At 61.8% G+C, this 109,475-nt stretch carries 131 protein-coding genes, 1 tRNA gene and 1 riboswitch (1 of these 133 running past the window's edge); of the genes, 63 read left to right on the plus strand and 69 right to left on the minus strand.

The features are described from left to right. The first annotated feature begins 312 nt into the window (after positions 1–312). The 17 genes from AMK05_RS17900 (at position 313) to AMK05_RS17980 (ending at position 19,993) form a co-directional block, all read left to right on the plus strand. Positions 313–651, plus strand: a complete 339-nt coding sequence (locus tag AMK05_RS17900; protein ID WP_064840480.1) for a hypothetical protein — start codon at positions 313–315, stop codon at positions 649–651. 141 nt (positions 652–792) lie between these two features. After that, positions 793–999 carry a hypothetical protein gene (locus AMK05_RS17905; RefSeq protein ID WP_003590425.1) on the plus strand — a complete coding sequence of 69 codons (207 nt, stop codon included), beginning with the start codon at positions 793–795 and terminating at the stop codon, positions 997–999. 154 nt (positions 1,000–1,153) lie between these two features. Continuing rightward, positions 1,154–1,960: a pseudouridine synthase gene (locus AMK05_RS17910; RefSeq protein ID WP_064840481.1), complete on the plus strand. Its 807-nt coding sequence runs from the start codon at positions 1,154–1,156 to the stop codon at positions 1,958–1,960. A 14-nt stretch (positions 1,961–1,974) separates the two neighbouring features. Then, positions 1,975–2,658, plus strand: a complete 684-nt coding sequence (locus AMK05_RS17915) for a phosphoribosyltransferase (protein ID WP_064841431.1) — start codon at positions 1,975–1,977, stop codon at positions 2,656–2,658. Positions 2,659–2,760: 102 nt separating this feature from the next. Next, complete coding sequence (locus AMK05_RS17920) at positions 2,761–4,503, plus strand: SLC13 family permease (protein WP_064840482.1); 1,743 nt, start codon at positions 2,761–2,763, stop codon at positions 4,501–4,503. Between the two features lie 81 nt (positions 4,504–4,584). Continuing rightward, positions 4,585–5,529 (plus strand): phosphoribosylaminoimidazolesuccinocarboxamide synthase, encoded by a 945-nt coding sequence (locus tag AMK05_RS17925; protein ID WP_064840483.1) that lies wholly within the window; start codon positions 4,585–4,587, stop codon positions 5,527–5,529. 104 nt (positions 5,530–5,633) lie between these two features. Continuing rightward, positions 5,634–6,236: a TetR family transcriptional regulator gene (locus AMK05_RS17930; protein ID WP_064840484.1), complete on the plus strand. Its 603-nt coding sequence runs from the start codon at positions 5,634–5,636 to the stop codon at positions 6,234–6,236. Positions 6,237–6,392: 156 nt separating this feature from the next. Beyond that, positions 6,393–7,604, plus strand: a complete 1,212-nt coding sequence (locus AMK05_RS17935) for an efflux RND transporter periplasmic adaptor subunit (RefSeq protein WP_064840485.1) — start codon at positions 6,393–6,395, stop codon at positions 7,602–7,604. A gap of 48 nt (positions 7,605–7,652) precedes the next feature. Then, positions 7,653–10,763, plus strand: coding sequence for an efflux RND transporter permease subunit (locus tag AMK05_RS17940; RefSeq protein WP_064840486.1), 3,111 nt, complete (start codon positions 7,653–7,655; stop codon positions 10,761–10,763). Between the two features lie 149 nt (positions 10,764–10,912). Beyond that, positions 10,913–12,355 carry an efflux transporter outer membrane subunit gene (locus AMK05_RS17945; protein WP_064840487.1) on the plus strand — a complete coding sequence of 481 codons (1,443 nt, stop codon included), beginning with the start codon at positions 10,913–10,915 and terminating at the stop codon, positions 12,353–12,355. Between the two features lie 172 nt (positions 12,356–12,527). Next, positions 12,528–13,571: a LacI family DNA-binding transcriptional regulator gene (locus AMK05_RS17950; RefSeq protein WP_064840488.1), complete on the plus strand. Its 1,044-nt coding sequence runs from the start codon at positions 12,528–12,530 to the stop codon at positions 13,569–13,571. A 1-nt stretch (position 13,572) separates the two neighbouring features. After that, entirely contained in the window at positions 13,573–14,595 is a 1,023-nt protein-coding gene (locus AMK05_RS17955; RefSeq protein WP_064840489.1) for an ABC transporter substrate-binding protein, read from the plus strand. A 67-nt stretch (positions 14,596–14,662) separates the two neighbouring features. Further along, a complete protein-coding gene (locus AMK05_RS17960) occupies positions 14,663–15,490 on the plus strand; it encodes an ABC transporter permease (RefSeq protein WP_064841432.1) in 828 nt (275 codons plus the stop codon). After that, positions 15,487–16,266 (plus strand): ABC transporter permease, encoded by a 780-nt coding sequence (locus AMK05_RS17965; protein WP_064840490.1) that lies wholly within the window; start codon positions 15,487–15,489, stop codon positions 16,264–16,266. Before AMK05_RS17960 ends, AMK05_RS17965 begins: the two co-directional genes overlap by 4 nt. Beyond that, positions 16,259–17,284 (plus strand): ABC transporter ATP-binding protein, encoded by a 1,026-nt coding sequence (locus AMK05_RS17970; protein ID WP_064840491.1) that lies wholly within the window; start codon positions 16,259–16,261, stop codon positions 17,282–17,284. Before AMK05_RS17965 ends, AMK05_RS17970 begins: the two co-directional genes overlap by 8 nt. Positions 17,285–17,288: 4 nt before the next feature. Then, a complete protein-coding gene (locus AMK05_RS17975) occupies positions 17,289–18,209 on the plus strand; it encodes a nucleoside hydrolase (protein WP_064840492.1) in 921 nt (306 codons plus the stop codon). After that, complete coding sequence (locus tag AMK05_RS17980; protein ID WP_064840493.1) at positions 18,206–19,993, plus strand: adenine deaminase; 1,788 nt, start codon at positions 18,206–18,208, stop codon at positions 19,991–19,993. The genes AMK05_RS17975 and AMK05_RS17980 overlap by 4 nt, the downstream gene beginning before the upstream one ends. A 176-nt stretch (positions 19,994–20,169) precedes the next feature. Here AMK05_RS17980 and AMK05_RS17985 read toward each other — a convergent pair whose 3' ends face one another. The 6 genes from AMK05_RS17985 to AMK05_RS18010 all read right to left on the minus strand — a co-directional run bounded on the left by AMK05_RS17985 (position 20,170) and on the right by AMK05_RS18010 (position 27,945). Beyond that, the gene (locus AMK05_RS17985) at positions 20,170–21,339 is read right to left on the minus strand and encodes a M20 aminoacylase family protein (protein ID WP_064840494.1); all 1,170 of its coding nucleotides are present in this window, start codon (positions 21,337–21,339) and stop codon (positions 20,170–20,172) included. A gap of 106 nt (positions 21,340–21,445) precedes the next feature. Further along, a complete protein-coding gene (locus AMK05_RS17990; RefSeq protein WP_064840495.1) occupies positions 21,446–22,951 on the minus strand; it encodes a tripartite tricarboxylate transporter permease in 1,506 nt (501 codons plus the stop codon). A gap of 9 nt (positions 22,952–22,960) precedes the next feature. Continuing rightward, positions 22,961–23,422 carry a tripartite tricarboxylate transporter TctB family protein gene (locus AMK05_RS17995; protein ID WP_064840496.1) on the minus strand — a complete coding sequence of 154 codons (462 nt, stop codon included), beginning with the start codon at positions 23,420–23,422 and terminating at the stop codon, positions 22,961–22,963. A gap of 196 nt (positions 23,423–23,618) precedes the next feature. After that, positions 23,619–24,602: a tripartite tricarboxylate transporter substrate-binding protein gene (locus tag AMK05_RS18000; RefSeq protein WP_064840497.1), complete on the minus strand. Its 984-nt coding sequence runs from the start codon at positions 24,600–24,602 to the stop codon at positions 23,619–23,621. 215 nt (positions 24,603–24,817) lie between these two features. After that, the gene (locus tag AMK05_RS18005; RefSeq protein ID WP_064840498.1) at positions 24,818–26,152 is read right to left on the minus strand and encodes a sigma-54-dependent transcriptional regulator; all 1,335 of its coding nucleotides are present in this window, start codon (positions 26,150–26,152) and stop codon (positions 24,818–24,820) included. Further along, on the minus strand, positions 26,149–27,945 hold the full coding sequence (locus AMK05_RS18010) for a sensor histidine kinase (protein ID WP_335723437.1): 1,797 nt from the start codon (positions 27,943–27,945) through the stop codon (positions 26,149–26,151). Before AMK05_RS18010 ends, AMK05_RS18005 begins: the two co-directional genes overlap by 4 nt. A 290-nt stretch (positions 27,946–28,235) precedes the next feature. Here AMK05_RS18010 and AMK05_RS18015 point away from each other — a divergent pair, with 290 nt between their 5' ends. Continuing rightward, positions 28,236–28,898, plus strand: a complete 663-nt coding sequence (locus AMK05_RS18015) for a sulfite oxidase-like oxidoreductase (RefSeq protein ID WP_064840500.1) — start codon at positions 28,236–28,238, stop codon at positions 28,896–28,898. Here the strand turns inward: AMK05_RS18015 and AMK05_RS18020 are convergent. The 3 genes from AMK05_RS18020 to AMK05_RS18030 all read right to left on the minus strand — a co-directional run bounded on the left by AMK05_RS18020 (position 28,883) and on the right by AMK05_RS18030 (position 30,618). Further along, a complete protein-coding gene (locus AMK05_RS18020) occupies positions 28,883–29,512 on the minus strand; it encodes a hypothetical protein (protein ID WP_064840501.1) in 630 nt (209 codons plus the stop codon). The two genes, AMK05_RS18015 and AMK05_RS18020, sit on opposite strands and share 16 nt — an antisense overlap. 50 nt (positions 29,513–29,562) lie before the next feature. Beyond that, positions 29,563–30,309, minus strand: a complete 747-nt coding sequence (locus tag AMK05_RS18025; RefSeq protein WP_064840502.1) for a CbtA family protein — start codon at positions 30,307–30,309, stop codon at positions 29,563–29,565. 99 nt (positions 30,310–30,408) lie between these two features. Next, on the minus strand, positions 30,409–30,618 hold the full coding sequence (locus tag AMK05_RS18030; RefSeq protein ID WP_064840503.1) for a CbtB domain-containing protein: 210 nt from the start codon (positions 30,616–30,618) through the stop codon (positions 30,409–30,411). Between the two features lie 13 nt (positions 30,619–30,631). After that, positions 30,632–30,774, minus strand: a riboswitch (adenosylcobalamin (AdoCbl) riboswitch). A 77-nt stretch (positions 30,775–30,851) separates the two neighbouring features. Here AMK05_RS18030 and AMK05_RS18035 point away from each other — a divergent pair. From AMK05_RS18035 to AMK05_RS18050, 4 genes are all read left to right on the plus strand, one after another. Beyond that, positions 30,852–31,406 carry a histidine phosphatase family protein gene (locus tag AMK05_RS18035; protein ID WP_064840504.1) on the plus strand — a complete coding sequence of 185 codons (555 nt, stop codon included), beginning with the start codon at positions 30,852–30,854 and terminating at the stop codon, positions 31,404–31,406. Positions 31,407–31,814: 408 nt separating this feature from the next. Continuing rightward, entirely contained in the window at positions 31,815–33,386 is a 1,572-nt protein-coding gene (locus tag AMK05_RS18040; protein ID WP_064840505.1) for a putative bifunctional diguanylate cyclase/phosphodiesterase, read from the plus strand. Positions 33,387–33,588: 202 nt separating this feature from the next. Then, a complete protein-coding gene (locus AMK05_RS18045) occupies positions 33,589–34,767 on the plus strand; it encodes an acetate/propionate family kinase (RefSeq protein ID WP_064840506.1) in 1,179 nt (392 codons plus the stop codon). Between the two features lie 72 nt (positions 34,768–34,839). Further along, positions 34,840–37,224: a phosphoketolase family protein gene (locus tag AMK05_RS18050; protein WP_064840507.1), complete on the plus strand. Its 2,385-nt coding sequence runs from the start codon at positions 34,840–34,842 to the stop codon at positions 37,222–37,224. Between the two features lie 50 nt (positions 37,225–37,274). Here the strand turns inward: AMK05_RS18050 and AMK05_RS18055 are convergent, their stop codons facing one another. Then, on the minus strand, positions 37,275–38,165 hold the full coding sequence (locus AMK05_RS18055; protein ID WP_064840508.1) for a helix-turn-helix domain-containing protein: 891 nt from the start codon (positions 38,163–38,165) through the stop codon (positions 37,275–37,277). A 119-nt stretch (positions 38,166–38,284) separates the two neighbouring features. Here AMK05_RS18055 and pobA point away from each other — a divergent pair, with 119 nt between their 5' ends. From pobA to AMK05_RS18105, 9 genes are all read left to right on the plus strand, one after another. Then, positions 38,285–39,457, plus strand: coding sequence for a 4-hydroxybenzoate 3-monooxygenase (gene pobA, locus AMK05_RS18060; protein WP_064840509.1), 1,173 nt, complete (start codon positions 38,285–38,287; stop codon positions 39,455–39,457). 177 nt (positions 39,458–39,634) lie between these two features. Continuing rightward, the gene (locus tag AMK05_RS18065; RefSeq protein WP_064840510.1) at positions 39,635–40,807 is read left to right on the plus strand and encodes an ABC transporter substrate-binding protein; all 1,173 of its coding nucleotides are present in this window, start codon (positions 39,635–39,637) and stop codon (positions 40,805–40,807) included. A gap of 72 nt (positions 40,808–40,879) precedes the next feature. After that, a complete protein-coding gene (locus AMK05_RS18070; protein WP_064840511.1) occupies positions 40,880–41,743 on the plus strand; it encodes a branched-chain amino acid ABC transporter permease in 864 nt (287 codons plus the stop codon). 1 nt (position 41,744) lies between these two features. Next, on the plus strand, positions 41,745–42,749 hold the full coding sequence (locus tag AMK05_RS18075) for a branched-chain amino acid ABC transporter permease (RefSeq protein ID WP_064840512.1): 1,005 nt from the start codon (positions 41,745–41,747) through the stop codon (positions 42,747–42,749). Next, positions 42,746–43,510, plus strand: coding sequence for an ABC transporter ATP-binding protein (locus tag AMK05_RS18080; RefSeq protein WP_064840513.1), 765 nt, complete (start codon positions 42,746–42,748; stop codon positions 43,508–43,510). Before AMK05_RS18075 ends, AMK05_RS18080 begins: the two co-directional genes overlap by 4 nt. Continuing rightward, positions 43,491–44,207 carry an ABC transporter ATP-binding protein gene (locus AMK05_RS18085; protein ID WP_064840514.1) on the plus strand — a complete coding sequence of 239 codons (717 nt, stop codon included), beginning with the start codon at positions 43,491–43,493 and terminating at the stop codon, positions 44,205–44,207. The genes AMK05_RS18080 and AMK05_RS18085 overlap by 20 nt, the downstream gene beginning before the upstream one ends. A 381-nt stretch (positions 44,208–44,588) precedes the next feature. Continuing rightward, a complete protein-coding gene (locus AMK05_RS18090) occupies positions 44,589–45,422 on the plus strand; it encodes a VCBS domain-containing protein (RefSeq protein ID WP_064840515.1) in 834 nt (277 codons plus the stop codon). An 801-nt stretch (positions 45,423–46,223) separates the two neighbouring features. Continuing rightward, positions 46,224–47,267, plus strand: a complete 1,044-nt coding sequence (locus AMK05_RS18100) for an LPO_1073/Vpar_1526 family protein (protein ID WP_064840517.1) — start codon at positions 46,224–46,226, stop codon at positions 47,265–47,267. A 426-nt stretch (positions 47,268–47,693) separates the two neighbouring features. Next, positions 47,694–48,401 carry a trypsin-like peptidase domain-containing protein gene (locus AMK05_RS18105; RefSeq protein ID WP_237352221.1) on the plus strand — a complete coding sequence of 236 codons (708 nt, stop codon included), beginning with the start codon at positions 47,694–47,696 and terminating at the stop codon, positions 48,399–48,401. 207 nt (positions 48,402–48,608) lie between these two features. On the opposite strand, the gene AMK05_RS18110 is transcribed toward AMK05_RS18105, so the two are convergent. Continuing rightward, positions 48,609–49,694 (minus strand): glycosyltransferase family protein, encoded by a 1,086-nt coding sequence (locus tag AMK05_RS18110; RefSeq protein ID WP_064840519.1) that lies wholly within the window; start codon positions 49,692–49,694, stop codon positions 48,609–48,611. 96 nt (positions 49,695–49,790) lie between these two features. On the opposite strand from AMK05_RS18110, the gene AMK05_RS36045 reads away from it, so the two are divergent. After that, a complete protein-coding gene (locus tag AMK05_RS36045; protein WP_064840520.1) occupies positions 49,791–50,372 on the plus strand; it encodes an acyltransferase in 582 nt (193 codons plus the stop codon). Further along, complete coding sequence (locus AMK05_RS18120) at positions 50,369–51,268, plus strand: hypothetical protein (RefSeq protein WP_064840521.1); 900 nt, start codon at positions 50,369–50,371, stop codon at positions 51,266–51,268. Before AMK05_RS36045 ends, AMK05_RS18120 begins: the two co-directional genes overlap by 4 nt. On the opposite strand, the gene AMK05_RS18125 is transcribed toward AMK05_RS18120, so the two are convergent. Further along, positions 51,258–51,437 (minus strand): hypothetical protein, encoded by a 180-nt coding sequence (locus tag AMK05_RS18125; RefSeq protein WP_064840522.1) that lies wholly within the window; start codon positions 51,435–51,437, stop codon positions 51,258–51,260. The two genes, AMK05_RS18120 and AMK05_RS18125, sit on opposite strands and share 11 nt — an antisense overlap. Positions 51,438–51,690: 253 nt before the next feature. Then, the gene (ligD, locus tag AMK05_RS18130; RefSeq protein ID WP_064840523.1) at positions 51,691–52,758 is read right to left on the minus strand and encodes a non-homologous end-joining DNA ligase; all 1,068 of its coding nucleotides are present in this window, start codon (positions 52,756–52,758) and stop codon (positions 51,691–51,693) included. A gap of 68 nt (positions 52,759–52,826) precedes the next feature. Between ligD and AMK05_RS18135 the strand changes: the two genes are divergently transcribed. Beyond that, complete coding sequence (locus tag AMK05_RS18135) at positions 52,827–53,144, plus strand: hypothetical protein (protein WP_237352135.1); 318 nt, start codon at positions 52,827–52,829, stop codon at positions 53,142–53,144. A gap of 1 nt (position 53,145) precedes the next feature. Continuing rightward, positions 53,146–53,373 (plus strand): hypothetical protein, encoded by a 228-nt coding sequence (locus tag AMK05_RS18140; protein ID WP_190237328.1) that lies wholly within the window; start codon positions 53,146–53,148, stop codon positions 53,371–53,373. Here the strand turns inward: AMK05_RS18140 and AMK05_RS18145 are convergent. From AMK05_RS18145 to AMK05_RS18295, 31 genes are all read right to left on the minus strand, one after another. Continuing rightward, entirely contained in the window at positions 53,370–53,798 is a 429-nt protein-coding gene (locus AMK05_RS18145) for a hypothetical protein (protein ID WP_064840526.1), read from the minus strand. The two genes, AMK05_RS18140 and AMK05_RS18145, sit on opposite strands and share 4 nt — an antisense overlap. A gap of 164 nt (positions 53,799–53,962) precedes the next feature. Next, a complete protein-coding gene (locus AMK05_RS18150) occupies positions 53,963–55,204 on the minus strand; it encodes an SGNH/GDSL hydrolase family protein (protein ID WP_064840527.1) in 1,242 nt (413 codons plus the stop codon). Positions 55,205–55,207: 3 nt separating this feature from the next. Continuing rightward, on the minus strand, positions 55,208–55,426 hold the full coding sequence (locus AMK05_RS18155; RefSeq protein WP_064840528.1) for a phage upper tail fiber protein: 219 nt from the start codon (positions 55,424–55,426) through the stop codon (positions 55,208–55,210). A gap of 75 nt (positions 55,427–55,501) precedes the next feature. Beyond that, positions 55,502–55,732: a hypothetical protein gene (locus AMK05_RS18160; RefSeq protein ID WP_190237329.1), complete on the minus strand. Its 231-nt coding sequence runs from the start codon at positions 55,730–55,732 to the stop codon at positions 55,502–55,504. Next, complete coding sequence (locus AMK05_RS18165) at positions 55,710–56,069, minus strand: hypothetical protein (RefSeq protein ID WP_082935687.1); 360 nt, start codon at positions 56,067–56,069, stop codon at positions 55,710–55,712. Before AMK05_RS18165 ends, AMK05_RS18160 begins: the two co-directional genes overlap by 23 nt. Beyond that, positions 56,069–56,665, minus strand: coding sequence for a lysozyme (locus AMK05_RS18170; RefSeq protein WP_064840530.1), 597 nt, complete (start codon positions 56,663–56,665; stop codon positions 56,069–56,071). Before AMK05_RS18170 ends, AMK05_RS18165 begins: the two co-directional genes overlap by 1 nt. After that, complete coding sequence (locus AMK05_RS18175) at positions 56,652–56,867, minus strand: hypothetical protein (RefSeq protein ID WP_064840531.1); 216 nt, start codon at positions 56,865–56,867, stop codon at positions 56,652–56,654. Before AMK05_RS18175 ends, AMK05_RS18170 begins: the two co-directional genes overlap by 14 nt. Positions 56,868–56,933: 66 nt before the next feature. After that, entirely contained in the window at positions 56,934–57,518 is a 585-nt protein-coding gene (locus AMK05_RS18180; protein ID WP_064840532.1) for an SGNH/GDSL hydrolase family protein, read from the minus strand. Next, the gene (locus AMK05_RS18185; RefSeq protein WP_064840533.1) at positions 57,515–58,279 is read right to left on the minus strand and encodes a hypothetical protein; all 765 of its coding nucleotides are present in this window, start codon (positions 58,277–58,279) and stop codon (positions 57,515–57,517) included. Before AMK05_RS18185 ends, AMK05_RS18180 begins: the two co-directional genes overlap by 4 nt. 3 nt (positions 58,280–58,282) lie before the next feature. Continuing rightward, positions 58,283–59,791, minus strand: a complete 1,509-nt coding sequence (locus tag AMK05_RS18190; protein WP_064840534.1) for a hypothetical protein — start codon at positions 59,789–59,791, stop codon at positions 58,283–58,285. 15 nt (positions 59,792–59,806) lie between these two features. Further along, complete coding sequence (locus tag AMK05_RS18195) at positions 59,807–61,990, minus strand: hypothetical protein (protein ID WP_237352137.1); 2,184 nt, start codon at positions 61,988–61,990, stop codon at positions 59,807–59,809. A 30-nt stretch (positions 61,991–62,020) separates the two neighbouring features. Continuing rightward, positions 62,021–62,446, minus strand: coding sequence for a DUF6950 family protein (locus AMK05_RS18200; RefSeq protein ID WP_064840535.1), 426 nt, complete (start codon positions 62,444–62,446; stop codon positions 62,021–62,023). A 6-nt stretch (positions 62,447–62,452) separates the two neighbouring features. Further along, the gene (locus AMK05_RS18205; RefSeq protein WP_064840536.1) at positions 62,453–63,064 is read right to left on the minus strand and encodes a hypothetical protein; all 612 of its coding nucleotides are present in this window, start codon (positions 63,062–63,064) and stop codon (positions 62,453–62,455) included. 1 nt (position 63,065) lies between these two features. Beyond that, a complete protein-coding gene (locus AMK05_RS18210; protein ID WP_064841434.1) occupies positions 63,066–63,770 on the minus strand; it encodes a hypothetical protein in 705 nt (234 codons plus the stop codon). 56 nt (positions 63,771–63,826) lie between these two features. Continuing rightward, positions 63,827–67,030 (minus strand): phage tail length tape measure family protein, encoded by a 3,204-nt coding sequence (locus AMK05_RS18215; RefSeq protein WP_145924770.1) that lies wholly within the window; start codon positions 67,028–67,030, stop codon positions 63,827–63,829. Between the two features lie 32 nt (positions 67,031–67,062). Further along, on the minus strand, positions 67,063–67,410 hold the full coding sequence (locus AMK05_RS18220; RefSeq protein WP_064840538.1) for a phage tail assembly chaperone: 348 nt from the start codon (positions 67,408–67,410) through the stop codon (positions 67,063–67,065). A gap of 23 nt (positions 67,411–67,433) precedes the next feature. Beyond that, positions 67,434–67,877: a hypothetical protein gene (locus AMK05_RS18225; RefSeq protein WP_064840539.1), complete on the minus strand. Its 444-nt coding sequence runs from the start codon at positions 67,875–67,877 to the stop codon at positions 67,434–67,436. A 104-nt stretch (positions 67,878–67,981) separates the two neighbouring features. Then, positions 67,982–68,914, minus strand: a complete 933-nt coding sequence (locus AMK05_RS18230) for a phage tail tube protein (protein ID WP_064841435.1) — start codon at positions 68,912–68,914, stop codon at positions 67,982–67,984. Between the two features lie 90 nt (positions 68,915–69,004). Beyond that, positions 69,005–69,451, minus strand: coding sequence for a hypothetical protein (locus AMK05_RS18235; protein WP_064840540.1), 447 nt, complete (start codon positions 69,449–69,451; stop codon positions 69,005–69,007). Next, positions 69,451–70,107 (minus strand): hypothetical protein, encoded by a 657-nt coding sequence (locus AMK05_RS18240; RefSeq protein ID WP_064840541.1) that lies wholly within the window; start codon positions 70,105–70,107, stop codon positions 69,451–69,453. Before AMK05_RS18240 ends, AMK05_RS18235 begins: the two co-directional genes overlap by 1 nt. Next, the gene (locus AMK05_RS18245) at positions 70,107–70,469 is read right to left on the minus strand and encodes a hypothetical protein (protein ID WP_064840542.1); all 363 of its coding nucleotides are present in this window, start codon (positions 70,467–70,469) and stop codon (positions 70,107–70,109) included. The genes AMK05_RS18240 and AMK05_RS18245 overlap by 1 nt, the downstream gene beginning before the upstream one ends. A 17-nt stretch (positions 70,470–70,486) precedes the next feature. Then, entirely contained in the window at positions 70,487–70,891 is a 405-nt protein-coding gene (locus tag AMK05_RS18250) for a hypothetical protein (protein WP_064840543.1), read from the minus strand. Next, a complete protein-coding gene (locus tag AMK05_RS18255) occupies positions 70,891–71,535 on the minus strand; it encodes a phage head-tail connector protein (protein WP_064840544.1) in 645 nt (214 codons plus the stop codon). The genes AMK05_RS18250 and AMK05_RS18255 overlap by 1 nt, the downstream gene beginning before the upstream one ends. 3 nt (positions 71,536–71,538) lie before the next feature. After that, positions 71,539–71,940, minus strand: a complete 402-nt coding sequence (locus tag AMK05_RS18260) for a hypothetical protein (protein ID WP_064840545.1) — start codon at positions 71,938–71,940, stop codon at positions 71,539–71,541. Then, positions 71,937–72,146, minus strand: a complete 210-nt coding sequence (locus tag AMK05_RS18265) for a hypothetical protein (protein ID WP_064840546.1) — start codon at positions 72,144–72,146, stop codon at positions 71,937–71,939. Before AMK05_RS18265 ends, AMK05_RS18260 begins: the two co-directional genes overlap by 4 nt. After that, complete coding sequence (locus tag AMK05_RS18270; protein ID WP_064840547.1) at positions 72,143–72,850, minus strand: hypothetical protein; 708 nt, start codon at positions 72,848–72,850, stop codon at positions 72,143–72,145. The genes AMK05_RS18265 and AMK05_RS18270 overlap by 4 nt, the downstream gene beginning before the upstream one ends. 51 nt (positions 72,851–72,901) lie before the next feature. Beyond that, the gene (locus AMK05_RS18275) at positions 72,902–73,375 is read right to left on the minus strand and encodes a hypothetical protein (protein WP_082935688.1); all 474 of its coding nucleotides are present in this window, start codon (positions 73,373–73,375) and stop codon (positions 72,902–72,904) included. Between the two features lie 79 nt (positions 73,376–73,454). After that, on the minus strand, positions 73,455–74,813 hold the full coding sequence (locus AMK05_RS18280; RefSeq protein ID WP_064840548.1) for a phage major capsid protein: 1,359 nt from the start codon (positions 74,811–74,813) through the stop codon (positions 73,455–73,457). A 69-nt stretch (positions 74,814–74,882) separates the two neighbouring features. Further along, a complete protein-coding gene (locus AMK05_RS18285; RefSeq protein WP_190237330.1) occupies positions 74,883–76,262 on the minus strand; it encodes an HK97 family phage prohead protease in 1,380 nt (459 codons plus the stop codon). Positions 76,263–76,290: 28 nt separating this feature from the next. Next, positions 76,291–77,598: a phage portal protein gene (locus tag AMK05_RS18290; RefSeq protein ID WP_064840550.1), complete on the minus strand. Its 1,308-nt coding sequence runs from the start codon at positions 77,596–77,598 to the stop codon at positions 76,291–76,293. Then, positions 77,598–79,394 carry a terminase large subunit gene (locus AMK05_RS18295; RefSeq protein ID WP_064840551.1) on the minus strand — a complete coding sequence of 599 codons (1,797 nt, stop codon included), beginning with the start codon at positions 79,392–79,394 and terminating at the stop codon, positions 77,598–77,600. Before AMK05_RS18295 ends, AMK05_RS18290 begins: the two co-directional genes overlap by 1 nt. On the opposite strand from AMK05_RS18295, the gene AMK05_RS34660 reads away from it, so the two are divergent. Then, positions 79,393–79,671: a hypothetical protein gene (locus tag AMK05_RS34660; RefSeq protein WP_145924771.1), complete on the plus strand. Its 279-nt coding sequence runs from the start codon at positions 79,393–79,395 to the stop codon at positions 79,669–79,671. The two genes, AMK05_RS18295 and AMK05_RS34660, sit on opposite strands and share 2 nt — an antisense overlap. Here AMK05_RS34660 and AMK05_RS18305 read toward each other — a convergent pair. The 22 genes from AMK05_RS18305 to AMK05_RS18405 form a co-directional block, all read right to left on the minus strand. Beyond that, the gene (locus tag AMK05_RS18305; protein WP_210186603.1) at positions 79,655–79,918 is read right to left on the minus strand and encodes a hypothetical protein; all 264 of its coding nucleotides are present in this window, start codon (positions 79,916–79,918) and stop codon (positions 79,655–79,657) included. The two genes, AMK05_RS34660 and AMK05_RS18305, sit on opposite strands and share 17 nt — an antisense overlap. A gap of 9 nt (positions 79,919–79,927) precedes the next feature. Next, positions 79,928–80,113 carry a hypothetical protein gene (locus tag AMK05_RS18310; RefSeq protein ID WP_064840553.1) on the minus strand — a complete coding sequence of 62 codons (186 nt, stop codon included), beginning with the start codon at positions 80,111–80,113 and terminating at the stop codon, positions 79,928–79,930. Between the two features lie 109 nt (positions 80,114–80,222). After that, complete coding sequence (locus AMK05_RS18315) at positions 80,223–80,534, minus strand: hypothetical protein (protein WP_064840554.1); 312 nt, start codon at positions 80,532–80,534, stop codon at positions 80,223–80,225. A 298-nt stretch (positions 80,535–80,832) separates the two neighbouring features. Then, positions 80,833–81,345, minus strand: a complete 513-nt coding sequence (locus AMK05_RS18320) for a hypothetical protein (RefSeq protein ID WP_064840555.1) — start codon at positions 81,343–81,345, stop codon at positions 80,833–80,835. A 103-nt stretch (positions 81,346–81,448) separates the two neighbouring features. Then, the gene (locus tag AMK05_RS18325) at positions 81,449–81,781 is read right to left on the minus strand and encodes a hypothetical protein (RefSeq protein ID WP_064840556.1); all 333 of its coding nucleotides are present in this window, start codon (positions 81,779–81,781) and stop codon (positions 81,449–81,451) included. 208 nt (positions 81,782–81,989) lie between these two features. After that, complete coding sequence (gene nusG / locus AMK05_RS18330) at positions 81,990–82,670, minus strand: transcription termination/antitermination protein NusG (protein ID WP_064840557.1); 681 nt, start codon at positions 82,668–82,670, stop codon at positions 81,990–81,992. Further along, a complete protein-coding gene (locus AMK05_RS35605; RefSeq protein WP_064840558.1) occupies positions 82,654–84,009 on the minus strand; it encodes a helix-turn-helix domain-containing protein in 1,356 nt (451 codons plus the stop codon). Before AMK05_RS35605 ends, nusG begins: the two co-directional genes overlap by 17 nt. A gap of 66 nt (positions 84,010–84,075) precedes the next feature. Continuing rightward, positions 84,076–84,342 (minus strand): hypothetical protein, encoded by a 267-nt coding sequence (locus tag AMK05_RS18340; RefSeq protein WP_064840559.1) that lies wholly within the window; start codon positions 84,340–84,342, stop codon positions 84,076–84,078. A gap of 94 nt (positions 84,343–84,436) precedes the next feature. Continuing rightward, a complete protein-coding gene (locus AMK05_RS36230) occupies positions 84,437–84,655 on the minus strand; it encodes a DNA methyltransferase (protein WP_082935689.1) in 219 nt (72 codons plus the stop codon). 528 nt (positions 84,656–85,183) lie between these two features. Next, positions 85,184–85,513, minus strand: coding sequence for a DUF7768 domain-containing protein (locus AMK05_RS18345; protein ID WP_064840560.1), 330 nt, complete (start codon positions 85,511–85,513; stop codon positions 85,184–85,186). Between the two features lies 1 nt (position 85,514). Next, positions 85,515–85,808, minus strand: coding sequence for a hypothetical protein (locus AMK05_RS18350; RefSeq protein ID WP_064840561.1), 294 nt, complete (start codon positions 85,806–85,808; stop codon positions 85,515–85,517). Continuing rightward, a complete protein-coding gene (locus tag AMK05_RS18355; RefSeq protein WP_064840562.1) occupies positions 85,805–86,005 on the minus strand; it encodes a hypothetical protein in 201 nt (66 codons plus the stop codon). The genes AMK05_RS18350 and AMK05_RS18355 overlap by 4 nt, the downstream gene beginning before the upstream one ends. Continuing rightward, complete coding sequence (locus AMK05_RS18360; RefSeq protein ID WP_064840563.1) at positions 86,002–86,277, minus strand: hypothetical protein; 276 nt, start codon at positions 86,275–86,277, stop codon at positions 86,002–86,004. Before AMK05_RS18360 ends, AMK05_RS18355 begins: the two co-directional genes overlap by 4 nt. After that, on the minus strand, positions 86,267–86,557 hold the full coding sequence (locus tag AMK05_RS18365) for a hypothetical protein (RefSeq protein WP_064840564.1): 291 nt from the start codon (positions 86,555–86,557) through the stop codon (positions 86,267–86,269). Before AMK05_RS18365 ends, AMK05_RS18360 begins: the two co-directional genes overlap by 11 nt. After that, on the minus strand, positions 86,547–87,638 hold the full coding sequence (locus tag AMK05_RS18370; protein WP_064840565.1) for a phosphoadenosine phosphosulfate reductase domain-containing protein: 1,092 nt from the start codon (positions 87,636–87,638) through the stop codon (positions 86,547–86,549). The genes AMK05_RS18365 and AMK05_RS18370 overlap by 11 nt, the downstream gene beginning before the upstream one ends. Next, positions 87,635–89,185: a hypothetical protein gene (locus AMK05_RS18375; protein ID WP_190237331.1), complete on the minus strand. Its 1,551-nt coding sequence runs from the start codon at positions 89,183–89,185 to the stop codon at positions 87,635–87,637. The genes AMK05_RS18370 and AMK05_RS18375 overlap by 4 nt, the downstream gene beginning before the upstream one ends. Further along, positions 89,182–89,532 carry a winged helix-turn-helix domain-containing protein gene (locus AMK05_RS18380; protein ID WP_064840566.1) on the minus strand — a complete coding sequence of 117 codons (351 nt, stop codon included), beginning with the start codon at positions 89,530–89,532 and terminating at the stop codon, positions 89,182–89,184. The genes AMK05_RS18375 and AMK05_RS18380 overlap by 4 nt, the downstream gene beginning before the upstream one ends. After that, positions 89,525–89,920, minus strand: a complete 396-nt coding sequence (locus tag AMK05_RS18385; protein ID WP_064840567.1) for a helix-turn-helix domain-containing protein — start codon at positions 89,918–89,920, stop codon at positions 89,525–89,527. The genes AMK05_RS18380 and AMK05_RS18385 overlap by 8 nt, the downstream gene beginning before the upstream one ends. Continuing rightward, a complete protein-coding gene (locus AMK05_RS18390) occupies positions 89,913–90,764 on the minus strand; it encodes a DUF6551 family protein (protein ID WP_237352139.1) in 852 nt (283 codons plus the stop codon). The genes AMK05_RS18385 and AMK05_RS18390 overlap by 8 nt, the downstream gene beginning before the upstream one ends. Continuing rightward, positions 90,761–90,997: a hypothetical protein gene (locus AMK05_RS18395; protein WP_237352141.1), complete on the minus strand. Its 237-nt coding sequence runs from the start codon at positions 90,995–90,997 to the stop codon at positions 90,761–90,763. Before AMK05_RS18395 ends, AMK05_RS18390 begins: the two co-directional genes overlap by 4 nt. Further along, on the minus strand, positions 90,994–91,482 hold the full coding sequence (locus AMK05_RS18400) for a hypothetical protein (RefSeq protein WP_064840568.1): 489 nt from the start codon (positions 91,480–91,482) through the stop codon (positions 90,994–90,996). The genes AMK05_RS18395 and AMK05_RS18400 overlap by 4 nt, the downstream gene beginning before the upstream one ends. A gap of 262 nt (positions 91,483–91,744) precedes the next feature. Beyond that, positions 91,745–91,996, minus strand: a complete 252-nt coding sequence (locus tag AMK05_RS18405; protein ID WP_064840569.1) for a hypothetical protein — start codon at positions 91,994–91,996, stop codon at positions 91,745–91,747. A 77-nt stretch (positions 91,997–92,073) separates the two neighbouring features. Between AMK05_RS18405 and AMK05_RS18410 the strand changes: the two genes are divergently transcribed. The 26 genes from AMK05_RS18410 to AMK05_RS33470 all read left to right on the plus strand — a co-directional run bounded on the left by AMK05_RS18410 (position 92,074) and on the right by AMK05_RS33470 (position 105,829). Continuing rightward, entirely contained in the window at positions 92,074–92,787 is a 714-nt protein-coding gene (locus AMK05_RS18410) for a LexA family protein (RefSeq protein WP_237352142.1), read from the plus strand. A gap of 479 nt (positions 92,788–93,266) precedes the next feature. Then, positions 93,267–93,467: a hypothetical protein gene (locus AMK05_RS18420; RefSeq protein WP_064840571.1), complete on the plus strand. Its 201-nt coding sequence runs from the start codon at positions 93,267–93,269 to the stop codon at positions 93,465–93,467. A 108-nt stretch (positions 93,468–93,575) separates the two neighbouring features. Continuing rightward, a complete protein-coding gene (locus AMK05_RS18425; RefSeq protein WP_064840572.1) occupies positions 93,576–93,773 on the plus strand; it encodes a hypothetical protein in 198 nt (65 codons plus the stop codon). 2 nt (positions 93,774–93,775) lie between these two features. Beyond that, complete coding sequence (locus AMK05_RS18430) at positions 93,776–94,036, plus strand: hypothetical protein (protein WP_064840573.1); 261 nt, start codon at positions 93,776–93,778, stop codon at positions 94,034–94,036. Between the two features lies 1 nt (position 94,037). After that, complete coding sequence (locus tag AMK05_RS18435; RefSeq protein WP_064840574.1) at positions 94,038–94,385, plus strand: hypothetical protein; 348 nt, start codon at positions 94,038–94,040, stop codon at positions 94,383–94,385. After that, positions 94,375–94,644, plus strand: coding sequence for a hypothetical protein (locus AMK05_RS18440; protein WP_064840575.1), 270 nt, complete (start codon positions 94,375–94,377; stop codon positions 94,642–94,644). The genes AMK05_RS18435 and AMK05_RS18440 overlap by 11 nt, the downstream gene beginning before the upstream one ends. Continuing rightward, positions 94,637–94,783, plus strand: a complete 147-nt coding sequence (locus AMK05_RS35285) for a hypothetical protein (RefSeq protein ID WP_190237332.1) — start codon at positions 94,637–94,639, stop codon at positions 94,781–94,783. The genes AMK05_RS18440 and AMK05_RS35285 overlap by 8 nt, the downstream gene beginning before the upstream one ends. Continuing rightward, positions 94,783–95,799, plus strand: a complete 1,017-nt coding sequence (locus tag AMK05_RS18445; protein WP_064840576.1) for a hypothetical protein — start codon at positions 94,783–94,785, stop codon at positions 95,797–95,799. The genes AMK05_RS35285 and AMK05_RS18445 overlap by 1 nt, the downstream gene beginning before the upstream one ends. Then, positions 95,796–96,422, plus strand: a complete 627-nt coding sequence (locus AMK05_RS18450; RefSeq protein ID WP_064840577.1) for a hypothetical protein — start codon at positions 95,796–95,798, stop codon at positions 96,420–96,422. Before AMK05_RS18445 ends, AMK05_RS18450 begins: the two co-directional genes overlap by 4 nt. Then, positions 96,415–97,029, plus strand: a complete 615-nt coding sequence (locus tag AMK05_RS18455; protein ID WP_064840578.1) for a hypothetical protein — start codon at positions 96,415–96,417, stop codon at positions 97,027–97,029. The genes AMK05_RS18450 and AMK05_RS18455 overlap by 8 nt, the downstream gene beginning before the upstream one ends. Then, positions 97,022–98,197: a phage Gp37/Gp68 family protein gene (locus tag AMK05_RS18460; RefSeq protein WP_064840579.1), complete on the plus strand. Its 1,176-nt coding sequence runs from the start codon at positions 97,022–97,024 to the stop codon at positions 98,195–98,197. Before AMK05_RS18455 ends, AMK05_RS18460 begins: the two co-directional genes overlap by 8 nt. Then, positions 98,194–98,664 carry a hypothetical protein gene (locus tag AMK05_RS18465; protein WP_064840580.1) on the plus strand — a complete coding sequence of 157 codons (471 nt, stop codon included), beginning with the start codon at positions 98,194–98,196 and terminating at the stop codon, positions 98,662–98,664. Before AMK05_RS18460 ends, AMK05_RS18465 begins: the two co-directional genes overlap by 4 nt. Continuing rightward, on the plus strand, positions 98,661–99,137 hold the full coding sequence (locus AMK05_RS18470) for a hypothetical protein (RefSeq protein WP_064840581.1): 477 nt from the start codon (positions 98,661–98,663) through the stop codon (positions 99,135–99,137). The genes AMK05_RS18465 and AMK05_RS18470 overlap by 4 nt, the downstream gene beginning before the upstream one ends. Continuing rightward, positions 99,134–99,568 (plus strand): DUF4326 domain-containing protein, encoded by a 435-nt coding sequence (locus tag AMK05_RS18475; protein WP_064840582.1) that lies wholly within the window; start codon positions 99,134–99,136, stop codon positions 99,566–99,568. The genes AMK05_RS18470 and AMK05_RS18475 overlap by 4 nt, the downstream gene beginning before the upstream one ends. Further along, the gene (locus AMK05_RS18480) at positions 99,565–100,056 is read left to right on the plus strand and encodes a hypothetical protein (RefSeq protein ID WP_064840583.1); all 492 of its coding nucleotides are present in this window, start codon (positions 99,565–99,567) and stop codon (positions 100,054–100,056) included. The genes AMK05_RS18475 and AMK05_RS18480 overlap by 4 nt, the downstream gene beginning before the upstream one ends. Beyond that, on the plus strand, positions 100,053–100,250 hold the full coding sequence (locus AMK05_RS18485; protein WP_064840584.1) for a hypothetical protein: 198 nt from the start codon (positions 100,053–100,055) through the stop codon (positions 100,248–100,250). Before AMK05_RS18480 ends, AMK05_RS18485 begins: the two co-directional genes overlap by 4 nt. Further along, positions 100,244–100,462: a hypothetical protein gene (locus tag AMK05_RS18490; RefSeq protein ID WP_064840585.1), complete on the plus strand. Its 219-nt coding sequence runs from the start codon at positions 100,244–100,246 to the stop codon at positions 100,460–100,462. Before AMK05_RS18485 ends, AMK05_RS18490 begins: the two co-directional genes overlap by 7 nt. Then, positions 100,459–100,710 (plus strand): hypothetical protein, encoded by a 252-nt coding sequence (locus tag AMK05_RS18495; RefSeq protein ID WP_064840586.1) that lies wholly within the window; start codon positions 100,459–100,461, stop codon positions 100,708–100,710. Before AMK05_RS18490 ends, AMK05_RS18495 begins: the two co-directional genes overlap by 4 nt. Further along, positions 100,710–101,243 carry a hypothetical protein gene (locus AMK05_RS18500; protein WP_064840587.1) on the plus strand — a complete coding sequence of 178 codons (534 nt, stop codon included), beginning with the start codon at positions 100,710–100,712 and terminating at the stop codon, positions 101,241–101,243. Before AMK05_RS18495 ends, AMK05_RS18500 begins: the two co-directional genes overlap by 1 nt. Further along, entirely contained in the window at positions 101,240–101,482 is a 243-nt protein-coding gene (locus AMK05_RS18505; RefSeq protein ID WP_064840588.1) for a hypothetical protein, read from the plus strand. The genes AMK05_RS18500 and AMK05_RS18505 overlap by 4 nt, the downstream gene beginning before the upstream one ends. Beyond that, on the plus strand, positions 101,475–101,702 hold the full coding sequence (locus AMK05_RS18510) for a hypothetical protein (protein ID WP_064840589.1): 228 nt from the start codon (positions 101,475–101,477) through the stop codon (positions 101,700–101,702). Before AMK05_RS18505 ends, AMK05_RS18510 begins: the two co-directional genes overlap by 8 nt. Continuing rightward, a complete protein-coding gene (locus AMK05_RS18515) occupies positions 101,699–102,244 on the plus strand; it encodes a DUF1643 domain-containing protein (RefSeq protein WP_064840590.1) in 546 nt (181 codons plus the stop codon). The genes AMK05_RS18510 and AMK05_RS18515 overlap by 4 nt, the downstream gene beginning before the upstream one ends. Next, on the plus strand, positions 102,241–103,323 hold the full coding sequence (locus AMK05_RS33465) for a hypothetical protein (protein ID WP_082935690.1): 1,083 nt from the start codon (positions 102,241–102,243) through the stop codon (positions 103,321–103,323). Before AMK05_RS18515 ends, AMK05_RS33465 begins: the two co-directional genes overlap by 4 nt. Next, positions 103,313–103,597 (plus strand): hypothetical protein, encoded by a 285-nt coding sequence (locus AMK05_RS18525; RefSeq protein ID WP_064840591.1) that lies wholly within the window; start codon positions 103,313–103,315, stop codon positions 103,595–103,597. The genes AMK05_RS33465 and AMK05_RS18525 overlap by 11 nt, the downstream gene beginning before the upstream one ends. Next, entirely contained in the window at positions 103,597–104,109 is a 513-nt protein-coding gene (locus AMK05_RS18530) for a hypothetical protein (protein WP_064840592.1), read from the plus strand. Before AMK05_RS18525 ends, AMK05_RS18530 begins: the two co-directional genes overlap by 1 nt. A gap of 100 nt (positions 104,110–104,209) precedes the next feature. After that, positions 104,210–105,829: a recombinase family protein gene (locus AMK05_RS33470; RefSeq protein ID WP_082935722.1), complete on the plus strand. Its 1,620-nt coding sequence runs from the start codon at positions 104,210–104,212 to the stop codon at positions 105,827–105,829. On the opposite strand, the gene AMK05_RS18545 is transcribed toward AMK05_RS33470, so the two are convergent. Then, positions 105,786–105,862: transfer RNA gene (locus AMK05_RS18545), tRNA-Met, on the minus strand. The genes AMK05_RS33470 and AMK05_RS18545 overlap by 44 nt on opposite strands. A gap of 136 nt (positions 105,863–105,998) precedes the next feature. Beyond that, entirely contained in the window at positions 105,999–107,198 is a 1,200-nt protein-coding gene (gene mnmA / locus AMK05_RS18550) for a tRNA 2-thiouridine(34) synthase MnmA (RefSeq protein ID WP_064840595.1), read from the minus strand. A 505-nt stretch (positions 107,199–107,703) separates the two neighbouring features. Between mnmA and AMK05_RS18555 the strand changes: the two genes are divergently transcribed. Next, the gene (locus tag AMK05_RS18555; protein ID WP_049735710.1) at positions 107,704–107,967 is read left to right on the plus strand and encodes a hypothetical protein; all 264 of its coding nucleotides are present in this window, start codon (positions 107,704–107,706) and stop codon (positions 107,965–107,967) included. 181 nt (positions 107,968–108,148) lie between these two features. Here AMK05_RS18555 and serA read toward each other — a convergent pair whose 3' ends face one another. Next, positions 108,149–109,475: the 3' portion of a phosphoglycerate dehydrogenase gene (gene serA, locus AMK05_RS18560; protein WP_064840596.1), read on the minus strand. 269 nt of this gene lie beyond the right edge of the window; only the last 1,327 of its 1,596 coding nucleotides appear in the window; its start codon lies off the right edge, out of view; its stop codon occupies positions 108,149–108,151.

Below are 109,475 nucleotides of genomic sequence, written 5' to 3' on the forward strand. Positions count from 1 at the left end.
AACCAAAGTTTTTTGACATTTTTGTAACAGGTTGATTCGGAATGCATTTTCCCGTCAATCTTTATCCACAGCCGGCGTTTTCGGGGCAAATTTCCAAAAATTCTTTTACCGCCCGGTCAAAAATTCATCGGAAACCCGCTCTCAACCGGCGAAAAATCACAAAAAACAGCCGCTTGAGGGAATTTATGGTAAACCGGGGATTAACGTGCGCCCGGCCCAAGACTTTAAATTTCCGTCACAAATCAGCGGCGGACATTTCGGAACCTATCGCCGTCTGGAGTGTTGTCTTTCCCATTAAGGAAGGAGACCGATATGGCTGCCAACACCGATGATATCAGAGCATCTGTCAGCAAGGACATCGCCGCACTCCAGCAGGAGGTTTCGCGCCTGCAGAAGATGATTTCCGCTCAGGGCGCCGAAGCCTATTACGAAGTGCGCGGCCGCGCCGGCAAGGCTTATGATGAAGCCCTGCCCCGCGCCAAGAATGCCGTCGCCCAGATCAGGGCCGAAGGTGCCGCTGCCGCAGGCGCTGCCCGCGAGCATCCAACCGCAGCGACAACTGCGCTGATGCTCGCAGGCGCGATTGGGTTCCTTGCCGGCTATCTGCTTTCCGGCAGCTCCCAGCCGCAGCCTCGCCATTGGTGGCGCTAGAGCCCGGCCGTATCCGCTGAAAAATCATATTTTTACGCACCCGCCGATCCGGTTTTCGGCAGGGTGCGTAAATGCTTATGTCTCAGAAAAACCAATTTTTAATGTAAGCAAGGGACCATAAAAAACGAAAGGGAGGACAACATGGAAAACAAGAGGGCCAATTGCATCATTGAAGTCAGCGTCGATGGCGTCAACGGCCGTTACGCGGTCGGCATCATGAATATGCGTCAGGCACTCGACCTGCCCGAAATGCCAAGTCTGTCGTATACGCATCCGGACCCGGTCAAGGCCGCCGCCGGAATCGTTGTCAGCCGCAAGGAACTTGCCGGCTTCATGGCCTGCCGCTGAACCAGCGCGAACTCATCATGCCGGAACGGCGCTTTGCTCCAAAGCGCTGACGTTCTTTTACGGCGTCTCTTCTCCCCCGGTTTTTCTCTGCCTTGCTGGCATCCTTGCGTCGTTCATGCCAAGAGAAGGCATCAAGACAGCATAGGGACCGCAGATGAGGGAACGGCGTGCATCATATAAGCCGCACGAGCGGACAAAGCCCGCCGCCGACGCCGCGGCCAAGCGGGTCACCCTCCCCCGTGCTCTTTCCAAGCTTGGTTATTGCTCCCGAACGCAGGCCGAGCGGCTGATCGCCGAAAGTCGCGTTGCCGTCGACGGTCGGACCATCAGCGATACCTCCGCCTGGGTCGACCTTGCTACGGCCAAGATCAGTGTCGACGGTCTCGTCATCGCCGCCGAAGCGAAAATCTATCTGATGCTCAACAAGCCGCGCGGGCTGGTCACCACCCGCGACGATCCCGAAGGCAGACCGACGGTCTATGATTGTCTCAGGGATTTCGACATCCCGTACCTCTCCCCGGTCGGCCGGCTCGACAAGGCGAGCGAAGGCCTGCTGCTTTTCACCAACGACACCGAATTCGCACAGATCCTGCTCGATCCGATCACGCATGTGACGAAGACCTACCATGTCCAGATCGACGGCATCATGGACGACGAGGGCATCGCCGCCATGACATCGGGCATCCGTCACGATGGCGAATTGCTGACGGCGACCGCCGCGCGGCGCTTGCGCCAGGGCGACCGGAACTCATGGATCGAGGTCGAGCTCGACGAGGGCCGCAACCGCCAGATCCGCCGCATGCTGGAGGCGCTCGGAACCGAATGCCTGCGCCTGGTGCGCGTCGCAATCGGCGGGCTTGAACTCGGCGAATTGCCGAAAGGCGCCGTGCGTGCGCTGACCGAGGCGGAGTTACAGACGCTGCGCCGGAAAACCGGCGTCGAAAGGACAAGACGCAGTTGATCGATGGGGTCGGCATGGAGCCGCATGATTTCTGGCAGGAGTTTCATCCGCCCGGCACCTTCGCCGCCGCCGGCGAGTTCACTTCCTTCTATGTTGCCGCGCTGGAGGACGGCCGCCAGCTTCGCCTGCCGATCCGCGTGCTGGCGGATGGCGAACATGCGCTCGCCTCGCTGATCGTCAACCAGGCGAGCTTCGCCGTGCTCGATGCGCTCGCCGAAAGCCTCGCCGAAAAGATCAGGCCGATGTCGATCGATGTCGTCGCCGGCCTGCCGACCCTCGGCCTGACGCTTGCCGCCGCCGTGGCCCAGAAGCTCGGTCATAACAGGTACGTTCCGCTCGGCACCTCGCGCAAATTCTGGTACCGCGACGAGCTCTCCGTCGCCCTGTCCTCAATCACCACGCCGACACAGCAGAAGCGCCTCTATATCGATCCGCGCATGCTCCCGCTGCTGACCGGACGGCGCGTCGCTCTGATCGACGACGTCATATCCAGCGGCGCCTCGATTACAGCCGGCCTTCAACTGCTGATGGGCTGCGACATCGAACCCGCGGCCATCGGTGCGGCGATGCTGCAATCGGAGCGCTGGCGCGAAAGCCTGGCAGCCGCGGGACCACAATGGGTCGCGCGCACCATCGGCGTTTTCGCCACCCCCGTTCTGGAGCGGAACGAAGCCGGCCGGTGGGTACTATCGGCTTGACGCGAGATTTGAGAATTGTTCAATCTTTGCCTGAAGGAACCTCTGTACAGCGCTTGAGGAACGATTACAGTCCGCCTCGTCGATAAAACACCGGACCCACGCATGACGTTCGAGCAAGCATCCCTGCTGATCCTTCTGCTGGCGATGCTCGTTCTCTTCTCACTCGATCGCATCCGCATCGAGGTAATTTCGATCGCCGGCCTGCTCGCCGGCTATGCGCTCGGGCTATATCCCGCCGACCAGATCTTCACGGGCTTTGCCAGTCCCGTCGTCGTCACCGTCGTCGAGATCCTGCTGATCGTCCAGGTGCTGGCGCGCGCCAGGCTCTTCGACAATCTCGCCGCCCGTTTCGCGGCCGCAGGACCCTCGCGCTTCCAGGTCATAGCAGGCACCTCTTCGCTGGCCGGCTTCATCTCCATCTTCATGAACAATATCGGTGCCTTTGCGATCACCCTTCCGGTGGCGCTGCGGCTCGGCACAGCGCTGACGATCCCCCGCCGCCAGCTCGTCCTACCGGTCTCGTTTGCAGCCCTGCTCGGCGGCCTCGTCTCGCTGATCGGCACGCCGGCCAACCTGCTCGTCAGCGATGCGCTCGCCAAGGCGACCGGATCAGGCTTTCGCTTCTTCGATTTCGCCTATGTCGGCCTGCCCGTCGCCGTCGCCGGCATTCTGCTCATCGCCTTTCAGGTGCAGCGGCTGTTTCCGGAGCCAGACGAAACGCCGACGACAATCTCACCGGCCACGCGCCGCATCGTCGTCGAGCGTCGCATCCCTGACGGGTCGCCGCTGATCGGCGTGCAGCTTTCCGATTGTCCCACGCATTTCGGCGTCAAGCCGCATGCGCTGATCCGCGGCGAAAATTTCGTCTTCGGTCCGCTCGACCAGTTGGTGATCGAAGCCGGCGACGTGCTGCTTGCCGAAGGCGGCGATACCGTCTTTGCCGGCCTTGCCGCCGCGCAGGCGCTGATCGCCGATAGCCATCCGCATGGCCTTCAGCCGGATTTTACCCGTGTCGAAGCCGTCGTCATGCCAGAAAGCACGCTGGTGGGCTCGCGCATCCGCTCGCTCGAAATCTTTCACAGCCGCGGCGTCGCGGTCACCGCCCTTTCCATGCGGGCGCCGCGCATCGAGGGCCGTTTCCTCGACCTGCAGCTGTCGATCGGCGATATATTGACGCTCGAAGGGCCGCGCATGGCAATCGCCGAAGGGCTTGAAGAAAGCGAGTGTCTGCCACTCGCTTCGGCTGTTTCGAGCGAGCCGGCCTCGCTCTCCTGGCGGCCTTTCGCGCTGTTTGCCTGCGGCATCGCCGCATCTGCCGCCGGCCTGCGTCCCGACGTCGCCTTTGCCGGCATCGTGCTCGTGCTCGCTTTGCTCAACCATCTGAACATCCGCCAGGCGATGGCCGATCTCAACTGGCCAATCATTATCATGCTGGCGGCGATGATCCCCATCGGTCAGGCAGTGGCAAGCACCGGTGCGGCCGAAACCATCGCCGGCTGGCTGAGCCTCGTCGTGCCGATCACCCATCCGCTCTTCGGCATCGCTCTCATCCTCTTCCTCGCCATGGCGCTGACCCCTTTCGTCAACAATGCGACGGTCGCAATCGTTCTGGCCCCGATCGCATTGGAATTCGCGAAAGCCGGCAGTCACGTCCCGGACGCCTACCTGATCGCCGTCGCCGCCGGCGCCTCGCTGGATTTCCTGACGCCCTTCGGCCATCACAACAACACGCTGGCGATGGGCATTGGCGGCTACCGCTTCCGCGACTTCCTGCGCGCCGGCTGGCCGCTTGCCGTCACAAGCTACGGCCTCGCTTTGTTTTTTCTGGCTCTGTTCTGGCTGTGATGCGATAGTTGGGGCCACCTTGACTTCCCGGCGATGAAACGACAGGAAGCCTTCACCCAATCACAAGGACAGTCGAGCGCCGTGCGAATCCTCTCCGAAGCCCATTTCCCGGAACTGCCGAACTATTATCGCGGCAAGGTGCGCGAGAATTACGATCTTCCGGACGGACGCCGCATCATCATCAGCACCGACCGGCTGAGCGCTTTCGACCGCATCCTCACCTGCATTCCTTATAAGGGCCAGGTGCTGACACAGACGGCGCGCTACTGGTTCGAGGCGACGAAGGATATCTGCCCGAACCACGTCATCGATTATCCCGATGCCAATGTCGTCATCGGCAAACGGCTCGACATTCTGCCGGTCGAAATCGTTGTGCGCGGTTATCTCGCCGGCACCACCGGCACGTCGATCCTGACGCTCTATAAGAAGGGTGAGCGCGAGATGTACGGCATGCGCCTGCCTGACGGCATGCGCGACAACCAGGTCCTGCCCGAACCCGTCATCACCCCGACCAGCAAGGAATTCGACGGTGGCCATGACGAGCCGCTGACGCCTGCCGAAATCGTCACGCGCGGCCTGCTGACCAGCCAGCAGTGGGAGACCCTTTCGCGATACGCGCTCGCGCTCTTCGCCCGCGGCCAGGAGATGGCGGCCGAACGCGGCCTGATTCTCGTCGACACGAAATATGAATTCGGCACCGACAGCGACGGCAACATCATCCTCGCCGATGAGATCCACACGCCCGACAGCAGCCGCTACTGGCTTGCCGAAAGCTATCCGGCAAGTTTTGCCGCCGGACAACGCCCGGAAAGTTTCGACAAGGATTTCGTCCGCGCCTGGGTGGCGGAGCGTTGCGACCCGTATAAGGATGAGATCCCCGAGATTCCCACCGAACTAATCGAACAAACCTCGGCCGTCTATATCAGGGCCTATGAGGCGATCACCGGCGAGCGCTTTGTTCCCGACGATAGCGGCGAGACGCCGCTTGCCCGCATCCGGCATAACCTCGCCCCGCACTTCCCCTGAGATGGCGGCACGCGAAAGCCGCCGGCCACTCATCGGCTTGCGGCATTTCGTGCAATCGCGCTAACATCGGCCAAAAGGATCGGGCTCGGCCCGACGGGGGACGGATGGCAAGAAGGCCGAGACGCAAGGCCGAGGAAACGCGGGAGGATATCCTCTCCATGGCGGAGATGCTGTTTCGCGAGCGCGGCTATGTCGCGGTGTCGATCGCCGACATCGCCGGCGCGCTCGACATGTCGCCGGCCAATGTCTTCAAGCATTTCCGCTCCAAGGTGGCGCTGGTCGATGCGATCGCCGGGCGCCATCTCGACAATGCCACCGAGCGTTTCGCGGCCTTCGACGAGGACCTGCCGCCAAAAGAGCAATTGCTCCGCTTCGTCCTGCGCCTGCTGGAAGGCCATCTGCAGGACATCCAAAAAAACCCCTACATCTTCGAAATGGTGCTTTCGACGGTCGAAGCCAAACTCGAGGCCGGCAACCGCTATCGCGCCCGCATCGAAGAGAAGCTCAGTGGGATCATCCGCGAGGGCATGGCGGAGAACCGCTACCATTGCCGCGATCCGAAAAGCGCGGCACGCACCGTCGCAGATGTGTTGGCCTGCGTGCTGCACCCCATCCTTATCGTCCGCGACGATAAGGAAACACTGGTGCACCGCGCCGAGGACATCGTGGATTTTGTTGATGCCGCACTGCAAAATAATGCTTGCTAAGTGACGATTGCTGACTTACGTCACTTCGTAAAGCTTTTCTTAAATTCGGATGATGGCATTTGCAGCCGAAGCAATCCTGACGCTTACATAAGCCTGCGCTCGGCTGAGCCGAGCCCGTGGATCGGACGGCCACTGCCACCGTACAGGGAATTCAGAATGATACGGCGTGCCCTCCTCATCTCCTCGGCGCTGGCGTTCGGCGCCCTGCTCGCAGCCTGCAGCGACAATACCGGCAAGCCCGCCGGCAATGCCGGCGCTGGCGCGGCCCAGCCGGCATCGCCCGTCGGCGTGATTACGCTGAAAAAGGGCAGTTTCCCGATCACCACGATCCTTCCCGGACGCGCAGAGACCTTCCAGACAGCCGATATCCGGCCGCAGGTGAGCGGCCTCATCCGCGAGATCGCTTTTAAGGAAGGCGGCGAGATCAAGAAGGGCGACCTTCTCTACCAGATCGAGGATGCGCCCTATATCGCCGCCGTCGAGCAGGCCAAGGCGGCAATCTCCAAAGCCGAGGCGAGTGTGCCGAGCGCGGAAAGCAATCTCGACCGCTACCAGCGCCTCGTCGGCAGCGGCGCCACCCAGATCGAATTCGAAACGGCCAAGACGACGTTGCTGCAGGCCAAGGCCGAAGTCGAGTCGGCGAAGGCCGCACTATCGGCCGCGCAGATCGACCTCGACCACACCAGGATCATCGCGCCTTTCGACGGCATTATCGACCAGACGGCCTATAATGTCGGCAACGTCGTCTCGGCCAACCAGACGACGGCGCTGACGACGATCCGCCAGCTCGATCCGATCTATATCTCACTGACCGAATCGAGCACCAACCTCTTGAAGCTACGCGATGCGATGGCGGCCGGCGATATCAAGGGTGCAGTCAATGTCGTCTTCCACCTGATCCTCGAAGACGGCAAGGAATACAATCAGCAGGGCAAGCTCGACATGTCGAAGCAGGTGGTCAGTGAGACCACGGGCACCTTCATCATCCGCGTGCTTTTTCCCAATCCCGACCGTATCGTGCTGCCCGGCATGTATGTCCGGGCAACCGTCGAGCTCGGCGCCGAGGACGGTTATGCGCTGCCGCAGCTGGCGACGAGTCGTGACGCCAACGGCCGGCTGACGGCGCAATTCGTTTCCGCTGACGGCAAGGTCGAAACCCGCGCTTTCGAAAACAGCTCGCCCTCCAATAATTCCTGGCTGGTGACCGAAGGCATCAAGGACGGCGACCAGCTGATCGTCAGCGGCCTGCAATCGATCACGTCAGGCATGCCGGTGAAGCCGGTTCCGATGAAGATCACCGACAACGGCGTGGTCGTGGCTGCCGAGCAGCCTGCGGCCGGTGACGCTGGAAAGCCCGCAGCGAAATAGTCGCTTCGAGCTCGCATCGTCACCGTCTCAGCCGCACAGGAACAACCGATGGCCAAGTTTTTCATCCGACGTCCGATTTTCGCCTGGGTCATTGCGATCACCATCATGCTCGCCGGCCTGCTGGCGATCTTCACCCTGTCGATCTCGCAATATCCCGACATCGCCCCGACAACGGTCCGCATCAACGCCACCTATCGGGGCGCCAGTGCCGAGACCGTCGAGAAATCGGTGACGACGATCATCGAGGACGGCATGACCGGCCTCGACGATCTGACCTACATGACCTCGACCTCGTCGACGGGGTCGGCGAGCATCCAGCTGACCTTCGGGACGAGCGCCGACCCCGATATCGCTCAGGTGCAGGTGCAGAACAAACTGCAGCTGGTTCAGTCGCAGCTCCCGGGCGACGTCATCGATGCCGGTATCAGCGTCACCCGCTCGACTTCGAGCATCCTTCTCGTCGGCTCCCTTGTCTCGACCGACGGCAAGCGCAACTCGGTCGACCTCGGCAACATCCTGTCGACCTCGATCGAAGATCAGATCCAGCGTCTCGAAGGCGTCGGCAGCATCAACGTCTTCGGTTCGGGATATGCCATGCGCGTCTGGCTCGATCCCTTCAAGCTGCTGAAATATCAGTTGACGCCGAGCGACGTCACCGCGGCCATCCAGGCGCAGAACACCCAGGTCTCAGTCGGTTCGCTGGGCGCCCAGCCGGCGGTCCCCGGCCAGCAGATCAACGTCACCATCACAGCGCAAAGCCAGCTGACCACCGTCGCCGATTTCGAGCACATCATCCTGAAGGTCGAAAAGGATGGCGCGACCGTTCGTTTGAGCGACGTCTCGCGCATCGAGATCGGCCAGGAAAGCTATGGCGGCAATTCGCGTTACAACGGCCAGCCCTCGACCGGTTTTGCCGTCAACCTGGCGATCGGCGCCAACGCCATCGACACCGCCGCCCGCGTGCGCTCGGCGCTCGATGTCATCGGCCGCGGCCTCCCCGCAGGTGTGGAAATCACCTATCCCTACGACACGACACCCTTCGTCGAGCTGTCGATCGAGAAGGTCGTGCACACGCTGATCGAGGCGATCGTGCTCGTTTTCGTCGTCCTCCTCATCTTCCTGCAGAACCTGCGGGCGACGCTGATCCCGACGATTGCCGTTCCCGTGGTGCTGCTTGGCACCTTCGGCGTGCTGGCGGTCACCGGCTACTCGATCAATACCTTGACGATGTTCGCCATGGTGCTGGCGATCGGCCTTCTCGTCGACGACGCCATCGTCGTCGTCGAAAACGTCGAACGCATCATGTCCGAAGAGAAGCTTTCGCCGCTCGAGGCGACGGAAAAATCGATGGGCGAGATCACCGGCGCCATTGTCGGCATCGCGCTCGTGCTGACCGCCGTCTTTATTCCGATGGCGTTCTTCGGCGGCTCCACAGGCATCATCTATCGCCAGTTTTCGATCACCATCGTTTCGGCCATGCTGCTGTCGGCGCTCGTCGCCCTCGTGCTGACGCCGGCCCTTTGCGCCACGATGCTGAAGCCGGTCGGCGAACACAGGAAGCACCGCGTCGGCGACTGGTTCAACCGCAACTTCACCCGCTCGACCAACGGCTATGTCAGAACCATCGGCTATCTGCTGAAGAGGCCGATCCGGGTCATGCTGGTCTTCCTGCTCGTCGGCGCCGGCTGCGCCTATCTCTTCACCCGCCTGCCGAGTTCATTCCTGCCGCAGGAAGACCAGGGTGTACTGCTGACCATCGTCACCACACCGCCGGGCTCGACCACCCAGCAGACCCAGGCGGTCGTCGAGAAGGTCGAGAAATATTATCGCGAAAATGAGAAGAATGCGGTCGAATCCGTCTTCGGCGCCCTCGGCTTCGGCTTCAACGGTTCCGGCCAGAACAGCGCCATCGTCTTCACCAAGCTCAAGGATTTCGCGAAACGCACCGATCCCAAGCTGAGCGCCCAGTCAGTCGTCAACCGTGCGCTCGGCAATTTCTTTGCGATCCGCGAGGCGCAAGTCTTTGCGCTCCTGCCGCCGGCGATCCAGGGTCTTGGTGTGTCGAGCGGCTTCTCCATGTATCTCGTCGATACCGGCGGCCACGGCAATGACGCCCTGACGGCCGCCTCCAAGCGGCTGATCCAGATGGGCAACACCTCGGGCAAGATCGTGGCGCTGCGCAGCAGCAACAAGGAGGTCGAGCCGCAGATGCGCATCGTGCTCGATCAGGAGAAGATCGGCGCCATGGGCGTCGACATCGCCTCGGTCAATTCGATGCTGTCGATCATCTTCACCGGCCGCGACGTCAACGACTTCACTCTGAACGGCGAGATCAAACCGGTCTACGTCGAGGGCGACGCCCCCTTCCGCATGCAGCCCGATGATCTCAACCATTGGTACGCCCGCAACAATGACGGCGAAATGGTGCCCTTCTCCGCCTTTACCAAAACGGAATGGGTCAAGGGAGCGCCCTCGCTTGCTCGCTTCAACGCCGTCAGCGCCATTCCGCTCGACGGGGCTTCCGCGCCCGGGGTTTCCTCCGGCGATGCGATGAACGAGATGGAAGCGCTGACCGAACAGCTCGGCGGCGGCTATACGGTCGCCTGGCAGGGCATCTCCTACCAGGAGCGGCTTTCCGGTTCTCAGGCGCCGATGCTCTACGCGATCTCGGTTCTCGTCGTCTTCCTCTGCCTGGCAGCGCTTTACGAAAGCTGGTCGATCCCCTTCTCGGTGATCATGGCGGTACCCGTCGGCATTCTCGGAGCGCTGACGGCGGCAACGCTCTTCGGTCAGGCGAACGACGTCTATTTCAAGGTCGGCCTGCTGACGACCATCGGGCTGGCAGCGAAGAACGCGATCCTGATCGTCGAATTCGCCAAGGACCGCATGGAAAGCGGCATGGGGCTCTACGAGGCGACATTGGAAGCGGCGAGATTGCGCCTGCGGCCGATCATCATGACCTCGCTTGCCTTCATTCTCGGCGTCGTGCCGCTGGCGATCGCGACAGGCGCGGGTTCGGCGGCACAGAACGCCATCGGTATCGGCGTTCTCGGCGGCATGCTGGCGGCGACGATGCTCGGAATTTTCTTCGTGCCGTCGTTTTTCGTCGTCATCCGACGCATCTTTGCCACAGGCGGCAAAAATGCGGCAGGACTGTGATATAAATGCACTGTGATAATGCTGTTGGCGTTGCTACATTGCGCCCGACTGCTTCGGAATGGTGTTTTTGGTAAACGAGGCGCGGCGGCCGATAGTGAAGCATGAAGCTTCGGACAAGAATTGACTTGCTCGAGTACAGGATGAAATGAATGGTATCTCTTCGTTTTGCCGCCACACCGGCATTATTGTTATTGTTGTCGGGCTGCGTTGTTGGTCCGGATCATGTTCCTCCTGAGATGCCGCTGCCCGCCAAATTCGGAGAGGGTGGCACAAAAAGTGTAGGCGATGTTGCTACCGCAGCCTGGTGGACCGCCTTCAACGACCCCAAACTGAATGGTTATGTCCAGGCCGGCCTCGATCAGAACCTGACTGTCCAGCAGGCGATCGAACGCATCAATGCCGCCTCCGCCAACGTCACCACCGCCGGTGCCGGCGGCCTGCCGAACCTGACGGTCGGCGGCTCGCACACGGTCAGCGGCCAGAGGGGCGAGCTGCGCACGCAGTTCGACACGCGTAATACCAGTGCCGGCGACGTCCAACTGAGCTGGCTGCTCGATCTCTTCGGCCTCTACAAGCGCAGCACCGAGAGCGCCCTTGCTTCGCTCGATTCCGCCTACGCATCGGCTGATGTCGCCAAGCTGACCCTGGTGCAGGATCTCGTCTCGAGCTATATCGACGTTCGCTACTATCAGCAGCGCCTGGCGCTTTCGAGGGCCAACCTGAAGTCGCGTCAGGAAACCTACGAGCTCACCAAATTCCAGCTTGAAGCCGGCGCCGCCTCGCGCCTTGACGTCGTCCAGGCCGAAGGCTTGGTACAATCGACGCTCGCCGAAATTCCCGGCCTCGAAACCAACATCCGCATATCAGCCCATCACATTGCCACGTTGCTCGGCCTGCCGGCCTCGGCACTCGTCGACGAATTACTGAAGGGCCGCGGACAGCCGGTGTTCCGGGGCGGCATCAACTCCGGCATTCCGGCCGACCTGATCCGCAACCGTCCCGACGTTCGCGTCGCGGAGCGCGATCTCGCCGCGGCAACGGCCAATATCGGTGTTGCCCAGGCGCAGCTTTATCCGAGCATCTCGCTCAGCGGTTCGATCTCGCCGTCCTACATCAACCAGCGTGGTATCCATGGCGGCCTGACGCCTTGGTCCTTCGGTCCGACCCTCAACCTGCCGATCTTCGATGGCGGCCGCCTGCGCGCCAACGTCAAGTCTGCGCAGTCCGACGCCGCGACCGCCTACCTCAACTGGAAATCGACGGTGCTGACCTCCGTCGAACAGGTTGAGAACGCGCTCGCCGCGGTCCGGCGTGACGCCCGCACGGTCTCGGCGCTCCAGGCCCAGGTGAAGACCACGCAGGAAACCCTCGAACTGTCGACGGCATCTTACAAGGACGGCGCCTCTTCGCTGCTCGACGTTCTCGACGCGCAGCGCCAGGTTTCGCTCGCCCAGGCAAGCCTTGCCCAGGCAGTTCAGCAGATGGCCAAGGACTATGTCTCCCTCAACATCGCGGTCGGCGGCGGCTATGCCCCCGGCGGCAAAGCCACCGTGGCCAACACTAGTGTCGTGGTGAAGCCGGCCAAGACCTGATCGGCCGTCTTGCGCCGTCTGGACATACACAGCCCCGCGATCGTCTCGCGGGGCTTTTTCATGTCGACCGAATTTGTATCGCGGAGAATACGCGATAAGATGAATCGGGAATCGACAAGCGAAAAGAGCTGATGTAAGGCTGGTTAAACGATTAATCAGAGCGCCGTCGATCATGGCTTCATCGCGTTCGGGACCGAACCTCAGCAGGATAGCGACGTCGCTCGGCGTCTCGGTCGCCACGGTCTCCAATGCATTATCAGGCAAGGGCCGCGTCTCCGGCCAGATGGTCGAAAGAATCCGCGAGCATGCAGCCGAACTCGGCTACGTCCCGAGCCAAGCCGGACGGGCGCTCAGGACCGGCCGCAGCGGCGTTCTCGGACTGGTGCTGCCCGATATCGCCAATCCGCTCTTTCCCAAGATCGCCCAGGCGATCGAATTCGCTGCCTCCGCCGCCGGTTACGGCGTGCTGATCGCCGATTCCCGCGGCGATGTCGCCGCCCAGACCGAGGCGATCAATCGGCTGGTCGAACGCGGTGTCGATGGCATGGTCATCATTCCTCGCCGCGCCACGCGCATTTCGTCCGCCGCCTGTCCGATCGCCGTCATCGACACCCCTTCGACGCCGGGCAACACCGTTTCCGCCGACCATTGGCAGGGCGGCGGTGAAATCGCCGGCCATCTTGCCGGCCTCGGCCATCGCCGCATCCTCATCATCGGCAACAATCAGGAGTCCAGCGTCCAGAACGACCGCGCCGATGGCATCCGCGCCGGTCTGCACCCCGGCATGCATGCTGAAACCCTGTGGATCGACAGGCTGGAGCGGGATGGGGGCAGCGGCTGCCCGCTCGGGCTCGCCGAAAGAGTGAAACAGGGATTCACCGCTTTCGCGGCACTCTCCGATCTGCAGGCCCTGCGCGCGCTGACGGAGCTACAGCAGGCCGGCGTCAACATTCCAGCCGATGTCAGCGTCACCGGCTTCGACGATCTGATCTGGTCGCCCGTCGTCACGCCGTCGCTGACGACGGTTCGCATGGACATGGACGCGATTGCCGGGATTGCCGTGTCGGCGCTCGCGGATGCCATAAGCGCAAACAGCATCCGGCAGGGCGTGCTCGTTACCGCTGAGATCGAGCGCGTCGCCATGCAGTTGATCGTCCGCCAGTCATCCGGGCCCGTGAACCCGGCACCAAGAACCTCAGAGATGGAGAACATGTAAGATGAAAAAAGCTCTCATTGCCTCGGCGGCACTCGCCGCGCTGTCTCCGCTCGGAGCAGACGCAGCGGACCGCACGCTGACCATTTCCGTCTATGCCTTTGCGCAGGATGATTTCAAGACGCTGGTCTACGATCCCTTCGAAGCCAAATGCGGCTGCAAGCTGGTGGTCGAGACCGGCAACAGCGTCGAACGATTGGCCAAGATGGAGGCCAATAAGGCCAATCCCGTCGTCGATCTCGCCGCAGTTTCCATGGCCGATGCGCTGGCAGCCTCCCGTGCCGGCCTGATCGACAAGGTCGATACCGCGAAACTTTCCAATTTCGCCAAGCTCTACGACGTCGCCAAGGATCCGAACGGCGACGGCATGAGCGTCGGTTATACCTTCTACGCCACCTCGATCGCTTATCGTTCCGACAAGATGAAGATCGACTCCTGGGCCGATCTCCTGAAGCCGGAATATGTCGGCCACGTCGCCTTTCCGAACGTGACCACCAATCAGGGGCCGCCGGCCCTCTATATGCTCGGCCTGGCGCTCGGCAAGGATACGCCGGATCTGAAGGCGCCGATCGAGGCGCTGGGCGGGAAGAAGGACGACATCGTCACCTTCTACGAGAAATCCTCGCAGCTCGTGCAGCTGATGCAGCAGGAGGAGATCTGGGCAGCGCCGATCGGCCGCTTCTCCTGGGCAGGCTTCACCAAGCTCGATGTCCCGGTCGCCTGGGCGACGCCGAAAGAGGGACAGACCGGCGGCATGAACGTCATGGTGCTGACCAAGGGTTCGAAAAACCAGGATCTCGCCTTGCAGTTCATGGACTTCTGGCTTTCGACCGACATCCAGACAAAACTCGCCGAAAAGCTGGTCGACAGTCCCGCAAACAGCGAGGTCAAGCTGTCCGAAGCCGCTGCCAACAATCTTACCTATGGCGATAAAACCGCTGGGAGCCTCAAGCTGATCCCTTCGGCCGTCGCCCTCGACAACCGCGCCGGCTGGCTGAAGACCTGGAACGAAAAGGTCGGCCAGTAAGGCCTGCATGAGAACCGGTCCCGGCACCTCTGCCGGGATCATCCTCTGTCCGCTCGAAAGGCCCCTCATGTTCCAGAACCGCGCAGAAGCCATGGCGCTGGCCCTGCCGGCAGCCGTCTTCGCGACCGTGGTCTTCCTGCTGCCCGTCGCGATCCTGCTGTCGGAGGGTTTCCGTGCCGGCGGCGGCTGGTCACTGTCGGCCTATGCCAGTTTCTTTTCCGAGACGCTGAACCGCACCGTTTTGCTGCGCAGCTTCCGGCTCGGCCTCGAAGTCACCGCCGTCTCGGCGGTCATCGGTTATGCCGCAGCCTTCGCCATCGTCAACCTGCCGCCTGATGGTAAGGGCCGCATGATCGGCCTCGTCACCCTGCCGCTGATGATCTCGCCGGTGGCGCGCACCTATGCCTGGATCGTCATTCTCGGCCGCACCGGCATCGTCAACCAGGCGATAACGGGCCTCGGCCTGAGCGCCGAGCCGCTGCGGCTGCTGTTCACCGAGACCGCCGTCTTCATCGGCCTCCTGCAGCTTTTTCTGCCGCTGATGATCCTTTCCTTGATCAGTGCGCTCGAGAACATGCCGAAGGATGCGATTCCGGCTGCCCGCGTGCTCGGCGCCAACTGGTTCCAGGTCTTCTGGAAGGTCATCCTTCCGCTGACCAGGGAGGGCCTCGTCGTCGGCGGCACGCTTGTCTTCACCGGATCGCTGACCGCCTATATCACCCCTGCCGTGCTCGGCGGCTCCAAGGTGCTGATGTTGGAAACGCTGCTGTATCAGCAGGTTTCGGTCGCCAATGATTTCGTCTCGGCAAGCGTCATCGCCTTCATTCTGATCGTTATGAGCCTTGCCGCCAATATCCTGCTGAAACGGCTTGCGACGGCAAGGAGCCGCCGATGACCCTGCGCCTGTTTTCGCCTATCGTACTTTTCCTGCTGCTGGTCTTTCTGATCGGTCCCTTCCTGATCATCATCGCCGCTTCGCTGTCGGCAGGCGATACGCTGGCCTTCCCGCCGCAGGGACTGTCGCTGCGCTGGGTGATGAAGGTGTTTACCGTCGAAAGTTTCCGCGACAGCTTCGCCATGTCGATGTTCCTTGCCGTCTTCGGAACGCTGGCAGCCCTCCTCCTCGGCATTCCGGCCGCCTACGCGCTGTCGCGCTACCGGCTGCCGGCGGCCGAGACCGTCCGCACCATCGTCTCGCTACCGATCATCGTGCCCGGCATCATCGTCGGCCTGGCGCTGCTGCGTTATCTCGTCGTGCCCTTCGGCTTCAACATCACGCTCGCGCTCTTCTTTGCCCATACCGCCCTGGTGCTGCCCTATGCCGTGCGCGTCGTCTCGGCGAGCCTCGACAATCTGCGCTCGGATATCGAGGAAGCCGCCGTGCTGCTCGGCTCCTCCAGGCTCGGCGCCTTCTTCCGCGTGGTCATGCCGAATATCCGCGGCGGCATTCTGGCAGCCTTCATCCTCGGCTTCGTCACCAGCTTCAACCAGGTGCCCGTCTCCCTCTTCCTTTCCGGTCCCGGTGTGCGGACGCTGCCGATCGACATGCTGGGCTATATGGAAACCACCTACGACCCGTCCATTGCGGCGCTCTCCGCCCTTCTCGCCTTCCTCTCGATCGGCATCGTCTTCCTCGCCGAGCGTTTCCTGGGATTCTCGCGTTATGTCTGATGCCTATCTTCAACTCGATAAGCTGACGCTCGCCTATGGCGATACGGTCGCGGTCGGAAATCTCGACCTTACGATCGGCAAAGGTGAACTGGTGGCGCTGCTCGGCCCCTCGGGCTGCGGCAAGACGACGACGATGCGCGCCATCGCCGGCCTGCTGACGCCCGCCTCCGGCCGCATCAGCCTCGATGGCGCCGATATCACCCGCGTCTCCGCCAACAAGCGCGCCGTCGGCCTCGTCTTCCAATCCTACGCCCTCTTCCCGCATCTGACGGTCTATGAGAACGTCGCCTTCGGTCTGCGCCTCAAAGGCATCTCGGGCGCAGATCTCGACGCCCGCGTCGGCGCCGGCCTCAAATCGGTCGGCCTATCGGCCTTAGCCGGCCGCAAGCCGGCCGAACTCTCCGGCGGCCAACAGCAGCGCGTGGCGCTCGCCCGTTCGATGGTGATGGAGCCGAAAGTGCTGCTGCTCGACGAGCCGCTCTCCAATCTCGATGCCCGGCTTCGCCTCGAAATGCGCGCCGAATTGCAGCGGGTGCAGAAAGAGACCGGCGTCACCATGATCTTCGTTACTCACGATCAGGTGGAGGCTTTGGCGCTCGCCGACCGCATCGTCGTCATGCTGAACGGCGGCATCGAGCAGATCGGTACGCCCGAGGAGATCTACAACCATCCCGCCTCCGCCTTCGTCGCCGATTTCGTCGGCTTCGAGAATGTCTTTGCGCTGAAGGATGGAAAGCTTGCGACGCCGAACGGCCCGGTCGCGCTTTCCGCTCCGGTCGCAGACGCCGCGGCGGGCCTCGCCTGGCGTCCGCGCATGGTAAACCTTGGCTCCGGTCCATTCCAGGGCACGGTGCGCGGCACGTCTTTCGCCGGCAACACCCGCGAATATCTCCTTGATACGCCGCTTGGGCCCATCAAGGCCGAGATCGACGCAAACCTACCGACGCACGAGATCGGCAGCGCGCTCACCTTCGACCTGCCGATTGCCGGCGCGGCCACCCTCAAACGGTTCGGGTGAAATCATGAGCATCTGGATCGATACCGACATGGGCTTCGACGACATCGCCGCCATTTTGGTGGTGGCACAGTCGGAATTCGAAATCGACGGCATATCGCTGGTCTTCGGCAATGCGCCGCTGCTCCAGGTGAGAAGGAACGCCGCCGGCGCCGCCACCGCCTTCAGCTGGAAGTTCCCCATCCACACCGGCCGCGCCATGCCGGTTCTCGGCAAGCTCGAAACCGCCCAGGCGATCCTCGGCGCAACCGGCATCCCGACGATCGGCAGGAGCCTGCCGGAGGCACCAGCCCTTGCCGAAAGCGATGCCTTCTCAGCGCTTTGCCGCTGGCTGGAACGTGACGGCCAGCACCGCATCCTGGCGCTCGGACCGCTCACCAATGTCGCCGCCGTGGCGCTCGCCCGCCCCGATCTCGCCGCCCGCATCAGCGACCTCGTCTGGATGGGCGGCGGCGTAACCTCAGGCAACCACACGGCGTCTGCCGAGTTCAACGCGCTCGCCGATCCTGAAGCCTTGTCGATCGTCATCGCCCATCGCTTGCCGCTTCGCATGGTCGATCTCGACCTCTGCCGCAGGGTGCTGGCACGGCCGGAGAATACCGAGCCGGTGCGCAATGCCGGCGGCGCCAATGCCGCGCTGATCGCCGATCTGTTTTCCGGTTATATCGGCATCGCCACCAGCCGCGGCCGCCCTGCAATGGCGATCTACGACCCCTGCGCCGCGGTCGCCTTCGTCGCCCCCGATATCGTCAGCTTCCGCCCCGCGCGCATCGACGTCGAGCTGCAGGGCAGCCTGACGCGTGGCCGCACCGTCGTCGAGACCCGCGCCACGCATGCCAGCTTCAACGCAGAATTCGCCGCCGACATCGATGCCGACAGGGCGCTCGCGATCATTCTCGCCGCACTGGTCAACGAGGCCCGCAAATGAACGCCACCCCTCGCCACGAATCCGCCGATCTCAATGATCCCGCCTTGCGCGCCCGCGCCGTTTCGGCTGCGCGCGGCGATGCCCCTTTCGACGTGCTGATTACCGGCGGCCGGCTGCTCGATGCGGTGACGGGCCTGATCCGAGACGCCGATATCGGTCTCGTCGGTGCGCTGATCGCCAGCGTTCATGCCTCGGCAAGCCGCACGGATGCCGCCGAGATCATCGATGCGGCTGGCGGCATCCTGACACCCGGCCTGATCGACACACACATGCATGTCGAAAGCTCGATGGTGACACCGGCCGAATATGCGCGTGCCGTGCTGCCGCGCGGCGTCACCACCATCGTCTGGGATCCGCATGAATTCGGCAATGTCCATGGCCTCGACGGCGTGCACTGGGCTGTGGAGGCGGCGCGCTCACTGCCGCTACGCATGATCCTGCTCGCGCCCTCCTGCGTGCCGTCGGCACCCGGCCTGGAACTGGCCGGCGCCGATTTCGATGCCGCCGTCATCGCCGAAATGCTGCGCTCCTCCGCCGTCGGCGGCGTCGCCGAGGTCATGAACATGCGCGGCATCATCGACGGCGAGCCGCGCATGAGCGCCATCGTCAATGCCGGTCTTGCCGCCGGCAAACTCGTCTGCGGCCATGCCCGCGGCCTCGAGGGTGCCGATCTCAACGCCTTCATGGCTGCAGGCGTCACCTCCGACCACGAACTCACCTCCGGCGCCGATCTCGCCGCCAAGCTTGCCGCCGGCCTGACGATCGAGCTGCGCGGCTCGCATGACCATCTGCTCAAGGAATTCGTCGAGGTGCTGAACGGCCTCGGCCACCTGCCGCCGACAGTGACGCTCTGCACCGACGACGTCTTTCCCGATGAGCTCTACCAAAGCGGTGGCCTCGACGATGTCATCCGCCGTCTGGTGCGCTACGGCATGAAGCCGGAATGGGCGCTCCGGGCCGCGACCTTTAACGCCGCCGAGCGGCTGAAGCGCTCAGATCTCGGCCTTATCGCCGCCGGCCGCCGCGCCGACATCGTGCTCTTCGAGGACCTCGAGCAATTCCGGGCGCAGCTGGTCATCTCGGGTGGACGCATCGTCGCCGGTAACGGCAGCCTGCAGGTCGACGCCAAACAGCTCGATACGGCGCCGCTTGAAAATTCGGTGAAGCTCCCGCAATTCGCCGAGGATGATTTCCTTATCCCGTCGAGAGGCGAGCGCGTCCGCGTCGCCACCATCGACCGCCCGCGCTTCACGCAATGGGCCGAGGCGGAGACGGAGGTCAGAGACGGGTTCGTCGTGCCGCCGGCCGGCAGCGCCATGATCGCCGTCGCCCATCGCCACGGCAAGGCCGACGGGACTCCGCGCATCGGCTTCCTCACCGGCTGGGGCGAATGGCGCGGCGCCTTCTGCACCACCGTCTCGCATGACAGCCACAACCTCACCGTCTTCGGCGGCAATGCGCGCGACATGGCGCTCGCCGCCAACGCCGTCATATCAGCCGGCGGCGGCATGGCGGTCGCCAAAGACGGAAAGATCGAGGCGATCCTGCCGCTACCGCTCTCCGGCCTGGTGACCGGCGCCTCGCTGAAGGACACCGCTTCGGCCTTCGCCGGCATCCGCAAAGCCATGGAAAAAATCGTCGACTGGAAACCGCCCTACCGGGTCTTCAAGGCCTGCTTCGGCGCAACGCTTGCCTGCAATGCCGGCCCGCACCAGACGGACCAGGGGATTGCGGATGTGGTGACGGGCAAGGTGCTGGAAAGCCCGGTGTTGGAGGTTTTGTAAGTCTGGACGCACCAGACTATAAAGTGAGGGATTGCCACGCAGCCCCCTCATCCGCCCTGCCGGGCACCTCCTCCCCGAGGGATAGAAGGGGGAATCGAGACGCTGCGACAATTCCCTTCTCCCCAGTGAGAAGGTGCCCGGCAGGGCGGATGAGGGGGCCGCAACCGCAGTTCTAGCTACGCCTTCAACTCCCGCTCCACCAACGCTACCCAATAAGCCACCCCATAACCAAGCGCGCCATCGTTGAAATCATAGGCCGTGTTGTGATGCAGCGCCCCGTCCACCGCCGGCCCGTTGCCGAGCCAGACGTAGCAGCCCGGCGCCTTCTGGGCGAAAAAGGCGAAGTCGTCGCCCGCCGTCGACGGCGGAAAGTTTGTCCGCACTTTTTCACCAAAGACGGTGTCGGCAGCAGTAAGCGCCCGGGCGGTCGCATCCGCGTCATTGATCACCGGCGGAATGCGCCGCTCGAAACGATAATCGGCCGATATGCCGTACATAGCAGCCGTTCCGCTAGCCAGCCGGCCGATCTCGCTCTCCAACTGATCGCGCACATCGGGCGAATAGGCCCGCGCCGTCCCGCCGATCTCCACAATATCGGGAATGACATTTAAAGCCTTCGGATCCCCCGCCTGCAGGAAACAGGCGCTGACGACGGCCGGCTGCAGCGGATCGACCACCCGCCCGACGATCGTCTGCAGCGATGCCAGGAAGGTGGCGGCGGCGGTGATCGGATCGCGGCCGAGATGCGGCTTGGCGCCGTGCGTGCCGATGCCGCGAAAGGTAGTGCGCCAGCTGTCGGAAGAGGCGAGCTGCGGCCCCTCGACCACGGCAATCTCGTCGACCGACAGTCCTGGCATATTGTGCAGCCCGTAGACGGCGTCGCAGGGGAAAAGCTTGAACAGCCCCTCCTCCACCATGCGCTTCGCCCCGCCGCGGCCCTCTTCGGCCGGCTGGAAGATGAAATGCACCGTGCCGGAAAAACTTCGCGCCGCCGCAAGATATCGTGCGGCGCCGAGAAGCATCGTGGTATGGCCGTCATGGCCGCAGGCATGCATTTTTCCGGGCACGGTCGATCTATAAGGGCGATCCGCCGTTTCAGGCATGGCGAGCGCATCCATATCGGCGCGCAGCCCGATCCTGCGCGTGCCATTGCCAACCTGGAGCGTGGCGACGACGCCGGTGCCGCCAAGGCCGCGATGCACCGTGATGCCGGCCTCTTCGAGAAGTCTTGCGACGATGTCGCTGGTGCGCTCTTCCTCGAAGCCGAGCTCGGGATGGGCATGCAGATCGCGGCGCAAAGAAGTGAGGAACGGCAGATCGTCCCTGATCCGGGCGGGGATGCTCATCGGGCAATGCTCCTGGGGCCTGGATATCCTGTCCAGCGAAACGGGCGCCCATCGGCGCCCGCGTCAGATCATCCTTTGTTCATCAAACAAGCCGTAAGTTCAACCATCAAGTCTCCTCGACGAACACCTCTTCGCGCTTCTTCTTGACGCTCGGCAGGAAGACCACGATCAGCACGGCGACCGCGATCGCCAGCAGCGTGGCGCTGATCGGCCGTGTGACGAAGGTCATCGGATCGCCGCGCGACAGGATCATCGCCCGCCGCAGGTTCTCCTCAAGCAGCGGCCCGAGCACGAAACCGAGCAGCAGCGGCGCCGGCTCGCAGCGAAGCTTTGCCAGCACGTAGCCGATGAGCCCGAAGAAGGCGACGGCATAGAGGTCGTAGACATTGGCGTTGACGCTGTAGACCCCGATCGAGCAGAAGGCCATGATGACGGGGAAAAGCACGTAATAGGGCACGGTCAAGAGTTTCACCCAGAGCCCGATCAGCGGCAGGTTGAGGATGACCAGCATCAGGTTGCCGATCCACATCGAGGCGATGATGCCCCAGAACAGCGCCGGCTGCTCGGTGGCGACATTCGGTCCCGGGACGATCCCCTGAATGATCATCGCGCCGACCATCAGCGCCATGACGGGATTGGCCGGAATGCCGAGCGTCAGCAGCGGGATGAACGAGGTCTGCGCCCCGGCATTGTTGGCCGATTCCGGCCCGGCCACGCCGGCGACGGCGCCCTTGCCGAATTCCTCGGGCGTCTTCGACAGGCGTTTCTCCACCGTATAGGAGGCGAAGGAAGCGAGGATCGCGCCGCCGCCGGGCAGAATGCCGAGCGCCGAACCGATCGCCGTGCCGCGAAAGACCGGTGCGACCATCTCCTTGAATTCCTGGCGCGACGGCAAGAGGCCGGAGACCTTGGCCATCAGCACCGTGCGCGTCGATTCACCCTCGAGGTTGCGGAGGATTTCCGCCACGCCGAAGACACCGACGGCGAGCGCCACAAAATTCAGCCCGTCGGCATATTCGCGGATGCCGAGCGTGAAGCGCGGCGTGCCGGTATAGATGTCGGTGCCGACGAGACCGAGCAGCAACCCGAGCGCCACCATCGCTAAGGCCTTGACGACGGAGCCGTGCGCAAGCGCGATCGACGAAACGAGGCCGACGATCATCAGCGAGAAATATTCCGCCGAGCCGAATTGCAGCGCAATCGCAGTAAGCGGCGGCGCGAAGATCGCAACGAGGAAGGTCGAGACCGTGCCGGCAAAGAACGAACCGAGTGCTGCGATCGCAAGCGCTGCCCCCGCCCTACCCTTGCGGGCCATCTGGTAACCGTCGATCGCGGTGACGGCGGAGGAGGATTCGCCCGGCATGTTGATAAGGATCGCCGTCGTCGAACCGCCGTACTGGGCGCCGTAATAGATGCCGGCCAGCATGATCAGCGAGGAGACCGGTTCGAGCTGGAAGGTGATCGGCAAAAGCATGGCGATCGTCGCCGTGGCGCCGATACCGGGCAGCACCCCGATCAACGTGCCGAGCAGCACGCCGATCAGGCAGAAGAGCAGATTGTCCAGAGTGCCGGCTGTCGCAAAACCGAGCGCGAGATTGCTGAAAAGATCCATCATCGCCTCCTAGAACCGGACCCAGGGACCGAAGCGCTCGAACGGCAGGCCGAGCCCATAGCTGAAGACCGCAACCGAAAAGACGGTCAGCAGCAGCGAAAGGATGATCGCGAAGAACACGTTCATCTTTTGCGATGCGAAGCAGGCGATGAACGCGGTGAAGAACAGCGCCGGCGCAAATCCCAGCCCGCGCACCGTCAGCCCGAAGAAGACGGGCGCCGGCAGGATGAAGAACATGCCGCGCCAGGCGAAGAGACCGATCGGCTCTCCCTCGACGCGCAGCGCCTGAATGAAGATGATCGCGCCGAGAAGCACGAGCACGCAGGCCAGCACCAGCGGAAAATAACCGGGTCCCATGCGCACCGCCGTGCCGAGGTCGAGCCCCAGCGACTGGATGGCGAAGAAGGCGCCGGTCGCGACGAAAAGCCCGCCGCAGACCGCATTGGTGCTATCGAAACTGATGGATTTCATGGTGTCTCCTGGAGTTGGAGATGGAGCGTCGTTGCTGCGGCGATTGCCCCTCATCCGCCTGCCGCCACCTTCTCCCTGCGGGGGACAAGGGACATGCCGCCGGCCACTGTCTCTGCCGCGATCACTACGGCAGGTCCCCTCTCCCCGTTTACGGGGAGAGGGTTAGGGTGAGGGGCTATTCCTGGCGCATCCCTCACTAATCCGCATATTCCCCGGCAGCCTCGATCACCGGCTTCCAGCGGGCGATCTCGCTTTCGAGCTTGGCCTTCAGCGCAGCCGGCGTCGCATCGGCGTCGGAGGATGGCGCCGTGCCGAGTTCGGCGAAGCGGGCACCGACATTCGGGTCCTTCAGAGCGACCTGCAGCGACTTCGACAGGCGTTCATTGATTGCGGCCGGCGTGCCCTTCGGCGTGTAAATGCCGTGCCAGATGCCGACTTCGAAGCCCGGCAGGCCGGCTTCGACTGCCGTCGGAATGTCCTTCATCACGTCGAGGCGCTTGGGCGAGGTCACGGCATAGGCCTTGATCGTGCCGCCCTGGATCTGCTTGGTCGTGTTGGTCGTCTGGTCGCACATGACGTCGACCTGGCCGCCGAGCAGGTCGGTCATGGCAGGGCCGGTACCCTTATAGGGAACGGTGGTGAGAGGCGTCTGGATGGCGCTCATAAACATCATGCCGCAGAGATGCGAGGCCGCACCGATGCCGGCATTGGCGACCGTCACCTTGTCCTTGTTGGCCTTGACGTAATCGATCAGGCCCTTGAGATCGGTCGGCTCGAAATCCTTGCGTGCGACGATCGTCATCGGCACCTCGGTGACGAGGCCGACATAATCGAAGGCGCCGAGCGTGTCATAGGCGAGCTTGCGGTAGAGAGTGGCGCTGGTCGCCATGCCGATATGGTGCAGCAGGATCGTGTAGCCGTCGGGATCGGCGCTCGCCACGCGGCCGGCGCCGAGCGTGCCGCCGGCGCCGCCGACATTTTCGACGACGATCTGCTGACCGAGATCCTTCGACATGGATTCGGCAACGAGGCGCGCGACGGTGTCTGTCGGGCCGCCGGCCGCAAAGGGCACGACCATGGTGATGGTGCGTTCGGGATAGGTCTGCGCCGAAACGACGCCGGCGAGAAGAGAGACTGCGGCAGCCGCGGTCAGGCCGAGCATGGCCTTCAGAATTTTCATCGTTTCCTCCCTGATGAAACAAGCAAGCCCGCCGACACATCCTCCGCGCCGGGCATGACCTATTTGCCGCCGGGAAAAACCGGCCCGCAATGAGTGCAGCCACTTTCGACAGACGATTTTGCGACAGTGCGATGCAGCATGGGTCGATTTGGAAACAAACGGCTTGTGCGATGGGTGGATTTCCACCCATGACGAACACAGGCGACTGCCGCGAATTAGTCTTCGGTGGTCAGCATCCGCTTGTCGAGGCCGTATTTCTGCATCTTTTCGTAGAGGGTCTTCCGGGAAATGCCGAGTGTCTCATAGACCGGCTTGAGGCTGCCGCCATGCGCCACCAGCGCACTGGCAATGACACCCCGCTCGAATTCGGCGACGCGCTCGGCAAGCCCGGTCGCCTCCCCGGCCTGTGGCCCGCCATCGTCGAGACCGAGGACCAAACGGTCGGCGGCATTCCTCAGTTCACGCACATTGCCCGGCCAGTCGCGCTGGGCGATGTCGGAGATCACCTCAGGCGGCACGGCCACCTCGTCGCGGCCGTAGCGGGCGGCGGCTTCCCGCACCAACTGCAGAAAGAGCAGTGGAACATCCGCCCGGCGCTGCGACAGCGACGGCACATGCAGCGTCGCAACGTTCAGCCGGTAGAACAGGTCGGCGCGGAAGCGCCCCGCTGCCACCTCCGCCTCGAGATCCACCTTGCTCGTCGCGATAAAGCGCACGTCAAGCGCCACCGTCTCATTCGATCCCAACCGGGAAATCATCCGCTCCTGCAGCACGCGCAGGAACTTTGCCTGCAGGTCGAAGGGCATGGAGCCGATTTCATCAAGCAGAATGGTGCCGCCGCGCCCATGCTCAAACTTTCCGTAACGCGGCCTCACTGCGCCGGGAAAGGCGCCAACCTCATGGCCGAAGAGCTCGCTCTCGATCAGGTTTGCCGGCAGCGCGGCGCAATTGATCGCGATGAACGGCCGGCTCGCCCGGGCGCTGATATCGTGCAGCGCCCGCGCCACCACCTCCTTGCCGGCGCCGGTTTCCCCGACAACAAGCGTATCGGCATCGCTCGCCCCGATCGCCCGGAGACGGTAGCGCAGATCCACCATCACCTGCGTGCGTCCTGGCAGCCGCGCCTCGATATCATCGCGCTTGCCGGCGACCGCTTTCAGCAGCCGGTTTTCCAGCACGAGGCCGCGCCGCTCCATCGCCCGGCGGATGACGCCGGCAAGCATCTCCGGCGTGAACGGCTTTTCGATGAAATCATAGGCGCCTTCCCGCATCGCCTTCACCGCAAGCTGAACGTCGCCATGGCCGGTAACGAGGATGACCGGCACCTCCGGGTCGAGCTCGCGGATCTTCTGCATCAGCGTCATGCCGTCCATGCCGGGCATGCGGATATCGCTGACGACGACGCCGGGAAAACTGTAGCCGATCAATTCCAGCACATGGTCGCCGTTCGAAAAAGTCTCGACGCTGAAGCCGGACAGCTCCAGCGCCTGTGCCGTCGAGCGGCGCAACTCCTCCTCGTCGTCGACCAGCAGGATCTTCGCATCGTTCATTCCGCCGCCTCCGGCATCAGGCCTGCCGCCGATTGCAGCTCGATACGGAACACAGCGCCCCCTTCCGGATGATTGGCTGCGGAAAGGCTGCCGCCGAAATCCTTGATGATATTGTAGGAAATCGACAGTCCGAGACCGAGCCCCTTGCCGACGCCCTTGGTCGTGAAAAAGGGATCGAAGATACGCTCGGCAATCGCCGCCGGCACGCCCGGCCCATGGTCGCGCACCGTCAGCACCACCTTGCCAGCCTCCTCGAAGGCCGAAACCTCGATGCGTCTGTCGCCCAGCCCTTCCACCGCATCGGCCGCATTGGAAATCACATTCACCAGCACTTGCTGCAGACGCACCGAACCGGCACGCACCACCGGCGGTCGGGTCCCCAGATCAAGCCGGAGCTCGGCATCGGCCGCCTTCAGCCGCCAGGCGATGATCTCGAGCGTGTCATGCATCGCCTCGTCGAGAGGAACCGAGCTGAGTTTCTCGTTCGGTTTGCGGGCGAAGTTGCGCAGATGCCGGCTGATCGCCGCCATGCGGTCGATCAGCCCGCCGATCCGCCTTATATTGTCCCGCGCCTCCTCCGTCCGGCCGCGATCGATGAGAACGGAGGCGCTGTCCGTATAGGTCTTGGCGGCGGCGAGCGGCTGGTTGAATTCGTGCGACAGCGCAGCCGACATTTGCCCCAGCCCGGCAAGCTTACCGGCCTGGATGAGATCGGCCTGCGTCTGGCGGAGCTGCTGCTCGGTCAGACGCCGCTCCGATATCTCCTCCTCGATGCGGCTGTTGACGCGGGCAAGATCGGCCGTGCGCTCCTCGACGCGCCGCTCCAGCTCATTGCGAGCCTCTGTTTGCAGCTGCATGCGCTCGGCAAGCCGCGCCCGCCGCTGGCGCAGAACCGCGACCGCCAGCCCGGCAATGCAGAGAATAAGAAAGACGGCCGCAAGCGCCGTGCGCGCCTGGGCGCGGATGGAACTCGTTTCCATCAGCACATTCACCGTCCAGTCCTCGGCCGGCATGTAATGCGAGAGCACCAGATATTCGCTGGAGCCGCGCTCGCCGGCGAGCGTCATCAGCTCATGCGGCTCAAAGCGCTGGCGCGTCACCGGCAACTCAGTCAGCCTGGCATTGGCATAACGCCGCGAGGCTTCCGTCCGAGCGATGCGGTCGGCCGTCAGCGGCAGGATCGCCCCGTAGAGCCATTCCGGGCTGCCGGACATGAAGATGATACCCTCCGGATCCGAAACGAAGATCTTGTATTCGCCGCCGCCCCAGGAGGATTCGATCATGTCGATGTCGACCTTGAAGACGATGACACCACGAATATCCGCCTCGACCCTGATCGGCGCCGAGAAATAATAACCGCGCTTCAGCGAAGTGGTGCCGAGTGCATAGAACCGCGCCTGCCGGCCTTCGATCGCGTCCTGAAAATAAGGCCGATAGCTGAAATTCTGCCCGACGAAGCTTCCCGGGCCATCGTAATTGCTGGCCGCGATCGTCTCTCCGTCAGGCTTGACCACATAAATGTCGGAGGATTTCAGCAGCCCGTTGATCTCCTTGAGATAGAGATTGGCCGCGTCGCGCAAGCCCGCATCCTCGGGTGCACTCACCAGTTCCTTGATATCGTCGTGATCGGCGATCAGCGCCGGCAGCGCCTCGTAGCGGTTGAGGTGACCGCTGAGCGCGGAGACGGCAAGGCGCAGCGCAGTTCCCGCCTGCGCAGAGGCTTCCCCCATATAGGCGCGTGTCGCGATCGCGCTTCCATAGGTGAAGAAGGCGAAGATGATCAGCGGCACCACCAGCAAGGCCGCTATCGCACGATATCTCGAAGACAGATCCGGCTCCTCCCCTTTCCGCCTCCACTCCCCAGCGAGGCATACCCGACGGGCCGAGTCTAGCGCATCGGCCCGAAAATCGGAATCGATTTTCGGAAAACACGATGCGTAGATTCAAGATGTTAGAGCGTCCTTTGTGCGTCCGAAAGCATGCACGGCGCTCTCACAACACCGACAGTGATTTCCAAGCGCAGTCGAAACTTGACACCCGGCAAGCGCCGATATCCTATTGCCGCATCGCAAGGAACTCCATCATGAGTGATGACAAGACGCCCGCCGACAGCAAGCTCACCAGTTCCAAGCGTCGCTGGGCGGCAGAGGGCAAGTTCCTGACCGGCCGCCTCAGCCGCCCCGAAGCCGAGCGCCTGCCACCCGGCCAGCATCTCGTCAAAAACTGGCCGGTGCTCGATCTCGGCCAGCAGCCCGTCATCTCCACCGATAGCTGGCGTCTTGAAGTGCGCGGCCTCGTCGAAACGTCGCTCACCCTCACCTGGGCCGACTTCCAGGCGATCGAGCAGAGTACCAAGGTCAGCGATATCCACTGTGTGACCACCTGGTCGCGCTACGATAACAAATGGCAGGGTGTTTCCGCGCGCGACCTGCTCGATCTCGCCATGCCGAAGCCGGAAGCCGGTTACGTCATGCTGACGAGTTATGACGGCTATACCACCAACCTGCCGCTGGCGGATTTCGCCGCCGAGGATGCGATCCTTGTGACATCATGGGAAGGCCTGCCGCTGACGCCGGACCACGGCGGCCCGATGCGCCTCGTCGTGCCGCATCTTTATTTCTGGAAAAGCGCCAAATGGCTGCGCCGCATCGAACTGATGCCGGAGGACGAAGCCGGCTTCTGGGAAAAGAACGGCTATCATATGTATGGCGATCCGTGGCGCGAGCAGCGCTATTCCGATGATTGAGCCTTCGGCCGCAGAAAGCGGCCAAGCGCAAACACCGCCAGGGCGAACAGAGCGGCGAGCCCCGTCAGCGAGGCCATGCTGGCTAGGTGAAACGGCACTTTGCTCCAGCGTGGTTTGACGAGATCGGCGGTGTTGAACGCCTCGCCGCTGAACCGGCAGGTGATGAGCGCCAGGCTGCGCCGCACCATGTCGGCATCGACCGCGGAAACTATTTCACCAGCCGCAACGGCCTCCCGCGGCATCTCACGCATCGAAAGCAATACCGCCTTGGTCGCCGCCAGATAGGCATGGGCGCATTCGTTGAACGGGCTCTCCTCGTCACCAACGCTGCCCGGCACCCGCCCCCAAAGACAATAGGAATACTGGATTTGGACATAGTTGAGAATCCGCCGGAATGGCTCGTTCGTATCGACGGCTTGGGACGCCAGACCGATAATTCGGCCGCGATAGTCCGAAATCACCGCCATCTCGCCATGCGAAATTTCCGGGATATCGAGACCCGCCTGGCTGCCGCCGGTGCTGCGGCTATGAGCAAGGGCGTTTTCAGCAGGCATGCAAAAGAAGGCGGTGGCAAAGGCCGCCGACAGGATTGATATGGCTCTGCTGCTTTTCATGGTCGCCCGAAATCCTAAGGGCGCCGGCAAAACGGCGCCCCTCGATGCGTTCAGTGGAAGGCCCTCGCCGGCCGGCTCCGCTGCCCGTCCTTCACGGCAAGCCGCTTTTCCGCCAGCGCCCCGAAGGCAAGGCCAAGTGTTGCCCAGAGGATCGCATGCATGGCGAGCGTTGTCGTCCGAAAACGCCAGAGCACCATGGCCGAGAAGTTCTCCGGCACCTCGTTGATCGGCGGCAGCAGATAGAGCACGAGGCCCATGAAGACGAGATAGGCGATGCCGGCGATGATCGCGCCGTTCCAGAGGCCGAAACGCTGGGAGAGGCGGCGCGACAGAGCCACCGCGGCGATCAGGGCGGCGAGCGAAACGACGATCATCAGGAAGAACAGCTCAGTCCTGACGCCGATCGTTTCGGCATTGCCGACCGCCGGCGGGTTGGCCGGATATTTGAAAGCGGGAACGAGCACGATCGCCACGAAGGCGGCAAGGGCGATGACCGCCGAGGTGCCGCGCGCCGAAAGATTGCTGACGCGGCCGTGCACGAAAGCGACGACGAGCGCGAAAAGACCGCCGACGGCAACGGTGTAGGGCATGACGCCGGTGAAAAGACCGAGACCGGCCTGCGTGGCGCGGCTGACGATTTCAGGTTCGGTGGCTTGGCCGGCCGCCTGGGCGCTCGCCTCTTCAAAAGCGATCGCCGCATCGATCAGCGGCTCGCCGAAGACATGGGCGAACGCGAAGACAAGGAAGCCAGCAATCAGGCCCGCGAACATGCCGCGAAGCAGAAGGTTTCCAACCATGTGAGCAACTCCCCTAGAGCAATTCCAGGAAAAATGCGAAGCGGTTTTCCGTTCGGAATTGCATTAAAACAAAGCTTAGAGCGGTTCTGCTGAACCGCTCTAGTGGCAGGGGAAGCCGAGGAGGTGGCGGGCGTCATGCACGAATTCGTGCACATACATGCCGTTGAACAGCGCCGTCGCGCCTTCCTCGGTGCCGACAAAATAAATAGCGAGAAGCATCAGCAGGCCGCCGAAGATCGCCCAGGGCAGGATTTCTCCTACGGGGATCGGCGCCGGTGCCGCGACGGGCGCAAAAGTGGTGTCAGACATGTATTCCTCCGGGAATGACGCGTTCAGTCGAAAGAGTGCTTGTGCGGTAGGGTCTGACTTCCAGCGCGAAGAAGCTTCGACACGCTGGTCACAGCGGCGCGACCGTGCCGGATTTACACCGGCTTCCAAACCCGCAACAGCACGGTTATATCTGCACGCCGAAGAACCTGTCAACGAAACTTCACGAGCCGGCCAAGGGCTGTCCTACTGTATTCCCGGGAGATCAGAAGACCGTGAACACACGCCTTACCTGGATCTGCCATGGTGCAACGGCGGCGAGCCGCAAGGCTCTGTTTCCGATCGACGAACCGCTGGAAGCCAAGGCAACGGAGGAAGCCGGCAGGATGGCCGGCCTGCCCCGCGCCGATCGTATTGCCGTAAGCCCGGCTTTGCGTGCCCGCCAGACTGCCGACGCGCTCCGCCTTCAAGCCCGGATAGACCCGGTACTTGGCGATTGCGATCATGGCCGCTGGGCCGGCAAGTCGATCGCGACGGTAGAGGCCGAGGAGCCGGAGAACCTCATGGCCTGGATGACAAGTCCGGAAGCGGCCCCGCACGGAGGCGAGAGCCTTGTTGATCTTCGAACACGCGTCGCCAGCTGGATGGACAATGAATTCGCCCGCGGCGGCCATGTGATCGCCATCAGCCACGCCGCCATCATTCGGGCGGCGGTCACGCATGCGCTTCAGGCCCCGCCCTCCTCCTTTTGGCTCGTCGACATCGAGCCGCTCGCCGTCATTCGCATGACCAGCAACGGACGGCGCTGGTCTCTGCGCTTCCAGCATTAGCGATCTCTGATGCTTATCCAGCCTTACACAAGCAAATCGCGTCATCTCTATTGAACCCGGTTTCGCCGGGACTACTTCCTTGTCCCAAGGAGATGGAAGACATGACATATGATTGGAGTGGGGAGCGCACGCGTCGCCTGCGTTTGATGCGTGTCGCCACAATCACGGTTCTGGTCGGTCTCATAGTCAGCGTTCCGCTGTTGATGGTCACCGCCTGAAACACGAGAAAGGGCGAGCGATGCACCAGCACGCTCGCCTTCGTTCTTCCCGCCCCGCGCGCCGAGAAGCGCATTCGTCTCTCGACGGTGCAGCAACAGGCTGCCGTCTCCAATAATTCGCCTTCTGGTTTCAACGAACATTTCAGACTTTCATGATAGTTCGGCACAGGGTGGAGATGGAGAAGGCCATATGCCGGTGTTTTTCCAGAGCAGGGCCGGAAGGCAGTGCGTGTCGATCGTCGGGCTTGGGATAACTCTCTGGCTCCTCGGCGTGCTTTTGCAGCTCGACGACAGCCTTGTCTCCTTCATGACCGGTTTCGGCGAATATGGCGCCGACAAACTCGTTCTGGCGCTCGGCATCGCCGGCGCCATGAGCTTCATCTATTCGGTGCTGCGCATCGCCGACCTGCGCAAGGAAACGGAACTGCGCGCCGCGGCCCAGGCGAAGGCCGATTGGACCGCAACCCACGACCATCTGACCAAGCTGCCGAACCGCTACGCCTTCGAGCGCAAGATCCTCTCACGGCCGGTGAAGGACGACGAGGACCAGATCGAGGAGTGGGACCGCAACGTCACGCTCTTCTCCGTCGATCTCGACGGCTTCAAGAAAGTCAACGATCTCGTCGGCCACAAGGGCGGCGACATTCTGCTGATCGAGGTTGCCAGACGAATCTGCGCGCTCGGCAACGCCGATTGCGTCTACCGCTTCGGCGGCGACGAATTCATCATCGTTGCCTTTGCCCTGACCGCACAGCGCGAGGAGCGTTTTGCCAGACTGCTGATCCAGGCTGTCACCCGGCCGATCCATATCGACGGCTTTGCCGTCGAAGTCGGCGCCAGCGTCGGCTACGACCGCTGGACCGAGGGAGCCGAGCCGCTGGAAGATGCCGCCCATCGTGCCGACCTCGCCATGTACGAGGCAAAATCACGCGGCCCCAACCATTATTTCGCTTTCGAACCGGCCATGCAGGACAAGGTCACGGAACGCGCTGCGCTGGAAACCAGGCTGCGCGCCGCAATCGCCAACAAGGCGATCAAACCCTTCTATCAGCCGCTGATCGACCTGAAGACCGGTCAACTCTGCGGCTTCGAGGCCTTGGCGCGCTGGATCAGTGACGATGGCGTCAACATTCCGCCACCTGTTTTCATCGATATCGCCGAGGAAAACGGGATGATCACGGCCTTGTTCGGGGATCTGCTCGCCCAGGCCTGCAGCGACGCACTCACCTGGCCGGAACATGTGATGCTATCCTTCAACGTCTCGCCGGTGCAGATGGAAGACAGGCTACTGACGTCACGTATTCTCAAGGTCCTTGCGGCAAGCCGGCTGCCGCCGCAGCGCCTGGAGGTGGAGATCACCGAGAATGCGCTGATCCAGGATCCCGCCGTCGCCGCCGTCATCCTCGACGAGCTGCACGCGGCCGGCATCCAGATCGCGCTCGACGATTTCGGCACGGGCTATTCGAGTCTGGCCCAGCTCGCCCGTTATCGTTTCGACAAGATCAAGATCGACAAAAGCTTCATCGCCACCTATCGCGGCGACGAACGCCAGGAAAAGATCGTCCGCGCCATGCTCGGACTCGGCCGGAGCCTCAACATCAAGACGACCGCCGAAGGCGTCGAGGAGCACGGCCAGCTCGCCTTCCTGCTGCAGCTCGGCTGCGACATCGGCCAGGGCTATCTTTTCGGCAAGGCTATGCCCGCCGCCGAGGCGAGCATCTTCATCCGCGATCGTAATGCCAGCCTGGCCTCAACGGCCTGACGCTACAGCTGAAAAAACCGGCATTGATGAGGACGAGTAGGAATGTAATCGAGGCCGCAATTGCGGCTTCCAGCCCCGGCAGATCGATGATGACGTGGGCTGCGCATCGACAAAGCATGTGAAGGGCGGATAAACGCCTTTCCGTCCGCAGCCTCCGCACTAAGTTCGGCCAAAATACCGACTGTGCGGAGTCTCTGAAGACATGTCATCGACCGACCTGCTCCTGACCTTCAACGCCGGCTCCTCGACCGTCAAGATCGGTATCTTCGCGATGGATGGCGAGAAGGCGCGGCGCATCGGCAAAGGCGTGATCGATTTCCGCGCCGAACCGCTCTCGCTCGGCCTTGTCAAAGGATCGCTGACATTCGACGTGCCGTTGAGAGCCGAGGTAACGGAAGACCTGCACGACGTCATCGATGAGACCTTCGCGCTTCTTGCCGATCATTTCGACGTTGCCGCCACCCGCGCCGCCGGCCACCGCGTCGTCCATGGCGGCGACCGTTTCACCAGGGCGATCGCCCTCGACGACGCCGCAATCGATGCTGTCGATGCACTGACACCGCTGGCACCCCTGCATCAGCCGCAGGCGCTGCGCCTCATCCGCGCGCTCCGGCATCTGAAGCCGCAACTTGCCCAGACGGCCTCCTTCGACACCGCCTTCCACGCCACGCAGGATGATCTCGTTCGCCGCTTCGCCATTCCCCGCGCGCTGCACGACGAGGGCGTCAAGCGTTTCGGTTTCCATGGCCTGTCCTATAAATTCATCGCCGCCGAGCTGATCCGCAGGGCGCCGGACGCGGTCAAGGCGGTGGTCGCCCATCTCGGCAGCGGCGCCAGCCTCTGTGCGCTGGATCAGGGCGTCAGCCGCGATTGCAGCATGGGCTTTTCCACGCTCGACGGCATCCCGATGGCGACGCGCCCGGGTGCACTCGATCCCGGCGTCATTCTGCATCTGGCAGGGGAAAGAAAACAATCCTTCGAAGAGATAGAAGACCTGCTCTATCACCGCTCCGGCCTGCTCGGCATCTCCGGCATCAGCGCCGACACCCGCGACCTTTTGAACGACAGCCGGCCGGAGGCGCGCCAGGCTATCGACCTCTTCACGCTGCGCATCGCCGGCGAAATCGGCCGCATGGCGGCAACGCTCGGCGGCCTTGACGCCGTCGTCTTCACCGCCGGCATCGGCGAACATCAGCCGGAGATCCGCGCCGGCGTGGCCAAGCGGCTCTCCTGGCTCGGCCTTTCGATCGACGAACAGGCCAATAGCGCCAATGCGCTCACAATCAGCACTGGAGAAAGCCGCATCGCGGCCCATGTCATCGCCACCGACGAGGAGCAGGTCATCGCCGATGAGGCGCTGTCCATACTCGGCACCGGCTGATCCAGATCAACGGCAGGCCTCGCGCCGGCCGATAGAATTGACGTTGAACAGGTTTTCGAACGGGAGAAACCCATGGAAAAGCATGTCTCGACCGCCGCTCTGACCGACGCCGAACTCACCCTGATCGACCGCTACTGGCGGGCCGCCAACTATCTCTCGGTCGGCCAGATCTACCTGCTCGCCAATCCGCTGCTGCGCCAGCCGCTGAAACCCGAACACATCAAGCCCCGCCTGCTCGGCCATTGGGGCACGACACCCGGCCTCAACTTCATCTATGCGCATCTGAACCGGCTCATCCGCGCCCGCGATCTCGACGTCATCTATATATGCGGCCCCGGTCACGGTGGGCCGGGCATGGTTGCCAATACCTATCTCGAAGGCAGCTACAGCGAGATCTATCCCGATATTTCCGAGGATGCCGAAGGCATGCGCAAGCTCTTCCGGCAATTCTCCTTCCCCGGTGGCATCCCGAGCCATGCGGCGCCGGAAACGCCGGGATCGATCCATGAGGGCGGCGAACTCGGTTACGCCCTCGTCCATGCCTATGGCGCCGCCTTCGACAATCCCGATCTGATCGTCGCCTGCGTCGTCGGTGACGGCGAGGCCGAAACCGGGCCGCTTGCCGCGAGCTGGCATTCCAACAAATTCCTCAATCCCGCCCGCGACGGCGCCGTGCTGCCGATCCTGCACCTGAACGGCTACAAGATCGCCAACCCGACCATTCTCGGCCGTGCCGCTGACGATGATCTCCGCCGTCTTTTCGAAGGCTACGGCTACGAACCCTTCTTCGTCGAAGGCCATGAGCCGGGCGACATGCATCAGCAGATGGCTGCGACGCTGGACCAGATCTTCGACCGCATCCGCGACATTCAGCGCCAGGCCCGTGGCGGCAAGGCTCTGGACGGCTGCCCACGCTGGCCGATGATCGTGTTGCGCAGTCCCAAGGGCTGGACGGGCCCGAAGGAGGTTGACGGCAAGAAGGTGGAAGGCTTCTGGCGCGCCCATCAGGTGCCGGTTTCCAACTGCCGCGAGAGTGAGAGCCATCGCAAAATTCTCGAAGACTGGATGCGCGGTTATCACCCAGAAGACCTGTTCGACGTCGACGGCCGGCTGAAACCCGAGCTGCGGGCACTCGCCCCTGCCGGCAAACGCCGCATGGGCGCCAATCCGCACGCCAATGGCGGCTTGCTGCGCAAGGAATTGGTCGTTCCCGATATCCGGGACTATGCCGTCGATATCGGCAAGCGCGGCAGCGCCATGGTGCAATCGACGGAGATCCTCGGCCACTATCTGCGCGACACTATGAAGCGCAATGCCGAGGCAGCCAATTTCCGGATCTTCGGCCCCGACGAAACGGAATCGAACCGCCTCGGCAGCGTCTTCGAGGTCACCGGCCGTGTCTGGATGGAGGATATCGAACCGTACGAGGTCCACCTCTCACGGGACGGGCGCGTCATGGAGGTTCTGAGCGAACACCTCTGCCAGGGCTGGCTGGAAGGCTATCTTTTGACCGGCCGCCACGGCCTCTTCTCCTGCTACGAGGCCTTCATCCACATCATCGATTCCATGTTCAACCAGCACGCCAAATGGCTGAAAGTGACGCGCGAACTTGCATGGCGAAAGCCGATCTCGTCGCTCAATTACCTGCTGACCTCGCATGTCTGGCGCCAGGACCATAACGGCTTCAGCCATCAGGATCCCGGTTTCGTCGATCTCGTCGCCAACAAAAAGGCCGACATCGTCCGCATCTATCTGCCGCCGGATGCCAACACCCTGCTCTGGGTCGGCGACCATTGCCTGCGCACCTATGACCGCATCAACGTGATCGTCGCCGGTAAACAACCGGAACCGCAATGGCTGTCGATGGACGAAGCGGTGAAACATTGCGAGGCCGGCATCGGCATCTGGCGCTGGGCAAGCAACGAGGAAGACGCCGCCGCGCCCGACCTCGTGATGGCCTGCGCCGGCGACGTGCCGACGATGGAGACGCTTGCCGCCGTCGCCCTCTTGCGCAAGGCCATTCCCGAGCTGAAGATCCGCACCGTCAACGTCGTCGACCTGCTGGCGCTGCAATCCAGCGACCAGCATCCGCATGGCCTTTCCGACGAGGCCTTCGACGCGATCTTCACGTCAGATAAGCCGGTGATTTTCGCCTATCATGGCTATCCCTACCTCATCCACCGCCTGACCTATAAGCGCACCAACCACGAAAACATCCACGTCCGTGGCTTCATCGAAGAGGGCACGACGACGACACCCTTCGACATGACCGTCCTCAACGAACTCGACCGCTACCACCTCGCGATCGAAGCGATCGAGCGTGTACCGGGTCTCAAGGAAAAAGCGGGGGAAGCCCTCGCCGCCTTCCGCCGCAAGCTTTCGGAACACCACGACTATGTGCGCGAACATGGCGAGGACATGCCGGAGGTGCGGGACTGGGCATGGCCGGCAACGTGAGACATCGGTGATTAACGCCTGCGAATGCGCCCTCACCGGATGCCAAAACCTTATGCGCGGTCGAGTCGGGCCTTTTCCGTCATGCGCCAGACTCGTGGCGTTTCGCCGGCATATTTCAGGAAGAAGCGCGAGAAATAGGCGGGGTCGGCGAAGCCGAGGCGGAATCCGATTTCCTGAACGCTGCCCAGCGTAAAAACAAGCTGACGCCTCGCCTCCTCAACGAGTTTGGCGGCGATCAACTCGTGCGGCGTGCTGCCGGTCATCGACCGGACGATCCGGGTGAGATGCGTCGGCGAAACCCCGAGCTCCCTGGCATAGAAGGATGCGGGCTTGTGGGATCGAAAATGCTGCTGAATGAGCTCGCCCAGCATGTCCATCCGTCGCTCGTTTTCGTTTGACGCAAGCTCCTGCGAATTCCCCTCATGAGAAATCCGTGCCGTCAGCCGCAGCGCCAAGGCGACGTAGGCTGCCAAAACCTCGTTGCGGCCACTGCGGCGATTTTCGAATTCGTCGCCCAGCCGTCGCAACGTCTGCATCACATGGGCAGCCTCGGCATCATCAGGATCGAGCCGCGTCAGCTGCGGCGTCGCCAGCCATTCGCCGAGATGGCTCCGCTCGCCGGGTGGATGGCTGAGATGGGACCGCAATATGGTGATGACAAGACCGTCGACATCGCGCGAAAAACGAAAGCCATGATTGAGCCCCGGGGGAACCGTAATGACCGCCGGCGGCCGGATGGCATGGCTGCTCTCACCGAAGATTGCATCGCCCGAACCGGCTTCGATGTACAATATCTGAAAGAAGCTTTCGTGGCGGTGCAGCCGGATCTCCCATTGATGCAGACTGCTGCGGGAGCGAATTGTTTCGCAATGCAACCAAAATTCCGGCGATCGTCCGACGTTTTCGCCGTAGAGCTCGTAGGTCGGTATATGCCTGCTCATCGGCTCCCTCCCGCGCTGATGTTCGATTAGTGCAATTTTTAGGCTGGAATGTCCATTGTAGCGATCCGGTCGGCGCGGCAGAATCTGACAAAACGCAAGAAACGTGAGGGAGGAAGCATTTGCGAACCCAGGTCGCCATCATCGGTTCGGGACCATCCGGATTGCTTCTCGGTCAACTTCTGACCGAAGCCGGCATCGACAATGTCATTCTCGATCGCGTCAGCAAGGATTATATCCTCGGCCGGGTGCGCGCCGGTGTTTTGGAGGAAGGCACCGTCGGGCTGCTGGATCAGGCAAAAGCCGGAGCGAGGCTGCATGCCGAAGGTCTGCCGCATGACGGCTTCTCACTCGCTTTCGACGGACGCGACCATCGCATCGACCTGCACGACTTGACCGGCGGCCGACGCGTCACTGTTTACGGCCAGACCGAGGTGACGCGCGATCTGATGGAGCGGCGCCAAGCAAGCGGCGCCCTATCGATCTACGATGCCGCCGATGTTGCGCCGCATGATTTCGACGGTCGCGCTCCCTTCGTTACTTACACAAAGGACGGCGCTGCCAGGCGCATCGATTGCGATTTCATCGCCGGCTGCGACGGCTTTCACGGCGCCAGCCGCCAGGCCGTTCCCGAGCGGGCGATCCGAATTTTCGAGAAGGTCTACCCCTTCGGCTGGCTGGGCCTCCTTGCCGATGTGGCGCCCGTCAGCCACGAATTGATTTACGCCAACCATCCAAGGGGCTTTGCGCTCTGCTCAATGCGCTCGGCCACACGCAGCCGCTACTACATCCAGTGCGCTCTCGACGAAAAGATCGAGGATTGGAGCGACGATCGCTTCTGGGACGAACTCAGGCGGCGTCTGCCGGCGCATCACGCCGAAGCGTTGAAAACCGCGCCGTCCTTCGAGAAATCAATCGCGCCGTTACGCTCCTTCGTCGCCGAGCCGGTGCGTTTCGGCCGTCTCTTCCTCGTCGGCGACGCCGCCCATATCGTGCCGCCGACCGGCGCCAAGGGGCTGAACCTTGCGGCCAGCGACGTCCATTACCTTTTCTCCGGGCTGATCGAACATTACCGCGACGGTTCAGATCGTGGCATCGATGCCTATTCTCAGACGGCGCTCGCCCGCGTGTGGAAAGCCGTTCGGTTTTCCTGGTGGATGACGACGATGATGCATCGTTTTCCCGATACCGGCGATTTCGACCAGAAGATCCAGGAGGCCGAACTCGATTATCTCACCCATTCCCGCGCCGCCTCGACGGCCCTTGCCGAAAACTATGTGGGACTGCCATTCTGACGGATTGCGGAGGAAGGCTGCGCGCACCTGCAGTGAACACCGGATGTTCGGGATGCAGAACCATAACCAACAAATCATGTGTTTGGGGATTTATTTCATTTTACATCACCATTTCGCATGACAAGCTAGCCTGAAAGTCAATACGGCGCCGGAGTACGCCGAAAAGGGAGAGAGAAAATGAGGAAGTTGCTTCTGGCCGCCGCGGCGGCAATCGCCATCGGAACGAGCGCCTATGCCGACACCATCAAGGTCGGCGTCATCGGCCCGTTCTCCGGTCCGTTCGCGCTCCAGGGCAAGAACTTCAAGGCCGGGATTGACGCCTATATGGCTGTTAACGGCAGCAAGGTCGGCAACGATACGGTCGAGATCGTCTATCGCGACGTGCCGCAAGCCGATCCTGCCCAATCCAAGGGGCTTGCCCAGGAACTGATCGTCAAGGAAAAAGTCCAGTATCTCGCCGGCTTCTATTTCACACCCGATGCCATGGCGGTGACGCCAATCCTCAAGCAGGGCAATGTGCCGATGGTCATCATGAACGCCGCCACCTCGGCGATCGTCACCAAGAGCCCGCTCGTCGTGCGCACCTCGTTTACCACTTGGCAGACCTCGACGCCGATCGCCAAGGTCGCCTTCGACGCCGGTGTCAAGAAAGTGATCTCGGTCGTCAGCGATTACGGCCCCGGCATCGACGCCGAGAATGCCTTCAAGGCCGGTTTCGAAAAGGCCGGCGGCCAGGTGATCGAGGCGATCCGCATGCCGCTCGCGACCAACGACTTCAGCCCGATCATGCAGCGCATCAAGGATTCCGGCGCCGAGGGCGTCTTCGCCTTCCTGCCGTCGGGCCCGACGACGCTGGGCTTCGTCAAGGCCTATAACGAGAATGGTCTGAAGGCCGCCGGCATCAAGTTCTTTGCGCCGGGAGATCTGACGCAGGAATCCGACCTGCCGGCGCTGGGTGACGCCGCGCTCGGCATCCAGACGACCTTCCACTATGCCGTGTCGCACGACTCGCCTGAGAATAAGGCCTTCGTCGAGGCTGCCACTAAAGCGATCGGCAACAAGGCCGAGCTCTCCTTCCCCGCGGTCAGCGCTTATGACGGCATGTATGTCATCTACAAGATGATCGAGGCGACGGGCGGCAAGCAGGATGCCGAGAAGGCCGTCGATGCGGTGAAGGGCCTTGCCTGGGTGAGCCCGCGCGGCCCGGTGTCGATCGACCCGGAAAGCCGGCACATCACGCAGAACATCTATCTGCGCGAAGTCGCCAAGGCCGATGACGGGACCTACATCAACAAGGAGATCCAGACTTTCGAGAAGCAGGGCGACCCGGGTTTGGCGGCCACCAAGTAACCTCCGGCATTGATATGCGACGGGCCAGGCCATCGATCGGCCGAGCCCGTCGCATCGAAGCAAGGTATTTCCATGCAGACAGTCTTCAGCATCGCCGTCGACGCCTTCGCCTATGGCATGGTGCTCTTCGTCATATCGATCGGCCTTTCCGTAACCATGGGACTGATGCGCGTCGTCAACCTGGCGCATGGCGCCTTCGCGATGATCGGCGGCTATATCGCCTCCTATGCCGCCCGCGACCTCGGCCTCGGCTATGCCGCAGCGGTCCTCGCCGCCGTGGTGGTCACAATCATTATTGCAATCCCGCTCGAGCGTTTGCTCTACCGGCGGATCTACGGCGCGCCTGAGCTGACCCAGGTGTTGATGACGATCGGCATCACCTTCTGCGTCATCGGTATCGCCAATTACGCGATGGGGCCGACGCTGAAGACCATACCGCTTCCCGCGACACTGCAAGGATCGGCCGATCTCGGCTTCCGCACCATTCCCGTTCACCGGCTTTTCGCCATCCTTTGCGGCCTGGCTGTTGCGCTGGGGCTCTGGTTTGCGATCGAAAGGACCAGCTTCGGCGTCAAGCTGCGCGCCTCCGTGGACGATGCGGCAATGGCTGCGGCACTCGGCGTGCGCACCGAGATCATCTACGCGGTGAGCTTCGCCGTCGCCGTCGGGCTTGCCGCTTTCGGCGGCGTGGTCGGCGCCGAACTGCTGCCCGTCGAACCCTATTACGCGCTGCGCTACATGGTCACCTTCCTGGTCGTCGTCTCCGTCGGCGGCGCGGGTTCCATTCCGGGCGCGCTGATCGCCTGCCTGCTGCTGGGAGCGATCGATACGACGGGACGGTATCTGATGCCTGAATTCGGCGAATTCTTCTTCTATCTCGCCGTGATTGCTATCATCTGCGTCTTCCCGCGCGGCCTTGCCGGAAGGGCGAAGTAATATGGCCCTTGCAATCAACGACGAAACCGAACGTCTTCAGCATCGGCGCGGGTTCCTCGGCCGCGATCTCGCCGCAATAGCGGTTATGACAGCCATTGCGGCAATCGGCTATTTCGCCTTCCCTGATAATCTGGCGCTTCTGACCCGGATGATCACGATCGCGCTGCTCGTTCTGTCGCTCGATCTGGTGACAGGTTATTGCGGCGTCGCAACCCTCGGCCATGCCGCCCTTTTCGGCTCCGGCGCCTATGCCGCCGGCATCCTGTCGGCACATTACGGCATCAATGATCCGCTGCTGATGATGCTGGCCGGCATTGCCGGCGGCGCGCTTGCCGGGCTGCTCAGCGGCGCGATCATCCTGCGGGCGCATGGGCTGCCGCAGCTCGTGCTGTCGATTGCCCTCATCAATCTCTTCCATGAATTCGCCAACAAGGCTTCGTCCTGGACAGGCGGCAGCGATGGCCTTTCCGGCATCGCCCCGGACCCGGTCTTCGGTCTCTTCGAATTCGATCTCTACGGTCACACCGCCTTCTTCTTCGGCATGGCGCTGCTGCTTGTCGTCTTCGTGCTGCTCAGATTGCTGGTCCGCTCGCCCTTCGGCATGCTCTGCCGCGGCATCAAACAGGATCCGTTGCGCATCCGCGCCATGGGCGCTTCGCCAAAGGCGGCGCTCATCAGGATGTACGTTATCTCAGGCGCGGTTGCCGGTGTCGGCGGCGCCTTGAATGCGATCTCGACCCAGGTCGTCGGCCTCGACAGCCTGTCTTTCACGCAATCGGCAGAAGCGCTTGTTATGCTCGTGCTCGGCGGCACCGGCTCTCTCGTCGGGGCGTTTTCGGGCACTCTCATCTTCATGCTCTTCGAGGACTATGTCTCGGCCGCCAATCCCTTCCACTGGCTGACCATGGTCGGCGCGCTGCTGATTGCCGTCGTGCTTTTCGCGCCGAAAGGTCTTTATGGCACGGCTGCCGCCTTCGTCAGCCGTCGCAAGGAGGCGCGCCCATGAGCCCGGTCTTCGAAGTCGCCAATCTCAGGAAAGCCTTTGGCGGCCTTGCCGTCACCAATGATGTCTCGCTGTCGATGTCGCCAGGCGACCGCATCGCGCTGATCGGCCCGAACGGCGCCGGCAAGACCACCTTCGTCAATCTCGTCACCGGCAACCTCGCCCCCGATTCCGGCGAGGTCCGCCTCGGCGGCGAGAGGGTGACGAAGGTCGATGCGATCGGCAGGGTCAGACGCGGCCTTATCAGATCCTTTCAGGTGACGCGGCTTTTCCAGGACATGACGCCGGCCGAACATGTGGGCCTTGCCATTCTGCAGCGAGACGGAAAGACCGGGCGTGTCTTCGGAAATTTCTTGCGCATGCCCGATGTCATGGCGGAGGTCGACGATCTCCTTGGAAAGCTCGGGCTGGCATCACTGATGCACCGCAAGGTCACCGAGATCGCCTATGGCCAGCAGCGGCTGCTCGAAATCGCCGTGGCGCTGGCGCTGAAACCGAAAGTGCTGCTGCTCGACGAGCCGGCAGCCGGCGTGCCGCAGAGCGATACCGGCCGCATCGAGCAGGCGCTGGCCGATCTGCCCGCAGATCTCGCCGTGCTGATGATCGAACACGACATGGATCTCGTCTTCCGTTTCGCAAAACGTGTCATCGTGCTTGCATCAGGCGCGATCATCTTCGACAGCCTGCCTGAAGACGTCACCAAGGACGCGCGTGTGCGTGAAGCCTATCTCGGGAGCTATGCCAATGCCAGCCCTGTCGCTTGAGGTCGAAAATCTGTCGGCCGGATATGGGCCGACACGGGTGCTGGAAGGCATTTCCTTCTCGGTGCCGGCGGGCGCCCGGCTCGCCGTGCTCGGCCGCAACGGCATGGGCAAGACGACGCTGCTGGCGACACTTGCCGGGCAGACCAAGCGATATGAGGGTCACATCCGCCTTGGCAGCTCGGATGTCACCACGGCGCCGAGCGCGACACGCGCGCATAAGGGTCTCGGTTATGTGCCGCAGACGCGCTGCGTCTTCCCGACACTGACGGTTGAGGAGAACCTTTTCGTCGGCCTGAAGACGCGGCCGAAAACGGCGCTGGAGGAGGCCTATGCGATGTTCCCGCGCCTGAAGGAGCGCCGCCGCAACCTCGGCAGCCAGCTCTCCGGCGGCGAGCAGCAGATGCTCTCCACCGCCCGTACCATTCTCGGCCGCCCGTCCGTCCTGCTGCTCGACGAACCGCTGGAGGGCCTGGCACCCGTTATCTGCGAGGAACTGATGGCGGCCTTCGCCGACCTCGCCAAGTCGGGCGACATGACCATCGTGCTTGTGGAACAGCGCATCCAGAGCGCGCTCGATTTCGCCGATCAGGTCGTCATTCTCGAACGGGGCAGGCTGGCTTGGACGGGGACGCCTGAGAACCTCACCAAGGATCATGAGGCTGTCGAGAGCCTGCTTGGCGTCGGCGGCCTGCATTGATTGATGGCCGGCCGAAGCCGGGCCGTCGGTGACCCCGCCCCGCCTTTCAGATTGCCCTTCGCATGTCGAGCCGTTCATGCAGTATATCGTCATCACGACGTCATCATTGACCTGCCAATATTATCCTGACCGAAAGTTTCCTGCCGGCCGCATGGATGGATCGCCTGAAGAGGCGAGCAACATGATGGTCGACCCTGCGGCAGCAATGAAGGGAAAGACCTAAGCCCCTGGTTCCTGAACCGTCTTTACTTGGTATTTGAGCTGCAGCCGGCCGAAAATTCATTGGATTGGCGGCAACTGCTCTGCCCCTCCCAGCAATTTGGGTTGCCAGACACCCGACAGGGTTGCATAGTCGAACAGCGCATCACCCGGGAGGTGGAAATGGCAAATCATAAGCCGGTCGCAGGTGACGTATACCAGCCTATCTTTGACATCGACAACCCGATCGACGGCAACATATTGGATAGCACCAGTTCAACGGATGCCGACGGAGATCGGGTGCGCCTCAACTTCGTGAACGGACAGCGAATTCCGCAGCCGACCGACCCGGATGGACCCGCCACGACGACGACAATCGAGGGAAGATACGGCACGCTGATCGTCTATTCCAACGGCAACTACACCTATGAGCTCGATCACTCCAACCCGGTGGTGGCGGCACTCGGCCCGGGCGATCAACTCGTCGACCAGTTCAATTTCAAGATATCGGACGGCAAAGGCGCCACCGACTTTGGTTTACTCAATATCGCGGTCGACTTGCCGGAACGCGGCGACGTCTTCGTCAATTTCGAGGATGTCGGCAAACACGACTTCCCCACGGGTTACAAAGGCTTCGATTGGGGCGCTTGGCACGATGGTGACGATGCAACGGTACATAAGGAAGCCGACGGCAACCATTATCTCGCAGGCGGCGTGTTCTGGACACCCATTCAAGCCGCCGATGGCGGCACCTTCCAGATCGAGCAATTCAGCGTGGCAAACGGCACATCGGACTATGACAATGTTCTAACGATCGAAGGTAAGCTGAACGGCGATACCGTCTTCCTGGTCACGGTCAACGTGACCGCCGACAGCATTCATGACCCGCAAGTGATCGATCTCAGCGCTTACGGCGAAATCGATTCTCTCGTGCTCGACACCGAGCCCGTCATCACCGAAACGAGCGGACCGGATTATTATGGCGCGCAATACGACAATTTCCACTTTGTCGTTTGAGGGCTAGGGAAAGGGCGCCGCATCACCAAACCTTACATCTTCCCGAGCATCACTGGATGCGATTATCTGGTAGCGATTTCTTACGATAGCTGATCGACCAGCGCCCTGTTAGCATTAGATCGTCCGAGGAGGATACGGATGCTGGGACGGAGGAAAACGATGCAGCCAGTCGGGATCAAGTTGGCGGCGGTGACGTTCTCGCTTGCCGTATGGGCTATTATTATCGCTGCCGCATCCCACCTGTGGGCGATGAAGCTGCCAATAGCGCTTCTGACGCTCTATAAATAGTCTGTCATCGGCGCTAGCGGAAATCCTGTCTATCAGAAGCCGGCCAGCTTTGCTGGCCGCTGGCATCGGCTCGAACCGAGCCGCACAAATCGCCAAATCTGCAATGAGAGTGGTAGCGGAGGTCCGACTCACACAATCCCCCCAGTTCATTTTAGGCAATTTCGCAGCATAAATTTGCGTGACCTTGGCCATGTCATATGAATTTTCCGCCTCGGCGGAAAGGCCCGGACGGAAAGGTTCCCGCACGGGGATGCGCCGCTGTGGATTTACTATACAAAACTTGATTACGCTCTTATGAACGGCCGCAAGTTTTGATACGTGAGAAGGCGATGCATTGCCACCAAGTATTCGGAGTAACAACCATGGAAATGGAAATAATCAAGTATCTTATCACTGCTATCGTCAGTGCCGCGGCGGGGTTTCTTAGCGGTTCATATTATCAGAATAGGCAAAGCGCCAAAGCGGGAGACAACTCGCGGATAACTCAGTCTGGCAGGGACTCCAATATCCGAAATGACCGATAAGCAGAATGTGAAGGCGGGCGACGATGCCCAGGTCGTAGTGAGCGGGCGGGATACCCATATCGGCGTGCCGGCGGCAGAAGTCTTTGAGTATATGTCAAAGCTGCACGAAGTACACATCGATCATTTCGTCGCTCGCGCTGGGGAAATAGCCGAGTCGCGCTGCAGAATATTTGAAGAAAGGATACTGAGAGCGTTCGTGGACGGTGGAGCTGGCAACCCCAGTGCGTTCCAGGATCCAGATTTCCAGTACCATGTCCTCCGAGCGCGAAATGCTTTTGCGCGTTCGGGCGATGAGGAACTAGGCGAAATCCTAATATCAATGATATCAACGCGCTCAAATCAGAACGGCCGAGACAGGGTCACCCTAAGCTTGAACGAAGCGATCGAGAGAAGCGGCTTGCTAACCTCGGAGGACTTCGCTGTTATTACACTGTGTTTCCTGATGAGGTACTGCAGGTCACCGGTGACAAGCATCGAAGAATTGGGACGTCACTTTCGGAACCTCACGCCATTCGCTTCCGAGATCCAAACAGAAAGGGCCTCCTGCCAATATATAGAAAGCCTAGGTTTGGGATCCATAGGAATGCCCTCGGATTTCACGGCTCTCGTGCGAAGCTTCTATATGCCGGTGATATCAACTGGCTTTAACCTCGAGCAAATTGACCCTGTCGTACGGGAAGAATATCCCGCGCTAATCACGGAAATTATCGAACCCTGCAAGCTAGACCCCGCCAAGCATCAGCTTAACTTCAGTAATTTAATTGATCTCATAGTATATTTGGGGCAGCGTGGCTGGAATAACGATGAACAGGTTACAGCACTTTGGAACTTATTTGAGTCGACTGCCTTGGTTCCGCTAGAGCTACAGGCCAAACTCAAGCCTCACGCTCCTGATATCCAGAATTTGTTTGGCAACTGGCAGCTCTCGGATATTTGCAGACTACATTTGACGTCAGTTGGAATGGCTATCGGCCATGCGAACGCCAAGAGGTTAGGCATCCCAATTGGGCCGATTTCGATTTGGATAAAGTGACTTGTGCCATCTGAACGAGTAATCGGAACTCGACCCCACGTCCCCCAGTCAAGTGCGCTACCGGGCTGCGCTACGCCCCGACCTGCCGAAACGGCTTGATTGCTTTATGAAATCGGCCTCAGCAGTGCAAGGGGAAAATGTCGGTCGTGAGAATAAAAATGGAACGGAAGGGGTAGTTATGCACGGTTCTGAGCAAAGAGTCCCACCGAAGTCCCACCGGATGTTCCGTCGACGTTCCGCGCTAATCGCTTCGGGTGCGACATGATGTTTCTCGCCCGGAGGGTACCGAGCGGCCAAAGGTTAGAGGTTTCGCTTGAGGAATCAAAGGCGACTGGCACACTCTGCCACGCAGCCAAGACAAATCATGCCGTAAAGGGAACTCCGTTGGCAATCACAGCAGACTCTTACAGATCTCTTTTTTTGAAGATGTCTGCCAAACAGATCCACCTAGCGTCGGGCTCTGGTTTTATTTGCGTCGGTCGCACAGGACCATTGCTGATCACAAATCGCCACAACGTGACTGGTCGAGATCAAAAGACAGGTGACACTCTCTCACGATACTCAGAGGTGCCTGACACGATATCGATAAGGCACAATCGATTGGGGCAACCTGGACAGATGGTGGTGAGGGACGAGGCGCTGTTTGATGATGAGGGCGCCCCTCGATGGGTTGAGCATCCAGATCTGAGGGCCAAGGCGGACTTCGTCGCGCTCCCACTCAAGAACGTAGATGACGTCGATTTTTACTCTTACGATCCGTCGGAGCCCGGAGGAGAGGAGATGATGATTGGGCCGACGTCGGTTGTAAGTGTCCTTGGATTTCCTTTCGGAATATCCGGCGGATCGTCCCTACCAGTCTGGGCAACAGGCTTCGTGGCATCGGAACCGGATGCAAACTTCGAAGATTTACCAACGTTCCTGATCGACTGCCGCACAAGAAAGGGGCTGTCGGGATCGCCGGTCATTGCATATCGCTATGGCTTTGCGGATTACGCGGGTGGCGGCCTTATTGCGCTAGACAAGCCAGCCACGCGATTTCTCGGAATCTATGCCGGGCGGGTCAATCCAGACGCAGACTTAGGGATCGTCTGGAAAGCGACCGCGATCGCAGAACTCGTAAACTCCATAACGTGAGAGTCCTGGGGCTAGCCGCAAGGAAGTAAACGCGACCTTCGGATTTGGATCCTCTTAGCGCCCCACGTCCCGAACGGAGAAGGCTTCGCGGAAACCCAGCAATTCCGGGATAGGCGGTTTCTTTATGTTCCCGCCTGTTCTAACTTTGTCCACTCAATCGGTCCGCAATCGGTCCGAAGGATCACTCATCGAACGATGATGGGGCGGCTAGCGACAGAGCTGTGAAAAATTCTCCCACTGGACCTCTTTGCTGTATCGGCTCCTAACCATCTGGTTGCCGGCCATCGCGATGTCTTTCAGTCTGGTTTCATCTTCGAGCATCGCGCGAATAGAAGCCACTGCAGACTGTGCGTTGCCATAGGTTACAATGGTGGCGCCGTCGACCATTCCGTCGGGGTACTTGCCAGCGTCTGAAACCATCAGAGCTCCGCATCCCAGCGCTTCCCAGCAGCGCATGTTCCCTCGATCGGAACCGGCCATGTCAACAGCCCCGTTCAACACGATTTTTGCTTGCGACATTCCTCGATAAAGATCGCGACCGAAAACGGGCCGGCCGGAAACCGCGCGAATGCCCTCAGGACGCCGATGCTCATTCAGTGGCAAGAGCCGCCCCACAGGACTTTCAGCTAACCGGGTAAGGCGGGACCGGTCCAAGTGATAGACCACCCGAAAGTCCTTCCGAAGGTCGGAGACCGCCTCCAGGATCTCGGCGCGTTTGCGGTGATGGCGGCTATAGCCTCCAACGAATAAGATATCGATCGGTCGTTTGCCATTGTCAGCATAGCGATCCATCTCCGGATCGTGCCCCGGAGCAAAGTATTCTGCACGCCACCCCCGATCTCTATAGCTCTGCAGGATAGTCGGGAAATTGCATACAAGGAGATCATAAGCTCCGAAATCCAGATCGCCGGATGGCGCTGCTCGCCAAGCGATCGACTTCTTTACAGTCCCCGGTAATTGCTTGACGAAGTCGTTGCCGTAGCGGACAGGATCAAGATTATAAAAGACCTCCGTGCGATGGTGCTCGATCTGACAGAGCAGCACTTGCTCCAGCGTGGTATTGGTCGGCAGGCCTTGCTTAGTCGCCCAAAAGCGCTGAGTTATGACGTCATCGCCAGTTGTGAAGAACGTCTCACTGTCGCCATCGATGACAGGTTTCAGCAGATGGCAAGCCCCGAAGGAATCCGAAAGGAAAACCTGCAGTCTCTCAGAAAAAGAACTTGCCGATGACGCCAGCTTATTGAGTCTCCTCACATATGCGGGGTATAGGCCGAAGTTCTGAAAGACGCGCATTTTGATGACCGATCCATGACTCAAGAAAAGCCGCGTATCACCAAAACCGGCCTTTGGCGATAATGATCTTCGAAGCGGGATGATGAGGGCGAAAGAGTGTTTGCCAATCTTATACTGACTGCGAGGGAACGACTGTTTGCAGGCCTTGCAACGTCGGCCGCCAGGCGTGACGCCTTGATCGCCGCCTCGACAAAACTCGGCTCCGAAGGCAGGATTTTCAATATCCGGAACGACAAAACCGCAATCCAGGTCGGCGCCAATGGTATGATCCGCGGCGAACTGCTGACTTTCGGCTTCGGCGGTAGGATCGCGATCGGCGACTGGTTTTATCTCGGCCCGCTGTCGACCATATGGTCAGCAAGCGAGATCGTTATTGGCGACAGGGTCCTCATCTCCCATTCCGTTGCCATCCACGACAGTGACAGCCACCCTACCGATCCTCAGTTGCGTTTCGAACAGACGAAACAGATTCTCACCTCCGGTCATCCCCGAGAAAATCCTGGTGTAAAAACGAAGCCTGTCCACATCGGAAACGATGTGTGGATCGGCATGGGCGCCATAATTTTGAAGGGCGTGACAATTGGCGACCGCGCCATTATTGGTGCGCGAGCAATCGTTAAGACAAACGTCCCTCCTGATGGCTTTGTGCCATCCCCCACCAGCGAGCCAAATGCATGAAGAACCGCCTCCGCCGCAAGTTTCGAGATTTCATGTTTCAGACGCGACGGCTCGTTGGCCTGGAAAAACTGCTCATCATGCAGGGCGAAACTCGCGCGCATCAGATCGCACAACTGAGCGCCCTCGATACGCTTGCGGATGCCGAGTTCTCGGTCTTCTCGCAGTGGGGCGAAGATGGGATCATCTCTTGGCTTATCGATACCATCAAGCCGTCGGCAACCACGTTCGTCGAGTTCGGTGTCGAAGACTACCGGGAGAGCAACACTCGATTCTTGCTCGCTTCTCGATATTGGTCCGGGCTGATCATCGATGGCTCGGAGGCAAACATCGCTTCGATCCGCTCCGATGACGTCGCTTACAAATACGATCTGCAGACGCGCGCGGCCTTCATTGACAGGGACAATATCGAGAGCCTAATCGCCTCGGCCGGCTTCAAGGAAGACCTCGGGATCCTCAGCGTCGACATAGACGGTGTTGACTATTGGGTCCTCGAAAAAATCCCTCAGAGATCTGCGATCGTCATTGTCGAATACAACCAAGGCTTCGGCGAAGCTCCTCTGAGCGTGCCATATGACCCATCGTTTATCCGGCTGAAAAAACACTATTCCGGCATGTATTGGGGCGCTTCTCTGGCCGCCTTCAAACATCTGCTCGAAGGCAAAGGCTACGAATTTGTCGGCACCAATCGAGCCGGCACCAATGCATTCTTCATAGATGCGGCTTATTCCGATAAGATTTCTGGCAAGCTGAGACGCCGCCACGAATGGCCATGCCAAATGCGGGAAGTCCGCAATCCGGACGGGAGCCTCGCCTTCAAAACATATAGCGAGGCTAAAAATTTGTTAAATGGCCTACCGGTCGTGAACGTCACGACGGGCGAAACGGTCACTCTGTAGACGTCGCCTGATCACCGCCGGACCATCCGCCCACATCTTCATCCAGGCTACTGGCAACGATGTCTAAGACTCGGTGTAGAATTGGCTTCAGCGCCTCGACATCCCGCGCCTGCTCAATTTCTTTCCGCAGCTGCACGACTGTCGCCTTCTGTTGTTCAAGGGTTTGCATCTTGCCTCTACATCTTCTCTAGCCGGCAGCCATCAATACCGACGCCGATAGATTAATTTCAGTCCGCTGCGCGCGGTGCATCGAGCCGGAGTTTCTCTTCTCGCTCAGCGGCTTTGGCTCGCCAAGTTTGCGTCAGGGACATTTCAATTGCCATTAGCAACCATATAAACGCGTTTTTCACAGCGACCTCGGCTTGACTGGCGATTGGTCGTCCCTACCGCCTCCGAGAAGGAAAGGCAATTGACCAAAGATCTTATATTGCCGACAGTGAGAGAGACAAGTCATAGACCAAGGTGATATCCGCCGCATCCCGCAGCCCCTTATATGACGCATGCCGCAGCTTTCCGTCACGCGTCCAACCCCGATACTCGATCTCAGCAATCAGCTTCGGCTCGAGGAAGACCGCATTTCGCTTTCGCCCGGTGTCGACGGCCGGCTTGGCGATTTTCAGCTTGTCCATCTGCTGCCGGAGTTCACTCGCGGAGCGTTCGTTAAAGCCGGTTCCCACTCCCCCGACATAGACCAGCGCGCTCCCTTTGCGCGCGGCGAGCAGCAGCCGGCCGATGCTGCCGAACGATGCCGCCGACTTCTCATACCCGATGATCACAAAACCATCGCTCTGGATGCACTTGATCTTCAGCCAGTCGCCGAGGCGGCCGCTGCGATACGGGCTGTTGCGGTCTTTCGCGATGATGCCTTCCAGATCGTGTTCGCAGGCGATGCGCAGGAGCTTGTCCCCGTCCGCCTCGATCTCTTCTGACAATCGGATGGCTGCTTCGCCGCCGGCGGGCACCAGTCCCTCGAGGAGGTGGCGCCGCGAGGCCAGTTCGGTTCCGGTAAGGTCATGGCCGTCGAAATAGAGAAGGTCGAACGCCATCAGCACCGCTTCGCGAGAGGCATTTTTTCCACCCCGGCCGCCGAGCGACTGTTGAAGCCTGCCAAAGTCCGAGCGGCCCTGCTCGTCGAACACGACGGCCTCGCCGTCCAGTATCGCAGTGGAAACCGGAAGGCGTCTCGCCTCGGCAGCGATCGCCGGAAAGCGCTTGGTCCAGTCATGGCCGCCGCGGGTGATGACACGAACGCCTGATGGTTCGATGTGGACAGCCACCCGGTAGCCGTCCCATTTCACCTCGAAAGCCCACTGGGCGCCTTTCGGCGGCCGCGGCTTCAGCAGCGCCAGGCACGGATCGACGCGCGCCGGCATTGGGTCGAGGAGAAGGTTCGGCTGGGCGGGGTCACGCCGGCGGCGCGGCCGGCTGCGAAGCGGTGCATCGGCTTCACCGAGCAGCGGCTGGGGAGGCTTGCGAGGCGGCTTGATCATGCCGACACTTCAGCAGCAACAGCTTAAAAAGCAATTGACCCAGATTGATTATTAGGCCGACTGGGGCAATGTTCCAACACATGCCCACTCGATACCAACCTCTTTACAAATGGCGCGGTACCAAGATCGACGACCGCGACCAGCCGACGGATCTCGACTGGCTGGGCTATGACGAGGAAATAATCATCGGGAGGATTCGGATGGAGAGCGGCGGCCCGAAGAATGGCCAGTGGCAATGGAGCGGACTGGGCCCGCAGGTACGTCAAAGGCTGACGCCGCATCAAGGATTCGAAGCCGAACCGCGCGAAGCTATCCGAAAGGTCGAGGAATATTACCACAGGCTTATGCGACATAATGGCCTGCGCGGAAGCAAGGATGAGTGCTGAAGTGATCGTCAAGATCGATGAAGCCATACCGGTTTTTGACCTCTGCTGCGGCCTTGAGCCGCAAGCAGTGCACGGCCCAACCTCGATCATTTCCTGCACAGGCTGCGGAGAGAAAATCACCGTCGAAACGGCACCATTCTTTCGCAGCGCTGCCACGCAGCTGGAACATCAGACCTGGCGGGCGGCGGTCGCATGGAACGAGAAAAGGCGGCGCGTCGGTGGCGCCTAATTGATCTTCAGCCAGTGCCGGAGCGCTGCCACCGCGCCATCGCTCGCATAGGTGACGATCGCCCCCGTCGTGAGGCCCGCAAAGGCGATTAAACCCGAAATTCCATAGCCGATCGACTTCATCCGGCTCCACTCCGCGAGCGCGGGCACCACGGCCTCATGGTTGTTGTTGACGGTATCCTTTAGGGTCCTGACCTCCTCGCGCAGAGTTGCGTCCACGCCACTGCTGATCTCGACGACCTTATCCAGGAGATTGATCTGCCTCATCTGCTCATCGAGCCGCCGATGGATGACAGATCGGCTTTTGTGAGCATTTTCCTTCTCGTCATTCACCTCGTTGCGCAGGAGGCTGACATTCTCCTCTATGCCTGTCAGTCTGCCTTCGACGCGCCCGAGAGCGCGCAGGATATCGTCATTGGATGTCATCGATAGCTCGTCCTGCTGTGTAATTCGCGTCGTTCAACCGCCAGGCCCAAGCCGGCATTCGGACAGTAAAAATCCGCCCCGAGGAGAGGCCTTCGATGATGATTTTAGAGACTGCTAAGCCACTTACCCTTCCCCATAAATTGATGATCGGGCGGTGGGGCGACCTAAACAGCCCAGGCCTTAAGTGAGGATGCCAGGAATGTGCCCAGATCGGTGTACTGCAGTTCGTTCGGATGGTTGGCGTTGAACATCCAACCCAAGGCGTTCAAGGTCACCCAGTCTGTATATTTGTCATACTGGTCGATCATGGGCAGATCGTTTGTGGTGGCAAGGGTGCGAAGCGCCTGGCGGAACTGCTGCTGCACCGAATCCGCGATGATGTCCACGCGCGACGGGTTGCCGGTCATCAGCAATACATCGGCGCCTCCTGCCTTGGCGGCGTTGATGATCGACTGCATCTGCGTGGGGTATGTCGTGTTGTAGGATGACGGCGACAGCAGCGCGTTGTTGATCGTCAGGTCAATGAAGACAAGGTCAGCGTCGGCGCAGTGGTTCGTGACGGCATTCAGCGCTGACCAGGGGTTTGCCGTGCCGATCCAATCGGAAGTCTGCGACACGCAGTTGCCGAGGTTCCAGATGTCAATGGCCGGCGTCGTATCGTCCCATGCGCGAACGCCGATGACAAAGGCATTGCCCGACACCCGCTTGATGTTCAGCGTATGCAAGCCCTTCGCGCCGCAATCAATGATCGTCCGCCGGATAGAGCTCGCCCCAGACTGGTCAAGAACCGTTTCAGCGCCGCCGTCAACGTTGTAGGTGATTGAGCCGCCCGTGCTGATCGTCAACTCGATCAGCTCAAACTTCGTAATCTGGACGGTCGGCGCGTAGCTAAGAACGCTTGTGGTGTCAGTTGTGTTGGTGAACAGGACACCGCCGGCCGTCGTGGACGTCGACAAGATCCAGCCGGACGAGGCAGGGTTAAAGCCCGGCTTCACCGAATTGCGGTTTTCCGTAATCGTGACCGTGGTTGTGGTTATGCCAGAGCTTCCGACTTTATTTTCGTTGATTGCCGGGTTGCCAAGGCCGGTCAGCGCCGCCGCGAGTTTCGCCGGCCAGCCCTTCGGCATACAACCTACCCGGCCGTTGCCACCCGTGCCCGAGCCTTCGCCAAACGTCGTGCTGTCCCCGACGCAAACAAACTTGCCCCGGCCAGTCCCGCCGGCAACGCGCGCGAGCGCCGGTTTCGTTTTGCTGAACTGCGAGGTTTTGAAATTGAATTGGCCTGGCAGGGGCACAGGGCCGCCCCCACCCGCACTCACCTGTACATTGCCGATCCGCACCGACGAAAGCAGCTGCTCGCCGAGATAAAGTTTCGCGACATCCTTGTCGCCTATCTTGACCGGCATGGATCAGGCCCCCGGGATGACGTAGAGGATTGCCGGGTTCTTCGTCGCCAGCGCGTCGTATTGCGCCTGGCTGAGCATCACGACGGCCGCGAATACGGCGCCGGTACCGGCCATGCCGCTCGCATCGGCGCCGGCGATCGCACGCTCGAGGTCGAGGATGGTGGCGGAGCTTTCCCCGCCGGGATTTGCCTTCTTGAGCGCGAAGGCGGAAAGATCGGCCATGTCTGGATCTCCTCTGGCAATGGGGGATCGCTGCGCAGCCACCCGGCGGCGCAGGATCTCGTTCACTCGAAAGTTTCAGTTCGCCGCGTCGACCGCGGTTACGCACGCCGCACGCCGTGCCTCGCCGATGTTCCGGGCCGTGCGATCCTCAGACCAGTTGTCGAAGATCTCCTGCTGCGACATGTCCCGGTCTGGCTTCGGCGAAAGCGCCGGCGTTTCCTTCCGGCATTCCGGCGGCAGCACCGGCTTCACCACCTTGGTGATGACGAGGGGCGCCGGCCGGTCAGTCAGGGAGCATCCGGACACGATCGCGGGAAAGGCCAATAGCGCCACCATCAGGAAGGGCCGCATTTCGTTTCCTCAATTCCTCGAGCTGCTGGGAGGCGGCGTTGACGCGATCGCTCGCGTCCGCCTGGATCTGGATGACGGCGTTCGCCTGGTCGGCGATCTTCTTGTTCGCCTCGGCATTGGCCTTTTCGATCTTCGCCGTCCACTCGGCGTCGGAAAGCGCTTTGGCGGAGGATGCGGCGCCGTCGACCATGGAACGGATTTCGCGGATGGACAGGAAGACGAGGCCGGAGATGGCGAGCAGCAGAGCGAGAGCAGCCAAGCCGATCGAGATGGGTTTCGACAGGCCGAACATCAGATGCCGCTCACGCAGAGTTCGGCTTCGCCGATGCGTTGGGCATCGCCCATCTCACGCCGGCGCACCAGGCCTTGCACGACCTGACCGCCGGCTCGGTTCCATGCCGTCTGCCTCTCGCAAGCTTCCCGCCACCTTCCCTGCTTTGCCGCCTCCATGGCCTTGGAACGAACCATGCCGCCAACCCCGAAATTATAGGAACCGGAAAGCTGCGCCGCCTGCACGCTCACGGGGAAATGGACGTACTGCGGCACCTGCTTGGTCAGCGGCAGGTAATATTCGTTGAACAGATCCGCCTCGAGGAAGTCGTCGCATTCCTTTCGGCTGAACCTCATCCCCTTCTGGATCGGCTTTCCATTCAGCCTCGTCTTGCCGTAGCAGATGTCGTAGATCTTGGCGTAAGGGTCCCAATGGGCATCAAGCACAACGCCCTCCCAGGTGCTGATCAGCGCCTCTTTCGCCAGGATGACGGCCGGCGGGTGAATGGTCGGCGAGGTATCCTTAGTGCTCTGCCATCCGCCAGCTGCGGCAGCGATAAGAGCAGCCGCGATCGCAGTCTTCCCGCGTTTGGTCGCGACAATCTTATTGATCGGCATCGTCATTTTCCTTGAGTTTGCGCTGCTCCACGACCCGGCCAAACGGCGACAGCGCCAGGATGAGGATCAGCAGCCACCGAGGAAGATACCCGTCCAAAAAGGGAACGATGTACGGAAGGATACCGAGGAGGCCGGCGATGTAGACAGGCCAAAGGGCCAGCGACCACGTGAGTACGCGGCGCTTGTGCTTTACAAGGCGCATGGGGGGGGGTCCTGAGGGATTGGTAAGCGAGCCATCGTCGCTATCTGCGACGACGTTTTACCGCGGCTAGCTTATAAGAGGACGGAGTGATGAAATCATCGTTGGGACGGATCTCGTAGAGACGGCCGTTTTGGTAGGATGGACACCATCAGGGATGTCGGTCGTTGTCGCCCCTACCCATCCCGGCGCCAAATCGATGAGGGTGAGCTGGCTGTCGGCTGCGCAGATGTCTCGATAGTTCTGAGCGTATGCGGCCCAATTCACCCGATCAGAGACCGGATACAGGCCGCCGGCGACCGGCTGGTTCATGATCATCAGGCAGATTTTCACGTTCGGGTCATTGGCCCGAAGCTGCGATATCATGTTTAGATGGTTTGCCTGCGCTTGCGCGACCGAGATACTGCGCACGATATATGCATCATTCATGTTGTATTCTAGAACGACGATCTCCGGCCGCGTTCGCAGGGCGCGATAGAGGAACGTTAGTCCGATGGCGCTATCTGCCCCGTTCTCTCCGAAATTATAGATGCGCGCGGTCGACTGCTTGCCCTCACGCAATCCACGCTCGACCTGGCGCTGCCAGAGATTGTAGTAATCGCCTTGATAGGTCAGGCTGGTGCCGCAGGTGGCGATGCGAATTTCCTTACTCATCTTTTGCTCCTGCGATCCCAATAACCGACGGTTTGGACCGAGCTGTTCATGTTGCTCGCCGCATAGCCGACGACGCGGCCATTGACGTCTGTCATGACGATGCCACGATACCCCAGGGTGTCCGCGGCGGGCTTGACCCCCATGGTGTAAAAGCGACCCATGCTTGGATCTCCGCCATCGGGGTCCATAAGGCCAATTTCGCCGCCGCCGGTGTTGACCAGGATCAGCGCCTGAACTTCGCACTTGAAGCCGATCGGCGATTTCATGGTGATGACAGTGGAAGATGCACCAAGATTGCCGCTGTACTGATTCTCCATGACACCCCACGCACACCAGTCTTCTGTCTGTGTGTATGGGATGATGTTGGCGGAGCTATCGGTGAGAACACTCCACACGCGCCGGCTGGGCGCCAGCTCCCACCCTGCCGGATATGCCGGGTTCGTGAGCGACCCAGAGGCGAGAATATCGACGGCCCCGCTCGTCGGATTCTGCATCACATGAAGGTGGTACCATGTGCTGGCCGCGAGCGCGCCTTGGTCAAGTGCGCCATTGCCACTGCCGGCCGCCCAGTTTTGATCAAGGCGCTTCAGCATGCCCGCCGTTAACTTTATGTCGGCGTCGTCAAGTTGCGACCGACAAGACCCTGGCGCAATAACAATTCGTTTCGTCGGAACGGTCGGATCTCGCGACGTCTCGAGACCGACAAGATATTGCGGAGGCAGGCCGCTCTGCGTCATTGACGGCGGGATCTTCTGGACCATTGTTTATGCCTTTATTTCTTCAACAACGAGGGTTGCGGCAGACACGCCGCCCAAAAGGCGGCCAGCGGTTGAGCCGTTTAGACGAGCGGTCCCTGCCACAGCATCCGGCCCGACACGAACAGAGATTGTCACCGCGGTCGTGATGCCAGGAACGAAATCAACTTCGACACTCGACATAAACGCCTGATCTGCCGACACAACGGTAACGCCTACAGCGTTTCGGGCATCGGCCGCCGTTCCGTTGATGCTTGTTCCTGTGGCGAATATCGCGGCTATCACAGTGCCGGCCGCACTCCGCGAAACCTGCCCTCTAAAGCGACACCGGAGTTTATTGGTTGTCGATTTAGGCGTGATGGTAAGTGTGAGAATTTCCGTTCCCTCAGTGATTTGAGGTGCCGTGTCGTCTCTTGGGATAACCGTCGTTAGCGTGGCATTGGCGGCATACGAGGCACTGGCACTATCGACGACGGAGCCAGTGGGCATCTGCGCGTTCGTTATAGCGACGCCACTGGCCGCCGCCCCGATTTTCGTCCGGATTGCCGCCGCATCGGCGGCCGACATCTTCGCCGCCGTGACGGCGTCCGCGCCAAGTTTCACTGTGGTCACGGAGCCGTCGCTTGGGCTTCCTACATCCACCTTGTTGCCAAAACGAACGTCAATCTCGACGCCATTTGGTACTGGCGCGCCTGAAATTCTCAGATAGGGGTCGCCGCTGACGTGCTGGAGTGTATAGGCGGAAATCGGCTGCCACACCCCGCCGACGTTGACGAACATGTTGTTGGCGCTGCCCGGGTCAACAGAAAGCTCGAAATCGGTCGTGGCGCCATCGCCCGTGAAGCTGTTTTGCACGAAGTTGTTTTTTGCCAGGTCCGCCCAGTCTGCCGCTTCTGCCGCTGCAGCCTCCGCGCGATCGGCCGCATCTTCCGCAGCGGCGATGATGGCAGACGTCACCTGATCACTGACAAGGCGGAAGGTAGATCCCGAGATCACGCCGAGGAGTTGCATGCCGGCGATGAGCCCTCCGGCGAGCACGTCGTTTCCGCTGTTGGTCTTCACGGTCAACGAAGAGCCGCCATTGAAGGACACAGTCACCGGAGATCCCGTGTTCGCTTCGAAGACGCCAAGGATGATCAATGCCGACTGGCTGACGGGGATGCTGCTTGCCGCTTGGATCGCGTTCGGTGTCCCAGACCCCATGTCTGTCGCAACGATGAATGAATAGGGCAAGTCTGCGAGCCACGTCCACGAACCCGAGTTCGCCGCCCCATTCTTTCGGTAGATTCCGTTATAGGAAGCGGTCGGATCGCCGATAACCCACGCCATCGTATTAGGTGGCTGCGAGAGATCTCCGTACAGTGCCGCTCGCGTTGCATAGACCTTCCCACCGCTGGCGAGGAAAGCGTCGATCGAGCCCTCGACCCACGTGCCCCATTCACGAATTTGCTCCTTGTCCGGCTGAAGCGGATTGGACGAAGGGCCATCAGCCCAGATTTGCACGGCCTTCATCGGCATTGAAACGCTTCCTTCTCAAGTAACAGTAAAAGCACCCGTTGGCGTTCGCGTACCCTCGATGCCCGAAGCATTCACTGACGCGACCCAGGCATAATAGGTGCCGGCCGGCCGAGAGATTGTTCGGGAATAGGTTCCGTTGGGTGCGCCCGCCAAGGTCGGGCTGTTGAATGTCGCGGTCGCCGGGTTGTTGACCGCATTGTAATAGACGCGCCCAGCTGCATAGAGGCTGCTGTTTGGCGCGGTCCAGTTGATCGTCACTTCGCCGGGAACGCCGGTTATAACAGCGCCGATCGTGGGTGCCGGCGGAGCGGTCGGATTGACGGTCGAGAAGACTGCTTCCGTCGCCGACCAGTCGGAGTATTTGCCTTTTGCGGAAATGAACGCCGCCTGGACGTCAAGCCACTGGTCACCGGGCACGACATCCGTGGCACAGACGATGAATCCACCGGATGCGTCGACGTTGACGATCGTCTTCTCGACCCAGCCTCCGGGGCCGCCCCCGCCACCCGTATCCTGCACACGGTAGCGAACAGCAGGCGTCAGGCTGCTGTCGCCGGGGTCGACGATCGAAACGTTCAGATAGACAGATCCACCGGAAGCGACGGCTACCGCCGAATTGATGACCGGCGTCGGGATGTTCGCCGCGTTCGGCTTTGGCGGAGCGGACGGTTTCTGACCTTCCAGTGCGGTCGACCACTGGTCGATGTTGTCCGGGTGTTGCAACACCTCGAGGCTGAAGCCCCCGCGCATGAGGTCGAGAACCGCGCGGCGGTTTTCGATGATCTTGCCGTCGAGCCTCGGCAGCCGGTTCGGGGTCTCCAACCTGATCCAACGGCTGTAGACGGCATTGATGCCGGAAAGGCTGACATTCAGCGACCCCCTCACTTTTTGCAGGATACGCTGCCATTCGCGCCAGCCGAGGCGACGCGCCTGTCGCCAGTTCGTCACCCATTGATAGTTAGCGTCCTCCGCAAGAACCCGCCCCGCAAGAAGCTGCCGATCTTCATCCTCGAAAAAGTCAGTGTCCGAGGTGGAATAACCAACGTCGGGATAGTTGAATTTCGGGACGAGGCGGTTGATCTCTTCCTCGAAGAGAACGTCGTATTGGATGCGATGACCGACGATGTCGTCATCTGTTAGCGTAACGACACGGCTTTCACGGAACTTTCCGGACGTGAATAATAATGCCCCGTCGCCGCGCTCACAGAGCCAGCCGTCGCATGTCGCCAGGATCGCATTGGTCCCGACCTTCGGTTCTCTCTCCGTCGTGTCCCAGCCACTGCATTCGTATCGCTTTTCGACGCCGCCACCCGCGATCGTGACGAGCTCGTCACATACGTTCGCTTCCTCGATCCACATGTCGAGCACTGGCAGGATTGCTTTCCGATAGTCCCGCCGGTGGCCAAACTCGCTGAAGCACCAGTGCCAGGCGAGCTGCAACGCAGGATTCTTGGAAAAACCCCAGGTGCCCGGCAGGTCTGGATCTTGGGCCGGGTCGCGAAAATCCCAGACATGCGCTCCGCTCACTTCAACGGATAGCCGCGGGATGTTGAAGGGAAAAGCGGTGCTGAAGTCCTTTGCCTTCGGCGTGAAGGCCTTCATTGCAATCGACGCCTGGCCATCACCTCGATGATTGTTCGTCCATATTCCGGAGCTGGCGAATGCGTCTACTATTGGCGAATACGGCGTCTCCGGGTTTGCCCCGAGGCGTGACAAAAGCTGCACCAGATTGGAACCGTAACGGCCGCCTTCCAGCGCCTGCACGTAGCCGGACACGTCGAGCGTCACCTCGTCGTCATGCAGGTAGAAACGATTATAGGAGTGGACTGGGTGCCCCGCCATCGCCTGAACGGCGTAGAGAGCCGCGCCAAGTGCTTCCCAAAGCATATATGCGCCTGCCATGCGCGTCGTACCGATCACCCAGTGGCGCGGCGGAACCGACTGTGTCATCGGAGCCTTGCCGTCTTCGGGCTTCGGCGGCTTCGGCGCCATGGCCGCCTGGATACCGACGGTGATCGCCGTGGTAACCAGCGCCGTCGTCAGGCTGCCGAGGACACCAGCAGTCGTCGCTCCAGCCGATCGCCGTGAAAAAAGACGTGAAGAGCGGCGTAAAAATCGGATCGCGTCGCGCCAGTGGATAATGCGTCGTCGTGTTGCGAAGCCGCCCTTCCCAGATGTCTCGCTGGAAAGCCAATGCATAGTTCGCGCAATAGAAGCGTTCGTCGGAAATCACCGCGGCCACCTCCAGCAGGCCACGAGTTGCGCCTTGCGATGGGCAATTCCGCCGGGTCCGGCAGGACCTAGAACCGACCAGAGCGGGCCGAAGCAGAGCGCGGAGACATCGCGCTCGATCGGATCCTCGCCTTCGAAGTCGACCAGCGTGCGGATCACAGCCATGTCGCCGGTCGTCGGCTGCTGGACGCGTCGCCAGCCCTGATCAGTCAGGATTGGCCCTACGAGCAACGCAAGGCCGCCAGCCGCATCGATCAGAGCGTGAGCCCCTTCAGCACTGTTATAGGTGCCCCGGAAAGCTTCGGCCGGGTCGCGGCCGGTGAGCGCAAGCCCATAGCTGCCGCACCAGGTCGTGCAGTCTTCGCCGCCGACGCCACCCCAGCAGAACCGGACGCGCCTTTCGATATAATCCCTGATCAACATTACGCCCTAAAAGTTCGGCCACGCCGGCTGCACGCCGCGCGAATATCGGATTGTGTTGTTGCAGAAGTCGTCGGTCGCCGAGACGGCGTGCTGCTGGGCCGACGACCACAAGGCCCGAGATGGGCGGCTGCGCATGTTCTCTCCAGCGACAACGGAAAGCGAAAGCGAAAGCGTCGGCTGCTCGCGCCCGGAAACGACGGGCATGGACTCGGCCGTGCGGGCGGCAATCCCCTGCCAGAGCGGAATGATATCCGTCATCGGCTGATAGTAATCGTCGAGCGTCGTGATCCCGACGTGCACGAGCGCACCGCGCACCTCAGGGATGGAGTCGATCAGCCGGGAACCCGACGCTGGGTCGACGCCCGACATCGTAAATTCCACCGCATCCGAAGTGCCGTTCAGCAGGATTTCCAGCGACGGCAGACCGACGAGCCGGCCAGCGCCGAGATAGACAGTCCCGTCAGTATCGATGCTGTCGAAGCGGGCCGGGATGTCATGCACGCCGAACCAGATGTGCAATGACGGGTCCGTCGCCACTCGCATGAAGAGGCCCAGCAGCGCGCTCGATCGGAGCCGCTCCAACACCATCGACGGCACGTAGTTCACGTCATAAGCCATGTCAGAACGCCTCGTCGAATGTCAGCGTCGGCCGCATCAGCCAGAAACCCTCGACATCAGACAGGATCTTCGTGCCTAGAGAGAGTTTCGCGGCAAAGCGCGGCCGGGCGAATTCAACACGCGTTCCAGCCGATACGGCTTCACGCAACGCCGGACCGATGGCGAGTTGATAGTCCCTGTAGGCAAAGGCAGTCCCCTCGATGGTCTCGCTGCCTTCTCCGGATGTCGTGATGACGTCCCAATAGCGGTAGGCACGCCAACCCTTGGCGGTCGCGTGATAGATCGAAAACCAGTCCGACCACCGAAGGCGGCGCGAGGCACCGTAGACCCGCATCTGCAGCACGCCGGCGCCCTGAGGTGCCGCTTGCGTGATCGCGCCCCAGACCGTCGCCTGGCTATAGCCTGACGTATCCGAGAAATGGGAGCCGTCCGAATGCGGAATGCCGCCGATGATCGGCTGCGGCCAGCGCCCGAATGTCGGAAACGGCCCCTGCCAATCGGTCTTGAGCGGCACGTCGACGAAGCGGAACGAACCATTCAGCCGCGCCGCAAGCCAGGTGACATATTCATGCTCTTCGGGCGCCTGCACGAAACAGCCGCCATAGGTGGCGGTCAGGAAGCCGCCACCCGAGATTTCCATCGTTTTTTCCTGGCCATTGCCGTTCCGGCCGCCGCCGATCGCATTGCCGTCGACGTCGAACGCCATGCGCTGCGGCTTCAGGAAATCGATATCCAGAAGGGGAAGACTGAGGAAGCTCACGGTCAGGCCCTGCGCCAAGCATAATGCTGCTGCTGGGAGCCGAAGCCGGAGCGCTCCATCTCCTTGTTGTAGCTGTCCAACCCAGCGGCGACCCCCTGCTCGACAAGGGTGCGAACATGGTCATCTCCATTGGCGCCCTGAATGTTGACGTTCAGGGGAACCGGCCCGCGCTGGCTGCTTCCGCCGCGGTTTCCGTTCGCTGCCATCATGTTTTCCGTCCTGTGGTTCGGAACGACCTGGCTGCCGCGCGGCAGGTTCACCAGCTCGCGCCCGCGCTCGCCAACGATCGCGAGGCCGCCCGGCGCGAATTCCGTGCCGTCCGCAAAGAGACCGGTGATCTTGCCCGAGGCTGCAAGCGCAGCCTGGCCTCCAACCGGCTTGAAGCCGCCGAAGAGGCCGCTGAGGAAACCGAACAGGCCGCCTCCTCCGCCACCAGCCGAAGCTGTCGGGGCGGCCGGAAAGAACGAAGACGAGAGCGACTGGCCGATTTTGCCGATACCTCCGCCGAAAGTGTCGAGACCTTTCGTTGCGGCGCCGGCCGAGCTTGCGAGCTTGTTAACGGCATCAGCGGCACCGCCCATATTGCCGCCGGTACCGATGCCATCCCACTTCCCGACACCGACCTTGGCCGCGCCATACCAGGAGCTCCAGCCGCTTTTAGCCGCGTGGTCTAGCGCGAAATCCACTCCGGCAGGGCCGTTGGCAGCAAGCCTTGGGTCTAGACCTGTTTTTGCCATGAACTGGTTTCCCAGACCGCCATTCATATAGAGTTGGTAAGGCCCGAACGACTCTTCGCGCACGCCATTTTTCATGTAACTCGACTGAAGGTTCCAGCTGTTCAGACCACCTTCGGACCGCGCCACCTTCAGAGCGGTGTCCGGGTCGATGCCACGCTTGAGGGCCGCCTGCGCGATGTAGGAGCCGACGTCGCCGAGCGGACCGCGCGTTACCGGAACGACAGGTGCCTTGCCGATATTGTCGTTGGCCGCGCCGAGGACACTTCCAGCCAAACCCACGCCGGCGCCGGCGAGACCACTGGCGCCGCCCGCCGTTCCCGTGCCGCTGAACAGCTTGCTGAAAATGATATTGATCACCCGCTCGAAAGCCTGGTCGCCGGCCTTGGTTATGGCATTGAGGAACGAATTCAGCAGAGCTTTACCTGCAGCTTCGCCGACCTTGCCGCCGCTGCTGACCAGTTGCTGCCGAAAATCGGTGACGAAGCCGGTCACCGCCTGCTTCATCTCGGACGCCTGCTGGTTCTGCCGCATCTGCAGCGCAAGCGGCGAATTCAGGTCGACCGGCAGTCCGGCGCCGCGCTGCCGCGAGGCGATCTGCTGATCTCCGGACGAACGGAAGATCTGCTCACGCTCGAACGAAAGGTCAGCATTGAGGCGCACCTTGGCCGCTTCCGTCGCCGCTCTGGCATAGGCCTCCGAAAGCTTCTCGATCTCGGCACGCTGATCGGCGGTGACAGTCCTGCCCTTGTCCTGCGCCTGCTGGAGCAATTCGAGCTCCATCCGCATCTTCTGCGCCGCGATACCCGCCTCGCCCGCGGTCGCCGCCTCGAGCTTCATCTGCTCGATGCGATCGTTGGCGCTCTTGACCAGATCGCGATAAGCCTCCGCCGCCGATTTCCCGGCCTTCTCTTCGCCCGGCAGCCCTTCCAGTTCGACGTTTGGCCGCTGCAGGGGAACCGGCACACCGACCCGGGCGCCATCACCGTTGATCACGGTCGGGTTCTGGTTATCCAGCCGGCGCTGCGCCTCACGCTGGGCCGCCAGCACGCGGCGACGTGACTCCTCGTCGAGGACGCCGTTGACGACGGGCACTGCAGCCATGGCACGCCCTGCCGCCTCGTCGGCCGGCGAAGCCGCGGCGGCTCCGACCTTGCGCAACTCCTCGAGCGCCTTGCTGAGTTCGTTGATCTGGCCAATCTGGCCGGATGCCGCCGGCCCGACCAGCCCAAGGCCTTCGCGCAGCTTCTGCAGCGCGATATCGGTCAAGCTGAGGTTGGCGTTGAGTTCCTTCACCTTGTCCGAGAGCGGATTGGTGGCGAGGAGATCGCGGGTTTTCTGAATGCCTGTGATGCTGTCTGGCACTTGCGTGAAGCGACCGATGCGCGGATCCGAGAAGCCCTGTCGCTCAAGGTCCATATTCGTCGTCACCTGCTGGGCGATCGCGCTCTTAAGGCGAAGCGAGGCGATCTCCAGCTCGGACTGCGCAACGGCCCGCGCAGCCTCCTGCCGCTTCAGCTCCAGCTCCAGCAGCGCGCGCTTGGCCTCATATTCCCGCTCGGTGCCGGCAACGATCGCGGCCGACGCCGCACTTTGCGTGCGGGCAGTCGTGTTCAACGCCTGCGCATATTCGGACTGGAGCTTCTGCAGCTCGCCGAGCTGCGACTGAACGGCGCCCATCGGCGCGGCCTGCGCCGCCAGGGATTTCGTGGTCTCGTCGACAGCCAACCGGGCTTCGACCGTGTTGGCGGCAAACAGCTTGAAGGCACCATAGGCCAGGGCGCCGGCTGCCGCGAACGGAAGAACATAGCGGGTTGCCGCGGCTATGATCGCGCCGAGATCCTTGAGGAGGGCGTTGACGCCGCCATTGCCGCCATAGATGCCGACAATCTGCGATCCCTGCTGCAGGAGAACCGTGGTGAGCGGCATGCCACCGTAGAGCGACACACCGATATCCTGAACCTGCGCGCCAAGGTTCTGCCGCCGGAATTGCGCTTGGTTGTCGTTGGCGCCGCCGGGAGATGGCCTGTTCTGGTTAGCCGGCACCACCCTCGCCTGCTGCTCGAAGCGGGTGTTCGCCTCCTGCACCGCCTTGGAAAGCTCAAGCTGTCCACGTTCGGCGACCTTGGCCGCATCGGCCATCATCCCATATTTGCGATAGATGCCATCGAGGATGGCCGAAGCCTGCGTCATCTCGATCTTGCCGAGTTCGACGCCGCGTGTCAGCTGATTGACCGCCTGATTGAAGCGCTGCGTGGTCGCATAGCCGTCGACATACTGGCGAGATAGCTTCGCCAATACGTTGGTGGCGGCGCTGATCTTCTGGTCGTTTTCCGTGAAGCTGTCACCGAGGCCCTTGCCGGATTGCTTCATGCGGTCGTCGGCAGCAGCCTTCTGCTGGGCGCCAGCAGTGTATTTGCTCGCATCCATCTCTGCCGAGACGCGCAGCGTACGGATTTCGACATTAGCCAAGGGAAAGCCTCTTTGCGGATGGCAGCGCGGCCCTATCGCCGCGCTTCCTTGCTTTTGCGCTCGGCTTCGGCGGCCTCTGCGCGTTCTCGCTGGATCTTCAGCCACTCGCCGTCGATCGCGTTCATGAAGATGTGGAACCGCTTCAGCCGATCCCCTGCGATGCTGTGATCGCGGGCGTATTGGCTGAGGGCCGAATAGTAGATCGGCCCCTCGCCGCCCATCGCACCGTAGAACCGGTCATACTGCAGGGCATCGAAAGCCTCGAAATACATGGCATGCCAGGCCTGAGGCTCGAAGTTGCCATGCTCGGCAGACCGGCGGGGCCGCAGCCATTCCTTGTCCGGCTCTTGCTCGAACAGCTCTTCCAGCCATTCGAGCATCTCTGGCGAAGCCTTCGGCCCGCTTACGCGGCTGCGGAAGGCTTTCCGGAGTTTTTTGCTTCGGCCTCGACAAACTCGACATTCACCTCGGAGATCTTGCCGGCGCACCACTCTACCGCGGCGACAATGTTGCGGTATTCAGGATCACCGAGCACTTCCCTCGCCGCTTCCGGGGTATAGGCGACATCGAGGCCGCGCCAGCCGTGCAGCAGGTGCTCGGCGTAGAGCTTGCCCAGCTCCACCTTCATATCCAGCTTGGCGGGGGCAGCCTCGCCCGGCTTCGGCTTTGCCTGGCTGGCCTGCCGCGCGATGCGCATCAGCAGGTCGTCGCGCGCCGCTTGGTAGGCCGGCAGATGCAGTGAAGAGACGTTGAATTCCACACCCGGCCAATCCGGGAATGGGATCCAGTCACCATCGGCCTCGCGTTTCAGATCCGCCTTCAGCGAGGCGAGCTTCACAACAGACATAGGGACTCCATTCAGGGGGCTTCGGGAAAGGCGAGCGGCGGACGGCCCCGAATTCGTCCGCCGCCCATACCGCCGGCGCAGGGAGGAAGCGCCGGCGATCTCGGTTATGCAGGATCGCGCGTGATGGTGATCGAGCCGGCCGCCGTCGCGTCGAAATAGGACTGGAATGGGATATCGATCATCACCGCCTGGCCATTGCCGCCGACGACCGGGCCGCCGTCGAGGAATTTGGTCTTTGCGAGCGCGATCTCGTAAGAGTTGCCGAGTTCGTCGAGCAGCGTCGTGGAAATGCCGATATCGTCATGGTCGAGGATGGCGGTATAGGCGTCCATGTTCTCGAAGTATGTCGTCAGCGAGCCGGTCAGCTCGAAGCGGCCGAGACCGTGCGAATAGGGCTCATAGGCGCCGACAACATCGTTCTGATAGATGTTGTTGGTGATGTTGAGCGTCATCGCCTGCACCTTTGGTGCATTGGTGAGGCCGGTGAAGCTGAGGTCCGACACGTTGAGGCCGGCATTCAGTACCGGCGTCGTCGTCGCCGGCGTATAGGTCGCGCCGGTCAGAATGGCGCTTGTCGGCGTCGGCGAACGGATGCCCATGATGCCCCAGTTCGCCTGCACCGACTGACGCGCCCTGAGCGTCAGGGCCAAGGTATTCAGGCGGACCGCCTGGAAGCGCACGAAGGTATCGGTCGCGCCCTGCTCGTAGAAAAATTCAAGGGTTCCCGCCTGCTGCAGGATGCCGTTCTTCAGCACGTCGCTCGACCAGGTCGAGCAGAGCAGGCGCTGCAGCCATGTGTCGAAAGTGCCGTAGGAAAGGAACGTGTTGATCGTCCCCTGCACCGACCGGCCGACGTCGACGATCGACGCCACGTTGCGGTCGGCGCGGATCTCGTTCGGAATGTCTGTCTGCTTCGAGATGCGCACGTCGGACGAGACGTAACGCATGATCTGGAAAACAGGGCTTGCGGGCGTCGTGCCGATCGTTACTTCCGAGACATCGGCAAGGCGCACCTGACTGCCGTCAGCTACCGTCATTGAAGGCTCCATAGCGGATTTGCCACGTCATCAGACGTTGGCGGCGTGCTTGCCCAAGGCACGGGTAAGGCGACCGGCAAAGCCGGAATGTTAGGGGCTCAAATTCGTGTAGTCGCGCCGGTACCAGCCGATCGTCGCGGTGAAAGCCCAGTAGTTCGGGAAGTCTCGCCCGGGCTCGCCGGCGCCGAGCGACATGGTCGGCATGAACAGCGCCTCGCCGGTGACCGCGTCGACGACGATCGGCTGTTCGCGAAACAGGTTGGTCAAAGCCTTCGCCCAGCTGCGCGCCTGGCGGCTGCCGTCGCCCGACGCCGTCATGACGTGCAGATATGTCGCCCCGCGCTCCAGCCACTGATTTGCCTGCGGAGCGCCGAAAGTCTCCTGGTCGAGCACGTCGCCGACGATCTCGACATAGACGAACGGCAGGCCGGCATCGATCAGCCCCTGCGCGAACTCGTTTTCGAAGACGAGCCCTGTGGCCGTCCAGGCGTCGCGCAACCGCAGTTCGAACGCGTCATAGACTTCGACGGATGCCATCAGCTTAGACTCTGGTTGATTACGACGGCCGGATAAGTGATCGGCATGCCGCCCTGCCGGTCCTTCCGCCGCCCCTGGGCACGCTTGAGAACGTAAGGCATGCCGGCATGCACGCCGGCGCGGACATCCAGCCACTTCGTCTCAAACACGAAGGCCGCCGAATTGCGCCCCTCATTGCCGAAGCGTGACGCGAGCGCCCGCTTCGTCCCGTCGAAGATCGAATAGCGCTTGGCGCCGAGCAGCCCGTTTTCCGCCTTGCGGACATAGGGCTGGAAATTGGTGATGATGACCTCGGCATCGGGGCCGATGCTATCGTAGTCGATAACTTCGCGCTGGTTCGCCAGCACGATGAAGCTGCCGCGGAACCGTCCACTCTTGACCGGCGATCGGCGACGCAGCTCGTCGAGTGCGAAGGTGATGATCGGCTCCCAGAGCGAGAATTCATAAATGATCGGTCCCGGCGCCTGGACAGTCTCTTCAGGCGCACCCTGCCGGCCGTTCACATAGCGCTCATAGGTCCCGCTCGCCCGCCCGCCGGAGATCACCTCCCGCACGCTATCCTTGGCAAATTTGGCGAGCATGGCATTGATCGCCGCCGGCTCCAGATCCGCCGTCGCCAGCTTCAGCTCGCGATCGAAGAAATCGACCCCAGCCATCAGCCGGCCACCACCATGTCGGTCCGCACCCAGACATTCGCGACGAAGATCGGCTTGGATGCCCTCACCTGCCGTTGACGCCCCTGGATAAGGGCAAAATCCGTTTCCTTCGGTATGCGGGGATCGACGTCGCTGGTCACGCCGCCGGCATAGGCGCCGCCCGGCCACTGGGCTGCCAGGATCTGGGTCGGCGAGATGATCACAACAAGATCGCGCTGCGTGATCGTTCCGACGATCTCGTCGGCCGACACTGCTCGCACGGCTGCCCGGCACTTCACGTCGATATTGATGACGTTCGCGCCACTGCCGACGGTCCGGCGCAGCACGATATCCTCGCCGGCGCGGACAAGTGCATTATCCAACGCTAGGATTTCCGCCGTCACCGCGCCACCATCCGCAAATCGAGCGTGGTATTGCCGGCATAGGTGCCGACACTGCTCAACTGGGCGCGCATCTTCGGCCCGAGAAGTCCATCATTGACGCCCTCGACCGAGAGGGCCGCATAGGCCGCCGCAGCCTTGGCGCTGAGGCCGGAGAGGTTGGCATATTTGACTGCACTCGCAGCGGCGAAATCGAACCGCGCCACATCGAACCAGGTCGTGCCGCCGTCAAACGAGGTCTGAACGACGGCGGATATGCTTGTTCCCCCCGACCCCCACCGCAGCTGCGCGACAAGCGTGCAGGCGAGCATACCCTCGAGACTGTCGATGGCCTCGCCAGCAAAACTGGGGAGCGCCGTCGTGATCTGCCCTGCGAAAAGAGTATAGCTGTTCGGATTGTCCATCACTGCACCACCGGTTGACGATAGTTGTCGAGGATGTCGGCAACGTCGGGCGGCATGTTGCCGGCGTCGCTTCCGGTCGCGATCCAATAGCTGACATCGCGCACGCCTGGGATATTTTCCGACCGCAGGAACGGGTCGCGGCCGCGCGCCATATACCGCGCCTTGACCATGCGGATCGCCGCGTCCTGCACATCAGCGGGTATCGACGAATAGCCTGCGGTATAGGTGAACGAGAGCGGCCATGCCTGCCATTCCCTTGGATAGGCATTCGTATCGATGCGCGTGGCGATGCCCGTCTTCGCGTCGACGCGAAAATCGGTGCCTGACGTCAGAGCATCCCCATTCTCGGTCACAGTTACATCCCCTGACAGCGGCCAGCGAGAGAGTTGGATATCGGAAAGCGAGCCGGCGACCTGGAAGGCGTAGAATTCACGGTCCGGCCAGATCTCATCCTTCACCGTCTCCTGCACGAAGGTCCGGTTGCAATATTGCGCGATCGCCAGAGAGGCCCCCGCGAGATAACGCTTGAGCACTGCATCGTCGCCACCGCCGGTGAGGCCGAGCTCGGCCTTCACGTCCGACAGCGTGACGAGGTCCGCGCTACTGGCCGGAGTCAGCACGGTTGTGATGATACGAAAGCCCATGGTTCAGGCCGCCTGGTCCGTCGCGATGTCGACGTCCAGCCGCGTCGCGCCGGCATAAGTGCCGACCGAAACGACCTTGAGACGGAACTGCGAACCGAGAATTCCGTCGACGGCGGTGTTTGCAGCCAGAGATCCATCGGTCGGGACAGCAGCGGTTGTTTTCGCTGTCAGGGCAGAAAGATTGAAGATCTTCGTCGCAGCGCTGGTGGTGAAATTGAATTCGGCGATATCGATCCAGGTGGCGCCACCATCAAGCGAAGTCTGGACATAGGCGTCGACGGACGTGCCGCCCGAGCCATAGGCGAACTTCGCCTGGATAGCCAGGTTGCTGGGCGCGCCGTTGAACTTGGCGACATCGGATACCAGCGACGCAGCGGCTGCAATTTGACGGCCGAAGAGGTTCATGCCTGCGATCCCTTCGTTTTGTAGCCCTGCTTGCCGCCACCGGCACGCATCGAGCGATCTTCGTATTTCTCACCGGCCGGATTGAAGGGCCGAAGATCCTTGGCCTCGCCATTTTCCACCAGGCTGCGCGCCAGCTTGTCGTCGACATGGATGTCGTCGCCATCACGCCAGGGCCGCATGTCCTGCGTCAAAGTCACGGTTTTCACGAGAGCACCTCCTGCACGGAACCTCTGTAATTGAACGAACCGACATGCCCGAGCACGATCGACGGATCGACCCAAACCTCTTCACCGATGGCGCGCCATCGGTCGCAGAAGACGTAGTCCTCGCCTGTCTCGTCGCCGGGAACGCCAGGATGGCCCTGGCGGAAGAATTCGAAATAGAACGGCCTGATATCATCCGACCAATCGGACGGCGCCTTAAGCTGCCATTCCGGATGAGCATCGACCAATCGTTCGAAGACGATCTTGTTGATCAACATGAACGCGGCACCGAACCCGCCGACCTCGACGGCGCCCATGTCATCGGTCCGCAACGGATCCGCCATGTCGGGCGGAACGCGCATGCACCAGACGCGAGGATCGCTGTTGGGCTTTTGGACCCGTTGACGTCCGACGCCGCCAATCAGCGGCTTGTCGGAACCGAGCAGGCGCAGCACGGCGGTGGGCGACCACTCCATGTCGTCGTCGATGAAAATCATGTCCGTGTAGTCGGAAGCCAGAAAGTAGGCCACGAGCTCATTGCGCGCCTTGTGCACGATCGAGCTGCCGACGACGAACTGGAAAGTGCAGCGGATACCGTGATCACGCAGCGTCAGGACGGTCGAAAGCATGCTGGCAGTGTATTCCCAAGCCGGGTTGCGGGCGATGGGCGTACAGATCATGAGGGAGCGGGATTTCGCCCGCTCCATCCGCGCAGCGGCATCAGGATGCAAGTCTTCGGGGCTTTGCATCGTGAGACCTTAGTTCGGGAGGCGATCGAAGCCGCCGAAGAAGCCGGCGGCGCGGGCGACGGCTGTGTCAGTCTGTGTCGCCGAAAGATCCGTCGCGAAGTTGAAACGGACATAGCGGCGAGCACTGCCGAGGTCGATATTGGCCTGCAGCTGGCCTGCCAGTGCCGACGCAGCCGTCGAGCCCGTACCGACCACGGCGTAGGTTGCGGTGGCATAGTCCGACCAGTTGGTGCCGTCGACCGAATCCTGCACGGCGTAGCCGAAGGATACAGTCTTGCCCGTGGCAAGCGTCGCATCCCAGAGGACAGCAAATACGGCGGAGCCAGGCATTGAACTGCCGACAAAGCCCATACGGTCGATGGTGATACCGGTCGTGGTGGTGGAGTCGCCCGCGCCGGCGGCCGTGGCGGCAGCTGCTGCGGACAAGCGACGGAGAGAGCCAAGCTCCCCGATATTATGCTGCGTGACGATCGTCGAAGTCATTGAGGAAATTCCTTCTGGAATGGAGGGGTGGAACCCGGCGGGCCGAAGCCCGCCGCGCTATGCACCGGCGCCGACGCGCCTAGCTGATGGCCGGAGCCCAGCGGACGAACTGGATCACAGCGACGGCCGCGTCGTGGCGCATCTGGTGATCGTGCTCGGCGATCGCGCGAATGATCGTCTGGTCGTTCTGGACGGCCGAGATCGTCGCGCCGTTTTCGTCGACATAAGACCCTTCGCGGAAGACGGCCAATTCGAGCTGCATCGAATCCAGGATGATGTCTTCGGTCATCTCCACCAGGAAGACGAAGGAGCAATCCGTCTGCGAGCCGTCGGCATTGTACAGATTGACCGGGACCTGCGTCGTCTTCTTGAACGGATAGCCGAGCAGCGTGCCGCGCGACAGCTCGTCGCGGTAGACGTAGACGCCAAGCGAGTTCTGCACGTTGTTCAGGTAGTTCCAGGAACGCGGGTGCATGAACCAGCAGCGCTTGCTGTCGGGAACGTTCGCCGTGTCGAGCTTGTTCACAGCACCGCCGAGCTCGGCCGCCACTGTGGCCAGCGTGTAGGTCGAGGTGGAGGTGATCCAGTTGCCGCCCGCGGCCGCAGTGGAGTTGCCCGTCGACAGGAATACGCCGGGCGTGGTGCCGAAGGCATTGGCGAAGGACAGATAACCGCGCGGGGTATCCTGCGTGCCGTCACCGGTGATGAAGGCAAGATCCTCGCGAAGAGCCATGACCTTGACGAGATCGTCACGAACGAAGGCGTCAACGGACGGATCCGCGTAGCGCATCATGTCGTTTGACACCGGCACCAGGGCGGTCAGCTTCTTGTAGCTGGCGACGATCTGGTTGAGGCTCTGCTGCGACTTGGTGATGGCCCGCACTTCCGACCCATAGGTCGCCGTTGCGGCGGAGGCCTGGCCTGGCAGCGTCATCGTGCCGCGCGGCATGGCGAGGTTGCGTGGCCCGGCGGCACGAACGACAGCCTGCGCCCGCAGCAGCGGAATGACTTCGTTCATGACATCGGGAGGAACGATAAAGCCCCCGGCAGAGCCGGTGGAAACGATCAGCGCCTTTGTGATCGGGTGGCTTTCGCCATAGGTGCGCTCGGCAGCCTTGACGGCCAGATCGATGTTTCCGACGCCCATGCCCATCATTTTGGCGATACCGCCGAGCATGAGGGATTTTTCCTTGACGTAGGGATCGGACTCGGCTGCAGCCGGAACCAGGCTCTGACCTGCAGCGGGCTGCGCTGTCGACGCTGCGAGTTCCTGCGCCTGCTTAACGCGGGCAATCGTGGCGTCGATGTCGGTCACCGCCTTCTTCTTGGTCTCGAAGTCGTCGGGCGTCGTGCCGTCGGCGAGGGCTAGCGCCTCGAGTTCTTCCATTGCCTTGGCGCGGCTCTTCTGCAGATCCGCTACTTTCTGATGAATCGGCATGTCATATTTCTCCGTGGCGCGTCGCGCGCGCTCGAATGAAGTTGAGGGAAACCAGCCTGTCGCCGGCGATCAGAGCGGCTGTGCCAGCCGCAAGACCTCGATCTCGCGAAGCCTTTTTTGCTTCGTTGCTTCGAGCGCCTTTGCCCTGTCGGCTTCGGCGGACTTTTCGGTCTCCCCCGTGTCGGAGGTTTCCTGCTCATCCATCATGGACTGGAGCGTGTCGTGGCCCTCTTTTATGGCCTTGCACGCTTCCTGCATGTTGGAAATCGATGCGGCCGAGAAGCGACGCCCGGCCTTGATGTGAGTGGCGATCATAACCTTGACGATCGGCGCCGCGCCGTCGGCGCAGATGCCCTTCGTGAGTGTCTTCGTTTCTTCGCTCACCTCTTCCTTGAGGAGCGCAGCAACCTCGGCTTCCGTCATGGAGATCAGCGCTTCGCCGAGCGCCTGCAGAGCACCACCGAGCAGACCGGGAACGACGACAGAGTCGTCATTATAGAGCGCATCCCATTCCATGCAGTCATCCAGCCAGGCGAGGTTGCTCAGGATCCGCGCGAGTTCCGAAACGTTATAGAGGCTCTTCACCTCGATCTTCGCCCCGGCCTTCACCAGAGTGGGGGTGGACGTCTTTTCCATCTTGGCCTCGTAATGGTCGATCACGGCGCGCGCTTTGGCGGCGGCATCCTCTGGGGTCAGGGAGTTCGGCAGCTCGGAAGCTGCCGCGCGAATGCCGGCCTTTACGGCGACCAGCCTGCCGTCGATGATCTTGGCGAAGGGCAGCTTGTAGGCGCTGCGCAGATCGGGAGCCCCCGCATCGTAGACAAGGAAGCCCTTGCGCGCGAAAGTCGCGTCCGGGCTGTCACTGTCGAAATCGGCAAAATCGAAGATGCTCTTGGCAGCGGCCTCGCTATCCCAATCGGCCACCTCGTCGAGCGACAAATTGCGGGAGGCTCCGACCTTCCAATTGGACCCTTTCGCAGACTTGTCGACGACCAGCGCCGACGGATTGCAGGGAACCGGCGTGAATGAAAATTCCATCATGTCGCAGACGGTGTAGCGCTGCGGCCCCTTTGTCGGATTGCCCTTGTCGAGCGCCTCGCTTTCGACCGGCCGGAACCCGATCGAGACGCCGGGAACCGAACCGAATTTGACACGCCCATAGACCTTATCGGACTCCGCATCCTCGCCTTCCGGCGGAAACTGGACGAGAGCCGTGATGCCCGAGCCAGCCCGCTCGATCTCGATGCATTTCGCGACCGGCATGTTGGCATTATGGTTCCACAGCACCGGACCGGCACCTGTCGCCATATAAGCCTTCCAGTTGATCCCGTCGGGAACGATGATCTCACCGGTGCGGTCGACGTCGCTCGTCGACACCACTACGCGCACCTGGCGCTTGTCGGCGAGGGCCTCGGATTTCGCACTATATGCCTTCTGAATGAGGTTCATGACCATCCTGTCCTTCGTCGAAGCTCCCTCATTGCTCTTTCTTGCTGCCTGGCCCGGGGTCCGCCAGTGTGCCGCTTTCGGGCCGGCCGGCACTGTCAGCCGAGGTTCCCGACGCGTCGGAACCGAGCGCCGCCGTATTCACAGGGAACATCAGCTGATCGCCGCCGGTAAGCGGTGGTTCGCCTTCGCCCTTGCGCCATTCGTTCGACGTCCCGAGACCAGACATGACCTTCAGGCGGCCGTTGTTGATGCGCACGGCCTCGGAAGCCCGCAGCAGGTTCCGCTCGTCGAAATCCGCCTGCAGCCCGTCCTTCGCCAGGTCGAAATGCTGCTCGAACTTCTGCTCCCAGAGTTCGCAGTCGGGCATGATCGTGCCGTTGACATAGAGCTGCTCGGCGTCGTCAATCTTGATGTTGCGCAGCTCGCCGGCGACGCCGAGCTTGTAAAGCGGCACACCGAACCAGCGGCTGACGTCCTCGACCGAGAGCTTGCGCTGCTCGATGAACTGCATGTCGACAGACGACAGGTTCATCGGCTTCCATTCGATGCCGTCCTCGAGGATGGCGGTCTTGCCGACATTGGCAATGCCGGCCCGGAGGTCTTCCCACTGCTGGCGCAGGCGCTTCGCGGTCTCCTCAGTCAGCTTCTTGGCCGACTGGAGAACGCCAGCCGGTCGCGCTCCATTACTGATCCAGCGCGCCGCCTGCTGCTCAAGCGCCATGGCGACGCCGATCGAATCGCGGGCGACACCGATGGTCGACACACCGACGAGCATGTTGAAGGCGACGCCGCGAAAATGCAGGACATCTTCCGCTGGGATCGCGACTGGCAGCCCGCGAAGCGCCGCCATCTGAAACATCCCTTGCCGGTTGATGTTGTAGAAGAGCTGTCCGTCCGAAGCTTCGAGCACCATCACGCAATCGGGATTGACCGGGATCAAATACTGAGGATCGCCCTTCGTATCGCGCAGGATGACGGCATAGGCATTGTTGCGCAGGATCAGCGCCATTTCCATCTGCAGTGCGAACTCGAACCAGGTCTGCACCCAGTTCGGCCGCTTGAACAGCTTCGCAACCGGATGGGTTGTGTTTGCATCGCCTGCCCGGCCTTTCTCAAGCGACAGGACTCGCGGCGTGCACCGGGCGAAATCCTTCGAGCGCTGCATGGTCGCGGCATAGATGGTCGAAACGCTGATAGCCGTTCCCTGGCTGATCTGCACGCCCGCCACCGAAGGCGTCGAGCCCAGCGTCGGCAGATAGCCGGCCGCAGGAACGCCGGCGCTCGATTTCTCGACAGCATCGCCGGAACTGCGGGAAAACCAGCTTAAAAGGCCCATCACACCACCATCAGATCGCGGTGCTCGTAAGCAGAGACCGCACTTTGCGCTTCCGGGTTCTTCACCATCACGGTCACCGCATCGAACAGCGCCATGATGGGGTCGATCTTTGCGTCGCCCGCCGTTTGCTTCGTCGCCCTGATCGCCGTCGCCGTCGGCTCTATTTTGAGATTGGAGACGATCCAGGGCATCATCGGACCGCCCGCGTGGAGCAGCATCTTGTTCGACAGCCGTCGCTCCGAGGTCTTGATCGCGTTCATCAGCGCATAGCCTTGGGGCACGCCGACAAGCAGCCCGTTTTCCTGCGTCACGTCGATCTCTGGCATCGCAAGCGCATCAACGAAATCGCCAATGCCCGCGGGGTCGACCGCTACCGCCGCCAGCAGCTCGCGATCCTTGACCATCTTCACGATGTCGACAATCGCCGCGATGTCTTCGAGCGCATTGTCGATAATCGTCAGATGCCCCGCCTTCTCGAAATCGAGCAGGATCGGCGCGATCTTCTTACGCCGCTTCAGCACTTCCCGATGACACCAGGCATGCGACCAGCATAGCCACCGCTTCATCCAGACCGCTGTCTCGCGGCCATTCACCTTGACGCGCACCTCGAACTCTTCCGGTTCGCGCCCGACGATCGTCAGACCGAACAAGTCGTCTAGGCCGCCGCCATCGGCACCAACCGCGGCGACTTCGCAGCGCTCGAGCATTCGCTCCAGGGCATCGAACGGCGCGAGAGCCGAAAGCTCTTCGTCCACGGCCGCCGTCCAGTGATTGGCGCCGGGCCACCGGTTGGCCCTAAGGCCCATGCCGATTTCGACGTTCAGGTGCTTCGCCAGGAAGCTCTGATAGGTGTCGCCTTCCTGGTCGTCGCCCGATCGGACATTGAGCATTTTCCGCTCGAGCCATTCACGCCGAACCGACCGCCCGATATTGGGGTTTGTAACGTACCAATTTTCCGGATCGAGATACGCCTCACTGGCGATCATCGCCTCGGGAAACTCATAGAGCACCGCCAGGCTTTGCGGATCGTTGATCTTGCCGTCCCGGACGTCTCGGAAGTAGTCCAGCTTTTCCTTGAAGACACCCGCCGGCGGCGCATCTGCCTGCGTGGAGATGTAGACGACGAAGCCCTCCGGCCTCGAAATCAAGCCGCCCGTGGCTTCCTGCAGCATCCCTGCCGCGCCTGCCTTCTTGCCGAACAGCCAGAGCTCGTCGATCAGAACAAAGCCAGCCTTCTTGCCGGCGGCCGTTCCCGAATCCGCCGAGACGATCTTCAGCACGGCCTTTGTGACGGTATGCGTGATCGACTTGATGTTGTCCTGCACATGCAGGAGCACGGCCAGCTCCGGATCCGCCCGGATCATTGCCGCGGCCGGCCCGAACGAGTTTTCAGCGACTTCACGTGTCGGCGCCAGGATCATCAGCTCCTGGTGCGAACGCCAGTTGCGGATCAGCGCCGTCACCATGATGCCGGCAACGATGGTCGACTTGCCGTTCTTCTTGCTGATCAGCAGGAAGAACTCCTCGATCAGCCGTCGAGCCGACCCCTCGTCATAGGCCCCGAAGACGGCCGCCACGAAATCGAACACGAAAGGTTCGCAGGACTCGCCGAATGTCGGGTGACGGTGTTGCCCCGTCTTGCGATCATAGACCTGCGGCAGGTCGGTGATCTGGAGCGACTTGAAAACCTCAAGCGCCGCCTCCGCCTCGTCGGGAAAGAGCGGCGCGATCGGGATCAGGCTCTCACCCGCAACAATCCGCCGCTCCCAGTCAAGGCAAGCCGTCGAATACCGCATGGTCTACCAGCTGCACTTCCGGATGGTGACCGATCCGAAGGCCTTCACACTCCCATCAGCCCGGCGAACAATCCAAAATATCCGCCGCTCGATCGGACCAGTCCCCACGCATTGCGCTTGCGAGATGATCGCCTTTTTCTCGCTGATGGCCGGCCTGTCCGCCACCTGCTTCGCCGTTCCCTGTCTGACTAACAGGCCCAGCGAGCAGCATGTTGTGGCGATCAGAACAGCCAGGGCAATCATCGGGCGGTGCATCGGCGTCAATTGGCCGGCGTGAAGTCGACGTAATACTCTTCGCCAGGTACCAGCTTTTCGAACAGTGCCGGATTGGCGATGGTAATCTGGATACCCACGCTGGGCGACCATTTCGAGAAGGTGTTGTTCTCATCGCTTCCGTCGGCAGGATAGCCGTCACTCTTCGCGACGCCATGAAACTGCACGGTTTCATTGACGGTCTTGCCTTCGGCATCCCGGTAGGGGAAGCAGGACCCGACACGGACTTTGCAACGCATTTTCGTGGTCATGATGATCTCCTATTGATCAAGGTGTTCGCGCAGCTCGCCGACGGTAAGCTCCGCATCAAGGCTTTCGAGGAAGAGAAGGATGGTTTTCCGGGTGACCGCGACATCGTGGCGGCCGGGAGTTTGACGAGAGAAGGCCTCGGACTTCAGGCGAAGCCCTGCAGCGACCTCAAGCGCCTCTTCCACATCGGCTTCCATGTCGCTCTCCCAAGGATGTTGATATCTTCGCCCTCGGGCAGAGGAAGCAGAAATGAACATCGAGGTGGGCGGAGGCGAGGCCGTGGTGGGTCTCGCCTCCTGCTATTTTTCAGCCGGCAATATCGGGGTCGATGTGCTTGTAGGGTTCGACGATGGCGGACTTTGTAAACGAATGGCTGGCGCCGAAGATGGAACTTTGGCTGGAGCCTTCGCCTGAGGTTGCCTGCGTGACGACGCTCGGCAGCACTGCGACATCTTGGTGAACGAAGGCGATGTTCGGGGCCGGATATTCCTTGGCCGTGAGGGGCTGAACAATCGCGTTGACCTCGACCGGCACCGCGGCGGCTGCAGGCATCGCTGCGCAGAGACCGATCGCCATCACGGCAAGGCCAGCGCAAAAGAGACTTCGGATCATGCGCATTCTGTTTCCTCTTGAGGGTTTTGGAGGCTTGCAAACCTCCGCCTCTCGTTTGGCCCCGAGAGCTTACAGCGGGCTTGGGTGCTCTGGTGCCTCGCGCGAGCGGTTAGCTTTCCGCTGCACTTCCTTCCGGCTTCATGGCGCGCCGGCGATCGGCTCTTGGGGAACGGGGCCAGGCACCTTGTGCCGCCTTTGCCACGGAAGCGACCGGTCATCACCGGCTTGCCCTTGGCCCCTCTGTGAAATGGTTGCGGAGGGAGGATCGAACGTCCGGCCTCCCGCTTAGTGTTGGGACTGCACCTTAGGTCTCGTCGCCGCTCGCGACCGGCTGGCCGTTGTTGGCGATCAGCCGCGGCCCGGCCGGCACCGCATAACGGCCCCCGCCACTGATCGCTCGCGCATTGTCAAGCCGCTGCTCTTTCTTCGAGACATAGCCCTTCGCGACCGGCTTGTTGGCCGCCTTGCTCTGCATGTCGCGGTTCACCTTTTCGGCAGTCACCGCGTCCAACATTTTGAGCGCACCGGAGAGGGCGGCTGCGTTTCCGCCGAGACCCTGCTGGATCTGAGCCGTCCGGAGGCGCCCCTTCAACCGGGCAGCCATCACGTCGCGCTGCTTCAGCAAATGAAAATAATGTTTGCGCAAAGTCGGCGTAGAGAGGCCGACTATCTTTGCGACTTCGCCGTTCTTCATGCCGGAAGCCAGTAACACCATGACATTTATGATGTTTTCTTCCGTGGGGACGTGCTCCGGCCTTCCCTGCCCGCGACCGGCTGAGTGGTAAGGGTTGCCAAAGAGGTCTAAATCGTCAGCCATCAGAAAAAAAAGATGCGAATGGGACCAATGCGGTTAGGGGCCTAAAGGGGGTCTGGACTTTCAAACCCCCTACCCCCTCTGCCTCGGCGGCCATGGGGAGGGGTCAGAACCGCTCGGCGAGGCGCTTCGCCCTTGCCGCGGCGGTCTTGCGGGTATGGGATGCCCCACATCGGAGCATGACGTTGCGCGGGTCGAGAGGTGCGCCGCCGTCCTTGAGCTCGACGACGTGATCGCCGAAGACACGCATGCTAGGCTTGTGGGTTCGGCCGTCGCAGCGCGGATCCTCACAGATCCTGCCACGATCCTTGATGATCGCAGCCATCAGTGCCCGCCACTCCGGCGACAGATAGAAGGCATCGGCCTTCTTGCTTTCAGGGATGACGGTGCGCGTGTCGATGGTGCGGAGCGTGGTGCTGATCGTGCGAATCTTCCCCATACTCAAGAACGCAAAAGGCGACCCGAAGGTCGCCCATCAACATCTCATAGCAGTGGCACTGGCCTTGACTCGATGCCTCATCAGGAGGCTGTCAAAGCGGGGTCCTACCGGTAAGCAGCTCCGAAGCTTTCGCATCGTTTGCCGGTGATCAGGTCACCGACTCAAAGCCCACGCTGGGATCTAGGATCGTCCACGGCTCGGACTCTGATCACATCTTTTCGATCTGATCAAGCATCAATTGCACGGGAGTCGGGCGGCCGAAGATGTCCACGTCGAGTGATACATAACCCTTCTCATTGTCGATCGACACGACGATCCCGGGGAACGATGCGAATGGTCCATCGGTGATCCGCACCTGTTCCTTCAGCTCGAACTTGCGCTCTTTCCGAGCGCTAGCATCGTACTTACCGTCTGCCGCCATCTTCTTGAATCGGCTGATCGAATCCGCATCGGCTCGGTATGGACGAATAGCACCGCCTACCACGTCAATGACATCCTTTACGTGCAGCAGACCCATCATCGCCTGGGCGATCGGGCAGCAATGAACGAGCACATAACCGAGGATGACAGGGCGTGGAGGAACGATGCAGACGCGGCCACGCTTCACCACCTTGTCCTCGTTCGTCATCACAACTAGTGATTCCACATCGGCCGCCGTCAATACCTTTTCCACAGCCATCTCGCGTCCTGTCGCAACCCTCAGGCAGAACCAGCCTGGCTTAGGCACTTCCGGGGTACCTGCAAGCCGAATCACCGCGCCCCTCGAAGCCATGTTCAGGTGATCGATATGCAGCCTATTTGCGCCTGCGACCTTATTCCGCTTCAGCCAAACTTCGGCGCTCACGACGAGCACGCCACCGAGATCACCCCGCCTAAACTGCATCGTCATCGCCCCGCTCCATGCCCAGCGCCGCCCGTGCGGCTATCTCGAATTCTCTCAGGCCCTCCGGCCCGCCCTTGGGGAAGTAGACCACCCGCATGCCACCCGGATCCGGAACGAACGGCCAGTTCATCTGCTGGTGATAGGAGCGCCACCGCTCGTAGGTTTCCGAGCCGACCGGCACGGCCTCGCAGAGATCGGCGAGGATGGTGAAGCGGGCATCGGCCGCGCCCCTACCGCGTTCCTTGGCGAGCTTGTCGAGCGCATGCGCTTCCGGATAGCCGCCGTCACATTCCCGGCGCCGACGCTCCTGCTCGCGATAGCCATCCGGGAAAACAAGCTCGTTCCCATCGACGATGATGCCCCGATGATCGAGCCAAGCCTTGGTCGATACATTGCTGCGCTGCAGGCGATTGTAGGTTTCTACTGCAAGCTCAAGCAGGTTTGCTGGCAGATCGATATCAATCGCGCCGCTCAGCAACGCCAGGGCACGCTTCCCCGCCCAGATCGGCCCGAACGGCGCGACCGGAATACTTTCCTCCTGCCGCCGCTTTTCGGCCTGCCGGCTGACAACCTGCGGCGCGATGGCGTCGACGAGGTCGAACATCCGGTCCCGGAGATAAACGCCAAGCGCCGCGGCCTTCGGATTTCCTTTGTGCTCGCCAGACGCCAGCTTCGGGCATGCCGCCAAGTAAGCGTCTCGGCGTTCTTCAGCCCGCAGCCGCTCTTCCGGCGAGAGCCTTACAAACTGTTGGAACGCCCATTCCGGAGCCGACGAGAGCACATCGGGCCAAGGATTGTTGTGCCGGCCGACAATGAGGGCCTGGAACCGCTTTCGGAGGGACTTCGGATCATCTTCCGAAATCTCGCGCACGCCCCCTCTCTCTTGGTAGGATTCAGTATTTGCTGAATCTGAGTTATTACTAGGTGCCGATTTTACCGGCGACGGCAAATCCGTCGACGGTGAAGCCGTCGCCGGAATTTCAGTCTGCGGCAAAGATGCAACACATTGATCCTGCGCGATATTTTCCGAATTTATTCCTACCTTCGGCTCGTCGAAAATGACCAGCACCGAAGCCGCAAACTTGCCATCGTCGCGCGTCTGCTCGCGCTCCGCATAACCGAGCTCGACGAGTTCGGCGATCATCTTGCGGGCCTTATCGCGCCCGCAATTGCCCTTCTTGATGATGTCGCCGATGACGACGGTCCAATTGTCAGGCTTCGACAGCAGGTAGCCCAGCAGCCACCGCGCTTCCATCGATAGCCGCGCGTCTTCGAACACATGGTTTGGTATCGCCGCATAGCGGGCATTGCGCACGCCCCGGCGGATGGTGGCCTCGCCGCTCATGTGCCGCCGCCATATCCCGCGCATCCCGCCATGCGCGTCAAAATTCCCATTGTCATTGCCCTCGTCTCATTCCGGCTGGTGATTTTTCGGCGCCAGCCCCGCCGCTGTCAGAAATCCCTGGAATCGCTCGACGACCCGGCGCCGCGCCGCGTCCTCCCGCAGTTCCGTGCCCTTCGCGGCCGTGCCGCTTTCCGTCACCCAGACGCTCCAACGCCAGAGCCGCCCAGGCGCGCGCGGCGGATAAACGGCGCCGATATCGACCGAGCCGCTCTTTGCGAGCTGCCGGTAGATCTCGTCACGCCATTGCAGTTCGCTGGTTGCCGCCGTCTTCATTGAGCCTCCAATGCCGCAAGCAGCAGCCGCGTGCCCTGCCCTTGCGCATAGGAAGAAATCGGGCCGTCGTCGGGTTCGGGGCGTAGCTCGATGATCACGGCTCACCGTCCCCGAATAGCGAAGTTTGGTGAAGTGGCAGGGCCTCTTGGATTTCTGGCCGGATGCATCCGAAGATGTCCGATTGCCGATATGCGTCGCGAATTCGATCGCACGCTATTTCGAAATAACCTTCGTCGATTTCCATCCCGACGAAATGGCGTCCCAGCTGGGCGCAGGCGACGCCTGTCGATCCAGAGCCCATATAGGGATCCATGACAATGCCCCCCCCCCGCTACGAACGAGAGGCACCACGACATGAGCGCGATTGGCTTTTGGGTGGGGTGGACGCGTGGCTGGCCTCTTTCTGAGGCCTTCATCATCCCATCCCAATGATGCCTGAAGACACGGGCGACGCCCTTTATGTTTGTCCACGCAATCTCGCAATCAGCAAAATCGTTGGAGTGCCCTGAAGCCGCGCGCTTGTCCCATATCAGCCACCGGCTGGAAGCCGGCAACTTATCTGCGAAGTGGTTTCCACCCCATAAGATGAACTCGTCAGCAACAGACAAAAGGTGGGATGGATCGAATGGCGCATCATCTCCTTCGATTGCAACCTTCGCGAACTTTGTCGCGTATCGCCCGGAACCGATGCCGGTGTTGTCGTTACCCCCATGAACAAAGGCGATGCCATACGGCGGATCACTCAAAACCGCCGTAACGTTTCCAATCAAGGGTATGATTTCTCGGCTGTCCCCGAGATATAGTGTGCAATCCCCGATCACCTCTTTGCGCTTCCATGGCGTCATATCGCGCCACCTCCGAGGCTTCGCCGCTCAACAGGTCGCCCTTCCGCCGCCGCCCTGTCGATCCCGAATTGCATACCCCTGGATATGCCTCGATCGATGTAGACTACGGTGGCGTCGGCGACGCGGCCCCAAGCGAGGCCGGCGTTGATTCCCCAAACGCGCTCGTCGGGAATAAGATCGTTTAGAATCCCGGGCTGGGTATAGAGCAGGTGTGACGCGATTGGCGCCTCACCACGAGATAGGCTGTCGCGCACACAGGCGCGCGCATAGGCTTCATTCGCCTGCACGTCGCCGGCATAGGGGCTTTCTAGAATAACCAACCTCATCTCACACTTCCCCCTGGGCGGCGCGCGCCGCTTCCCTCATTGCGCCGGCCGCCATGTGCACGGGCATGACGACCGTCGGCGGAAAACCGCCGTCGGCAAGTCGTGTTGCGTTGGAAAAGGCGAGCAAGGCGTCGAGGTACTCGATGCCAGGGCCAAAGCCGTGCCGCTGCAGGATGGCGCGGATCGTCGACTGCTCGCGGTGGATGATGCCGAGCGGGCAGCGCTGCAGCCAAGACGCCCAGTCGGACGGCCCGGCACCCAGCGACCCTTCGATGATCGGCAGCACATCGCTCATCGGATCACCACCGCCCAGACCAGCCAGGAAGAGAGCGAGGCGATCAACGCCAGCGACAAGATCAGCAGATTGAAAAGATAGTTGACCGTTCTGCCATATCCCGGAACGTCGGCCACCTTCACCAGCGCCAATGCGAAGCCGAAGGCGACGACAGTCACGCCGAGCGGCAGAACCCAGTTGCCCAGTTCGACGGTCATGCCGCACCTCTTGTTTCACGGTGAACACTTGCTGTAACAGCTTGATTTCGCTTATCGAGGAAGGTCAGGTAGGCCGTCGGATCGCGCTTCATTGCCGCGCAGAGCGCCAGCATGCTCGCCGCCGAAAGCACGCTTTCTCTGCAGGCCCGCGAGATCATCGCCGGGTTGAGCCCGGCATAGATCTGCGGCGCGCTCCGCGTCGTCAGGCGATTGTCGGCAAGCCACTGGCGAACATCGCGGGCAAGGCGGGCACGGTCGATCTCAGGCTGCATCGCCGCCCTCCTGTCTGCCGTCGTCCGTCAGGCGAATGCCGAGGCTCGCGGGGTCGATCCAGAGTGCCGCCCAAATCTTCGCCCGCGCCACGCCTGCCTTCAGCCGGCCGTCGCAGGCAAGCTCGAACTCGTCACGCGTCAGCCGCGAGCGCTTGCGCAGATCGGCAAGCGCCGCCTTCTCGCCGTTGCGCGGCAGCGACGGGAAGTCGAGCCGCACCATCATTGCAACGCGCATGGCGAGAAACGTCTTGAGCATGGCCGGGGAGAAATCAGGCGTCATGAAGCACCGCCTTCCGTTTGCGCGCGTCGCGAGCAGCCTTGTCGGCAATAAGCTCGGCGTAGCGCCCATGGATGCCGGCGCGATCGAGGTGCTGGGAGCGGAACCCGAAGATCCCACTGATGGCCTGCCGCGTCGTCGCGAGGATGTCCGCTTCTGAATCGGTCAGCATCCGTGTCGGCCAGCCCTTCACGTAAAGCATCTCAGGGGTAATGAACTTCTCGAAGCGCACGCGCTCGGCAGCCTTGACCTTCGCTTCGGCGAGATCGCGCACAGCTGAAGGATCCAGAAGCTGCGGCGCGATATCGCCAAGCCACCGCGCGCCCTGGAATGCGAAGCTGCTGACTGTTTCCAGCGCCACCATACGCCGGTAAAGATCGTGGCTTTCCGGCTGGGCCGCAGCCGCCGTCAGATCGGCAATATTCGACATGATGCAGAAGCGGCATGAGACACGGCTCATTCCGAAATTGCGATAAGCGGGGTGCGGCGCGAGGCCGCTGGCATCGATCGCTGAAAAGACATCCTGAACAGACCAGTCGACGATTGGTCGCCAATTGATAATCGGGTGCTCCGCCTCTCTATCGGCGATGGTCGACCGGGAACGCGCAGCGCTTTCATCCCGGCGGACGCCGGTCACGTTGATGACTAGCCGTCCGCCGTAGAGTTTCTTGAGAGCGGCGCGGATGACATGGGTTTTCAGCTCCGAGGTGCAGAACCGCATGGAAGGCGTTGACCAGCACGGCACCAGCGTCACCGTGCTCAGCCGCTCGTAGCGCTCGACGCTGGAGCGCCACCTTGCTTGCCAACGTTCCATCAGGTCGCCGGCATTGCGGCGCACCACCAGCAGCTCGACGCCAAGATATGTCGCCAGCGCCTCGCAGGTCCGCAGGCTATCGTCCCACTCGACGACGCCGAGGTCGCTATGGACGAGGATACGTGTCCCGCTATGGCGGATTGTGTCGAGGTAGCGAAATGTCGCCAGGGCAGCAGCTTGGCTATCCTTGCCTCCAGAAACCCCGATCGCAACGGGAGCGTCATCGCGCAGCGCGTCAGAAACGAGCGGGAGGATCGATACTGTCTTCACGCCAGCACCTCCGCCAATGGCTCACCGGCCTTGAGGCGCTTCACCGCCTCGACGGCGCCGACGGTGGCGATCAGGTTGAGGCCCTTGCCCGTCGGCATCCATTCGCCGTCGCCGGCAGGTTCGATCAGGCCGTTTGCGGAGAAGGCATCGATCAGCGCCTCGGCGACGCTTGGCCGAAGTCCGACCCCGCGCCGGAACGACACGACGTCGAACGGCTCCATATGCTTCATCCAGGTCACGGCCCGGGCGAATTCTTCCTCGACCCGCTCGTCGAGCGTCTTGCGCGGCGTATCGCGCTTGAACTCGTCGAAGTTGATATCGCCGATATTGCCGCCGGCGCCGGGCTGCAGAGCTTGCGCCTCCTCGAATTCCTTCCAGTCGACCCGTTTGATGACGGTCGTGTCGCCATAGCTGCCGTCATCCTGCCGCTCCCAGACGAACCAGGCGGTGTTCATCCGGCTCGAGGCCTTCGGCCCCTCATAGCCCTCGCGATGCATCATCGGCAGGCGGCGCTTGAACACGTAGACGCGCGCCGGCGGGTTTTCGTCCATGACGAAGTTGCGATCGTCGTCGGCAAAGCCGCAGAGGAAATTGAGATTGAGCAGCAGCGCCATCTTGCGCGGCTTGTGCACGCGCAGCGCATGCGCAACATAATCGTTCAGCACCTCGCCATAGGGCGGGTTGCTGAAGATATCAGGCCCCTCGCCTTCTTCTTCAGGCGCCGTGGCAAGGAAATCACCGACCGTCTGCAGCTCGCCATGCTGGGTCACCGTGCCGCGGTCGACGAGGTCGGAGATCACCACCTCGTAACCGGCAGCTTCCAGCACCCGCGAAATCGCGCCGTGCCCGCAGGACGGTTCCCAGACCGTGCCGGAGAAGCTTTCATAGGCAAGCAGCGTCCGCGTCGCCTGGACAGGGGTCTGATAGAAATTGTCGCCGCGATCTTCCTTGCTGGCCGAGGCCGTGCCGACGGCGGCGCGCAAATTGGCGCGACTGGGTTCGAAGCCCTGCGCCAGGCGCGATTCGATCGCGCGCTCGACGAGACCCGGCTGCTTTGCCTCGGCGTCGCGCAGCTTGCGGGCTTCATGGATTTCCTTCCGGCTTAGCCCGGCATCCTCAGCCGAAAAAGCGTTCTCGTCTGGAACGCTTTTCGGTCGCCCTTTCAGGGTGTGCCCGCTTTCCTTGGCTGCGTCCCACTCGTTCGCCAAACCGATCTTGGCGCGCGCCTCGATCAGCAGCGCGTCGGCCTGCAGTCGACGCGCCTTCGCGACCAGGTGCTCGGCCGCATCGAAGCGCTTGGCGAAACCCGCCGCCGCCTTGGCCTCGTCGTAAGCGGCCGACGCAATCATCCGCGCCGCCATGACGTCGCCATCGTCGAGCAGCTGCCGCGCGCGCTCGACCGTCGCGACGAGATCCGAGGCGTCGACGCGGCCGACCGGCATCAGCCCCGTGGCCGGCGCCGCGGCCGCAGCCTTCAGGCCACCAAGCGTCGTCTCGATCGACGGACCGCCGGAAACGGAAATAGTGATCGGCATATCGTCGCTCACGCCGTCACCTCTGAAATTTCCGGCCGCGCGAGCCGATACCCCTGCCCCCAAACCGTCTCAATCCGCACGCCGAAGGGCTTCAGCTTGCGGCGCATCTTGCAGACGAAGACGTCGACGATCTTCATCTCCGGTTCTTCCAGCCGGTCACTGTAAAGCGCAGTCATGATCGATTGCCTCGTCCCGAAATCGCGGCTGGCGAGATGGGCGTAGACGCGCGCCTCGTTGGCAGTCAGCTGATATTCGACGGGCACCGGAATGCTCGCAGGCATCAATGCCTCCTCGAGCTGGCGGATACGCTCTTCGAGGAATTCGATGCGGTCGCGCTGGAGGTCGACGAGGTCATCCATGCCGCGCCACCCTCATCGCTACGGGAACAGGGGGGGTATGGCCGTATTTCTGCCGATCGAGCGGCCGATAGCCCACGAAGCGCTCGCCGGAGATCACAACGCCGAAGGGCTTCACCTTCTTGCGCAGTCTGCTCATGTGGCTTTCGACGACGTTGGCATCAATCTCGTCATCAAGGTCCCGCCGATCGCCGTAGAGGGCCTCATAAAGCAGGTCCTTGTTGGCGATCTCTCGCGTGGTAAGGGCGGCAAAGAGCCGCCGCTCGGCATTGCGCAGCCCCCATTCCAGCGGGATGGCGATATCCTCGGGCAGCAGCAAAGCCTCGAGCTGCCGAATACGCTCGCGCAGCGTCTCGTTCTCCGCCCGCAGGATATCGACCAGCTCATCCACGCGCTTTTCTCCGGTTCATGAAGATCACGGAGGCGGTGGCGCGCCATAGCGGCATCTTGCGCTCGGCGGCGAATCGCTTGGCTTCGGTTTCCAGCTGCGCGGGCATTGCCTGCAGCAGCGCCGAGATCCGGTCAGGCTCGATCTGCCCCTTGTATTCACCGGCAAACAGCAGGTGCTCGACGGCGCGGATCAGAATGGCGCTGACGGGAGCCGCGCGCCCCTTGACGCAGATCTCCAGGATCTCACGGGCGCCCTTGGCATGACGGCGCGAAATAACCGAGGCGATCGTCGAGACCGCCATGCTGTCGCCCGGCTTGAACTTGGCGAAGGGCGGCGGGTTCTTCAGCAGCGTCACGCCGGCGCGCTCGCAGACCTGCGCCATCGTCAGCGCATCCTCGTCGCCGGCCGCGACGAGTGCGGCGTGCAGCTGCGTCGCGGTCACCTGGATGCGGTCGCGGTTGTGGCGCACGAAGGCCGAGGCGCGCTGCGCCACAGCCTCGGCTCGGACCACGAGAACCGGTATCAGCGGAATGCCGCGGTGGGTGACGGCGCCGATCGCCGTATGCTGGCCGTCGATCACATGCAGCCTGCCCTCGACCTCGACGGTGATCGGCGGCTTGAAGGCGAGCCAGCTCCATTCGGAAACGATCTTGCGGATCAGCCGGATGGAGCGGTCCGACAGGCCGCGCTGATAACCTTCGTCGACGACGAGCTCGGCTGGATCGACATGGCGAACCTCCGGCATCCATTCGGGCACATCGGCCCGCGGCAGATCGGGAAAGTCGAGCGCCGTTATGGTGCGCAGCGCGACAGCGGGAGAAATGGCAGCAGAAGCATTCATCATTCAGCCCTCATCAAAGCGTCGAGATAGCCGCGACCCTTCTCGGTCACGGTCACAAACTGCGGGTCGCCGGGAAGGCGCTCGACATAGCCGCCGGCGAGCGCCGTCTCGACGCCGTGCCTGTCTCGGTCGAGCGTCAGCGGAAAGGCGCGACCGTGGCGCGCGAAAAACCGCGCGGCCCGATAGAGCAGGACGCGGCCGTCGCGATTGAGCCCCGGTTCGGTCACTCGCATCATTCGCCGCCCACAATCTTCAGGCCGGCCTTCGCGCCGCCCGAAGCCTTGATCACGGCTAGTGCCTGCCTCAGATCAGAAGCTGCCTGCTCGAGACCCCTCGCCAGCCGGTCGACCGTCGTCGCCTCGGCCGGCGTCACCTGGCCGTCGCTGATCGCCATCGCAATCGCGTTGGCGACCTCGGCGGAATGCCGCATCAGCTCGGCATGGCTTGTGAGCACATTGATTTCGGCCTTCCGCGCCTCGTCCGGATCCGTCAGCCGGCGACCGTTGGTTTCGGCGAGCACCGCCGTCACCAGCGCCTGGCCGCAATCGCGCTCCAACATGGCGATCGCGCCGACGGGCATCAGGTCGGGCTCCGAGCCGTTGTTCCAGCGACCAACTTCGCTCTTCGAATAGCCGGACTTTTCGACGACGCGCATGATGCCGCCGCAGCGCTCGATCAGGTCCCTCTGGGCCGCTTTGATGCGGTAGAGAAATGCGTCCATGTCCTTGACTCCAAAAAACAAAAACAGTTTCCCGCGCCGGGAATTCCGGCGGGTTATTCCCGTGGCGGGAACGCTTCGGAAATGTGAGAACTCAGGCCGTCAAGAGATCACGGGGGACCGCATGACTGGATGTGCGACTGGTACAAAGCGGCAAAGCCGCAAAGAGAAGGCGCGCCGGACGTCAGGGGTCCGCCCGTCCGGCGCGAGGCGGCGCGGCGATGGCTATCTTCGCAGCGCAGGGAAAGAGTTTCTGGCCGCTGCATCATTCCGCGGCCTCGTTCGCTTCGGGATAGGGAATGTCACGGGCCACACAATTGGCCCGGTAGAACTCCTCCGGTCCGAACGGCGTCAGCGGAATCAGGACGCGCCAATGCCGATCCGGAATGCCGGTCAGGCGCCATTTGTAGATCGCGTCACGGGTGATAGCCACGCCGGCATCGATGCAGGCTCGCTCGACCGCAGCCACGCCGCCCGCCTCTTTGATGATTTTTGTGACAGTGATTTCCGCTTCCATGTTTGCACCTGTACTAGATTTTAAATCTAGCTTCAAGCCATGGGAAATCTACACCAGAAAATAATTCCGGATTTAATATGCGTTTCATGACTTGGTGGAAGCGACTTGATCAGCGGCGACAGGAACTCGGCTGGAGCGGTGCGGAACTTGCACGGCGCGCGGGTATTCCCTATGCGAACATAAACAAATATCTGAACGGCAAGATTGAGCAGCCACGCGGCGAAGAAATGCAGAAGCTCGCATCGGCGATTGGCAAATCAGCGCTGTGGTTGCGGGACGGGCTTGAACTCAGCGATGTCGAGGCCGCCCCCATTGAAGGCCGACTGCTGCCGGTCGCCGTCGTCGGAAAGGTCGAAGCGGGCACATTCCGCGAAGTTGACGATATGGACCAATCAGAAAGAGAACTGCTATCCTTGCCGGCCGACGATCGGTTTCCGAGCGCTCGACTGATGGCGTTCGACGTCTCTGGTGATTCAATGAACGAGCTGCGGCCTCGGCCGATCCTGCCGGGAGATCGCGTCGTTTGCGTTTCCTATGAAGATGTTGCCCATGAAGCCCCATTGCGCGACGGCATGGTGGTGGTGGTGGAGAGAACACGCGATGGAGGGCAGACGCGCGAATGGTCCGTGAAGCAGATTGAGCTTTACCAGGACAGGACAGAATTTCACCCACGATCGACGAACCCGAAGCACAAACCCATAGTCGTTCCGCGCGATCCAACCGCCGACACAGGCACTATTGTCGAGATCATCGGCCTTGTTAGAAGGGTCGTAAACGACCTGCCCTTTTAGGATCGGTCAGCACCGGCATCATGCACACGACAGAGGGACGCGCTAACGAGCAGTCCGATGGCGCTGTCACATTTAATGCATGAGAAGCGCAGATTTCCCAGCAGCCCGCTTTCCAGTAGTTCCTCTACATCGCTGGGCGCGTCATCAATTCGAGGCACGCAAACCAGCTTCGTGCTCTCACGCCTGCAGTTCTCGCATCTGATCTGCAGCTCAAATTCCCGTGATATCTCACTGATCAAAAGTTGCATGCCGTTCTCCTTTGGTTCTTATTAATCCTGAGAACGCGCCACGAGTCGAGTCGAATCAGTAACATAGATTTTATTTCTATCTGCCTATTGACGCGGTTCGAATGTAGATTTAATTTCCATCTCGTCCGGTGATCCTCCCTCACTTGGATGGCGCGCAAGAGACGCCGCCGGTCCGCACCCTGGCGGCCGGCGGCGGGCGGCGCAGGAGAAGGGAGACCCAAGGAGAAGATCATGAGAAGCAAATCCAAGTCCAAGACACCAGCCGCGCCTGTCCGCAACATCAAGGCGGAGATGCTGGATCTCTACCGCGAGCGCGGCGCCCAGACCGAAACCGATCTCATCCGCGCCGGCTTCACCAAAGAGCAGATCGAAACGCTGGCGCCCGCCGTCGCCGAGCAGCTGCGCACCGAAGACTTCGCGGCCGCCGCCTGAGTCCCCGGCCTTGAGCCAGTCCTCGGTCTTGAACCGAGGATCCGGTTTCGGTCTCCGCCCCGACCAGGAAACGGGGCGGTTTCCCAAACGGATGCAAAGGGCACTCCCATGAACCATTTCACACCATTCCTGCCGGCCCGCATAAGCCTGGCCGACATGCTGACCTCCGATGACAGCTGCCGCAATCTCGAAGAGCGGATGCTGGACAGCATGCGCATGCGCGTGAAGACCCAGCGCCGCGCCGAAGCGGTGCTGCTGCTCCTCACCGCCTTCGTGTTCGCCTTCTGCTTCGCGGCGCGGGTGTAACCATGACCTGGCTCTATGCCGCACTGATCGCCGCCATCGCGGAGGGCGCCGTCATCATCGCCGTGCTCTTCTGGCTCGTCCGCCGGGACAACGGCCGCCACAAGGATATCACCGCCGCGATCGAGTTCGCGCTCGGCCTCAATCTCTTCCGGCAGAGAAACTTCCTTCGCCTCTTCGTCGATGGCGAGGATGCCACCCTCAAACGCGACTATCCCGAATGGGCCGAATACCGCGCCCAGTTTCACGCCCTGGAGGGCTTTTGACATGGCAGAGATCGTGCATTTCCCCGCACGCGGCCCGCGCCCGGCGCTGCGCCTCGTCAGCGATATCGACGACATGGTGACGGCAGAGATGAACGCGAAGTGCCGCGACTACATCGCCAAGGCGCTGGAGAACATGGCCTCCGCCAATCTGGAGCTGAACGCCGCCAATGTCATCCTGCTCGATCAGGGCGACACATCAGACCTCGTCAGCGATGAGGTCATCATCAGCATGTGCCACGCTCTGATCTCGGTCATCGACGCCAGGGGCTGCCGCACCGATGACCGGCCGCTGCGCAATGCCGCCGCCAAGACGATCTCCGAGCGGGAGGGCAGCCACCATGGCCACTAGCGCCCTCGCCCAGCTGCCGCGCGCAGCCGTCACCGCCTCGACGCTCTTCTCCGGCGCGCTTGCCGCGCTCAAAATCCGCCCGCCGCTCCGCCACGACACCACCCACTGCGGCACGATCGTCGATGCCGACGGCAACATGGTCTTCGTCGTCGACATGCACCACGAGCGCTCCGACGCCGAGGTCACCGACATCGCCGAGTTGATGCTGCTCGCCATCAACGTCCACGCCGGCTACCTGCCGGAGGCCGCCCATGGCTGACACGCTCTTCCGCGTACACTTCGAGGACGGCACCAAGCTCGACGTCACTGCCGCCGACACCAAGGCCGCCACCAAAACCGCCGGCGACCAGCACGACGGCATCATCAAGAAGGTCAAACGCGTGAAGGGGAACGGCTGATGAGACCGCCCATCGACGTCCGCATTCATGATGCCCATGTCGGGATCTGGCAGGACAACGCACAAGACGCTTCGTTCCGGACCGAGATTTACGCGGTGCTCATCCGGCATATGCGCGCTCGCGGCTGGTCGATCAGGCGCAATCCGGAAACGCACAGGCGCCATCGCTGCATTAGCGCAAATTTCCGCGACGGCGCACGCGGTACGTTGCGCTGCGCCATCTCACTGAGCGGACGCGCCATCGAGGTTGAGTTCTGGTCCATGACATCGAAGCAATCGAACCAGAATGGCCGGCGCTATGACTTCGATAAGCTCAAGCGCATGGCCTATCTCGACAGACTGCGCGTCGGGCTCGAATTCAAACGCGTCACCACCTGGTTGAAAACGATCGCGCCGGTGAAGGTCTCGTTGCGCGACGAGCGGGACCTGGCACCCATGGAGCGGATCGAGAAAAGCTATGCAGAGAGCTGGCATAGCGACAAGGATCTCGGCCGCCCCGTCTGCAAATACGATTATAACGCCAAGACCAAGGATGGCCGCCTGCTTCAGCACGGCCAGACCGTATGGTTGCCCGACCACAAGGGACGGATCATCCGCGGCACGGCTTACTACCATATCAATAACATGTGGTGGGTCGTGGCCGGCGGTGAGCTCTTCAACAGATCCAGCATCGAGTTGTTCGTCACACAGCCCAATGATCTTCGGACAAAAGGCAATGAGCGCGATCGCCGGAAGGCTCTTGAGCGCGAGCTGTCGATCGCCGTCGAGCGTATGGATTTCAAGCGCGCCCAGGGGCTGAAGCAGATCATCTTCGGCGGCGAGCAGACCTTCATGATCTGGTCGCGCGGCAACAGGTCCTATTACCGTTCGCAATATGCCGGCTATACCACCGACCGCATTGCTGCCGGCAAATACACCCGCGCCGAGGCTGAAGCCGAATGCCGCCGCGCCCCCCATGAACTTGAAATGGTTTGCCCCGATGGCAGCCATGTCCGTTTCGACAGGAGCGCAGCATGACCGATCTGCTCCAGCGCGTCGCCGAGAACGTCCAGGAACACATGGACGCCATCCTCAAAAACTTCAAACCGGACGCCAAGATTACCGTTCTCGTTCGCTTCCCGGACAAGCCGACGGCGGACTTCTGCATGACGGGTGACGACCTCGATGCAGTCGCGGACATGGTCGAACGGCGCCGCGCCAGTGTGACGCCACAAGCGGGCAGTCGGTTGCGTTCAGAGTTCGTTCCCGGCGCCTGGCGCTGCCCAAAGTGCAACTTCCGCCTCCTGCAATCCAATCTCAACGCGGCGGATGGAACGGTCACAGCTCGGGATACGCCCGGCGACAAATGCCCAAATTGCGCTGCGCCGTTATGGCGCGTGAGCTGGAAAGACGAGGCGCAGGAGAACCTTTCGATTGCCGAGAACCAGCTTGAACGTGCGCTGGCGGCCGAACGCAAGCTCGCTGAGGCGCTGGAAGTGATCCGCCCGTTTGCCCGTGAAGCCGCGACTTGGACCGCTGAAGCGCCTGACGATTACCAGATCAAGGTAAAGTTGGCGACGAAAGTCATTCAGTCAAAACTGACTGTTGGGCATGTCCGTGCTGCCGGCTCGCTGCTTCAGAAAGAGAATGGTAATGACTGACACGCTCGCCAACCGCCTCTGGCAGGAATTGACAGACAAGGAACGCCGAACGCCAGCCGATCATCCTGACATGCGCCTTATCACGCGTGAGGAGCTGACCAAATACCTTCATCTCGCCAGCTTTAAATGGGCCGAAGAGAGAACCCACGGCATTCAGATCGAAGAACTCCGGGGCCTCGACGGGGATCTGATGGGATATTGGGCGCGGGGCCACTACGCGCTACATCATTTTAAGGAGGCGGCGAATTACTACAACGGCGCCGACGCCATATATGACGAGCGCTACGTCAGCGAGACCAGCAGCATCCGGCAGGAATGGTGGCGCACCGTGCCGGTCACCGGCGAGCCTGGCATGGTGCAATATTGCCCCGCCGAACCGAAATCCCGCGGCGCTTTCGCCGTCACCGTAACGACCGCTGTCGAAGATCGGCAGATCAAGGCAACCAGCCGCCAGATCGCTGATCACCAGCGCGCCGAAGCTCGCGGCTTCGCCAATGGTCTGAACTGGGCGCTCCGCAATCTCGATCACATCGACGCCGCCGCCGGCGATCAGCTGCTCGCGCATTACCGCGAGGAGAACAAGAAGGAGCGCGGCGCCCATGTCTGACGGCACCAAGATCGAATGGACCGACGCCACCTGGAACCCGATCACCGGCTGCGCGATCGTCTCCCCCGGCTGCACCAACTGCTACGCCATGAAGCTGGCGGGAACGCGCCTGCAGCATCACCCCAGCCGCGCCGGCCTCACCCGCGACAGCAAGGCCGGCCCGGTCTGGACCGGCGAAGTGCGCTTCAATGAGCAGTGGCTGACCCAGCCGCTCACCTGGTCGCGTCCGCGGATGATCTTCGTTTGCGCCCATGGCGATCTCTTCGCCGAGGGCGTGCCGGACGAGTGGATCGACAAGGTCTTCGCCGTCATGGCGCTGGCGCCCCAGCACGTCTTCCAGGTTCTAACCAAGCGGCCCGAGCGCATGCGAGAATATCTGACGACGCCCATGCGCCAATACAAGATTTCCGCCGCCCAGCTCGACCTGCCCGAGCCGGTTCCTTCGCCGGGCATATGGCCCCACTTGCCGCTGCCAAACGTCTGGCTCGGCGTTTCGGTCGAAGATCAGAAGCGCGCCGACGAGCGCCTGCCTATCCTTCACGAAATCCCGGCCGCCCTGCTCTGGGTGTCGAATGAGCCGTCACTCGGCCCGATCGACTGGAAACGATGGCTGCCCACGGGCCGGCGCGCACGAAGCCCGCAGGGCCATGAGTTCATCGCGCCGGAATACTTCATGACGAAATGCGAGCACTGCGGCTGGATAGGCTCGTCCGAACTTCAGCACACCAGCCAGATCGCCGACACGGGAGATTACGATGTCTCCTGCTGCAACTGCCACCAGTTCACCGCCTGCGACGAAATCCAGCGCATCGGCTGGATGGTTGGCGGCGGCGAAAGCGGTTCAGGCTGCCGGCCGATGCACCCGCATTGGCAATACGCATTGCGCGACCAGTGCGAGATCTCCGATACCCCCTTCCTCTTCAAGCAATGGGGCAACTGGATCATTGCGAGCCATGACAACGGCCACACCGAAAGCAGCATGGTGACGAACGACGCCATCTGGCTCGACGTCGACGGCCGCCAGGCGAAGCCCAGCTGCGACGGCATGCGCGAGCCGATCGGCATGTTCCGCGTCACCAAATCCCGCGCCGGCCGGCTGCTGTCAGGCATCGAACACAACGGCTACCCGCCCCTACCCGCCCATTTCGCCAAGGAGGCCGCAGAATGACGAAACCGAAGAAGCTTCCGGATGATGAGACCCTGCGCCGGCTGGTCGCCGAAGGCCTGACGCGCTCCGAGATCGTCAAGCGCTACCAGGTCCACCGCACGACGCTTGGCGAAAAGCTGACGGAGCTCGGCCTGGTCGACGCCGTGGCGCCGGAGCCCGGGCAGCGCAAGCCGTTCTCGGTCGAGGCAGTCGCGCAATTCCTGCGCAGCGGCATGAGCTATTCCGACATCGATCGGCACTACGGCCGGACGGTCGGCTGCGCATGGGTCTTCTGCCGCAGCCACGGGCTCATTCCCGAAATTCCCGATACCGAGATCCGCGACGACAAGATCATCGTCGGCATCACCGCCACCGCCACCGATAAAAGCGGCTCCGCCCGCACCGTCCGGGTCGCTATCAGCCTGCCGCCGATCAGCATGTTCGCAGCCGCACGCCTGCAGCGCGGCGAAGGGAGCCTCGGCCAATGAGCGACGAGATGAAATGGATCCCTTCCGATTGGCTGGATGAAGAGCTTCCGGCGCTGCAGACAGATCCCAACGCCTTCGTCTGCCGCCACGCCGAACTCGGCTGGATGCTACGGCCGGTCGAGGAGCAGGATGAGGATCTGGACGAGGGTTTCGGCATCCTTCACTTGGTCGACGGTCAGGTGGTGAGGTTCAGCGCATCGATATATTACGGCGACTTCGAGCTTGTTGTCCGCGAAGACGGCAGCTTCGAAACCGATCGAGAAATCCCGACCAAAGCCAATTGCTTCCGCGTCGATCACGACACTGACACGCTGCAGCCGAGCCTGCGCGAGCTGGTCGTCAACGACGACGGCGGCCTGGAACCCGGCATTCACGCCATAGACGCCTGCTGGTGGTCGGAGGCCGAAACCGTCTTCACCTTCAGGATCGTCGATGGCAAAGGCCAGTTGACGCGGGTGGGAGTGGTTCAATGACCGCGCCCGTCCGCATCCAGCTGTCCCGCCAAAAAGGCTTCAACCTGCAAGCCGCATCGAGGGCCGCCAACGGCCTTGACGCGATCAAGGTCGATCGCACCTCGCCTTTCGGCAATCATTATGCCTTCAGCAAGGATCCGATCGCCAAGCCAGCGCTCTGGGATGTCTTCGGCAGCCACCGCACCATCGTCAAGAGCTGCCCGTCGAAGCAGGAAGCGCGCGATTTCGCCATCGCCTGCCACAAGGCCGAGGTATCGGCCACCGGGCCGCATAACACCCGCTATCTCTATCCGGTACCGACGCCCGTCGATATCGCCAAGGCGCTGCGCGGCTTCAACCTCGCCTGCTGGTGCAAGCCGGGCGAGCCCTGCCATGCCGATATCCTGCTGGAGATCGCCAACGCGCCGCTGCAGGAGGTTGTTTCCCGATGATGATGAAAGCCCTCACGGTCTGGCAGCCATGGACGTCGCTGATCGCGATCGGCGCAAAGCCCTACGAATTTCGCGGCTGGCGCCCGCCGGAATCGCTGATCGGCCAGCGCCTCGCCATCCACGCCGGCGCTCGGCCGATGCGGCGCGCCGAGGTCCTGGCGCTGCGCATCGCCCTGACGAAAACCGTGCGCAATCCGAGGGCCTGCCTGTTGCCGGATCTCGCCATTCCCCTCCTCGACCGCATCCTCGAGCAGCCGAAGAGCGCCGTCCCGACCTTCCTGCCGCTCGCCCACGTGCTCTGCACGGTCACCGTCGGCGAGCCGAAGTCGGGCGAGGAATGCGCCCGCGAGTTCGGCGACGACGCCGGCAATGACAGCGACCGCGAAGGCACCTTCAATTGGGGCTGGCCGATGCTCGACATCGAGCTGCTTGAACCGCCCGTCCCGGCGCGCGGCCTGCAGGGCCTTTGGAACTGGAGCGGCCAATGACCATCCATGTCAGAAAGCTCGCCGGCCGCCCCCTGCTGACTGCCCAGCGCCAGCGCAAGATCGCCCTGCCCGGCAAGATCGTCACCATCCGGCGCGTCGTCGCCGGCGATCACGGCGGCGTCGCCGATCGCCCGTTTTCGCTTCCGGCTATCAGCATGTTCGTCGCCGCACTCAGGGAGCAAGGCCGATGCTGAAGACCGACGTCACCGCCGGCACGGCCCGCATCACCTGCGACAGCTGCCGGACAGCGATGGAATCAGTGATGGACGCCGATCCGCGCGCCGCCCGCGATAAGGCCGTCCCGCGTCGCCAAGATCGCCCGCTGGCTGATCGAGCGCCACGCCGGCGCCTGGCAGCACTTCTGCCCGTCCTGCCGCCAATCACAAACAGGGGATCGCTGATATGAGCAGGGAAGCCCAGATCCAGATCCGAGACCTGATCGTCGAAATGATGGCAAACGGCGTCCGCACCGGCGTCTTGACCCAGGTCGAGGCCATGGCCGCATGCTCGGGCGCCTGCGCCGCGATCATCGCCACCATGATGCCCCTGGAAAACCACGCCGAGGCGCTGGAGATCACAATCGAGCAGCTGCCGGCGCAGGTCGCGGCCCACGCTACCGAGGTGGCAGCATATCGCAAGGCGAGGTCGAACTGATGGACCAGAGCCCCGCCCTGCGCCCCATGTGGTGCGACGACTTCGACACTGACCTCCTCAAGGTCGTTCCCGGCATCCCCGAGCTGCTCGGCGAGCTTGCCGACGTCACCCTCTGGACGCATGGCGGCACCTGGAACGGAACCCTGAACCATCCGTCGATGTGGAACCATCAGGCCGGCCTGATCTGCTTCTTCGGTTTCAACTGCCCGGATAAGCCAGACTATTACAGCTCGGGCCAAGATCCGGTTCAGTGCACCGTGCTGGAGATGTTCCGCGATCTGTGGTGCCACGGCGCCATGGTGATGATGGGGCCGCTCCCGATCTGGGACTCGCAACCGCTCCAACCGGAATTCGATACCCTCATGTATGCCGCGCGCGGCTGGTTTGAGATCAAGCCGAACCGCATCCGCCTGGCGCAGCTCCGCGCCCGCAAATCCATCCGCCAGGCCGCCGAAAACCTGCGCCAGCTGATCGCCGCCCGGGCGGCCGTCAAACGGGCGATCGTAGCGAACAAGACGAGGCAGGCCCGATGATGAAGCCCGAGCAGGTGATCGCGCGGATCCGCGCCGGCGACGAACTCCATATGCAGTTCACCGACGGACGGCGCGTCTGGTGGTTCGAGCAGCCGCACCAGGTCATTCCGGACAAGCTGGCGATGAAGCTACTCGCTTCGTCCGACGGCGCGATCGTCGAAGCCGGCGACAGCCTCTTCGGCCTGCCGCTGAACAGCCAGACCTTCCTTTCGAGCGAGGAGGCCGCAAGCGATGCCTGACCACGTCAACATCCATCATCCGGACCGCAGGGCCGAGCGCCGGGAGAAGGCGGTGACCATCGCCGAGCTGCGCGCCAAGATTTCGACGCTGGAAACCTATCTCGACAGCGCCGAGCGCGACCTCGAGGCGATCTTCACCAGGATCGAACGCGGCGACGAGGTCGAGCTGCACATGCAAAGCGGCGCCGTCTTCGTCATCACCGGGAAGGAACGCGAATGACCCTCGACCTTTTCCACACAATGCAGATGAGCGCCGTCATCTCCGATTGCACGCTTTACCGCGACGAGCTGCGCCGCGTCTGGGATGCGGCGAGGCCGATCCTGACCGTCTGCATGCTCAACCCATCGGATGCCGATCACACCCGCAACGACCCGACCGTGCTGGCGCTGATCTGGTTTGCAAAACTCTGGGGCTATGGCGGCATCCTGATCGTCAACCTGCACGCATGGCGCTCCTCGTCGCCGGCGGAGATGATGAAGGCTGCGGATTCCATCGGCCCGCGCTGCAACGACTATATCGACCGCGCCTTCATCATCGCCCGCCACCAGAACACGCCGATGCTGGCCGCCTGGGGCGCCGGCGGCGATTACCGCGGCCGTGACAAATGGCTGACGTCCCGCGCCCGCCAGCAACTCGTCGACCTCGTCTGCCTCGGCCTGACGAAGGACGGCTTCCCGAAACACCCGATGGCCCGCGGCCAGCACCGCATCCCGCGCGACCAGCAGCCGATCCTGTTCCAGAGCGCGAGGGAGATCGCATGAACCGCACCGACACAAAGGACAATCAAGTGGTAGTGGCCCTGTCTGACACGGCAGTGGAACTCTATCAGAAGCTTGCTGCATCCCCTCTCGGAATGGCGCAAGAGTGGCGCGTCGAAGGGGAGCGTGGAAAACCGTTGCTCTATGGCCGCAGCAGCCTGATCGCCTATGGCACGATCGGCACGTGGGATGAATTCCGGTTGATCGCTGCTCTGGTAAATGCGCTGGCTGGTATTGTTCCTGAAGCTCATCCTGACGACCTGGCCGTCGATAGGTTCGCCGGCTTCATGAAGCGCAAACTTGCACGGAAACGCGAGCAGGGACGCGGCGGCTGGGAAGACAAGGCCCAGTGCTCGAACGAGCATCTGTCGCAGCTTTTGCGCGACCACGTCGAAAAGGGCGACGCCCTGGACGTTGCCAATCTCGCGATGATGATCCACCAGCGCGACGAACGCATTGCACGGGTGTATCCCGAGGCGCCGCGCCGCGCTCTTCGCACTGCCCTCGATCACATCGAACACATGGCGAATTGGATCAAGCAGCAGAATGCTGGCTACTCGTTCGAGAGCCTTGGCGAGGACATGCAGGGCATGGTTGACGCTCTCGGCACCCCATCACCTGGGGGCGACGACGATCACATGATCCAGATCGAGGAACTGATCAGTCAGCTTGAGGCCATCCACGACAGGTTCGGTAACACCTGCGTTTATATCCGCCGTGGCGGTATGGGATGGGGCGCGGTTGCACTCAATCGCCGGGATGACGACCGAAAAAACGGCGTCTTCGAGCTTCAAGCTCAGCACGATCGCGACATGCATGCGCGCCTCGAACAAATCGGGCGGATGAAGAAGGATCGCGACGAGTGCTGGCATGCCCGTCGCGAAGCCGAGGGCAGCCGTGACGCTGCTCGGGCAGCCGCAGATAGCATGCGGATCGAGCGCGATGCCATGCGCAAGGTTGTCGAGGAACTTAAGTTCGCGCTTTTCTCATCGGACATGACCATTAAGGACCGCGCTGACCAGTCGGCTCGCCTGGTGCTCGACGCCCTCGCCACCGCAGCGGAGGTGAGCCATGGAGATTGAAATAAAGGGGAAGGTGACCGCCGACCCGCGAGACCGGGTCCTGGCGATCGAGGCCGTGACGAAGGCGATTTGCCAAGAAACCGGCCAAGATCCAGCCGAAGGCGTCATGATGCTCCTGACTGCGGCCGCTCACCTCATGGCTGTCTACTCGGGAAAATCCGCAGACCAAAACATCATGACTCTGGCCAGTTGCCTTGGCAACGCGACCGTCGCCGCTGATGATTTCTTCAAGCTAAAGACAGTAACCATCGCATCGGAGGCAGCGAACTGCTGATGGCCACCGAGGCGGAAAAGCGCAAGCTCGAGCAGATCCGGCTTTCGCTGGAAATGGTCGGCCGCGACTGGTGGGCCGAGGCAGACGGCGAGGCCACCCGCCTGATGGTGCGCGATCCGACCGACGACCTGCCGCGGCCGATCGCCACCTTCGCGGCCGATGCGCCGGCCGCCTTCATCACCTTCATCGTCGCCGCGGCCGACGCGACGGCACTGACGCTCGATCTCCTCGATCGCTGCCGCCGCGCCTATCACGAGCTTGCCGGCAGCCAGCCGAAGCCGAAGCGCTACGCCGCCGAATGCGCGATGAAGTGCAAGAACGACCAGGCCTTCCGCCAATACCTGATCGAGCGCCACGCTCTGCCCGATGCCACCGATTTCGAGCGCATCAAGACGAAGATGCATTTCATCCTGCGCATTGAATCGCTGAACGATCTCGACACCGACCAGGCTGCGGCCGGCCGCTGGAGAGATTTCCGCAGCGCGTTTGAACAATGGAGGCGCGGGAGATGATGCCTCCGGATCCGCTGCTGCTTGATTTCGTCCGCGCTTTGGCGAAAGCTGACGCGCGGCGCGACAGCGCGGCGGCCAGACGGCAGAACGAGGAAAAAGAATGCAGTCCAAGCGAGCGGCAATCTATGCCCGTTTCTCTACCGATCTCCAGAACGACAGATCCGTCGACGACCAGATCGATCTCTGCCGCGAATTCGCAGCCAAAAGCGGCTTCGTCGTCGCCAGAACCTATTTCGACAAAGCGCGCACGGGCGCGTCGATTTTCGGACGAGACGGATTACTCAGTCTCATGGACGATGCCAAGGCCAACGCCTTCGACGTCGTCGTCGTCGAAGCTCTAGATCGCCTCTCGCGCGACCAGGAGGATCTCCCCGGCATTTACAAGCGGCTGACGCATGCCGGCGTCGAGATCATCGCCGTGCATGATGGCGCCGCAGACGCCATTCAGATCGGCATCCGCGGCCTCGTTTCCACCCTGTTTCTGGCCGACCTCAAGAACAAGATCCGGCGCGGCATGACTGGCGTCATCAAGGACGGCCGTCATGCCGGCGGCCGGGCTTATGGCTATCGGCCGACACCTGGCCAGCCCGGTGTCATGCAAATCCATGAACCCGAAGCTGAGATCGTCAGGCGCATCTATGCGGAAGTCATCGCCGGCCGGAACTCTCGGGAGATCGCCGGCGCCTTGAACCGCGACCTAGTAACACCGCCTCGAGGCGCCACCTGGAATTCAAGTACGATCTGCGGATCGGCACAGCGGGGGAACGGCATTATACGCAACCCGCTGTATACCGGACGGATCATCTGGAACCGGATTCGCATGGTGCGAGATCCTGAGACCGGGAAGCGGGTCAGCCGCCCGAACCCGCAGGAAGAATGGCGGGAGGCCGACGCGCCGCATCTGGCCCTGGTTGATAACGAAACCTACGAAACCGCATTGGCTATCATCGAAGGCCGCGCCACAAGGCAGGGCGGCATCTCCAACACGCGCCGGCCGAAGCGGCTGCTCTCCGGCATCCTGCGGTGCGAACACTGCGGCGGCGGCATGTCGATCCATGACAGGCATAAGGATAGCGGCGCTATCAGGATCCGCTGCAGCCGCGCGACCGAAAGCGGCGCCTGCACCAATGAGCGCCGCTACAGGCTCGACAAGATCGAGGCCGCCGTCATCTCCGGCCTCAAAGAACAACTGGCCCATCCCGAGCTGCTGGCCGAATATGTGAGGGTCTATCGGGAGGAAAGGCGCGCAGAGATCGCCGACGCGGTCCGGGATAGGGCGGCACTGGAACGTAAACTGCTCGACCTGAACGGCCAGCTCGATCGCCTGATGCAGGCTTTGACCCGTGGCGTCCTGCCGATTGAAGTCATAGAGGCGCAATATAAGCCGCTCGAGGGCGAGCGCGATCGCATCAAGTCGCAGCTCGCAACGGTGTCACAGTCTCCAGCCATCGAATTACATCCGCAGGCCTTCGGCCAATATAAGCGAACCGTGGAAAATCTGGCGGCCAGACTGAACGACCTCGACGACATCACCGGCGCCGAGGTCTTCACCTCATTCCGCGAACTCGTCCACAGCGTCGTCATCAGAGATCGGCCGGATGGCCGCGTAGAAGCCGAGGTGATCGGCCACCTATCCGCATTGATTGGAGATCGGGCCGAAATGTTGGGGGGACGTGTGGTAGCGGAGGAGGGATTTGAACCCCCGACACAAGGATTATGATTCCTCTGCTCTGACCTACTGAGCTACTCCGCCACTGGTCAAACGATACCTGCTCGCGAAGCGCTGCGGGCTCGTGGGATGAGCGGCTTATAAGGTGCGCTTCGGCTTTGTGTCAAGCGCATGATCGAGAAAAACGGTGCGCTTTGCCGCCCGCCCTCTCCTATTGGATTCAGGCGACGACGGGGCTGGCCAGCAGGGCCTTCAGCGAGGCCTCGGCCGAGGGTTCGCGCTCGGAGCGCTCGATGAAGCCGCCGCCGAAGACCCGGGCGTCGTCGCCGGGTGCGGAATAAAGCGCGCAGGCCTGGCCGGGGGCGATGCCCGCCTCGCCGACTGTCAGATCGACATAGGCGCCCGTGGCGTCGACATGCAGCACGGCGGGTGCCGGCGCCCGTGTCGAGCGGACCTTGGCGTAGCAGGCAAACCCGTCACCGCCGGCAGCCTGAGCAAGGGTCTCGTCGCCCAGCCAATTGACGTCACGCAGATGAACGCGGTGCGTTTCCAGCGCCTCCTTCGGTCCGACAATGACGCGGCGCGAGCGGGCGTCGAGAAAGACGACGTAGAGCGGCTCGCCGGTGGCGATGCCGATGCCGCGGCGCTGGCCGATGGTGAAGTGTAAGATGCCCTCATGAGTTCCAAGGATCCGACCGTCGAGATGGACGATCTCACCGGCGAGCGCCGCATTCGGCTTCAGCTTAGTGATGATGTCAGAATATTTGCCCTGCGGCACGAAGCAGATGTCCTGGCTGTCGGCCTTCTTAGCGACGACGAGGCCCATCTCTTCGGCCAGCCTGCGGGTCTCGGCCTTCGGCAGGCCGCCGAGCGGAAAGCGCAGATAGTCGATCTGTTCCTGTGTCGTGGCGAACAGGAAATAGCTCTGGTCACGATCGGCATCGGCCGGGCGATACAGCGCGCGGCGGCCGGGATGCTCGGGCGACGGGTTCGGCCGCGAGCGGATATAGTGGCCGGTCGCCAGCGCATCGGCGCCGAGTTCCTTGGCGGTCGCCAGAAGATCGGCGAACTTGACGGTCTGATTGCAGGAGACACAGGGGATCGGCGTTTCGCCGGCAACATAACTTTCGGCGAAGGGATTGATCACCGTCTCGCGAAAGCGCTTCTCGTAATCGAGCACGTAATGCGGGATGCCGAGCGTTTCGCAGACGCGGCGGGCATCGTCGATATCCTGGCCGGCGCAGCACGAGCCGGCGCGGTGAACAGCGGCGCCATGGTCGTATAGCTGCAGCGTAATGCCGAGCACGTCGTAACCCTGCTGTTTGAGAAGGCCGGCGACGACGGATGAATCGACGCCGCCCGACATGGCGACGACGACACGGGTCTCTTCCGGCTGCTTGTCAAAATCCAGTGTGTTCAACGGTGGTGCCAAATTCTGCGTGGGTCACGATCCGCCCTTGCGCTGCAATTGCGGCGGATTTGCCGATATCAGGCGGGATCGGCCGCCTTCTCGATGAGGAACCGATATAGAAAGGATTGCATCGGGACGCAAGAGGCGGCCGCGGATAGCGGTTTTTGGAGTTCCTGGCAAAGCAAGGCGCAGCGGTAGCCACGCCTTGGAAGCGGGGGTGCGGCTCAGGTGCCGATCAGCTTGTTGCAGGCGAATGCGATGCCCGGATTGGCGATGATGGCGGTCAAGAGCGCCAGTCCGATTATCGAGAATGAATAGCTTTTCATAAACATCCTCCTTCCAGCCCAGGTGAATTATGCCGGTTCGGCCGCCATTTTCAAAATGACGAATGCTTGAGCGGGGAACCGGCTCGCCGGAAATCATTCGATAAAATATTTTACCCGCTGTGGAACGTTTCGCTCGATCATGCGTTGCAGGTCGTGAATGTCGCAATCGAATTACTGTGGAGGGTTTGATGGCCAGGTTCGGAACGACAGCGGATTATACGAGGATCAGACACTGGATCGAGGAGCGCGGCGGCCACCCCGCCCGGATCAAGGATGCCCGGGATAGCGAAACCGTCGGCGTCGATTTCTCCTCGAAACCGATGGAGGAGATTTCCTGGGACGAATTCTTCCAGGGGTTAGACGGCAGCCGGCTCGCTTTTCTTCATCGCACCAAGGCGCAGGACGACGCCGCCCGCCTCGGCCGGATCGTCCGCCGACGCAAGCACCACTGAGTTCTTCCATTCCTCAGCAGCAAAAACCCGGCGCCGTTTCCAGCGCCGGGTTTTGCTGTTTTCCTTGGAAGGAAGAAACTTAAAGCGCGTCGCGGTTAACTTGATTCATGCGACGCGCTTTAGCTCTTTGTTTATGCATGTCGTTATCCGGGAACCGCTGCACACTTCCCGGCGACATGAATTAGTCGATATTGAAGGTAAGCAGCTTCGCCTGCCGGATCGCCTGGTGGGCCGTCAACCGCGCGAGCACGCCCTCATCCACCTCGCCGTCGACATAGAGCAGCGCGATGGCGTCACCGCCCTGCTTGTCGCGGCCGAGCTGGAAGTTGGCGATGTTGACGTTGGCAGCGCCGAGCGTCGTGCCGATGAAACCGATCATGCCGGGAACGTCGGTGTTGGTGATGTAGATCATGTGCGAGCCGACATCGGCATCAAGGTTGATGCCCTTGATCTGGATGAAGCGCGGCTTGCCATCCGAAAACACCGTGCCGGCGACCGAGCGCGTCATGCTCTCGGTCGTCACCGTCAGCTTGATATAGCCGTCGAACACGCCCGTCTTGTCGCGCTTGACCTCGGAAAGCACGACGCCCTTTTCCTTGACCATGATCGGCGCCGAAACCATGTTGACGTCGGCGACCTGCGGGCGGATGAGGCCGGCAAGCACCGCGCTCGTCAACGCCCGTGTGTTCATGTTGGCGGTGATGCCGTCGTAGAGGATCTCGATTTCCTTGATCGGCTCCTCGGTGACCTGGCCCACGAAGGCGCCGAGAACATCGGCAAGGCGGATGAAAGGCTTCAGGATCGGCGCTTCTTCAGCGGTGATCGACGGCATGTTGATGGCGTTGGAGACCGCACCCTTGACGAGGTAATCCGCCATCTGCTCGGCCACCTGGAGAGCGACGTTTTCCTGCGCCTCGGTGGTCGAGGCACCGAGATGCGGCGTGCAGACGACGTTCGGCAGGCCGAAGAGCGGGCTTTCCTTGGCCGGCTCGACCTCGAAGACGTCGAAGGCAGCACCGGCGACATGGCCGGACTTGATCGCTTCGGCGAGAGCCGCTTCATCGACCAGGCCGCCGCGGGCGCAGTTGATGATGCGCACGCCCGGCTTGGTCTTTGCCAGCGCTTCCTTGTTGAGGATGCCGCGCGTCTTGTCGGTCATCGGCACATGCAGCGTGATGAAATCGGCCCGGGCGAAAAGCTCGTCCAGCTCGACCTTGGTGACGCCCATCTCCTCGGCGCGCTCCTTGGAGAGGAACGGATCGTAGGCGACGACATGCATCTTCAGGCCGATGGCGCGGGCGCAGACGATCGAGCCGATATTGCCGGCGCCGATGACGCCGAGCGTCTTGCCGGTGATCTCGACGCCCATGAATTTCGACTTCTCCCACTTGCCGGCCTGCGTCGAGGTATCGGCTGCCGGAAGCTGGCGGGCGACGGCGAACATCAACGCGATCGCGTGTTCGGCCGTGGTGATCGAATTGCCGAAGGGCGTATTCATGACGATGATG

This window comes from Rhizobium sp. N324 (assembly GCF_001664485.1).
Taxonomy (GTDB): domain Bacteria; phylum Pseudomonadota; class Alphaproteobacteria; order Rhizobiales; family Rhizobiaceae; genus Rhizobium.

Excerpts from the sequence above, each read along its gene's own strand:
- AMK05_RS17900 (WP_064840480.1), top strand. The coding sequence starts at position 313 with ATGGCTGCCAACACCGATGATATCAGAGCATCTGTCAGCAAGGACATC.
- AMK05_RS17905 (WP_003590425.1), top strand. The coding sequence starts at position 793 with ATGGAAAACAAGAGGGCCAATTGCATCATTGAAGTCAGCGTCGATGGC.
- AMK05_RS17910 (WP_064840481.1), top strand. The coding sequence starts at position 1,154 with ATGAGGGAACGGCGTGCATCATATAAGCCGCACGAGCGGACAAAGCCC.
- AMK05_RS17915 (WP_064841431.1), top strand. The coding sequence starts at position 1,975 with ATGGAGCCGCATGATTTCTGGCAGGAGTTTCATCCGCCCGGCACCTTC.
- AMK05_RS17920 (WP_064840482.1), top strand. The coding sequence starts at position 2,761 with ATGACGTTCGAGCAAGCATCCCTGCTGATCCTTCTGCTGGCGATGCTC.
- AMK05_RS17930 (WP_064840484.1), top strand. The coding sequence starts at position 5,634 with ATGGCAAGAAGGCCGAGACGCAAGGCCGAGGAAACGCGGGAGGATATC.
- AMK05_RS17935 (WP_064840485.1), top strand. The coding sequence starts at position 6,393 with ATGATACGGCGTGCCCTCCTCATCTCCTCGGCGCTGGCGTTCGGCGCC.
- AMK05_RS17940 (WP_064840486.1), top strand. The coding sequence starts at position 7,653 with ATGGCCAAGTTTTTCATCCGACGTCCGATTTTCGCCTGGGTCATTGCG.
- AMK05_RS17945 (WP_064840487.1), top strand. The coding sequence starts at position 10,913 with ATGGTATCTCTTCGTTTTGCCGCCACACCGGCATTATTGTTATTGTTG.
- AMK05_RS17950 (WP_064840488.1), top strand. The coding sequence starts at position 12,528 with ATGGCTTCATCGCGTTCGGGACCGAACCTCAGCAGGATAGCGACGTCG.
- AMK05_RS17955 (WP_064840489.1), top strand. The coding sequence starts at position 13,573 with ATGAAAAAAGCTCTCATTGCCTCGGCGGCACTCGCCGCGCTGTCTCCG.
- AMK05_RS17960 (WP_064841432.1), top strand. The coding sequence starts at position 14,663 with ATGTTCCAGAACCGCGCAGAAGCCATGGCGCTGGCCCTGCCGGCAGCC.
- AMK05_RS17965 (WP_064840490.1), top strand. The coding sequence starts at position 15,487 with ATGACCCTGCGCCTGTTTTCGCCTATCGTACTTTTCCTGCTGCTGGTC.
- AMK05_RS17970 (WP_064840491.1), top strand. The coding sequence starts at position 16,259 with ATGTCTGATGCCTATCTTCAACTCGATAAGCTGACGCTCGCCTATGGC.
- AMK05_RS17975 (WP_064840492.1), top strand. The coding sequence starts at position 17,289 with ATGAGCATCTGGATCGATACCGACATGGGCTTCGACGACATCGCCGCC.
- AMK05_RS17980 (WP_064840493.1), top strand. The coding sequence starts at position 18,206 with ATGAACGCCACCCCTCGCCACGAATCCGCCGATCTCAATGATCCCGCC.
- AMK05_RS17985 (WP_064840494.1), bottom strand. The coding sequence starts at position 21,339 with ATGAGCATCCCCGCCCGGATCAGGGACGATCTGCCGTTCCTCACTTCT.
- AMK05_RS17990 (WP_064840495.1), bottom strand. The coding sequence starts at position 22,951 with ATGGATCTTTTCAGCAATCTCGCGCTCGGTTTTGCGACAGCCGGCACT.
- AMK05_RS17995 (WP_064840496.1), bottom strand. The coding sequence starts at position 23,422 with ATGAAATCCATCAGTTTCGATAGCACCAATGCGGTCTGCGGCGGGCTT.
- AMK05_RS18000 (WP_064840497.1), bottom strand. The coding sequence starts at position 24,602 with ATGAAAATTCTGAAGGCCATGCTCGGCCTGACCGCGGCTGCCGCAGTC.
- AMK05_RS18005 (WP_064840498.1), bottom strand. The coding sequence starts at position 26,152 with ATGAACGATGCGAAGATCCTGCTGGTCGACGACGAGGAGGAGTTGCGC.
- AMK05_RS18015 (WP_064840500.1), top strand. The coding sequence starts at position 28,236 with ATGAGTGATGACAAGACGCCCGCCGACAGCAAGCTCACCAGTTCCAAG.
- AMK05_RS18020 (WP_064840501.1), bottom strand. The coding sequence starts at position 29,512 with ATGAAAAGCAGCAGAGCCATATCAATCCTGTCGGCGGCCTTTGCCACC.
- AMK05_RS18025 (WP_064840502.1), bottom strand. The coding sequence starts at position 30,309 with ATGGTTGGAAACCTTCTGCTTCGCGGCATGTTCGCGGGCCTGATTGCT.
- AMK05_RS18030 (WP_064840503.1), bottom strand. The coding sequence starts at position 30,618 with ATGTCTGACACCACTTTTGCGCCCGTCGCGGCACCGGCGCCGATCCCC.
- AMK05_RS18040 (WP_064840505.1), top strand. The coding sequence starts at position 31,815 with ATGCCGGTGTTTTTCCAGAGCAGGGCCGGAAGGCAGTGCGTGTCGATC.
- AMK05_RS18045 (WP_064840506.1), top strand. The coding sequence starts at position 33,589 with ATGTCATCGACCGACCTGCTCCTGACCTTCAACGCCGGCTCCTCGACC.
- AMK05_RS18050 (WP_064840507.1), top strand. The coding sequence starts at position 34,840 with ATGGAAAAGCATGTCTCGACCGCCGCTCTGACCGACGCCGAACTCACC.
- AMK05_RS18055 (WP_064840508.1), bottom strand. The coding sequence starts at position 38,165 with ATGAGCAGGCATATACCGACCTACGAGCTCTACGGCGAAAACGTCGGA.
- AMK05_RS18065 (WP_064840510.1), top strand. The coding sequence starts at position 39,635 with ATGAGGAAGTTGCTTCTGGCCGCCGCGGCGGCAATCGCCATCGGAACG.
- AMK05_RS18070 (WP_064840511.1), top strand. The coding sequence starts at position 40,880 with ATGCAGACAGTCTTCAGCATCGCCGTCGACGCCTTCGCCTATGGCATG.
- AMK05_RS18075 (WP_064840512.1), top strand. The coding sequence starts at position 41,745 with ATGGCCCTTGCAATCAACGACGAAACCGAACGTCTTCAGCATCGGCGC.
- AMK05_RS18080 (WP_064840513.1), top strand. The coding sequence starts at position 42,746 with ATGAGCCCGGTCTTCGAAGTCGCCAATCTCAGGAAAGCCTTTGGCGGC.
- AMK05_RS18085 (WP_064840514.1), top strand. The coding sequence starts at position 43,491 with ATGCCAGCCCTGTCGCTTGAGGTCGAAAATCTGTCGGCCGGATATGGG.
- AMK05_RS18090 (WP_064840515.1), top strand. The coding sequence starts at position 44,589 with ATGGCAAATCATAAGCCGGTCGCAGGTGACGTATACCAGCCTATCTTT.
- AMK05_RS18100 (WP_064840517.1), top strand. The coding sequence starts at position 46,224 with ATGACCGATAAGCAGAATGTGAAGGCGGGCGACGATGCCCAGGTCGTA.
- AMK05_RS18105 (WP_237352221.1), top strand. The coding sequence starts at position 47,694 with ATGTCTGCCAAACAGATCCACCTAGCGTCGGGCTCTGGTTTTATTTGC.
- AMK05_RS18110 (WP_064840519.1), bottom strand. The coding sequence starts at position 49,694 with ATGCGCGTCTTTCAGAACTTCGGCCTATACCCCGCATATGTGAGGAGA.
- AMK05_RS18120 (WP_064840521.1), top strand. The coding sequence starts at position 50,369 with ATGAAGAACCGCCTCCGCCGCAAGTTTCGAGATTTCATGTTTCAGACG.
- AMK05_RS18125 (WP_064840522.1), bottom strand. The coding sequence starts at position 51,437 with ATGCAAACCCTTGAACAACAGAAGGCGACAGTCGTGCAGCTGCGGAAA.
- ligD (WP_064840523.1), bottom strand. The coding sequence starts at position 52,758 with ATGATCAAGCCGCCTCGCAAGCCTCCCCAGCCGCTGCTCGGTGAAGCC.
- AMK05_RS18135 (WP_237352135.1), top strand. The coding sequence starts at position 52,827 with ATGTTCCAACACATGCCCACTCGATACCAACCTCTTTACAAATGGCGC.
- AMK05_RS18145 (WP_064840526.1), bottom strand. The coding sequence starts at position 53,798 with ATGACATCCAATGACGATATCCTGCGCGCTCTCGGGCGCGTCGAAGGC.
- AMK05_RS18150 (WP_064840527.1), bottom strand. The coding sequence starts at position 55,204 with ATGCCGGTCAAGATAGGCGACAAGGATGTCGCGAAACTTTATCTCGGC.
- AMK05_RS18155 (WP_064840528.1), bottom strand. The coding sequence starts at position 55,426 with ATGGCCGATCTTTCCGCCTTCGCGCTCAAGAAGGCAAATCCCGGCGGG.
- AMK05_RS18165 (WP_082935687.1), bottom strand. The coding sequence starts at position 56,069 with ATGTTCGGCCTGTCGAAACCCATCTCGATCGGCTTGGCTGCTCTCGCT.
- AMK05_RS18170 (WP_064840530.1), bottom strand. The coding sequence starts at position 56,665 with ATGCCGATCAATAAGATTGTCGCGACCAAACGCGGGAAGACTGCGATC.
- AMK05_RS18175 (WP_064840531.1), bottom strand. The coding sequence starts at position 56,867 with ATGCGCCTTGTAAAGCACAAGCGCCGCGTACTCACGTGGTCGCTGGCC.
- AMK05_RS18180 (WP_064840532.1), bottom strand. The coding sequence starts at position 57,518 with ATGAGTAAGGAAATTCGCATCGCCACCTGCGGCACCAGCCTGACCTAT.
- AMK05_RS18185 (WP_064840533.1), bottom strand. The coding sequence starts at position 58,279 with ATGGTCCAGAAGATCCCGCCGTCAATGACGCAGAGCGGCCTGCCTCCG.
- AMK05_RS18190 (WP_064840534.1), bottom strand. The coding sequence starts at position 59,791 with ATGCCGATGAAGGCCGTGCAAATCTGGGCTGATGGCCCTTCGTCCAAT.
- AMK05_RS18195 (WP_237352137.1), bottom strand. The coding sequence starts at position 61,990 with ATGCATTGGCTTTCCAGCGAGACATCTGGGAAGGGCGGCTTCGCAACA.
- AMK05_RS18200 (WP_064840535.1), bottom strand. The coding sequence starts at position 62,446 with ATGTTGATCAGGGATTATATCGAAAGGCGCGTCCGGTTCTGCTGGGGT.
- AMK05_RS18205 (WP_064840536.1), bottom strand. The coding sequence starts at position 63,064 with ATGGCTTATGACGTGAACTACGTGCCGTCGATGGTGTTGGAGCGGCTC.
- AMK05_RS18210 (WP_064841434.1), bottom strand. The coding sequence starts at position 63,770 with ATGGCGTTCGACGTCGACGGCAATGCGATCGGCGGCGGCCGGAACGGC.
- AMK05_RS18220 (WP_064840538.1), bottom strand. The coding sequence starts at position 67,410 with ATGCTCGAATGGCTGGAAGAGCTGTTCGAGCAAGAGCCGGACAAGGAA.
- AMK05_RS18225 (WP_064840539.1), bottom strand. The coding sequence starts at position 67,877 with ATGTCTGTTGTGAAGCTCGCCTCGCTGAAGGCGGATCTGAAACGCGAG.
- AMK05_RS18230 (WP_064841435.1), bottom strand. The coding sequence starts at position 68,914 with ATGACGGTAGCTGACGGCAGTCAGGTGCGCCTTGCCGATGTCTCGGAA.
- AMK05_RS18235 (WP_064840540.1), bottom strand. The coding sequence starts at position 69,451 with ATGGCATCCGTCGAAGTCTATGACGCGTTCGAACTGCGGTTGCGCGAC.
- AMK05_RS18240 (WP_064840541.1), bottom strand. The coding sequence starts at position 70,107 with ATGGCTGGGGTCGATTTCTTCGATCGCGAGCTGAAGCTGGCGACGGCG.
- AMK05_RS18250 (WP_064840543.1), bottom strand. The coding sequence starts at position 70,891 with ATGGACAATCCGAACAGCTATACTCTTTTCGCAGGGCAGATCACGACG.
- AMK05_RS18255 (WP_064840544.1), bottom strand. The coding sequence starts at position 71,535 with ATGGGCTTTCGTATCATCACAACCGTGCTGACTCCGGCCAGTAGCGCG.
- AMK05_RS18260 (WP_064840545.1), bottom strand. The coding sequence starts at position 71,940 with ATGAACCTCTTCGGCCGTCAAATTGCAGCCGCTGCGTCGCTGGTATCC.
- AMK05_RS18270 (WP_064840547.1), bottom strand. The coding sequence starts at position 72,850 with ATGGAGCGGGCGAAATCCCGCTCCCTCATGATCTGTACGCCCATCGCC.
- AMK05_RS18275 (WP_082935688.1), bottom strand. The coding sequence starts at position 73,375 with ATGACTTCGACGATCGTCACGCAGCATAATATCGGGGAGCTTGGCTCT.
- AMK05_RS18280 (WP_064840548.1), bottom strand. The coding sequence starts at position 74,813 with ATGCCGATTCATCAGAAAGTAGCGGATCTGCAGAAGAGCCGCGCCAAG.
- AMK05_RS18285 (WP_190237330.1), bottom strand. The coding sequence starts at position 76,262 with ATGAACCTCATTCAGAAGGCATATAGTGCGAAATCCGAGGCCCTCGCC.
- AMK05_RS18290 (WP_064840550.1), bottom strand. The coding sequence starts at position 77,598 with ATGGGCCTTTTAAGCTGGTTTTCCCGCAGTTCCGGCGATGCTGTCGAG.
- AMK05_RS34660 (WP_145924771.1), top strand. The coding sequence starts at position 79,393 with ATGGTCTACCAGCTGCACTTCCGGATGGTGACCGATCCGAAGGCCTTC.
- AMK05_RS18295 (WP_064840551.1), bottom strand. The coding sequence starts at position 79,394 with ATGCGGTATTCGACGGCTTGCCTTGACTGGGAGCGGCGGATTGTTGCG.
- AMK05_RS18305 (WP_210186603.1), bottom strand. The coding sequence starts at position 79,918 with ATGACCACGAAAATGCGTTGCAAAGTCCGTGTCGGGTCCTGCTTCCCC.
- AMK05_RS18310 (WP_064840553.1), bottom strand. The coding sequence starts at position 80,113 with ATGGAAGCCGATGTGGAAGAGGCGCTTGAGGTCGCTGCAGGGCTTCGC.
- AMK05_RS18315 (WP_064840554.1), bottom strand. The coding sequence starts at position 80,534 with ATGCGCATGATCCGAAGTCTCTTTTGCGCTGGCCTTGCCGTGATGGCG.
- AMK05_RS18320 (WP_064840555.1), bottom strand. The coding sequence starts at position 81,345 with ATGGCTGACGATTTAGACCTCTTTGGCAACCCTTACCACTCAGCCGGT.
- AMK05_RS18325 (WP_064840556.1), bottom strand. The coding sequence starts at position 81,781 with ATGGGGAAGATTCGCACGATCAGCACCACGCTCCGCACCATCGACACG.
- nusG (WP_064840557.1), bottom strand. The coding sequence starts at position 82,670 with ATGACGATGCAGTTTAGGCGGGGTGATCTCGGTGGCGTGCTCGTCGTG.
- AMK05_RS35605 (WP_064840558.1), bottom strand. The coding sequence starts at position 84,009 with ATGAGCGGCGAGGCCACCATCCGCCGGGGCGTGCGCAATGCCCGCTAT.
- AMK05_RS18340 (WP_064840559.1), bottom strand. The coding sequence starts at position 84,342 with ATGAAGACGGCGGCAACCAGCGAACTGCAATGGCGTGACGAGATCTAC.
- AMK05_RS36230 (WP_082935689.1), bottom strand. The coding sequence starts at position 84,655 with ATGGATCCCTATATGGGCTCTGGATCGACAGGCGTCGCCTGCGCCCAG.
- AMK05_RS18345 (WP_064840560.1), bottom strand. The coding sequence starts at position 85,513 with ATGAGGTTGGTTATTCTAGAAAGCCCCTATGCCGGCGACGTGCAGGCG.
- AMK05_RS18350 (WP_064840561.1), bottom strand. The coding sequence starts at position 85,808 with ATGAGCGATGTGCTGCCGATCATCGAAGGGTCGCTGGGTGCCGGGCCG.
- AMK05_RS18355 (WP_064840562.1), bottom strand. The coding sequence starts at position 86,005 with ATGACCGTCGAACTGGGCAACTGGGTTCTGCCGCTCGGCGTGACTGTC.
- AMK05_RS18360 (WP_064840563.1), bottom strand. The coding sequence starts at position 86,277 with ATGCAGCCTGAGATCGACCGTGCCCGCCTTGCCCGCGATGTTCGCCAG.
- AMK05_RS18365 (WP_064840564.1), bottom strand. The coding sequence starts at position 86,557 with ATGACGCCTGATTTCTCCCCGGCCATGCTCAAGACGTTTCTCGCCATG.
- AMK05_RS18380 (WP_064840566.1), bottom strand. The coding sequence starts at position 89,532 with ATGGATGACCTCGTCGACCTCCAGCGCGACCGCATCGAATTCCTCGAA.
- AMK05_RS18390 (WP_237352139.1), bottom strand. The coding sequence starts at position 90,764 with ATGATGAATGCTTCTGCTGCCATTTCTCCCGCTGTCGCGCTGCGCACC.
- AMK05_RS18395 (WP_237352141.1), bottom strand. The coding sequence starts at position 90,997 with ATGATGCGAGTGACCGAACCGGGGCTCAATCGCGACGGCCGCGTCCTG.
- AMK05_RS18400 (WP_064840568.1), bottom strand. The coding sequence starts at position 91,482 with ATGGACGCATTTCTCTACCGCATCAAAGCGGCCCAGAGGGACCTGATC.
- AMK05_RS18405 (WP_064840569.1), bottom strand. The coding sequence starts at position 91,996 with ATGGAAGCGGAAATCACTGTCACAAAAATCATCAAAGAGGCGGGCGGC.
- AMK05_RS18410 (WP_237352142.1), top strand. The coding sequence starts at position 92,074 with ATGCGTTTCATGACTTGGTGGAAGCGACTTGATCAGCGGCGACAGGAA.
- AMK05_RS18420 (WP_064840571.1), top strand. The coding sequence starts at position 93,267 with ATGAGAAGCAAATCCAAGTCCAAGACACCAGCCGCGCCTGTCCGCAAC.
- AMK05_RS18425 (WP_064840572.1), top strand. The coding sequence starts at position 93,576 with ATGAACCATTTCACACCATTCCTGCCGGCCCGCATAAGCCTGGCCGAC.
- AMK05_RS18430 (WP_064840573.1), top strand. The coding sequence starts at position 93,776 with ATGACCTGGCTCTATGCCGCACTGATCGCCGCCATCGCGGAGGGCGCC.
- AMK05_RS18435 (WP_064840574.1), top strand. The coding sequence starts at position 94,038 with ATGGCAGAGATCGTGCATTTCCCCGCACGCGGCCCGCGCCCGGCGCTG.
- AMK05_RS18440 (WP_064840575.1), top strand. The coding sequence starts at position 94,375 with ATGGCCACTAGCGCCCTCGCCCAGCTGCCGCGCGCAGCCGTCACCGCC.
- AMK05_RS35285 (WP_190237332.1), top strand. The coding sequence starts at position 94,637 with ATGGCTGACACGCTCTTCCGCGTACACTTCGAGGACGGCACCAAGCTC.
- AMK05_RS18445 (WP_064840576.1), top strand. The coding sequence starts at position 94,783 with ATGAGACCGCCCATCGACGTCCGCATTCATGATGCCCATGTCGGGATC.
- AMK05_RS18450 (WP_064840577.1), top strand. The coding sequence starts at position 95,796 with ATGACCGATCTGCTCCAGCGCGTCGCCGAGAACGTCCAGGAACACATG.
- AMK05_RS18455 (WP_064840578.1), top strand. The coding sequence starts at position 96,415 with ATGACTGACACGCTCGCCAACCGCCTCTGGCAGGAATTGACAGACAAG.
- AMK05_RS18460 (WP_064840579.1), top strand. The coding sequence starts at position 97,022 with ATGTCTGACGGCACCAAGATCGAATGGACCGACGCCACCTGGAACCCG.
- AMK05_RS18465 (WP_064840580.1), top strand. The coding sequence starts at position 98,194 with ATGACGAAACCGAAGAAGCTTCCGGATGATGAGACCCTGCGCCGGCTG.
- AMK05_RS18470 (WP_064840581.1), top strand. The coding sequence starts at position 98,661 with ATGAGCGACGAGATGAAATGGATCCCTTCCGATTGGCTGGATGAAGAG.
- AMK05_RS18475 (WP_064840582.1), top strand. The coding sequence starts at position 99,134 with ATGACCGCGCCCGTCCGCATCCAGCTGTCCCGCCAAAAAGGCTTCAAC.
- AMK05_RS18480 (WP_064840583.1), top strand. The coding sequence starts at position 99,565 with ATGATGATGAAAGCCCTCACGGTCTGGCAGCCATGGACGTCGCTGATC.
- AMK05_RS18485 (WP_064840584.1), top strand. The coding sequence starts at position 100,053 with ATGACCATCCATGTCAGAAAGCTCGCCGGCCGCCCCCTGCTGACTGCC.
- AMK05_RS18490 (WP_064840585.1), top strand. The coding sequence starts at position 100,244 with ATGCTGAAGACCGACGTCACCGCCGGCACGGCCCGCATCACCTGCGAC.
- AMK05_RS18495 (WP_064840586.1), top strand. The coding sequence starts at position 100,459 with ATGAGCAGGGAAGCCCAGATCCAGATCCGAGACCTGATCGTCGAAATG.
- AMK05_RS18500 (WP_064840587.1), top strand. The coding sequence starts at position 100,710 with ATGGACCAGAGCCCCGCCCTGCGCCCCATGTGGTGCGACGACTTCGAC.
- AMK05_RS18505 (WP_064840588.1), top strand. The coding sequence starts at position 101,240 with ATGATGAAGCCCGAGCAGGTGATCGCGCGGATCCGCGCCGGCGACGAA.
- AMK05_RS18510 (WP_064840589.1), top strand. The coding sequence starts at position 101,475 with ATGCCTGACCACGTCAACATCCATCATCCGGACCGCAGGGCCGAGCGC.
- AMK05_RS18515 (WP_064840590.1), top strand. The coding sequence starts at position 101,699 with ATGACCCTCGACCTTTTCCACACAATGCAGATGAGCGCCGTCATCTCC.
- AMK05_RS33465 (WP_082935690.1), top strand. The coding sequence starts at position 102,241 with ATGAACCGCACCGACACAAAGGACAATCAAGTGGTAGTGGCCCTGTCT.
- AMK05_RS18525 (WP_064840591.1), top strand. The coding sequence starts at position 103,313 with ATGGAGATTGAAATAAAGGGGAAGGTGACCGCCGACCCGCGAGACCGG.
- AMK05_RS18530 (WP_064840592.1), top strand. The coding sequence starts at position 103,597 with ATGGCCACCGAGGCGGAAAAGCGCAAGCTCGAGCAGATCCGGCTTTCG.
- AMK05_RS33470 (WP_082935722.1), top strand. The coding sequence starts at position 104,210 with ATGCAGTCCAAGCGAGCGGCAATCTATGCCCGTTTCTCTACCGATCTC.
- AMK05_RS18555 (WP_049735710.1), top strand. The coding sequence starts at position 107,704 with ATGGCCAGGTTCGGAACGACAGCGGATTATACGAGGATCAGACACTGG.